Source organism: Methylobacterium sp. J-077 (genome assembly GCF_022829365.1).
Classification (GTDB): Bacteria; Pseudomonadota; Alphaproteobacteria; order Rhizobiales; family Beijerinckiaceae; genus Methylobacterium.
In genome coordinates this window covers 1-87,251 of record NZ_JAKSYJ010000168.1, presented here as the reverse complement: position 1 = coordinate 87,251, position 87,251 = coordinate 1, and the positions used below count along the sequence as shown (strand labels likewise).

The 87,251-nt window shown below is 65.9% G+C and carries 98 protein-coding genes, 2 tRNA genes and 1 pseudogene; 67 read left to right on the top strand and 34 right to left on the bottom strand.

Annotated elements, in window-relative coordinates:
- From MKL11_RS21840 to upp, 3 genes are all read right to left on the bottom strand, one after another.
- Window positions 1–628: alcohol dehydrogenase catalytic domain-containing protein (locus MKL11_RS21840; RefSeq protein WP_243947261.1), on the bottom strand; the 628-nt coding region annotated here is incomplete at its 3' end.
- Window positions 629–735: 107 nt separating this feature from the next.
- Entirely contained in the window at window positions 736–1,974 is a 1,239-nt protein-coding gene (locus tag MKL11_RS21835) for an ABC transporter substrate-binding protein (protein WP_243947260.1), read from the bottom strand.
- Between the two features lie 159 nt (window positions 1,975–2,133).
- Window positions 2,134–2,769, bottom strand: a complete 636-nt coding sequence (gene upp / locus MKL11_RS21830) for a uracil phosphoribosyltransferase (RefSeq protein ID WP_243947258.1) — start codon at window positions 2,767–2,769, stop codon at window positions 2,134–2,136.
- A 672-nt stretch (window positions 2,770–3,441) separates the two neighbouring features.
- Here upp and MKL11_RS21825 point away from each other — a divergent pair.
- Entirely contained in the window at window positions 3,442–5,127 is a 1,686-nt protein-coding gene (locus MKL11_RS21825; RefSeq protein WP_243947256.1) for a methyl-accepting chemotaxis protein, read from the top strand.
- 55 nt (window positions 5,128–5,182) lie between these two features.
- On the opposite strand, the gene MKL11_RS21820 is transcribed toward MKL11_RS21825, so the two are convergent.
- Together MKL11_RS21820 and MKL11_RS21815 are read right to left on the bottom strand one after the other, a co-directional pair.
- Window positions 5,183–5,644, bottom strand: coding sequence for a DUF2852 domain-containing protein (locus MKL11_RS21820; protein WP_243947254.1), 462 nt, complete (start codon window positions 5,642–5,644; stop codon window positions 5,183–5,185).
- 57 nt (window positions 5,645–5,701) lie between these two features.
- Window positions 5,702–6,349, bottom strand: a complete 648-nt coding sequence (locus MKL11_RS21815; protein WP_092039439.1) for a TetR/AcrR family transcriptional regulator — start codon at window positions 6,347–6,349, stop codon at window positions 5,702–5,704.
- A 191-nt stretch (window positions 6,350–6,540) separates the two neighbouring features.
- Between MKL11_RS21815 and MKL11_RS21810 the strand changes: the two genes are divergently transcribed.
- On the top strand, window positions 6,541–6,837 hold the full coding sequence (locus MKL11_RS21810) for a hypothetical protein (protein ID WP_243947252.1): 297 nt from the start codon (window positions 6,541–6,543) through the stop codon (window positions 6,835–6,837).
- Window positions 6,838–6,957: 120 nt separating this feature from the next.
- Window positions 6,958–7,350: a thioredoxin family protein gene (locus tag MKL11_RS21805; protein ID WP_243947250.1), complete on the top strand. Its 393-nt coding sequence runs from the start codon at window positions 6,958–6,960 to the stop codon at window positions 7,348–7,350.
- A 159-nt stretch (window positions 7,351–7,509) separates the two neighbouring features.
- Here MKL11_RS21805 and MKL11_RS21800 read toward each other — a convergent pair whose 3' ends face one another.
- Window positions 7,510–7,995 (bottom strand): winged helix-turn-helix transcriptional regulator, encoded by a 486-nt coding sequence (locus MKL11_RS21800; RefSeq protein ID WP_243947248.1) that lies wholly within the window; start codon window positions 7,993–7,995, stop codon window positions 7,510–7,512.
- A gap of 95 nt (window positions 7,996–8,090) precedes the next feature.
- Here MKL11_RS21800 and MKL11_RS21795 point away from each other — a divergent pair, with 95 nt between their 5' ends.
- Both MKL11_RS21795 and MKL11_RS21790 read left to right on the top strand, forming a co-directional pair.
- Window positions 8,091–9,512 (top strand): MATE family efflux transporter, encoded by a 1,422-nt coding sequence (locus MKL11_RS21795; protein ID WP_243947246.1) that lies wholly within the window; start codon window positions 8,091–8,093, stop codon window positions 9,510–9,512.
- A gap of 123 nt (window positions 9,513–9,635) precedes the next feature.
- Window positions 9,636–10,811, top strand: coding sequence for a glycosyltransferase (locus tag MKL11_RS21790; protein ID WP_243947244.1), 1,176 nt, complete (start codon window positions 9,636–9,638; stop codon window positions 10,809–10,811).
- 83 nt (window positions 10,812–10,894) lie between these two features.
- Here MKL11_RS21790 and MKL11_RS21785 read toward each other — a convergent pair whose 3' ends face one another.
- The 5 genes and pseudogenes from MKL11_RS21785 to MKL11_RS21765 form a co-directional block, all read right to left on the bottom strand.
- Window positions 10,895–11,794, bottom strand: coding sequence for a helix-turn-helix domain-containing protein (locus tag MKL11_RS21785; RefSeq protein WP_243947242.1), 900 nt, complete (start codon window positions 11,792–11,794; stop codon window positions 10,895–10,897).
- A 316-nt stretch (window positions 11,795–12,110) separates the two neighbouring features.
- A complete protein-coding gene (locus tag MKL11_RS21780; RefSeq protein WP_243947266.1) occupies window positions 12,111–12,620 on the bottom strand; it encodes a helix-turn-helix domain-containing protein in 510 nt (169 codons plus the stop codon).
- A pseudogene (locus MKL11_RS21775) lies at window positions 12,535–12,915 on the bottom strand (AraC family transcriptional regulator); the annotation flags it as partial. The pseudogene MKL11_RS21775 and the gene MKL11_RS21780, both read right to left, overlap by 86 nt.
- A gap of 410 nt (window positions 12,916–13,325) precedes the next feature.
- Window positions 13,326–14,282 carry a helix-turn-helix domain-containing protein gene (locus MKL11_RS21770; protein ID WP_243947240.1) on the bottom strand — a complete coding sequence of 319 codons (957 nt, stop codon included), beginning with the start codon at window positions 14,280–14,282 and terminating at the stop codon, window positions 13,326–13,328.
- Between the two features lie 445 nt (window positions 14,283–14,727).
- Window positions 14,728–15,501, bottom strand: coding sequence for a zinc-ribbon domain-containing protein (locus MKL11_RS21765; RefSeq protein WP_243947238.1), 774 nt, complete (start codon window positions 15,499–15,501; stop codon window positions 14,728–14,730).
- Window positions 15,502–15,699: 198 nt separating this feature from the next.
- On the opposite strand from MKL11_RS21765, the gene ftsE reads away from it, so the two are divergent.
- The 3 genes from ftsE to MKL11_RS21750 all read left to right on the top strand — a co-directional run bounded on the left by ftsE (window position 15,700) and on the right by MKL11_RS21750 (window position 18,292).
- Window positions 15,700–16,392, top strand: a complete 693-nt coding sequence (ftsE, locus tag MKL11_RS21760; protein WP_243947237.1) for a cell division ATP-binding protein FtsE — start codon at window positions 15,700–15,702, stop codon at window positions 16,390–16,392.
- Window positions 16,389–17,357 (top strand): cell division protein FtsX, encoded by a 969-nt coding sequence (locus MKL11_RS21755; RefSeq protein ID WP_243947236.1) that lies wholly within the window; start codon window positions 16,389–16,391, stop codon window positions 17,355–17,357. Before ftsE ends, MKL11_RS21755 begins: the two co-directional genes overlap by 4 nt.
- 152 nt (window positions 17,358–17,509) lie before the next feature.
- The gene (locus MKL11_RS21750) at window positions 17,510–18,292 is read left to right on the top strand and encodes a YdcF family protein (protein WP_243947235.1); all 783 of its coding nucleotides are present in this window, start codon (window positions 17,510–17,512) and stop codon (window positions 18,290–18,292) included.
- 43 nt (window positions 18,293–18,335) lie between these two features.
- Here MKL11_RS21750 and MKL11_RS21745 read toward each other — a convergent pair whose 3' ends face one another.
- The 3 genes from MKL11_RS21745 to MKL11_RS21735 form a co-directional block, all read right to left on the bottom strand.
- Window positions 18,336–18,662, bottom strand: coding sequence for a hypothetical protein (locus MKL11_RS21745; protein ID WP_243947234.1), 327 nt, complete (start codon window positions 18,660–18,662; stop codon window positions 18,336–18,338).
- Window positions 18,662–19,129: a PTS IIA-like nitrogen regulatory protein PtsN gene (gene ptsN / locus MKL11_RS21740; RefSeq protein ID WP_243947233.1), complete on the bottom strand. Its 468-nt coding sequence runs from the start codon at window positions 19,127–19,129 to the stop codon at window positions 18,662–18,664. The genes MKL11_RS21745 and ptsN overlap by 1 nt, the downstream gene beginning before the upstream one ends.
- A 134-nt stretch (window positions 19,130–19,263) precedes the next feature.
- On the bottom strand, window positions 19,264–19,860 hold the full coding sequence (locus MKL11_RS21735; RefSeq protein ID WP_243947232.1) for an HPF/RaiA family ribosome-associated protein: 597 nt from the start codon (window positions 19,858–19,860) through the stop codon (window positions 19,264–19,266).
- 158 nt (window positions 19,861–20,018) lie between these two features.
- On the opposite strand from MKL11_RS21735, the gene MKL11_RS21730 reads away from it, so the two are divergent.
- The 5 genes from MKL11_RS21730 (at window position 20,019) to MKL11_RS21710 (ending at window position 25,791) form a co-directional block, all read left to right on the top strand.
- Window positions 20,019–21,599, top strand: a complete 1,581-nt coding sequence (locus tag MKL11_RS21730; protein WP_243947231.1) for a glucan biosynthesis protein D — start codon at window positions 20,019–20,021, stop codon at window positions 21,597–21,599.
- Window positions 21,600–21,637: 38 nt separating this feature from the next.
- Complete coding sequence (gene mdoH / locus MKL11_RS21725; protein ID WP_409565892.1) at window positions 21,638–23,803, top strand: glucans biosynthesis glucosyltransferase MdoH; 2,166 nt, start codon at window positions 21,638–21,640, stop codon at window positions 23,801–23,803.
- A gap of 163 nt (window positions 23,804–23,966) precedes the next feature.
- Complete coding sequence (locus MKL11_RS21720) at window positions 23,967–24,365, top strand: cupin domain-containing protein (RefSeq protein WP_243947230.1); 399 nt, start codon at window positions 23,967–23,969, stop codon at window positions 24,363–24,365.
- Between the two features lie 276 nt (window positions 24,366–24,641).
- Complete coding sequence (locus tag MKL11_RS21715) at window positions 24,642–25,517, top strand: DUF3108 domain-containing protein (protein WP_243947229.1); 876 nt, start codon at window positions 24,642–24,644, stop codon at window positions 25,515–25,517.
- Between the two features lie 115 nt (window positions 25,518–25,632).
- Window positions 25,633–25,791 (top strand): hypothetical protein, encoded by a 159-nt coding sequence (locus MKL11_RS21710; RefSeq protein ID WP_167369087.1) that lies wholly within the window; start codon window positions 25,633–25,635, stop codon window positions 25,789–25,791.
- Between the two features lie 11 nt (window positions 25,792–25,802).
- Here the strand turns inward: MKL11_RS21710 and MKL11_RS21705 are convergent, their stop codons facing one another.
- A complete protein-coding gene (locus MKL11_RS21705; protein WP_091864264.1) occupies window positions 25,803–26,003 on the bottom strand; it encodes a hypothetical protein in 201 nt (66 codons plus the stop codon).
- A 399-nt stretch (window positions 26,004–26,402) separates the two neighbouring features.
- Between MKL11_RS21705 and MKL11_RS21700 the strand changes: the two genes are divergently transcribed.
- Both MKL11_RS21700 and MKL11_RS21695 read left to right on the top strand, forming a co-directional pair.
- Complete coding sequence (locus MKL11_RS21700) at window positions 26,403–26,642, top strand: hypothetical protein (protein ID WP_243947227.1); 240 nt, start codon at window positions 26,403–26,405, stop codon at window positions 26,640–26,642.
- Window positions 26,643–26,720: 78 nt separating this feature from the next.
- Complete coding sequence (locus MKL11_RS21695; RefSeq protein WP_243947225.1) at window positions 26,721–29,039, top strand: Tex family protein; 2,319 nt, start codon at window positions 26,721–26,723, stop codon at window positions 29,037–29,039.
- Between the two features lie 67 nt (window positions 29,040–29,106).
- Here the strand turns inward: MKL11_RS21695 and MKL11_RS21690 are convergent, their stop codons facing one another.
- Window positions 29,107–30,300 (bottom strand): flagellin, encoded by a 1,194-nt coding sequence (locus tag MKL11_RS21690; protein ID WP_243947223.1) that lies wholly within the window; start codon window positions 30,298–30,300, stop codon window positions 29,107–29,109.
- A 626-nt stretch (window positions 30,301–30,926) separates the two neighbouring features.
- A complete protein-coding gene (locus tag MKL11_RS21685; RefSeq protein ID WP_313900768.1) occupies window positions 30,927–33,014 on the bottom strand; it encodes a tetratricopeptide repeat protein in 2,088 nt (695 codons plus the stop codon).
- 737 nt (window positions 33,015–33,751) lie between these two features.
- Between MKL11_RS21685 and MKL11_RS21680 the strand changes: the two genes are divergently transcribed.
- The 14 genes from MKL11_RS21680 to MKL11_RS21615 all read left to right on the top strand — a co-directional run bounded on the left by MKL11_RS21680 (window position 33,752) and on the right by MKL11_RS21615 (window position 44,217).
- Window positions 33,752–34,924 carry a tyrosine-type recombinase/integrase gene (locus MKL11_RS21680; protein ID WP_243947219.1) on the top strand — a complete coding sequence of 391 codons (1,173 nt, stop codon included), beginning with the start codon at window positions 33,752–33,754 and terminating at the stop codon, window positions 34,922–34,924.
- The gene (locus MKL11_RS21675) at window positions 34,921–35,487 is read left to right on the top strand and encodes a hypothetical protein (RefSeq protein ID WP_243947217.1); all 567 of its coding nucleotides are present in this window, start codon (window positions 34,921–34,923) and stop codon (window positions 35,485–35,487) included. Before MKL11_RS21680 ends, MKL11_RS21675 begins: the two co-directional genes overlap by 4 nt.
- 117 nt (window positions 35,488–35,604) lie before the next feature.
- Window positions 35,605–35,841: an excisionase family DNA-binding protein gene (locus tag MKL11_RS21670; RefSeq protein ID WP_243947215.1), complete on the top strand. Its 237-nt coding sequence runs from the start codon at window positions 35,605–35,607 to the stop codon at window positions 35,839–35,841.
- Between the two features lie 210 nt (window positions 35,842–36,051).
- A complete protein-coding gene (locus tag MKL11_RS21665; RefSeq protein WP_243947213.1) occupies window positions 36,052–36,432 on the top strand; it encodes a hypothetical protein in 381 nt (126 codons plus the stop codon).
- A 3-nt stretch (window positions 36,433–36,435) separates the two neighbouring features.
- Window positions 36,436–37,239 carry a helix-turn-helix domain-containing protein gene (locus MKL11_RS21660; RefSeq protein ID WP_243947211.1) on the top strand — a complete coding sequence of 268 codons (804 nt, stop codon included), beginning with the start codon at window positions 36,436–36,438 and terminating at the stop codon, window positions 37,237–37,239.
- Complete coding sequence (locus MKL11_RS21655; protein ID WP_243947209.1) at window positions 37,232–37,921, top strand: hypothetical protein; 690 nt, start codon at window positions 37,232–37,234, stop codon at window positions 37,919–37,921. The genes MKL11_RS21660 and MKL11_RS21655 overlap by 8 nt, the downstream gene beginning before the upstream one ends.
- Entirely contained in the window at window positions 37,912–38,139 is a 228-nt protein-coding gene (locus MKL11_RS21650) for a hypothetical protein (RefSeq protein ID WP_243947207.1), read from the top strand. Before MKL11_RS21655 ends, MKL11_RS21650 begins: the two co-directional genes overlap by 10 nt.
- A gap of 859 nt (window positions 38,140–38,998) precedes the next feature.
- Window positions 38,999–39,508, top strand: coding sequence for a DUF1441 family protein (locus MKL11_RS21645; RefSeq protein ID WP_243947205.1), 510 nt, complete (start codon window positions 38,999–39,001; stop codon window positions 39,506–39,508).
- Window positions 39,509–39,692: 184 nt separating this feature from the next.
- Entirely contained in the window at window positions 39,693–40,721 is a 1,029-nt protein-coding gene (locus MKL11_RS21640; protein ID WP_243947202.1) for a hypothetical protein, read from the top strand.
- Window positions 40,718–41,272, top strand: a complete 555-nt coding sequence (locus tag MKL11_RS21635; RefSeq protein WP_243947200.1) for a Clp protease ClpP — start codon at window positions 40,718–40,720, stop codon at window positions 41,270–41,272. Before MKL11_RS21640 ends, MKL11_RS21635 begins: the two co-directional genes overlap by 4 nt.
- Before the next feature lies 1 nt (window position 41,273).
- Window positions 41,274–41,591 (top strand): hypothetical protein, encoded by a 318-nt coding sequence (locus MKL11_RS21630; RefSeq protein WP_243947199.1) that lies wholly within the window; start codon window positions 41,274–41,276, stop codon window positions 41,589–41,591.
- Between the two features lie 2 nt (window positions 41,592–41,593).
- Window positions 41,594–41,830 (top strand): hypothetical protein, encoded by a 237-nt coding sequence (locus tag MKL11_RS21625; RefSeq protein WP_243947197.1) that lies wholly within the window; start codon window positions 41,594–41,596, stop codon window positions 41,828–41,830.
- The gene (locus MKL11_RS21620; RefSeq protein WP_243947196.1) at window positions 41,820–42,608 is read left to right on the top strand and encodes a hypothetical protein; all 789 of its coding nucleotides are present in this window, start codon (window positions 41,820–41,822) and stop codon (window positions 42,606–42,608) included. The genes MKL11_RS21625 and MKL11_RS21620 overlap by 11 nt, the downstream gene beginning before the upstream one ends.
- Window positions 42,577–44,217 (top strand): hypothetical protein, encoded by a 1,641-nt coding sequence (locus MKL11_RS21615; RefSeq protein WP_243947194.1) that lies wholly within the window; start codon window positions 42,577–42,579, stop codon window positions 44,215–44,217. Before MKL11_RS21620 ends, MKL11_RS21615 begins: the two co-directional genes overlap by 32 nt.
- A gap of 172 nt (window positions 44,218–44,389) precedes the next feature.
- On the opposite strand, the gene MKL11_RS21610 is transcribed toward MKL11_RS21615, so the two are convergent.
- Both MKL11_RS21610 and MKL11_RS21605 read right to left on the bottom strand, forming a co-directional pair.
- Window positions 44,390–44,590 carry a hypothetical protein gene (locus tag MKL11_RS21610; protein WP_243947192.1) on the bottom strand — a complete coding sequence of 67 codons (201 nt, stop codon included), beginning with the start codon at window positions 44,588–44,590 and terminating at the stop codon, window positions 44,390–44,392.
- A gap of 86 nt (window positions 44,591–44,676) precedes the next feature.
- Entirely contained in the window at window positions 44,677–45,210 is a 534-nt protein-coding gene (locus tag MKL11_RS21605; protein ID WP_243947190.1) for a hypothetical protein, read from the bottom strand.
- Between the two features lie 242 nt (window positions 45,211–45,452).
- On the opposite strand from MKL11_RS21605, the gene MKL11_RS21600 reads away from it, so the two are divergent.
- Window positions 45,453–45,932: a hypothetical protein gene (locus MKL11_RS21600; RefSeq protein WP_243947188.1), complete on the top strand. Its 480-nt coding sequence runs from the start codon at window positions 45,453–45,455 to the stop codon at window positions 45,930–45,932.
- 113 nt (window positions 45,933–46,045) lie between these two features.
- Here the strand turns inward: MKL11_RS21600 and MKL11_RS21595 are convergent, their stop codons facing one another.
- The 4 genes from MKL11_RS21595 to MKL11_RS21580 all read right to left on the bottom strand — a co-directional run bounded on the left by MKL11_RS21595 (window position 46,046) and on the right by MKL11_RS21580 (window position 48,652).
- Window positions 46,046–46,702: a hypothetical protein gene (locus tag MKL11_RS21595; RefSeq protein ID WP_243947186.1), complete on the bottom strand. Its 657-nt coding sequence runs from the start codon at window positions 46,700–46,702 to the stop codon at window positions 46,046–46,048.
- 5 nt (window positions 46,703–46,707) lie between these two features.
- Entirely contained in the window at window positions 46,708–47,490 is a 783-nt protein-coding gene (locus MKL11_RS21590; RefSeq protein WP_243947184.1) for a DUF4145 domain-containing protein, read from the bottom strand.
- 128 nt (window positions 47,491–47,618) lie between these two features.
- Window positions 47,619–48,413 (bottom strand): SPOR domain-containing protein, encoded by a 795-nt coding sequence (locus MKL11_RS21585; protein WP_243947182.1) that lies wholly within the window; start codon window positions 48,411–48,413, stop codon window positions 47,619–47,621.
- A 98-nt stretch (window positions 48,414–48,511) separates the two neighbouring features.
- Window positions 48,512–48,652 (bottom strand): hypothetical protein, encoded by a 141-nt coding sequence (locus MKL11_RS21580; RefSeq protein WP_243947180.1) that lies wholly within the window; start codon window positions 48,650–48,652, stop codon window positions 48,512–48,514.
- A gap of 149 nt (window positions 48,653–48,801) precedes the next feature.
- Between MKL11_RS21580 and MKL11_RS21575 the strand changes: the two genes are divergently transcribed.
- The 3 genes from MKL11_RS21575 to MKL11_RS21565 are packed head-to-tail and all read left to right on the top strand — an operon-like array spanning window position 48,802 to window position 50,857.
- Window positions 48,802–49,068, top strand: a complete 267-nt coding sequence (locus MKL11_RS21575) for a hypothetical protein (RefSeq protein WP_243947179.1) — start codon at window positions 48,802–48,804, stop codon at window positions 49,066–49,068.
- A gap of 11 nt (window positions 49,069–49,079) precedes the next feature.
- A complete protein-coding gene (locus MKL11_RS21570) occupies window positions 49,080–50,606 on the top strand; it encodes a hypothetical protein (protein ID WP_243947177.1) in 1,527 nt (508 codons plus the stop codon).
- A gap of 2 nt (window positions 50,607–50,608) precedes the next feature.
- On the top strand, window positions 50,609–50,857 hold the full coding sequence (locus MKL11_RS21565) for a hypothetical protein (RefSeq protein ID WP_243947175.1): 249 nt from the start codon (window positions 50,609–50,611) through the stop codon (window positions 50,855–50,857).
- A 121-nt stretch (window positions 50,858–50,978) separates the two neighbouring features.
- Here MKL11_RS21565 and MKL11_RS21560 read toward each other — a convergent pair.
- The 3 genes from MKL11_RS21560 to MKL11_RS21550 all read right to left on the bottom strand — a co-directional run bounded on the left by MKL11_RS21560 (window position 50,979) and on the right by MKL11_RS21550 (window position 52,819).
- A tRNA-Ser gene (locus MKL11_RS21560) sits at window positions 50,979–51,065 on the bottom strand.
- A gap of 78 nt (window positions 51,066–51,143) precedes the next feature.
- On the bottom strand, window positions 51,144–52,301 hold the full coding sequence (locus tag MKL11_RS21555; protein ID WP_243947173.1) for a tyrosine-type recombinase/integrase: 1,158 nt from the start codon (window positions 52,299–52,301) through the stop codon (window positions 51,144–51,146).
- 2 nt (window positions 52,302–52,303) lie between these two features.
- Entirely contained in the window at window positions 52,304–52,819 is a 516-nt protein-coding gene (locus tag MKL11_RS21550) for a hypothetical protein (protein ID WP_243947171.1), read from the bottom strand.
- Window positions 52,820–52,938: 119 nt separating this feature from the next.
- Here MKL11_RS21550 and MKL11_RS21545 point away from each other — a divergent pair, with 119 nt between their 5' ends.
- The 5 genes from MKL11_RS21545 to MKL11_RS21525 all read left to right on the top strand — a co-directional run bounded on the left by MKL11_RS21545 (window position 52,939) and on the right by MKL11_RS21525 (window position 55,751).
- A complete protein-coding gene (locus MKL11_RS21545) occupies window positions 52,939–53,142 on the top strand; it encodes a helix-turn-helix domain-containing protein (protein WP_243947170.1) in 204 nt (67 codons plus the stop codon).
- A gap of 3 nt (window positions 53,143–53,145) precedes the next feature.
- Window positions 53,146–53,346, top strand: coding sequence for a hypothetical protein (locus MKL11_RS21540; RefSeq protein ID WP_152997657.1), 201 nt, complete (start codon window positions 53,146–53,148; stop codon window positions 53,344–53,346).
- Window positions 53,343–53,636 (top strand): hypothetical protein, encoded by a 294-nt coding sequence (locus MKL11_RS21535; RefSeq protein ID WP_243947169.1) that lies wholly within the window; start codon window positions 53,343–53,345, stop codon window positions 53,634–53,636. The genes MKL11_RS21540 and MKL11_RS21535 overlap by 4 nt, the downstream gene beginning before the upstream one ends.
- Complete coding sequence (locus tag MKL11_RS21530) at window positions 53,633–55,297, top strand: DUF3987 domain-containing protein (protein ID WP_243947168.1); 1,665 nt, start codon at window positions 53,633–53,635, stop codon at window positions 55,295–55,297. Before MKL11_RS21535 ends, MKL11_RS21530 begins: the two co-directional genes overlap by 4 nt.
- 70 nt (window positions 55,298–55,367) lie before the next feature.
- Window positions 55,368–55,751 carry a hypothetical protein gene (locus tag MKL11_RS21525; protein WP_243947167.1) on the top strand — a complete coding sequence of 128 codons (384 nt, stop codon included), beginning with the start codon at window positions 55,368–55,370 and terminating at the stop codon, window positions 55,749–55,751.
- Window positions 55,752–56,458: 707 nt separating this feature from the next.
- On the opposite strand, the gene MKL11_RS21520 is transcribed toward MKL11_RS21525, so the two are convergent.
- On the bottom strand, window positions 56,459–56,863 hold the full coding sequence (locus MKL11_RS21520) for a hypothetical protein (RefSeq protein WP_243947166.1): 405 nt from the start codon (window positions 56,861–56,863) through the stop codon (window positions 56,459–56,461).
- A 150-nt stretch (window positions 56,864–57,013) separates the two neighbouring features.
- On the opposite strand from MKL11_RS21520, the gene MKL11_RS21515 reads away from it, so the two are divergent.
- Entirely contained in the window at window positions 57,014–57,202 is a 189-nt protein-coding gene (locus tag MKL11_RS21515; protein ID WP_058194970.1) for a hypothetical protein, read from the top strand.
- A gap of 25 nt (window positions 57,203–57,227) precedes the next feature.
- Here the strand turns inward: MKL11_RS21515 and MKL11_RS21510 are convergent, their stop codons facing one another.
- Together MKL11_RS21510 and MKL11_RS21505 are read right to left on the bottom strand one after the other, a co-directional pair.
- Complete coding sequence (locus MKL11_RS21510; RefSeq protein ID WP_243947165.1) at window positions 57,228–57,479, bottom strand: PilZ domain-containing protein; 252 nt, start codon at window positions 57,477–57,479, stop codon at window positions 57,228–57,230.
- Window positions 57,480–57,572: 93 nt separating this feature from the next.
- A complete protein-coding gene (locus MKL11_RS21505) occupies window positions 57,573–57,878 on the bottom strand; it encodes a hypothetical protein (protein ID WP_243947164.1) in 306 nt (101 codons plus the stop codon).
- A 203-nt stretch (window positions 57,879–58,081) separates the two neighbouring features.
- Here MKL11_RS21505 and MKL11_RS33605 point away from each other — a divergent pair, with 203 nt between their 5' ends.
- The 8 genes from MKL11_RS33605 to MKL11_RS21470 all read left to right on the top strand — a co-directional run bounded on the left by MKL11_RS33605 (window position 58,082) and on the right by MKL11_RS21470 (window position 63,506).
- The gene (locus tag MKL11_RS33605) at window positions 58,082–58,300 is read left to right on the top strand and encodes a ribbon-helix-helix protein, CopG family (protein WP_409565891.1); all 219 of its coding nucleotides are present in this window, start codon (window positions 58,082–58,084) and stop codon (window positions 58,298–58,300) included.
- A gap of 11 nt (window positions 58,301–58,311) precedes the next feature.
- Complete coding sequence (locus tag MKL11_RS21495) at window positions 58,312–58,989, top strand: hypothetical protein (protein WP_243947160.1); 678 nt, start codon at window positions 58,312–58,314, stop codon at window positions 58,987–58,989.
- Entirely contained in the window at window positions 58,976–59,242 is a 267-nt protein-coding gene (locus MKL11_RS21490) for a hypothetical protein (protein WP_243947158.1), read from the top strand. The genes MKL11_RS21495 and MKL11_RS21490 overlap by 14 nt, the downstream gene beginning before the upstream one ends.
- A 233-nt stretch (window positions 59,243–59,475) precedes the next feature.
- On the top strand, window positions 59,476–59,664 hold the full coding sequence (locus MKL11_RS21485; protein ID WP_243947156.1) for a hypothetical protein: 189 nt from the start codon (window positions 59,476–59,478) through the stop codon (window positions 59,662–59,664).
- Between the two features lie 229 nt (window positions 59,665–59,893).
- On the top strand, window positions 59,894–60,436 hold the full coding sequence (locus MKL11_RS21480) for a hypothetical protein (protein ID WP_243947154.1): 543 nt from the start codon (window positions 59,894–59,896) through the stop codon (window positions 60,434–60,436).
- The gene (locus MKL11_RS33180) at window positions 60,433–60,561 is read left to right on the top strand and encodes a hypothetical protein (protein ID WP_279600637.1); all 129 of its coding nucleotides are present in this window, start codon (window positions 60,433–60,435) and stop codon (window positions 60,559–60,561) included. The genes MKL11_RS21480 and MKL11_RS33180 overlap by 4 nt, the downstream gene beginning before the upstream one ends.
- The gene (locus tag MKL11_RS21475) at window positions 60,558–60,809 is read left to right on the top strand and encodes a hypothetical protein (protein WP_243947152.1); all 252 of its coding nucleotides are present in this window, start codon (window positions 60,558–60,560) and stop codon (window positions 60,807–60,809) included. Before MKL11_RS33180 ends, MKL11_RS21475 begins: the two co-directional genes overlap by 4 nt.
- Before the next feature lie 9 nt (window positions 60,810–60,818).
- Window positions 60,819–63,506, top strand: a complete 2,688-nt coding sequence (locus MKL11_RS21470) for a hypothetical protein (RefSeq protein ID WP_243947150.1) — start codon at window positions 60,819–60,821, stop codon at window positions 63,504–63,506.
- Between the two features lie 89 nt (window positions 63,507–63,595).
- Here MKL11_RS21470 and MKL11_RS21465 read toward each other — a convergent pair whose 3' ends face one another.
- Together MKL11_RS21465 and MKL11_RS21460 are read right to left on the bottom strand one after the other, a co-directional pair.
- Window positions 63,596–63,838: a DUF6894 family protein gene (locus MKL11_RS21465; RefSeq protein ID WP_243947149.1), complete on the bottom strand. Its 243-nt coding sequence runs from the start codon at window positions 63,836–63,838 to the stop codon at window positions 63,596–63,598.
- 279 nt (window positions 63,839–64,117) lie between these two features.
- Window positions 64,118–66,115, bottom strand: a complete 1,998-nt coding sequence (locus MKL11_RS21460) for a hypothetical protein (RefSeq protein ID WP_243947147.1) — start codon at window positions 66,113–66,115, stop codon at window positions 64,118–64,120.
- Between the two features lie 351 nt (window positions 66,116–66,466).
- On the opposite strand from MKL11_RS21460, the gene MKL11_RS21455 reads away from it, so the two are divergent.
- The 20 genes from MKL11_RS21455 to MKL11_RS33600 all read left to right on the top strand — a co-directional run bounded on the left by MKL11_RS21455 (window position 66,467) and on the right by MKL11_RS33600 (window position 82,744).
- On the top strand, window positions 66,467–66,838 hold the full coding sequence (locus MKL11_RS21455; protein WP_243947145.1) for a hypothetical protein: 372 nt from the start codon (window positions 66,467–66,469) through the stop codon (window positions 66,836–66,838).
- On the top strand, window positions 66,835–67,050 hold the full coding sequence (locus MKL11_RS21450; protein WP_243947143.1) for a hypothetical protein: 216 nt from the start codon (window positions 66,835–66,837) through the stop codon (window positions 67,048–67,050). The genes MKL11_RS21455 and MKL11_RS21450 overlap by 4 nt, the downstream gene beginning before the upstream one ends.
- Window positions 67,047–67,805 (top strand): hypothetical protein, encoded by a 759-nt coding sequence (locus MKL11_RS21445; RefSeq protein ID WP_243947141.1) that lies wholly within the window; start codon window positions 67,047–67,049, stop codon window positions 67,803–67,805. The genes MKL11_RS21450 and MKL11_RS21445 overlap by 4 nt, the downstream gene beginning before the upstream one ends.
- A complete protein-coding gene (locus MKL11_RS21440) occupies window positions 67,802–68,146 on the top strand; it encodes a hypothetical protein (RefSeq protein ID WP_243947139.1) in 345 nt (114 codons plus the stop codon). Before MKL11_RS21445 ends, MKL11_RS21440 begins: the two co-directional genes overlap by 4 nt.
- A complete protein-coding gene (locus MKL11_RS21435) occupies window positions 68,137–68,358 on the top strand; it encodes a hypothetical protein (protein ID WP_243947137.1) in 222 nt (73 codons plus the stop codon). Before MKL11_RS21440 ends, MKL11_RS21435 begins: the two co-directional genes overlap by 10 nt.
- Before the next feature lie 1,435 nt (window positions 68,359–69,793).
- Window positions 69,794–69,867: transfer RNA gene (locus MKL11_RS21430), tRNA-Gln, on the top strand.
- A 403-nt stretch (window positions 69,868–70,270) separates the two neighbouring features.
- Complete coding sequence (locus MKL11_RS21425) at window positions 70,271–70,459, top strand: hypothetical protein (RefSeq protein WP_243947136.1); 189 nt, start codon at window positions 70,271–70,273, stop codon at window positions 70,457–70,459.
- Window positions 70,460–70,686: 227 nt separating this feature from the next.
- Entirely contained in the window at window positions 70,687–71,109 is a 423-nt protein-coding gene (locus tag MKL11_RS21420; RefSeq protein ID WP_243947134.1) for a hypothetical protein, read from the top strand.
- Window positions 71,106–71,867 carry a S1C family serine protease gene (locus MKL11_RS21415; protein ID WP_243947132.1) on the top strand — a complete coding sequence of 254 codons (762 nt, stop codon included), beginning with the start codon at window positions 71,106–71,108 and terminating at the stop codon, window positions 71,865–71,867. The genes MKL11_RS21420 and MKL11_RS21415 overlap by 4 nt, the downstream gene beginning before the upstream one ends.
- A 128-nt stretch (window positions 71,868–71,995) precedes the next feature.
- A complete protein-coding gene (locus MKL11_RS21410; RefSeq protein ID WP_243947130.1) occupies window positions 71,996–72,379 on the top strand; it encodes a hypothetical protein in 384 nt (127 codons plus the stop codon).
- Window positions 72,380–72,418: 39 nt separating this feature from the next.
- Window positions 72,419–73,801 carry a PepSY-associated TM helix domain-containing protein gene (locus tag MKL11_RS21405; RefSeq protein WP_243947129.1) on the top strand — a complete coding sequence of 461 codons (1,383 nt, stop codon included), beginning with the start codon at window positions 72,419–72,421 and terminating at the stop codon, window positions 73,799–73,801.
- Window positions 73,802–73,821: 20 nt separating this feature from the next.
- Window positions 73,822–74,217, top strand: coding sequence for a DUF2946 family protein (locus MKL11_RS21400; RefSeq protein WP_243947127.1), 396 nt, complete (start codon window positions 73,822–73,824; stop codon window positions 74,215–74,217).
- Window positions 74,218–74,284: 67 nt separating this feature from the next.
- Entirely contained in the window at window positions 74,285–76,597 is a 2,313-nt protein-coding gene (locus MKL11_RS21395; protein WP_243947125.1) for a TonB-dependent receptor family protein, read from the top strand.
- Window positions 76,598–76,736: 139 nt separating this feature from the next.
- Window positions 76,737–77,714, top strand: coding sequence for an ABC transporter substrate-binding protein (locus tag MKL11_RS21390; protein ID WP_243947123.1), 978 nt, complete (start codon window positions 76,737–76,739; stop codon window positions 77,712–77,714).
- Window positions 77,711–79,750: an ATP-binding protein gene (locus MKL11_RS21385; RefSeq protein WP_243947122.1), complete on the top strand. Its 2,040-nt coding sequence runs from the start codon at window positions 77,711–77,713 to the stop codon at window positions 79,748–79,750. The genes MKL11_RS21390 and MKL11_RS21385 overlap by 4 nt, the downstream gene beginning before the upstream one ends.
- Window positions 79,747–80,145 carry a response regulator gene (locus tag MKL11_RS21380; RefSeq protein ID WP_243947121.1) on the top strand — a complete coding sequence of 133 codons (399 nt, stop codon included), beginning with the start codon at window positions 79,747–79,749 and terminating at the stop codon, window positions 80,143–80,145. Before MKL11_RS21385 ends, MKL11_RS21380 begins: the two co-directional genes overlap by 4 nt.
- Window positions 80,142–81,407 carry an adenylate/guanylate cyclase domain-containing protein gene (locus MKL11_RS21375; RefSeq protein ID WP_243947120.1) on the top strand — a complete coding sequence of 422 codons (1,266 nt, stop codon included), beginning with the start codon at window positions 80,142–80,144 and terminating at the stop codon, window positions 81,405–81,407. Before MKL11_RS21380 ends, MKL11_RS21375 begins: the two co-directional genes overlap by 4 nt.
- A 144-nt stretch (window positions 81,408–81,551) precedes the next feature.
- Window positions 81,552–81,728, top strand: a complete 177-nt coding sequence (locus MKL11_RS21370; protein WP_243947119.1) for a hypothetical protein — start codon at window positions 81,552–81,554, stop codon at window positions 81,726–81,728.
- A gap of 273 nt (window positions 81,729–82,001) precedes the next feature.
- A complete protein-coding gene (locus MKL11_RS21365) occupies window positions 82,002–82,601 on the top strand; it encodes an ABC transporter substrate binding protein (protein WP_313900769.1) in 600 nt (199 codons plus the stop codon).
- Window positions 82,496–82,744 carry a helix-turn-helix domain-containing protein gene (locus MKL11_RS33600; RefSeq protein WP_409565893.1) on the top strand — a complete coding sequence of 83 codons (249 nt, stop codon included), beginning with the start codon at window positions 82,496–82,498 and terminating at the stop codon, window positions 82,742–82,744. The genes MKL11_RS21365 and MKL11_RS33600 overlap by 106 nt, the downstream gene beginning before the upstream one ends.
- Window positions 82,745–82,882: 138 nt before the next feature.
- On the opposite strand, the gene MKL11_RS21355 is transcribed toward MKL11_RS33600, so the two are convergent.
- The 3 genes from MKL11_RS21355 to MKL11_RS21345 form a co-directional block, all read right to left on the bottom strand.
- Complete coding sequence (locus MKL11_RS21355; RefSeq protein WP_243947117.1) at window positions 82,883–85,615, bottom strand: molybdopterin-dependent oxidoreductase; 2,733 nt, start codon at window positions 85,613–85,615, stop codon at window positions 82,883–82,885.
- A complete protein-coding gene (locus MKL11_RS21350; RefSeq protein WP_243947115.1) occupies window positions 85,612–86,439 on the bottom strand; it encodes an FAD binding domain-containing protein in 828 nt (275 codons plus the stop codon). The genes MKL11_RS21355 and MKL11_RS21350 overlap by 4 nt, the downstream gene beginning before the upstream one ends.
- Window positions 86,440–87,111: 672 nt before the next feature.
- Window positions 87,112–87,251, bottom strand: a 140-nt coding sequence (locus tag MKL11_RS21345; RefSeq protein ID WP_243947262.1) for a transposase, incomplete at its 5' end; no start/stop codon positions are given.

Sequence of the window (87,251 nt, the reverse complement as noted above, 5' to 3'; positions counted from 1 at the left end):
TGATCTCCTCGGCGAAGTCGGCCTGCTTGTAGTCGATCGCCGCATCGGCCCCGAGCTCCTCGCAGAACTTGCACTTCTCGGCCGAGCCCGCAGTGGCGAAGACCTTGGCGCCGACATGCTTGGCGATCTGGATCGCGGTGGCGCCGATGCCGCTCGACCCGCCATGCACCAGGAAGCTTTCGCCCTCGGCGAGACGGCCGCGCTGCACGACGTTGGAATAGACCGTGAAGAACGTCTCCGGCAGCCCGGCCGCATCGACCAGCGACAGCGCCTTTGGGCGCGGCAGGCAATGCGACGCCTCGGCGACCGCGAATTCGGCGTAGCCGCCGCTGATCACCAGCGCGCAGACTTCGTCGCCGACCGCGAGACCCTCGACCCCCTCCCCCAGCGCCGCGATACGGCCCGCAACTTCGAGGCCCGGGATCTCGGTAGCCCCGGGCGGCGGCGGGTACAGGCCGGCGCGTTGCATCACGTCAGGCCGGTTCACGCCCGCTGCGACCACCTCGATCAGCACCTGTCCCGGTCCTGGGATGGGCAGCGGCGCAGTCTCGATGGCGATCACCTCCGGTCCGCCCGGTCCAGTGAAATGGATCCGGCGCATGGTCTCGGGCAGGGTGGGGCTGGCCATCGAAGGATCCTCAACGCGTGCGTGGTCCGGGCCGCACCCTGAGGCGCGACCCGGCTCTACTTGCGGCAACGGAAGCGCTTGGCAAGCGCGGCCCGGGCGAGGATGGCCTATCGCGCCGCGGCCTTCACAGCTGGGGGCAGCACGATCTTGCCCTGGGCGAGGCTGGTCGGCCAGATCGCCACCTGCTTGCCGTCCTGCCACTGCGCCATCAGCCCGGTGACGAAGCCCGGCCCATACTTGATCGAGTGCGTGAAGTCGTCGTCCCGGCCGTAGAACTGGGTACGGCCGACCGTGCCGACCCAGTCGGTCTTCTCCAGGGCGTCCACCAGCTTATCGGCCTCGGTGGAACCGGCGCGCTTCACCGCGTCGGCGGTGTAGTAGACCTGATCGTAGGCCATGTAGCCGGCATAGGACGGATCGCTGCCGAAGCGTTTCTTGAAGGCCTCGCTGAAGGCCAGTGACTTGTCGGTGATTGCGGCCCCCGGCACCGCGATGCTCTGGAAGATCACGCCCTGGGTCGCGCCGTTGGTGTTGGCCCAGAAGGTCGAGGAGGTCGCCTGTGAGTTCATTCCGGTCATGGCGAGCGGCACCTGCTGGTTTTGCCACTGCACGGTGGGCTGCACGCCGACATGCGAGATGCCGGTTACGATCAGGTCGGGCTTCCCCGCCTCGATCTTGTTGTAGATCGGGGTGAAATCGCCCGTATCCGGCGAGAACCGGATGTGGTCGACGACCTTGACGCCGATCTCGGGCAGGCATTTTTCATAAGACGCATCGAGCGGGCGAGTCCAAGCGGCGTCCTCGCTCATGATCGCCGCCGTCTTCACCTTCATCAGGTCGAGCAGCAGGTCCTTGGTCGAATCGCAGATCGACTGGGCAAGCGCCGCGGAGGTGAGATAGCCGTGGAACGTGTACTTGTTGCGGGCGTACTCCTTATGAACAGCCAAGCTGATCTCGTTGGAGGCGGCGCCCGGCGTGATCATCGGGGTCTTGAGCCTGGCCGACCAGGGCATCAGCGCCAGCACCACCTCGGAGATGTAGCTGGCGATGACGAGGTTGACCTTGTCCTCGCTGACTGCCCGCTGGAACGCCCGAACGGAGTCGGAGGCCGAGCTCTTGTCGTCGTAGGCCACGACCTGGATCTGGCGCCCGTCGACGCCGCCCTTGGCGTTGATCTCGTCGGCGGCGAGCTGGACCGCCTGCGGGATCGAGGCACCCACCACCGATTGAGCTTCGGCGATCACCCCGATCTTGATCGGATCGGCGGCCCGCGCCTCGCCCGCGGCCAATACGCCGGCCGCCAGCAAGGCGAGAGCCCGGCTCGTCACGCTGCGATCCATCGCCATGGTGCTTCCTCCTCCGGGCCGTGCAGCTTTTGGCGCCACATCGAAGCCGGACGATTTTTGTAGCATTCGGCCTGATGAATACAATGTGCATCCGGACGGAACGTGAAACAACGGCCGGATAATCGACAGGACCTGCGCCTTCTCGCGCCGGCTGCCCGATCACCTCGTGCCGTACATCCGATCCCCGGCATCGCCGAGACCCGGGACGATGTAGCCGTGGTCATTCAGGTGGCTGTCGATGGCCGCCGTCCAGATCGGCACGTCCGGATGCGCGGCCTGGAACTTGGCGAGGCCCTCCGGGGCGGCCAGCAGGCAGACGAAGCGCAGGTCCGACGCACCCCGGGCCTTCAGCCGGTCCAGGGCCGCGATGGCGGAATTTGCGGTGGCGAGCATCGGGTCGAGCACCAATACGGTCCGGTCGGCGAGATCCGAGGGGGCCTTGAAATAGTATTCGACTGCTTCGAGCGTCTCAGGGTCGCGATAGAGTCCGACATGGGCGACCCGCGCCGACGGGACCAGCGACAGCATGCCATCGAGGAAGCCGACTCCGGCGCGCAGGATCGGGGCGAAGACCAGTTTCTTGCCCTGGATCTGCCGCCCCTCCATCGGCTGGATCGGCGTCTCGATGGTCACCGGCTCCAGCGGCAGGTCGCGCGTCACCTCGTAGGCGAGCAGCATGCCGATCTCGTTCAGGAGCTGGCGAAAACCCTTGGTCGACCGGTTCTTGTCCCGCAGATAGGTGAGCTTGTGCTGCACCAGGGGGTGATCGACCACCGTGACCCGACCCGTCGGCATCGCACGTCCCTCCATCCTGAGGGGCAGGAATGCCGGAGCGGGGGCCGGGGCGCAACGTGACTCCGCGTAAACCGGCGTGTTCGGAACCGTCTAACCCCCCGGCGCAGGGCTGACGCCGCCGACGGTTGCGAGCAGTCATGGAAACGCTGTCAGCGCAAGGCTCGGACGGCACGGCGGCATGCCCTGGCGGCAGAATCCCGTCGTCATCCTGGACCAGGCAATCCTCGATGGCGCCGACCGTCGAAAAACGGCGAAGACGCCTCCTGACGCATCGTTCCGAACGGTGGCCGCCGGCTTTCGGAACGATGCGAATCACAAAGCTAACGTATCGCGTTGGGTTCGATATCTCGAACGATGCGCTAAGTCTCGGGTCGGCCGATACAGCAGCGAAATCAGAAAACGTAAAAAAACCGTCTGGTCGATCGACAAACGCTCCATGTATTTTGAACGATCGGGAACTTAGAAATTTTCTGAACTGGCGGTCAGGTCAATATAAATATAGATCGATTTTTATACTTACTCGATATAGAAACTAATATGCGTGATCGTTCATTTCCACGCAACTTTTTTGATGAACCGCCACAAAAATCTTACGGACTCAATGTTTAAGCTCTTTCCAGATCGACCTTCAGGCTGTTAGTGAGCGCATCTACCGCGAACCCGGGCCAAGCCATGCGCCTCACTGTTTCTCTCAAGACGACGCTCGCGGTGATCTTCGGATTGTTCGCTCTGCTCGCAGCAGGCCAGGGAGGCTTGTCAATCATCGAATTGGCCGACATCCGGCATTCGATGACTGAGGTCGCAAACAACTGGCTGCCCTCAATGACTCGGATCAACGAAGTCGAGATCGCGGCCTCGGAAGTGCGCATCAAGCAATTCCGTTTGATGACGCTCGACGGCGACCATCGCACGGCGGGCGAGACTCAGCTCGCTGCGACGCTGGCACAGTTCGCCGAGCGGCGCCGGGCCTACGAGGGTCTGATTTCCGGCCCCGAAGAACAGGCCCTGTACGACGCCTTCGCGGCCCAATGGACCCGTTACGGGCGGGTGGACGACGCGATGCGCCAACTGATCAGTTCCGGCCGGCAGGCGGACGCGTTCGCGATGCTGACCGGCGCCGATACGGTCAAGATCTACGACGACGCGCGTGCCGCACTCTCCCGCCTAGTCGTCTTCAACGAGCAGAAAGCGAAGCATGAAGTCGCCGTGGCGGTGGACCGGGCCAACACCGCGTCCGCGGCCGCCTGGGGCAACGGCATCCTCTCTATGCTCGCAGCGCTGGCGGCGGCGGCCTTCTCTCTGTACCGCATCTCGCGTCCGATCCAGCGGATGACGCAGGTCATGTCGCGGCTCGCCGGAGGCGACACCGGCGTGACGGTGCCGGCGCGGGATCGGCGCGACGAGATCGGCGCTATGGCGGCTGCCGTCGAGGTGTTCAAGGACAACATGATCCGCACTCGTGCACTGGAGGCCGAGACCGCGCAGGCGCGGGCAGCCAGCGAGGAGCAGCGCAAGGCCGGCATGCGCCAGATGGCCGACAGCTTCGAGCAGGCGGTCGGCAGCATCATCGGCATGGTGTCGTCCTCGGCCACCGAACTGCAGGCCACGGCGGGCGCGATGTCGGCCATGGCCGGAGAGACGTCCACCCAGTCCGGTGCGGTGGCCGCCGCCGCGGAAGAGGCCGCCAGCAACGTCAACACGGTCGCCGCCGCCGCCGAGGAATTGGGATCTTCGGTCCAGGAGATCGGCCGGCAGATGGACAGCTCGGCCAAGCTCGCGCAGGGCGCGGTCGATGAGGCCGGCCAGACCGGCGCACTTGTGCATGAGTTGAGCAGCGCCGTCGCCCGGATCGGCGACGTGGTCGGATTGATCTCTTCGATCGCCGGCCAGACCAATTTGTTGGCCTTGAACGCGACCATCGAAGCCGCGCGGGCCGGCGACGCTGGGCGAGGTTTTGCCGTGGTGGCTTCCGAAGTGAAGGCTCTGGCGGAACAGACCGCCAAGGCGACCGAAGAAATCGCCGGCCAGATCGCCCGGGTCCAGGCGTCGACTGGGCAGGCGGTGACCGCAATCGGCTCGATCACCGCGCGGATCCAGGAGATCAGCACCGTCGCGACCTCGATCGCCGCGGCGGTGGAAGAGCAGGGTGCGGCGACGCAGGAGATTGTCCGGAACGTCGGTCAAGCGGCCCGGGGCACCGGCGAGGTCACCAGCAACATCTCGGGCGTCGCCGATGCCGCCGAGGAAACCGGGAAATCGGCGGTTCAGGTGCTGAACGCCGCTTCGGAACTGTCGCGCCAGTCCGAGCACCTCACCGCGGAAGTGTCCCACTTCCTCGACACGGTGCGGGCTGCATGATGCATCTCGCGAATGGGGCTCGGCTTGCCGGCCGGGCCCCGTCTGCGGTTCGAACTCAGGCGGTGTAGGATCCGCCCTCGCCGCGGCGCTTGGCCATGAAGGCGTCGAACTGCTCGCGGTCCTTGGCCCGCTTCAGCTCCTCGACGAAATCCGTGAAGGCGCGGCTTTCATCTTCGAGGGCCTTGCGCTGTGCCTCGAGCCGGTCCAGTTCGGCGCGGCGATAGGCGTCGAACGCGGCGTTGCCGGTGCCGCCGCTATGGGCTGCCTCGAAGGCACGGGCGAAGCGCGAGGCCGGGCGCCCGCTGGCCTCGAAGCCGGCGACGCCGCGACGCGCCGCATTGCGCAGCTCAGAGAAAGCCGGATAGCCGGCGATCTTCCAGGCGACCAGCGCCAGGCCGACCGGCCACCAGTAAATGAAGCCGACGACGATCGCGCCGATTTCCAGGGAGCGACGGGGAAACGGGCCGGAACGGCAGAGCCTGCCGGTCGCCCAGGGAGAGGAGGTTTGCGTGGTCACGGCTTGGCTCCGCTGTTCATGTGAACGGGGTTAACATGCGGGTGGCCTGGCAGCCTTTCAAGACCGGGGGCGCTCGCCCGGCTGCGCGACGCCGTGAACCAGGGCGAGGACGCCGGCGCGCAGCAACTCGTACTTGTCCGGGAAGCCGGGTCCCCGCGGCAGGTGCCCGGCGGCCGAGAGGGTCGCGATGCCGTGGGCCAGCGCCCAGACTTCGAGGGCGATGAACCGGGGTGCGACGCCGCCGAACCCGTCCGCGAAGGTCGCCTGCAGCGCCTCGACCAGAAGGTCGAACGGCGACGGCCGGCCGGGCGGTGCCTCGGCGCCGGTGGGCTCGGCGGGAAGGCCACGGGTCTCGAAGATCGCCGCGTAATAGGCCGGCTCCTCCTCGGCAAAGGCTAGGTAGGCTTCGCCCATGCGGGTAAAGCGTTCGAGCGGCGTGCCCCGGGAGGTCAACGCCCGGGCGAGCCGGGCCGCGAGCTCCGCGAAGCCGCGCCCGGCCAGTTCTTCCAGCAGGGCCTCGCGGCCACGGAAGTGCCGATAAAGGGCCGCCGGCGTCACCCCGACCAGACGGGCGGCATCGACCAAGGCGAAGCCGCCGATGCCACGCTCGGCGATGAACCGGCGGGCGGCCTCGATGAGGGCCTCCTTGAGGTTCCCGTGGTGATAGCTCCGCCGGTCGCCCGGTCCGTCTCGCCAGGGTCGCAAGTTTTCAGGTCCTCTCCGTGTTCGGGCATTACGATCGAAGCACGGCGTTTGTTGCGGTCGCGAACGGAGGCCGACTGCTTGACCCGTCGTAAAAGCCGCAACACGATCGGATCGAGACCGGTCGAATCGCGTCGCACTCCCTATAGACGGGCATATCACCGCGGCCTTCGCCAGAGGGACAACCATTCGGCATGGCTTTCGTGAGTCTGAAAGCGTGGCGCGCCCGCTCGGCCGAGCGCGCCGAAATCGCGTCGCGGTTGAAACACCAGCTGATCGCCGCCCTCGGCCTGACCGAGGCCGACGCGCTGGCGGTGAACGAGATCGCCTGCGCCGATCCCGGCTGCCCGGACATGGAGACCATCGTGCTGGTGATGCGCGCCGGCACCCCGACCCGGGCGCTGCGGATCCGGCGTCCGATGGATGCGGTGGATGCGCAGGACATCGCGGATCTTGTCGAGCAGGATCGATCGGGGGATGCCTCTCGATGATGTGACGGGCCGGACCGGTATCAACCGGCCTTCGATGGGGCGTTTCCAGTCCACTCGTGTAACCACTGCGGCGAGGACGCCGAAACACCGTCAAGAATCGGGCGCCGGAGGAACTGCATCATGAAGAGCCGTCGCACCGCGCTTTCGCTGGCCTGCCTTGCCCTAGCCGCCTGCCTGTCGCCGGCCCTGGCCGGCGAAGCGATGCCGTTCTCGGCGACCGCCTTCGAGGCGGCGCAGAAGAGCGGCAAGCCGATCCTGGTAGAGGTCAGCGCCCCCTGGTGCCCGATCTGCAAGACCCAGACGCCGATCCTGGCCAAGCTCGCGGCCGAGCCGCGGTTCAAGGACCTACAGATCTTCGACATCGATTTCGACAGCCAGAAAGAACTGCTGCGGCAGCTCAACGTGCGGATGCAAAGTACGCTGATCGCCTACAAAGGCGCGACCGAGACCGGCCGCTCGGTCGGCGAGACCCAGCCGGAATGGATCGAGGGCCTGCTGGAGAAGACCCTCTGAGGGCCATTCAGCGCCTGTTTGACCGGTCTTTCCCCGTCTCGACCTCAATCTCGTAAGTCGGTTGGGGACCGATCTGGAAAGGTCGGATCTGCGGCGACTGTCAGGACCCCGGCTCGTCCGTGAGTGAGCCGGCTCAAGCCCGTGCGTCGACGTGCTCGCTTACGCCGAGCCGGGCCCCGCTTCGGCGGCTCGGGCTCTGGACCGCTTGTGACCGGGCTCGATGTTCACATCCTCGGGTCGCAGCGGGCGGCCATCGGTCGCCTGCACGATGAGCCGTCGGATCGGGCCACCGGCCCGGTCCACTTGGACCGACATCTCCTCGCCCTCGCCGAAGAGATTGTCTTCGCCCCATTGCCGCAGCGCCATGATGACGACTTGCAGCCCCCGCCCCTTCTCGGTCAGCTGATAGCGGAGACCATCCGAACCGTCTTCCGCCGGCCGCTGCTCGAAGATGCCCGCTTCGACCAGCCTGCGCAGGCGGGCGCTCAGCACGTTCCGAGCGAGACCGAGGCTCTCCACAAAATCGCTGAACCGTCGCGGACCGCGGAGAGCGTCCCGGATCAGCAGCAGCGTCCACCAGTCGCCGATGCTGTCGAGGGAGCGCGCCACCGGGCAGCGGGCCTGCGCGAAGCTCTTGCGTTTCACCGTCCGCGTCCGTGCTCGATCAGGCAACGGTTGCGTCATTAAACCAACCGGTGATACGTGCAACCGAGTTGCGATATTAAACCGGGTTCAGCTCGATGGTCGATCGCTTTGGAAGTACGCTCCTCGGCCGGGAGCAGAGCGTGGCGCCGGCGACGCGCATCGCCCCGGTTTCACGGCGCGCGCTGTTCCTCGACGGGCCGATCGGCGTGACGCTGCTCCGCCTATCCTGGCCCAACGTCCTCATCATGGTGGCTCAGGCCGCCACCGGACTGGTCGAGACCTGGTATCTCGCGCACCTCGGCACCGACGTGCTGGCCGGCATGGCGCTGGTCTTCCCGGTCGTGATGCTGATGCAGATGATGTCTGGGGGCGCGCTCGGCGGCGGCATTGCTTCCGCGATAGCCCGGGCGATCGGCGCCGGGCGGGACGACGACGCGGACGCGGTGGTGCTGCATGCCCTCGTGATCGACTTGGCTCTCGGCGCGAGCCTGTCGGCGGCCGTGCTCGCCTTCGGTCCATCCCTGTATCGCGCGCTCGGCGGCGAGGGAGCCTCGCTCGACGCCGCGCTGACGTACTCGAACGTCGTGTTTCTGGGCATCATCCTGCTGTGGGTCATGAACGGCCTGTCGGCCGTCATTCGCGGAACCGGCAACATGCTGGTGCCGGCACTGGGCATCTGCGGAGGCGTGGCGATCCTCGTCCCCCTGTCGCCGCTGTTGATCTTCGGCATCGGCCCTTTCCCCCGCATCGGTGTCGCGGGCGGCGGCGTCGCCCTCCTTCTCTACTACCTCGGCGGCACGCTGTTCTTCGGCTGGTACATCCTGAGCGGACGGTGCGAGGTGCGCTTCCGGTGGGGGCGGCTGCGCCTCGCAATGTTCCGCGAGATCTTGCGCGTCGGAGGTCTGGCCGCGCTGACCTCGCTGCAGACGAATCTGACGATCGCGGCCGCCACCTCGCTCATCGGTCACTGGTTCGGTCCGAGCGAGGTGGCCGGGTTCGGCACCGCGGCACGCCTCGAATATCTGCTGATCCCGCTCATTTTCGGTGTCGGCGGTACGGTCGTGTCCATGGTGGGCATGAATGTCGGGGCTGGGCGCGGCCGGCGGGCGCTCCGCATCGCGTTGACCGGCGGCCTCGCCGGCTTCGTAATGACGGAGACGATCGGCCTGTCTGCGGCGTTCTGGCCCGAGGCCTGGCTTCGCTTGTTCGGCAGCGATCCCGCGATGTTGGCCTCGGGATCGAGCTATCTCAGGATCGTCGGCCCCTTCTACGGCTTCTACGGTCTCGGCTTCGCCTTGTATTTCGCCGGGCAAGGCGCGGGTACGCTTCTCTGGCCGCTTCTCGCCGGCTTGACGCGGCTGATCCTGGTCGCTGTCGGAGGGTGGCTGGCCCTGTCCCTCACCGGCGCGTCGTTCGGCCTCTACGCTATGATCGCGCTCGGGCTTTTCGTCTACGGCACCGTGATCCTGTTCGCGACGCTGCGGGCCGGCTGGGCCCATGACGCGACTGGCTTGTGATGAGCCGGCCCAATCCGGTCATGCGCGCTGGGCGTCTTCCGGTTTCGTTCAGGCCCAGTCCCGCATAGCCGGCTCGCCCCCGTTCCGATCCGTCCACGGGGGTCGAGACGGAGACCATATCCGGTGACGCGCACCACCCAGCCAGATGCCCCCTCGCCCAGCGCGATCGTCGCTATCCCGGTGCGCAACGAGGTCGAGCGGATCGAGGCCTGCCTCCGGGCCATCGACGCGCAGGTCGGGCTGGCGCCGGACAGCCTCGGGCTGGTGTTGTTCCTGAACAATTGCACCGACGGCACCGAGATCCTGGTGGCTCAACTGGTGCCGACGCTGTCGATCCCGGTGCGGGTCGAGATCGAGGATTTCTCCGGCGCGCATGCCGGCTGGGCCAGGCGCCGGGCCATGGATCTCGCCGCCGCGTGGCTGGGGGATGCGGGGAATGCGGGGATGATCCTGTCGACGGATGCAGATAGCCGCGTGCCGCCGAACTGGGTCGCCCGCAACCGCGCTGCCATCGAAGCCGGTGCCGACGCGGTCGCAGGCCGGGTCGAGCTCGACGCCGCGGAAGCCGCGTTGCTGCCGCCGTCCCTGCCCGCGCGCGGGCGCCTCGAGGATATCTACGATGCCCTGATCACCGAGGCCGAGGCCCGGATCGATCCGGATCCGCACGATCCCTGGCCCTGCCACCGGACCGCGATCGGCGCGACCCTGGCGGTGACCCGAAGGACTTATCTGGCTGTCGGCGGCATGCCGGAGATCCCGCTCGGCGAGGACGGCGCCTTCATCGCTCGGCTGATCGAGCACGGCTTGCGGGTCCGGCACGCCACCGATGTCTGCGTGACCATCTCGGCTCGGCTCACCGGCCGCGCCCCGGGCGGCGTCGCCGACACGATCCGATCCCGCTGCGAGGAGCCGGACGCACTCTGCGATGCCCGGATGGAGACGTTTCCGCGGGTCCTGCGCCGCTACCTGTGGCGGCGGCGGTTCCGGCGCCTTCACGGCAAGGGCAGCTTGCGGGCGAACCAAGCCTGGGCGCGCGCCATCGAGATCGCCCCCGCCGAGGCCGACAGGATCGCAGCCCTTCCGCTCGGCCAGGCCATCGCGGAGGCCGAGCGTGCGAGCCCCCGTCTGGTGTACCGCCCGATCGGTCCACGCCAGCTTCCCGGCCAGATCCGGCTGGCGCGGGTCGGCGTCGCGGCGATCCGGCTCGTTCAGCGTCTCGCCGGCTCGGCCCGGAACGCAGCGGGTGCCGCGACGACATCTAGGCAGCCGGTCGCCGATCCCCGCAGCGGGCGAATCTGATCGGATATCCGGACGCACCGGCCGTCCCATGCCGTCGTCTCGATCGAGGGCGCCTCGGCCTTCGAGGATCGCTCGCTGCGCCGCTACGCGCGCAAAGGCAGCGGCAGACGCCGTGAATCTTCCGGCCGGTAGACGCCATTCGAGCCGGCGCTCCAGCCGGCCCCGTGGACTGCGAGGTCTCGCGGCGAGAAGCCGAAGCGCTGGCGGAACGCGCGGCTGAAGGCGGCAGGATCGGTGAAGCCGCAGCTCGCCATGATCGTCCCGATCCGGACGCCGATACTCCGCATCATCACGATCCGGTCGTGGGCCCGGTCGAGGCGGGCGTCGCGGATCGTGGCCGCGATCCCCGGCCCGCTGGCGAAGGCCGCGTAGAGGCGGCTGCGCGAGATTTGCAGCGCCGCGGCCAGGGCATTCGCACCAAATTCGGGCTCGTGCAGGCGCCGCTGGATATGGGCGAGCGCCAGCGAGCGCAAAGCCTCCATCGAGAGCTCACCGTCGTCGAACCCGCTCTGTCCATAAATGACGCCGCGGAGCAGATGCAGCACGCTTTCGACGGCAATACCGGTCTCCGCCTCCGACATGTTGGAAACCGATGTCGCCAGCGAGCCGAGATAGGCCTTCAGCAGCCCTTTCAGCGGCGTGTCGCCGAGCTTGCGCCCGGCGACATCCTGCGGGTTGCCGACCTGCTCGAAAAAGGCGGTACGCGGCACCATCAGGCGGATCTCCTCGTAGCCGTCCCGGCTTCCGGCGGCACCCGGCTGGCCCATCGCGCGGAACGCCAAGTCGCCGGTCCGCAGGAGCGCGCCGTTGTTGCCCTGCTCGACATAGCCCTGCCCCGCGGCGATCAGCATGATCGAGATCTCGTCGGCCCCGTCGCTGCGGATGTGGCGCGCGGCGCGCTCGACATCGATCGGGCCGCTGACCGTGCGCATGATCGTCCCGTGTGCGGAGGCCGCGATCATGCGGCTGGCCGAGAAGGGCACGGCGGAATCAAACGATGCTATATTCCCAGCCGGCAATACAGTATCGCATCAGTATTCGAACGCATTTCTCTGATCGACTGCATCTGTTGTCTGGATCAAAATCGGGATCTTGTCTTTGACGCGCACCGTTCCCTCGTTCCACAACGCTCCGGCCGGCGAAAATTATTGCCGTATTACGCTTCAGCCCCGACGGCGTTCCAGATTTGAACCTTTCACGCAAGCGGCCAAAAGGCCAAGCCGCTGCGCCTGCCGCTTCGGCGCCGGCCTCTGCGCCTTTATTGGGCAGCCCTTCGCTTCGACTCGGCATCGATCCGGTTCACCCACCCTGGGCGAGGAGGTCCCGGGGCGAGAAACCGAAGCGCTGGCGGAACGCGTGGCTGAAGGCGGCCGCGTCGGTGAAGCCGCAATTCGCCCTGATCGAGGCGATCCGGGCGCCCGTCTGGCGCATCATCAAGATCCGGTCGTGGGCACGGTCGAGCCGCGCGTCGCGGATCGTTGCCGCGATGCCCTGCCCCCCGGCAAAGGCCGCGTAGAGGCGGCTGCGGGAGATCCGCAGGGCTTTGGCTAAGGATGCCGGGCCGAATTCGGGTTCGTGCAGCCGACGCTGGATATGGGCTAGGGCCAGCGCGCACCGCCTCTCCGTAGAGCTTGCCGTCGGCTGGCTCGGTCTGCCCGCGAATGATGCCGCGGAGCAGATGCAGCACGCCTTCGACGGCAATGCCAGCCTCCACCTCAGACATGCTGGAGACCGATGTCGCGAACGCGGTGAGAAAAGCGGCCAGCAGCCCGCGCGACGGGGTGGCGCCGAGCATGCGGCCGACCACATCCTGCGTGTTGCCGACCCGGGCCGGGAAGGCGGCGCGCGGCACCGCGAGGCGGATCTCCTCGTAGCCGTCGCGGCTGCCGGCGGTACCGGGCTGCCCCATGGCGTGGAACGCCACGTCGCCGGCCTGGACGAGCGTGCCGGTGTCGCCCTGCTCGATATAGCCCTGCCCCGCCACGATCAGCATGATCGACAGATCGTCGCGCCCGTCATGGCGGATGTGGCGCGCGTTGCGATTGACGCCGATCGGGCTGCTGACGGTGCGCAGGAGAGTCCCGTGCGCGGAGGCCGCAACCATGCGGCTGGCCGCGAAAGGCGCAGCCGAGTCGAACGGCGTGACGTCCGCAGCGGTCATCACCGTATCGCGCCAGTATTCGAACGCCTTCGTCTGCTCGACGGACTCCGTCGCGGCGGTGAAGACTGGAACGTTGTCTTTGACACGCACGGTGCCCTCACATCGCAACGCTCAACCTGTCCTGAACGTCTTGCCAGTTTCGGATTAAGCGATCACGGCGTCTCAAATGCGACCGTTCCCGCAATCGACCAAAAAGGCCGCATCATTAGGCTTTTTGTCCTTGATCCGCCTCCGCGATCTTTCTATGACGGATCTTCGGACGGCACGGTGCGCAGTCGCATGCGGGGCGGCAAGGCCATATGGGTCGGACGTCCCGGAGCAACTCGGGTCTGCGGGCGTCGCACCCGATCCGGTTAGCCGGCCCCCTGGGCGAGAAGGTCCCGCGGCGAGAGGCCGAAGCGCTGGCGGAACGCCCGGCTGAAAGCGGCGGGGTCAGTGAAGCCGCAGCTCACCATGATCGAGGCAATCCGTGCGCCGGCCTTCCGCATCATCATGATCCGATCATGGGCCCGGTCGAGCCGCGCGTCGCGAATCGTGGCCGCGACCCCTTCTCCCCCGGCGAAGGCCGCGTAGAGGCGGCTGCGGGAAACCCGCAGGGAGGCGGCAAGGGAATTCGGACCGAATTCAGGATCATGCAGGCGGCGCTGGATATGGGCCAGGGCCAGGGAGCGTACCGCCTCCGCGGAGAGTTCGCCATCGGTAGGCGCCTCCTGCCCGTGGACGGCGCCACGCAGCAGGTACAAGGCGCCCTCGACGGCGATACCGGTCTCCGCTGCAGACATGTCCGAGATCGAACTCGCGAAGGTCTGAAGATAGGCGGCGAACATCCCGCTCAACGGCGTCGCGGCGATCTTGCGGCCGCCGAAATCGTACATGTTGCCGACATGTGCGAGGAAGGTGTTGCGCGGCACGGTCAGGCGCAACTCCTCAAAATTGTCGAGACCGGCTCCGGCGCCAGGCCGGCCCCACGCGTGGAAAGTGATGTCACCGGGGTGCAGCAGCGCACCGTTGTTGCCTTGCTCGATATAGCCGCTTCCGCGCACGATCAGCATGATGCCGACCTCTTCGCGCCCGTCGCCGCGCACGTGCTGCGCCGTCCGCTCCAGACTGTAGGGGTCGCTGATCGTGCGGGTGATTGCGCCGTGCGTGGAGACGGCGACCTTGCGGGCCGCCGAGAACGGCAAGGCCGGATCGATCGGCACCACCTCCGTGCCAACCATGACCGTATTCCGCCAATAGTCGAAAGCTTGTTTCCGCTCGACAGTATCAGTCGTTTGGACAAAAAATGGAATTTTATCCTTGACTTTCACGAAAAAACTGATCCCGCAACCCTAAATTCGAGCACGGGCGATCATTCGCCAGGGCAACAGCAGACCTAGAGTTTCAGATTCGATCTCGGGAGGCAATAGGGGGGCTTATAACCAGGACAATGCGTCCACTTTTATGAATGGCGCTAATCAGTTCGGCTTTGGGAGCCATGCAAGAGTTTCAATGAGTCAGAAAAGATCGATTTGCATCAGAATGATGAAAATTTATGGATGCCTGACCAGCGCCCGATTTTGTGATGGATTTACTTCACGATTGCGTGCGTTGGACTGAATGTGTCTTTAGACCTGTTTGATAAGCTCCCGCCGAGGATTTGATCCGATCAGCCGTCACTCTGGGCGATCTTCTACTTTGGGTTCGTACACTGAGTGCTCGAAGCGTCGGATCTCGCTTGGCTCATACGCAGCGTGATAAGCGGCGCGCGCCCGTTCAGTGGCCGGCCGCCGCACGGGCATCGTCACGCGACGGTTCGGCGTCGGCGAAGCGCAGCACCACGGCGCGGCCGGCGGCCGGTGGGCTCGTCAGGCTCCCCCGGAATCGGGCCGTCTCGGCGGTGCCGAGCATCGCCCGCGGCGCGGAGACCGGGAAGGTCCGGATCGCGCGGCCGCCGGCATCGCGGATCTCGACGCTGAGCGCCGAGACCGGCACGTCGGTCCGGGCTGTTCCGACGAGGTCGCCCTCGATCACGAGTTCCGCCGGCCGGCCCTCCTCTGCGGGGTTGTTGAACGCAACCACGTCGCGGATCTCGATGCCGCGGACGTTCACCGGCAGTCCGACCCGGGCGAACAGGGCGGCGCTTTGCGGGACCATACGGACCACGCTGGTTCTGGCAAGGCAAACCAGGGGCAATGCTGCCAACACCGTCAGCCCCACGGCCAGGGACGGCGACAGGCCGGGTATGCCGCGCCAGCCCTTGCCGCGGGCGGAACTCAACGGAGCCCGGCGCCGCTTGGGTGGCGGCTCGGATGTGTCGGAGGCGGCCCGGACCGTGGCCGAGGCTTCCTGCCAGGCGGCGTCGGCCAAAGGATCCGGCTCCGCCTCTCCCTTGTCGGCCAGTTCCGCCTCGTGGCCGGCCAGCACGTCGGCCGGGGTAAGGAACCAAGTCTCCCTGCAGGCGGCACAGCGGACCGAGCGTCCGTCCATGCCGACCTTGCCGGCCTCGATCCGGTACTCGCTCGCGCAGCTCGGGCAGACGATCAGCATACGCGCGCCATGCGTTCCATCAGGGACCGTTTCCGATGATCTCGGCCGGAGGCGGTCGGCAAAATCAGTTGCGGAACCGTGCACCAACAGGGTTAAGCGTCCGTGAAATCAGGCCGGCCTTGAAAACGCCCGCCCATCCGGCGATTTCCGGACGATGGATCGGCGAAACCCGGCACGGCTTTGAACGTACAGGCGAGCATGAAGAGCCTGCTGCCCGGCGCGGAACGACCGGTGGTGCAGTTCGAGAATGTCGGCATGCGCTACGGCCTCGGGCCGGAGGTGCTGTCGGACGTGAGCTTCCGGATCGCGCCGCGCTCGTTTCAGTTCCTCACCGGCCCCTCCGGCGCCGGCAAGACGACGCTGCTGCGCCTGATTCTACTGTCGGTGCGCCCGACCCGCGGCCTGGTCTCGATCTTCGGCGAGGAGGTCAGCGGCATCTCGGCCAAGGCGCTCACCAGCCTGCGGCGGCGCATGGGCGTGGTGTTCCAGGATTTCCGCCTGCTCGACCACCTCACCACCTACGAGAACGTGGCCCTGCCCCTGCGAGTCCAGGGGCGGTCCGAGGCGAGCTACCGGGCCGAGGTAGTCGAGCTGCTGCGCTGGGTGGGCCTCGGCGAGCGCATGCACGCCCTGCCGCCGCTCCTGTCGGGCGGGGAGAAGCAGCGCGCCGCCATCGCCCGGGCGCTGATCGCCCGGCCGGATCTGCTCCTCGCCGACGAGCCCACCGGCAACGTCGATCCCGGCCTTGGCCGCCGGCTGCTGCGGCTGTTCCTCGAACTCAACAAGCTCGGGACCTCGGTGATCATCGCGACCCACGACTTCGGCATCATGGACGCCGTCGACGCCCGCCGGATGGTGCTGGGCGAAGGCCGGCTGCGGATCGAGGAATGAGCGCACCGGCTACCGCCCGGACCCAGGCCGTGCCCCCGACCGGCCCCGCCGATCCGACCCTGCCGACGAATTTGCGCCGCAACGCCGCCCTGGTCCCCACCGACACCGCGGCCGGGCGGTCGTTGGCCGCGGTCATCGCGATCCTGACCTTCCTGGCGGGCCTCTGCGCGGGCGCCGCCGAAATCGTCGCCACCAATGCCGGGCAATGGCAGGGGGACGTCGCCCAGGAGGTGACGATCCAGGTGCGGCCCGGCCCCGGCCGGGACGTCGATGCCGACGTGGCCCGGGCCGACACGATTGCCAAATCCGAGCCCGGGATCGCCGAGGCGCGGGTGTTCTCCAAGGCTGAGGCTGAGCGGCTGCTGGAGCCCTGGCTCGGCAGCGGCCTCGACCTGTCGGACCTGCCGGTACCGCGCCTGATCGCCCTCAAGCTCGCCGACAGCCGGAGCGCGGACCTGAAGCGCCTGCGCACACGCCTCACCGAGGCCCTACCCGGGGTGGCGAGCCTCGACGACCACGCGCTCTGGCTCCAGCGGCTCTCCACGGCGGCCAACGCCTTCGTGGGCATCGGCATCGGCATGGTGGTGCTGGTGCTGGTTGCAACCGGGCTGGCCGTGACCTTCGCCACCCGGGGCGCCATGGCGGGCAACCGCGAGGTGGTGGAGGTGCTCCACTTCGTCGGTGCCGATGACGACTACATCGCCCGTGCGTTCCAGCGCCGGTTCTTCGGGCTGGGTCTGCGCGGCGGCGCGATCGGGGCCGGGCTGGCGATCCTCGCCTTCGCGATCGCAGGGCTGCTCGCGCGCGCGTCCCGCTCGGGACCGGCGGGCCAGGAGGTCGAGGCTCTGTTCGGCGCCGTTCAGGTCGGGCTGCGCGGCTACGCCAGCGTGATCCTGATCGGCGTGATCGCGTCCCTCGTCACGGGAATCGTCTCGCGGATCACGGTGCGACGCTTCCTGTCCTGAGCGCGCCGAACCCTGAGCGCGCAGGGGAAACAGGGGGTCCCGGCAAACCGTTAACGCTTGGGAAAGGTTATCGCGTCGCTGTGGATGGGGCCGAACGTGCTGCCTCCGGGTCGCCGCATTCGGCGCCGATCCTCCGGAGGATGACCACGCGGATGCAACGCGCACCGGCCCCCTATCCGACCGACGCCCTCGGCTGGGCCTGGAACGAGTGGGTTCTCCCGCGCCGCGTCTCTGCGCCGGCACGGCCGCATCCCCGCCGCCAGCTCGCCCTTTGGACCTGCGGTCTCGGCGCCGGTCTTGGAATGCTCGTGCTGTTCGCCGGCTTCCTGGTCTTTGTCGGCGCGCTCGCCCGGCACGAGCGGAGTCCGGCCGACCGGGCCGACGGGATCGTGGCGCTCACCGGCGGGGCTCAGAGAATCGGCGATGCGATCGATCTGCTGGCCGGCGGCTACGGCCGGCGCCTGCTCATCACCGGCGTCAACGAGCGCACCAGCCGCGACGAGATCGCCCGGCTGAACCCGACCCAGCGTTCCCTAATCGCCTGCTGCGTCGATCTCGATTACCGGGCACGCAACACCATCGGCAACGCCATCGAGACCCGGCGCTGGATGCGGGCGCACCGTTTCAACACGGTCGCGGTTGTGACCTCGAACTACCACATGCCGCGCACGCTGATTGAGCTGGACCACGCCCTCCAGGACAGCGATCGGGTCCTACCGCATCCGGTCGTCACGGAGGGGCTCGATGCCGATCGTTGGTGGCAGAGCCCGCCCACGGCCAAGCTTCTGGCTTCGGAATACATAAAGTTCCTGGCGAGCTGGGTCCGCACCCGCTTCGAGGACGATCCCGAGCGCTCCCGGGCGGCGATCCTGATCGGCCGCGGCAAGCCGGTGAAGATGGTCGCCGAGCCGCTGATGATGCGCAGGATCGATTGAATTTCTAACGACGGGATCGGTCGGCCCGGGGTCGAACCCGCCTTCAATGCCCGCCGCAGCGCGCCTTGATAGCCGCAGAAAATTCCCGGTCCGAGCCTTGTACCTGGGCGAGCCGCTGGACGCGCTCCGAACCCGAGAGGCAGCGGCCGTAGACGCTCGCGACCCGGCGCATCGTGTCGACGTGGCGGCGCCACACGCGGCAGTTCTTGGCGTCGTCGCCGTCCGCCTGCTCCAGCTGTTCCAGAGCCTGACGCTGCATCGATTGGGCCACCAGGACATCGCGGGCGCAGGTGGCCTCACCCTGGGCCTGCGCGAGCCCGGGTAGGCCCGCGAGGATCACGAGGGTTGCGGCAAGACGAGGCAGCGGCATCAGGCGGCCTGCGGCGCCGTCGAGCGAGTCAGGAGCGCGTAGAGCGCACTGGAATCGCGGGCGGCACGGATGTGGTTGAGCATGCCGGGCTCGCGCAGGACCCGGGCAACCTGGGCGAGCGCCTTCAGGTGATCGGCGCCAGCGCCCTCGGGGGCAAGCAACAGGAATGCGACATCCACCGGCTGCCCATCCAGAGCCTCGAAATCCACCGGCCGGTCGAACCGCGCGAACAAGCCGAACAGCCGGTCGAGCCCGGGCAGCTTGCCGTGCGGGATCGCCACGCCGTCGCCGATTCCGGTCGAGCCGAGGCGCTCGCGCTGGAGCAGCGTGTCGAAGACCGGCCGCTCGTCGAGCGCCGGCAGCCGGCGCACAGCCTGTGCCGCCAGTTCTTGAAGAACTTGCTTCTTGGCGCGCGCGCGCAGGGACTGCACGACCGATTCAGGGTCGAGGAATTCCAGAATTGGCATCGATCGACCGTTGCCCCGTCACCCGTCCACGTCGGAACGGGCCTCGTCGCGGGGGCGCCTCGCATGACGCCCCCGACTATAAATGGGCCGGAGAACGAGCCGGTTCCGGCTCTGTTCCTCCCGGTCCACACGCGTCAGTCGATGGCGCCCGGCGGGTCCACCCAGCCGATCGCTCCATCGCTGCGCCGGTATACGACGTTGACGCGCCCGGTGCCAGCGTGGACGAACACAACCACCGGGGATCCCGTCATGTCGAGGGCGGTCACCGCCTCGCCGATGGTCCGGCGCTGCAGCGTCTTCGTGCTCTCGGCGACGATCGGTGGGTGGGAATCCCCGTCCTCCGGCTCGTCCTCGTCAACCTCCTCCGGCGGGGCGAACACCGCGTAGGCGGCCTCGATCGCCGAGGATTCGCTTGGACCACTGGCATGCTGCTTCAACCGATGCTTGTAGCGACGCAGACGCGTCTCAAGCTTGTCGGCAGTCTGCTCGAAGCTCGACCGCGCGTCGTGCGACACGCCTACCGCCTCAATGGTCAGGCCCGACGCGAGGTGAAGCACGCAACCCGTGCGGTAGGCGGCTCCATCGCGCCGGAGCGTGACGTGGCCGGTGCAGGAATCGTTCATGTGCGAGTCGAGGTATTTGTCGAGCGTCGCGGCGATCCGCACGTCGATCCGGCCGCGCAGACTCTCTCCGAGATCCACGCCGTGGCCCGTGACCCGCAACGATCCCATGCTGCCTCCCCCGTGCGATTCAGTCTCCGGAATTAGAGAGCCGGCTTGCCCTAAGTCAACGGAGGCGCGCCCGTTCCATCCGAGGCGCGGCTTAACCCTGGGTTCAGCCGGCCTCCCGGTATACAGGCACCGTTCCGCCACTTGAGATGCAGGCCTGCATGACCACCGCCGACGGATTCGCCGCCGCTCCCACCCGCCGCGCCGTATTGGCCGGGGCTATGGGCACCGCCGCGAGTTTTCTGCCGGCGATTCCATCAGCGACCGCGGCGGATCAGGGCGCCAACCCTGCCACGATCCTCCCCGGCACTGGCGCGCCGTTCGAGGCCGACACCCTGATCGACATCGCCCGCGCCCGGGCCGCGGCCTCCTACGTCGCGCCGAAGACCGACGACGTGCCGGCGGTGCTGAAAGGCCTGTCTCGGGACGCCTACGAGGCGATTCACCCGGTGCCCGGCCGCGCCATCTGGGCCGACCGCGATTTCGGCTACGCGATCGAGCCGCTGCTGCGCGGGTCGATCTTCGACACGCCGGTCTCGCTCTTCGTCGTAGAGAACGGGCTCGTCCAGCCGATCGCCTACGACAAGGACAGCCTGATTGCCGCCAACGTCGCCCTACCCGATTTGACCGCCGACGCCGCGTTCTCGGGTTTTCGCCTGCGCGCGCGCTTCGGCGATAGGACCGACCTGTCGGACTTCGCGCTGTTCCAGGGCGCCTCATTCTTCCGCTTGGTGGCCGAGGGCCAAGATTTCGGCATCAACGCCCGGGCGCTGGCCCTGCGTCCCGCCGATTCCCGCGGCGAGGAATTCCCGCTGTTCCGCGCCCTGTTCATCGAGGCGCCCGCGCCGGGCCAGCCGATCGTCATCCACGCGCTGGTCGAGTCGGAATCGGCCGCCGCCGCGTTCCGGTTGACGCTCACGCCGGGCCGGGAGGCCTCCACGGCCGGGATCGACGGCACCGTGTTCGCGCGCAACGAACTCGACCATATCGGGCTCGGCGGCATGCAGGGCAGCTACCTGTTCGGTCCCCTCGACCGCCAGAAGGTCGATGATCTGCGCGCCGCCGCCTTCTCTGTGGAGGGGCTGGCGATCCGCAACGGCTACGGCGAGCCGATCTGGCGCCCGGTGCACAACCCGGAAGCGCTGCAGGTCTCGGCCTTCCTAGATCGGGGGCCGAAGGGCTTCGGCCTGATGCAGCGCGCCCGCGCCTACGATGATTTCGAGGACGACCGACGGCATTGGGAGCAGCGCCCGTCCCTGTGGATCGAGCCGCAGGACGATTGGAGCGAGGGCGCGGTGACGCTTCTCGAGATCCCGAGCGATTCCGAGCTGAACGAGAACGTCTTCGCTTATTGGCGCCCGAAGGCCAAACTCGCCAAGGGCGGCGAGATGCGCTTCCTCTGCCGCCAGCACTGGTCCAAGGGCTGGCCTGACCCGCTTCCCCAGGAGCTTGCCCGGGTGAAAGACAGCCGCAGCGGCCACGGCAGCACCGGCAACCGCCGGCTGTTCGCGGTCGATTTCGCGGTCGACGGGTTGGCCCGGCCGGACGAGATCGAGATTGCGCTCAGCGCCTCGACCGGGACGATCACCCGGCAGGACCGCTTCCACTACCCGGAGCGCCGCACCCTGCGGGTTCTGTTCGAGCTCGACCCCGGCAGCGAGCGGGCGAGCGAATTGCGTCTGGGGCTGCGGCGCGGCCAGGACCGCGCCAGCGAGACCTGGCTGTTCCGCTGGACGCCGTAAGTTTCTTTCGCCGATCACCCCGAGGATCACACCCCGCCGTGCGCCTGGACGAGACCACGACGTTGCCGCCGCCCGCATCCCACCCGGTTGCCGGCCCCGCGCGTTCCGACAACACCGCTGCGATGCCGCCCGAGGCGCCCCTGGCGATGCCGGTGCAGGATCTCGCGCGCTGGGATCGCGCCGCCGCCCATCGGCCGACGCGCAGGCGCAGGTCGCCCTGGGCAGCGCGGCTGTTCGTGTTCGGTGGCGCGCTGGCGCTCACCGGCTACGGCGGCTGGCAGATGGTCGAGACCGTGTCGGTCTCCGGCAGCCCGACCGCCCTCCAGCTGGTCCTGGTGGTGCTGTTCTGCCTGACCTTCTCGTGGATCGCACTCGCCTTCACCAGCGGCCTGCTCGGCTTCGCGCTACTGCTGCGCCGGTCGCGCCCGGACCCGGTGCCTGCCGCGCTCCACACCCGCACCGCCGTGCTGATGCCGGTCTACAACGAGGCCACCGCCCGGACCTTCGCGGGCGTGGAGGCCATGCGCGAGGCCGTGGAGGCCACCGGGCTCGGCGACCATTTCGACTGGTTCGTGCTCTCGGATTCGACCCAGGCCGATGCCTGGATCGCCGAGGAGCGCGCCTTCCTCGACCTGCGCCGCCGCCTCGGCCCCGGCGCCCGGCTGTATTACCGCCACCGGCCCAAGAACCATCACCGCAAGGCCGGCAATATCGGCGACTTCGTCACCCGCTGGGGCGGCCATTACGACCACATGCTGGTGCTCGATGCCGACAGCCTGATGAGCGGCCCGGCGATCGTGGCGCTCGCCGCCGCCATGGAGGCCGACCCGGATTCAGGGATCATCCAGACCCTGCCGCTCATCATCAACCGCAACACCCTATTCGCCCGGCTCCAGCAATTCGCCGCGCGGATCTACGGGCCGGTGATCGCCGCCGGGCTGTCAGCCTGGTCGGGGCGCGACGGCAATTACTGGGGCCACAACGCCATCATCCGCACCCGCGCCTTCGCGCAAGCCTGCGGCCTGCCGGACCTGCCCGGGAAGCCGCCGTTCGGCGGCCACATCCTGTCCCACGACTTCGTCGAGGCGGCGCTGATCCGCCGGGCCGGCTGGGCGGTCTACATGCTGCACCGTCTGCCGGGTTCCTACGAGGAGAGCCCGCCCTCCCTGATCGACGTGGCGGTGCGTGACCGCCGCTGGGCACAGGGCAACCTCCAGCACGCCCGGGTGATCGGCGCCGCCGGCTTGCACGCGGCGACCCGGCAGCACTTCGCCACCGGCATCGCCGGCTACCTCGCCTCCCCGTTCTGGCTGTGCCAGCTCGTCGTCGGTATCCTGCTCGTGCTGCAGACCGCCACCGAGCGGCCGGACTATTTCGGCGGCGCCGGGTTCTCGCCGGTCTTCCCGCGGTTCGACCCGGTCCGCGCGCTGCAATTGTTCGGCCTGACCATGGCGGTGCTGCTGGCCCCCAAGATCCTCGGCCTGATCCTGGCCCTCCTCGACCGCCCGGTGCGCCGGGCCTGTGGCGGTGCCGGGCGGCTGATCCTGTCCAGCCTGGTCGAGATCCTGCTCTCGGCGCTCGTCGCCCCGGTGGCGATGGTGATCCAGTCCGGTTCGGTGATGGGCATCCTGCTCGGGCGCGACACCGGCTGGAACCCACAGCGCCGGGACGACGGCTCGATCCCGATGCGCGACATCGTCGCCCGCCATCGCTGGCACACGGTGCTCGGTTTGGTCGCCGGGATCGCAGCCTTCGCCCTCGCGACCTCCCTGTTCCTCTGGATGAGCCCGACGATCCTGGGTCTCGTGCTGGCGATCCCGATCTCCTGGGCGAGCGGCCAGCTCGGCCTTGGCCTCGCCCTCAAGCGTCGCCTTTTGCTCGCCACCCCGGAAGAGGCGACCCCGCCCGAGATCGCAATCCGGGCCGGCGCCCTGGCGGCCCGCAACGCCGCCCAGGGGCTCGACGATGCCGACGCGCTGTCCGCCCTTCACGCCGACCCGGTGCTGGCCGAGGCCCATGCCCGCATGCTCCCCGCCGGCCTGTCCCGCCCCCGCGGCGCCATCGACCCGGACCAGACGCTGGCCACCGCCAAGATTTGCGAGGCCAAGACCGTGCCGGAAGCGCGGGCTTGGCTCTCTCCGAAGGAGCGCATGGCGCTGTTGCACGACCGGGCGCTTCTCGACCGGCTGGCGCGGCTGGATTAGGGCGGCATCGCCGCTTGGAGAAGCGACGCCACGACCTGCCTCGCGGCGTGCGGCCTATCCTCCGGTCATCCCGCAATGACGGATGACCAGGAATCGTTGGACGCGCGTTGAGCGTGCTGATCCTCCGAGGATCGTCGCGCACGAAACCGATGGAGACGTTGCTATGGAGATCAAGCGCAGCGGGTCGCGGCCCTCGGGTCCCGGCCCGGCTGATTGGTTCAGCGGCACCGTCCGGATCGACCCGCTCTTCTCCGCGCCGGATCCTGCCCGGGTGGCGGGGGCGCATGTGACCTTCGAGCCGGGGGCGCGCACCAACTGGCATACGCATCCGCTCGGCCAGACGCTGATCGTCACCTTCGGCCGCGGCTGGGTGCAGCGGGAGGGCGGCCCGATTCAGGAAATCGCGGCCGGCGACGTGGTCTGGTTCGAGCCCGGCGAGAAGCACTGGCACGGCGCCACCGCAACGACGGCGATGAGCCACATCGCGATCCAAGAGCGCCTGGACGGCACGGCGGTGACGTGGCTGGAGGCGGTGAGCGACGATCAGTATCGCGGCGGGTGAGCCGACCGCTGTTCGCCTCGGGTCGTCCGGCACTTTCCCCGACGTTGCAGGCGCGGCGAAGCAGCGGAGCGCCGCGCGTGATAGCCGCGTGCGCGTCTCACCGGGGAGCACTGAAGCCCACACGATCGGCCCAAAGGCCATCTCGGTCGCGAGCCGAGCGTTCCGGACCCTTGCGGGCGGGACCGGAGCGGCAGAGTGTGGTCGCCCGGGGCCGGACCCGACGGCGCTCGGGTCCCGTCGGATCCCTGGCTCGCGTCCAGCGGGAGGACGGTTGGGGTGTGCGCCAAAGCCTTGCCGGATCGCGTCGATCTCGAACGCGGACCGATCCGGGGCAGACGGAGGCTGTCCCGCACCGCCGCGGCGATCGTGCTTCCGGTGCTCACGGCCGGCGCCGGCGCGGCGGAGTCCGGGCAGCCTTTCGTCGTGCAGTACAGCCTGAGCTTCCTGAACGTTCCGGTCGGCCAGGCCCAGCTCACCGCGGATCTCTCGGCCGACCGGTATACCATGCGTCTCGACGGCGAACTGACCGGCTTGGCGGGCTGGTTCTTCCAGGGCGCCGGGCGTGCCCGCTCGCGAGGACGCCTGTCCGCAAGCGGCGCGGTCCCGGCCGACTTTTCGATCGACAGCCGCTACGGCACGATGCCGATCCTGGTGCATGTCGCCTTCGACGCCGGGACCGTCCGCAAGGCCGAGCTCGAGCCTGCGCCGGTCCCGAAGCCCGACCGAGTACCGGTGACCGCGGCCGACACGGCCGGTGTCACCGACCCGATCGGCATGCTCGCCGTGCCGGTCGGGTCCGGTCCGCTGATGCCGTCCCTGTGCGACCGCCGCATCCCGGTCTTCGACGGCGCGGTGCGGGCCGATCTCGTGCTGTCGCGCGGCGCGGTGGTCACGGTGACGACCGGTCCGTATCGCGGCCCGGCGCTGGATTGCCGGATCCGCTGGGTACCGGTCGCAGGCCACCGCGCCAAAGGATCGTCTGTGCGGCGGATGGCCGAGAACGACGACCTGCACGTGCGCCTCGCCCCCGTCTCGGGCGGCCGGCTGCTGCTGCCGCTGACGATCGCGGTCGGGACCGGCTGGGGCACGGCGCGAATCGACGCGACCGGCTGGGGCATCCCGCAGGCCGCTGCTTCCGTCAGCAGTGATTAACCATCGGCTCCTAGGGTCGGCAGAACCCGGTCCAAGGCGCGTTGCGATCGGGACCGGGTCTCAACCCTCGCTTTGACGCCCTCGCTTGCGCCGAGCGCTTTGAACGGAGCCCTTCATGACCCTGTTGCTCGCGTTCCTGCTGCTGCCCCTCGCCCTCGCCATCGTGCTGGCCCGCGGCGAGCCGGTGCGCACCATCAGCTGCCTCGGCGCCATGGGGGTCGGCTGCTTCATCGCCTGCTGGAGCGTGATGGGCCTGCTGCGTCACCGGGCCTGAGCCGGGCCGCCCTACAGAAACCCGCCGGCGCGCGGAACACCCGCGAGATTGCGCCCGGCCCGGGCGACGAGCTGGGCGAAGGCCATCGCGGCCGCCGTCGCCTGCGCCTGGGAGGGGAAGCCGCGCCGGGACTCGACCACCGTCTCCTCGGTCTCGTTCACGAGAACCCAGGACCAGTGCGACCGGTTGCTGGCGCGAATCTCGAAGCGCACGGGCTGCTCGCCGATCCGGAACGTGCGGTATGAAACTCAGCACCGCCCGGTGACAGGGCGATGACGGCGGCCTTTCCTGAAGCCGCGTCCGGGCGGGCTCGACCTTGGAAAGGGCGCATGGCGGCCTGGCCGGTCGACGGTCTGATTTCGTACTGACGAGCCGCCGGCGCGCCTCGTCCCTTGACCGGCGTCACCCGAATGGGTTCGATCCAGACGCGATGGACCGTAAGTTCATCGCAACGCTCTGCAGTCTCCGCGCGTCACCGTTCGGTCGTCGCTCCGGTTGCCGCATCCTGCAGGCGCCCGATCCGGCCGTATCCCACTCCCCTCACCTGTTGCCTCAACTCGGCGAACGCGCGTGCGACATCGCTTGCTGAGGCGACGAAGCGGACCGAATCGATGACGGACGGCAGCGGATCCTCGGTCGAACGGTCGCGGCGAACACTCCAGAACCTCGCCAAGACATTAGGATGCTCGACCGAGGTCTTTTTCGGTGAAACGGCCGCCGACCACGTCGCGGACGCCGAAGAATTGCTCGGTCTGTGGCTTTCGATCGGGGATTCTTCGGAGCGACATCGCGTTCTGGACTTCGCCCGCGCCATCAAGGCCGCCGCCGATTCGAAACGCGGTGACGACTGACCGGCTTTTGCCGGGCGCCTTGCATCCGACTGCGCGCCGGGTATGGCAATGCCTTGCCCTTCGCCTGCCGGAGCCTGCATGACATCCATGAACGCGCTGATCGCCGAGGAACTCGGGGTCGCGGAGGCGCAGGTCGCCGCCACCGTGGCGCTCCTCGACGGCGGCGCCACCGTCCCGTTCATCGCCCGCTACCGCAAGGAGAATACCGGCGGTCTCGACGACGCGCAGCTGCGCAAGCTCGACGAGCGGCTCGGCTACCTGCGCGACCTCAACGACCGGCGCAACAGCATCGTCGGGAGCATCCAGGCCCAGGGGAAGCTGACACCGGCGCTCGCCGCCGCCCTCGCCGCCGCCGACACCAAGGCGCGTCTGGAGGATCTCTACCTGCCCTACCGGCCCAAGCGCCGCTCGAAGGCGCAGACCGCTCGGGAGGCCGGCCTCGAGCCCCTGGCTCGGGCGCTGCTGGCGAAGCCCGAAATTCCGCCCGAGCGTGCCGCGACGGCGTTCGTATCCGCGCAAAAGGGCATCGCCGACACCGACGCCGCCCAGGAGGGCGCGAAGGCGATCCTGATCGAGCATTTCGCCGAGGATGCCGATCTGGTCGGTCGTCTACGCGCGGATTTCTGGCGAAGCGGCCAGCTCGCTTCGAAGCTACGCAAAGGCAAGGCCACCGAGGGTGCGAAATTTTCCGATTACTTCGCGTGGAGCGAGCGGCTGGAGCGTATGCCCTCGCATCGAATCCTTGCGATCTTTCGCGGCGAACGCGAAGGCATCCTCGATGTCGACCTCTACGCCGAGGGCGAAGATTCGGAAGCGGGCCGCCCCGGACCGTTCGAGACTGCGATCTGCAGCCGGCATCACATTGCCGCCCGGGGACGGCCGGGCGATGCCTGGCTCCTGGAGGTCGTACGCACCGCCTGGCGGACCAAGATCCGGAACGGGATCAAGCAGGACTTGCGCACCCGGCTGTTCGAGCGGGCCGAGGATGAGGCCGTGAAGGTCTTTGCCGGCAATCTGAAAGATCTGCTGCTCGCCGCACCCGCGGGCGGCCGGGCGACGCTGGGGCTCGATCCCGGCTACCGCAACGGCGTGAAGGTCGCGGTCGCGGACCCCACCGGCCGGATCGTGGCGGTCGAGACCACCTATCCGCACGAGCCGCAGCGGCGCTGGAAGGAGGCGGTGGCGAGCCTCGGGCGACTGTGCCGTCAGCATCGAGTCGAGCTGATCGCCATCGGCAACGGCACCGCCTCCCGGGAGACCGAGCGGCTAGCCGCGGAAATCGTGGCGGACAATGCCGACTTGGCGCTCGCGAAAGTCACGGTCTCGGAGGCCGGCGCTTCGGTCTACTCCGCCTCGGAGATCGCATCGCGCGAACTGCCCGATCTCGACGTGTCCCATCGCGGCGCCGCCTCGATCGCCCGCCGGCTCCAGGATCCGCTCGCCGAACTGGTGAAGATCGATCCGAAATCGATCGGCGTCGGGCAGTACCAACACGATGTCAGCGAGACGAAGCTGTCGCGCCAGCTCTCTGCGGTGGTCGAGGATGCGGTCAACGCGGTCGGCGTCGACGTAAACACCGCCTCCCCGGCTCTGCTGGCGCAGGTCTCGGGCCTCGGCACCTCGATGGCCGACCGGATCGTGGCGCACCGGGACGCGAACGGTCCGTTCCGGACGCGGACGGCACTGAAGAAAGTACAGGGCCTTGGTCCGAAGACGTTCGAGCTGGCCGCCGGCTTCCTGCGCATTCGGGACGGCGACGATCCTCTCGACGCCTCGGGCGTCCATCCGGAATCCTATCCCGTGGTGCGCCGGATCCTGCAGGCGACCAAGAGCGACATCCGCGTGCTGCTGGGCAACGCCGCGACTCTGAGCCGGCTCGCCCCCGAGACCTTCGCCGATTCGCGCTTCGGGACGCCGACCGTGCGCGACATCATCGCGGAATTGGAGAAACCCGGCCGCGATCCGCGCCCGGCCTTCAAGACGGCAAGTTTTCAGGAGGGTGTGGAGACCATCGACGATCTGCGTCCCGGCATGCAGCTCGAAGGCGTAGTCACCAACGTCGCCGCCTTCGGTGCCTTCGTGGATATCGGCGTCCACCAGGACGGCTTGGTCCATATCTCGGCGATGGCACGCCGGCGCATCGCTTCGCCGGCTGAGGTGGTCCGGACCGGCGAGGTCATCCGGGTCCTGGTGCTCAGCGTCGATGTCGCGCGCAAGCGCATTGCCCTGTCGATGCGACTCGACGACCCGATCGAGCCGGGGTCACAAGCCCGGCGCTCCAGCGATCCGTCTCCCGACCCGCGGCGGATGCAAACCAAACCGACGCCGGCAACCGGCAGCGGGGCCCTTGCCGAGGCGCTCCGGCGAGCGGGCGGCGCCCCGTCCAAAGGAAAATGAACCGGACGTACAAACGAAAACGGCCGGGGCGATGCCCCGGCCGTCTCTATGTCGCTGCGGCTGACGCTTAGCGCAGCAGCTGCAGGATGCCCTGCTGGGCGGTGTTGGCCAGCGACAGGGCCGAGATGCCCAGCGACTGGCGGGTCGACAGGGCCTGCGAGTTGGCAGCCTCCTGGTTCAGATCCGCCGCCGTCAGGTTCGACGAGCCGGTGTCGAGGACGTTGATCAGGTTCTTGCTGAAGTCCTGACGGTTCTGCACCACCGACAGGTTCGAACCGAAGGTCGAAGCATCGGTGCGCAGCTGGCTGGAGGCGGTCGTCAGCGTGCTGAGCGTCGTGTTGATGTCGGCGTTGAGCAGGAAGTTGCCCTGGCCGACAGTCGAGGTCTTCGTCGAGGTGCTGGTGATCGAGGTCAGCCCCAGGCCGCTCGAGGTCTCGTCGGTGGCGGTGACCGTGAGGTTCGAGTTGCCCTTCGGGTTGAAGTTGATCGTCAGGTTGTTGTTGGCACCCTTGCCGTTGATGAGGTTCGTGCCGTTGTAGCTCGAATCACCCGCCAGCTGATCGATCTGGGTCAGCAGGCTGTTGTACTGCGAGGCCAGCGTCGACCGGGCCGAGACGCCGGACACGCTCAGGTCCGAGCTCTGGCCGACCGCGGTGGTCGTGCCGTAGGTCGGGCCGGACGAGGCCGTGCCGCCGGCGAAGCCGAGGGCCGTCTGATCGGCCGCGGTCTTGAATTCCACGTCCGAGGACGCGTTCAACACGATCTTGGTGCCGTCGGTGCTCTTCGAGAAGCTGCCGGCGCCCACCGCGGTATTGAGCTTGGTCAAGGCCTGGTCGAGCGTGTCGGTCGAGGCCAGCGCCACCGTGGTCGCCGAGCCGTTGATGTACAGGTTGAGCGTGGTGTTGGCGGCCGGCGCCGCGTAGGCCGTCGAAGCGGTGCCGGTGGTGGTGATCTGGGTGGACAGCGCCTGGTTGGCGACCGACTTGGCCTGATCGACCAGCTTCTGGATCGAGGTGATGCCCTGGTTGGCGGCCTGGATCGACTGGATGCCGTTCGAGATGCCGTCGAGCAGGTTGCCGAGATCGCCCGAGCGCTGGCTGAGCGACTGGGAGGTGAAGAAGCTCACCGGGTTGTCGAGGGCCGAGGAGACCTTCAGGCCGGTGGACAGCCGGTTCTGGGTGGTCGCGGTCAGCGAAGCCGTATCCTGCAGCGAGAGCAGGTTCTGGCGGGTGGCGGCGGTGAGGGTGACGCTGGAGGACATGAGGACGATCCTTTTGATCGAAAAGCCGTCTTATTGGCGGCCCATGCGATGTATCTCCCCACCGCTTGCCGAGATCTTAATTCGATATATCAAAAAATGTATCCGTCCAGACATCGTTAACAATCGTTTTTCGGGATCAAACAGCAATTGAAAATCTAGTCCTCTCGAAGCGGCATTACGATTACGGCAGCGTAATCTCCCTTATTCTGAGGCGATAGGCCATATCTTGGAACCAAGTATAAGAAACACTATTTGTAATCGCAAATCGAACGCGCTGCAGACCAATCGAACTGTGAGGTCTTTATCGTTTCAGGATCAACAAAGTCCGGCGACAGTCTTTGATGGCCGATGTCCCGTCCCGGAGCGCGGTCGCGGACGAGCACTGGTCAGCCAAGCCGGAGGACCGCTGTGGAGCCTATCCTTCGAAGGTTTGATCTCAGCTGCGCCTGGAGCCCGAGCCCCCACACAGAGGTTCGTGACGATGGGCCGGCATCGACCATCGCAACGCTGTCGAAAAGCCGAGCGGCCCGTCGTGATATCGCGACCCAACTGCAATCAGGGGTGGACGCTTCCCCGATTTCCGGCCGACAATCCGTACGGGAGGCCGCTCGCGGCCGCGTCGCGCCTCAGGCCTGGCCTTCGGACGACCAGTGCCGCCACATGCCCCGAAACGCCGCGGCGACATCGGCGGCCAAGCCGGCATGATCCATGAGCGGACTGGCATGCAGGCGCTCGCGAAGACCCTCGCGGATCACGCGAAGGCGATCACGGTCGCAGGCCAGGTCCCGGGCGATCGCCACGTAGGATTCCTCGCTGTCGGCGATCAATTCGGGAAGATCCATCGCCGTGAGCACCGAAACGCCGGTGCGCGCCGCCGCGTGGCCCCCGCGAAGTGTCACGAAGGGCACGCCCATCGACAGGGTGTCGTAGCTCGTCGTGCCGCCGTTATACGGGTACGGGTCGAGGGCGATATCCACCCGCTGGTAGAGTTCGTGATAGCCGCTGTTGACGCGCGGCTGGAAGATCACCCGGTCGATGGGCATTCCGGCCGCTGCGAGGCGCGTCTCGACTGCCACGCGGACCTCGGGGTTTCCGATGTCGCCGATCACCATGAACAGACGCGCATCCGGCACGGCCACCAGGATGTCGGCCCAGGTCTTCAGCGCGGAGTCGCAGACCTTCGTCAGGCGGTTGAAGCACCCGAAGGTGACGTAGCCCGCATCCTCGAACGGCGACCGTTCCCGCACCGGTGGCAGGTTGTCGACACCGGCATAGGTCGCCGTGACCCGCGGGAGGCGCCAGAGCCGCTCCGCGTGCAGGGGCTTGGCGAGGCCGGGCGGGTCCGTGATCGGGTCGGTGAGGCGATAGTCGATGGCGGTCAGGCCGGTGGTTCCCGGATGCCCGATCCAGGTAACCTGGACGGGGGCGGGCTTGCGGGCGAACATCAGCAGGCGGTTGCCGGCGCTGTGGCCGGACAGGTCGACCAGGATGTCGATGGCGTCGGCCTCGATCCGGTTCGCCGCTTCGTCGTCGTCCAGGGAGGCGAGATTGTACCAGCCATCGAACAGCGGCTTGAGCTGCTCCGAGATCGCGTCCTCGCTGGCGTGGGTCATGTAGGCCAGCACCGAGAAGGCATCCCGGTCGACGGCACGCAGGTACGGCTCGAAGAAGCGGACGAGGGCGTGGTTGCAGAGATCGCCCGAGACGAATCCGACGCGCAGGCGGCGGTTCGGGTCGCGATCGTTGGCGAAGGGGCGGCGGCGCAGCAGCCGGTCCGCATAGCGGCGGCCGTAGGCCAGCGCATCGGCGGCGTATTCCGTGTGCGGAATGTCGGCGGCGTAGAGCTTGGCGAACAGGCGGTTGGAGGCGACGAACAGCTTGGACGGGTCCAGGCTGAGGGCACGGTCGAACGCCTCCACGGCTTCGCCCAGGCGGCCGAGGGCCAGCAGGGCGCTGCCGCGGTTGCTGTGCGCGCCGGCATTGCCGGGCTCGAGCACAAGCGCCCGCTCGGCGTGCCGCAGGGCGTCGCCGTACCGAAAGCGGCGCTGGTAGACCCCGGCGATATTGGCATGCGCGATGGCGAGGTCGGGATCGAGTTCGAGGGCCTTCTCGAGCGCGGAGATGGCCCCGTCATGATCACCGCGGTTGGTGAGGACCGAGCTGAGGCCGCTGTAGAACAGCGGGTTCTCGGGCTCGCGGTAGAGCGCGATGCTGATCAGGTCGAAGGCCAGTTCGGGCCGGTTGGTCCGGGCCGCGACGGCACCGGCGAGGTAGGTCGCGTGGGCGTGGGTCTCATTGAGGAGCAGCACGAGGTCGAGCAGCGCTTCCGCCGGGAGGAACTCGCCCCGGTCGTAGCGGATCTGCGCAGCGCCGAAGGTGCTCTCCATGAAGGCCGCATTGAGCGTCTGCGCCTCAGGCCCGAAGCTCTGCGCCTTGTAGCGCTCCAAGATCGCGCGCGCGTCGGGCTGCCGGTCGACCGCGAGCAGGGCGGTGGCTAGCGCCAGCCAATAGCCCGGGCGCTCGGGTGCGCCCCGCAATGCCGTGACGAAATGGGTGACGGCCTTCTCCGGGGCACTTCGCGCCGCGATCTGGCCGAGTTCGTAATGCGCCTCGGGATGGTCGGGCTCGGCACCGAGCACCCGGCGCAGGCTCGATTCGGCTCGATCGAATCGCCCTGAGGCGCGATAGTCCCGGGCCTTCGCGAGGCTGCGCACCGACGCAGAACCCTGCGCAGTACCGCGTGCCCGCCCGCCATATTGATCGAGCATTCCACGCCCTCCCGTCGCGCCGAGATTGCGAAAGCAGGGTTAAGGGCGCGTAAATCCACCCGGAATTCGCGTTATCGAACGTAGAGAAGGTTCGTCCCAGCGCGGGCACGGGGCAACCGGCGCAGGCGCGTCCCGGGTGAGATCGCCGCACCGAGCCCACAAGGTCTCCGCATAGACAGCCCACGGCTCCGTCCCGCCCATCCTGTCGGCCAGGATCGTGGTTCGCAGATTAGAGGCCCACGCATCCAACGGACACGGCAGCCGAGGACGCGGAGATGGTTCGAGCACGACAGCCTCGCGGGTTCGGTCGCGACCCTCGCTGCTCAATGTTGCTGGATCACGGCTGCCGGCCCGAACACGCGAACGTGAGCCGGATACCGCGCCGGAGAAGGTGGTTCGGTACCGATGGCACGGCCAGCCCCCCGATCACTTCGCATCCGCCGGTCGGCGCAACGGCCATGCATCGACGATGGCGCTTCGCATTCAACGCAGGCGGCGGAAGGGGTGTCCCCACAAGGGGTGTCCACGACTGTCCGCCCATGTCTGTAAGCTGTTGTTTTTCTTGGGCCACCACCCCCTACGCCGTCTTTCCGTACACACACGGACACGCTACAATCCGGCTTACGTTTGTAGGTAAGGCTGTAGGTTGTCAGTTGAGGCGCGGGCCGGGACAGCTGTCTGCATTGGTCGTCTCGCGCACGCGGGAGCCGGGCCTCTACGCCGACGGCGGTGGCCTCTACCTGCAGGTGACACATGCCGACGCTCGGTCATGGATCTTCCGGTTCATGCTCAACGGGCGCGCCAGGTCGATGGGTCTCGGCTCGCTCCACACGCTGACGCTGGCCGAGGCGCGCAACAAGGCCACGGAGTGCCGAAAGCTCTGCCTCGACGGTATCGACCCGATAGAGGCCCGTCAGCGGGTTCGATCGGCCGCTCAGCTCGACGCGGCGAAGGCCATGACGTTCGACGCCTGCGCCGAGGCCTACATTGAGGCTCACAAGAAGGGGTGGCGCAACGCGAAGCACGGGGACCAGTGGCGCAACACCCTGGCGACCTACGCTTCGCCCGTATTCGGCCCCCTCCCCGTCCAGTCGGTCGACACCGGGCTCGTGATGCGGGTGATCGAGCCGATCTGGGGCGACAAGACTGAGACCGCGACCCGGGTTCGGGGGCGCATCGAATCCGTGCTCGATTGGGCTGCGACCCGCGGCTACCGCCAAGGCGAGAACCCTGCGCGATGGCGCGGGCACCTGCAGAACCTCTTGCCGAAGCGGTCCAAGGTGCAGCGCGTCGAGCACCACGCCGCCCTCCCCTTCGTTAAGATCGGCGAGTTCGTCGCCAGCCTTCGCCAGCAAAACGGGACCTCGCCCCTGGCGTTGGAATTCACGATCCTGACGGCCGCTCGCACCGGCGAGGTGATCGGGGCGACCTGGGACGAGATGGACTTGGCCGAGCGGGCCTGGACCGTGCCGGCCGAGCGGATGAAGGGCTGTCGCGAGCACCGGGTGCCGCTCTGTGACCGTTCCGTCGAGATCCTCGAACACCTCAGGGCGCATGGCGACCGATACGTCTTCCCTGGCGGCAAGCGCGGCAAGGCACTCAGCAATATGGCGATGCTTGAGCTGCTGAAGCGCATGGGCCGGCCCGACCTGACTACGCACGGATTCCGGTCGACCTTCCGCGACTGGGCGGCCGAGACCACGCGCTTCCCATCCGAGGTGGTCGAGATGGCGCTCGCCCACATCATCGAGAACAAGGTCGAGGCGGCCTACCGGCGGGGTGATCTTTTCCAGAAGCGACGCGAGCTGATGGATGCCTGGGCCGCCTTTGTCTCAAGGGCTGGACCTGCTCCGTGACACCAGATCCCGAGTCTGCCTACCGGAAAGCTGTCGAGGCTATTGAGGAGCGCATCGAGGCCATCAGGCTGGACCTTGATTCCCTGAGGCGATCGTCAGAGGCGGTGAATGCCGATGCCGAAATCTCATTCTCGCTCGAAGACATTGAGGCGGGATGGGATGAAGCAAAACGATTCGGCGATCTCATTGCCAAGACTAGCCCCCATTTAGCTGAGGGTGTTCTGAGGGCTCACCTTCGATCACTCGACGGCTGGTACGGTGCCGGGCGTCTACTCAGCCGTAGCGAAGTGGTGTCGCGTAGATTTGGGCCGAAGGCGCACGCCGCCGCGCGTGCAGCAAAAGCGCGGAGGAATAGTCCTGTCCATCAGGCTGAGGCCGATGTCATCTCGAAAGAACTTGCGAAGGTCCGATCTACATCTCCAGACATCAATCCATATGCTGCCGCGCCTCTAATTTTGAACGGTGTGAACGAACGTCTGAAAAGCATCGTGATTGATGGGCGCCGCCTCAAGGTGCTCTCGGAAACTACGATCGCTCGCCGGATCCTTCGCTTCAGTCTTTAAGAGTGAAGTGGCGCTACTTCAGTTTTAAAGAGTGAAGTAGATAACGACTAGACGAACACGGTAGGCGCAGCCAAGTATTGCGCATCCGCACACTGGCGGACACGGAAGGAATATCAAATGGCTCTGCAGCAGATGCAGGCGCCGCAGGGAGACCTGCGCGCGTCGACGGAGAAGCTGTGCTTCACGCTGATGGAAGCTTGCTTCAGCACCGGCCTCGGTCGCTCGACCATCTACCAGCTGGTGAAGGACAAGAAGCTCCGCGCCATCAAGGCTGGCAACCGCACCCTGATCCCGGCGGACAGCCTGCGTAGCTACCTCGCCTCGCTCCCGTCGCTCGAGACGGAGGCCGCGTAGCACAATGACCTGTAAAACAGATGAGGGACGCGGCGCGGCCAGGCGCTCACGTCCCTCGGATAGTGCCTCTCGCCAGAGTGACCTATCCGAAATAGCACCCGCCCCCTTCACGGTCCAGAGGCTCGCGCGGCGCTTCGGCCTGCCGCCCGCCACTGCAGCAGCGCTCGCTGAGCTCGCCTTCCCGACCATAGACACGTGGAGGGCGCGCGTATGAGCGGCCGCGACCTCGGCTTCTGTGCCGCAACTTTCCACGGCGATCAGCACCCGGTTCATGTCGGCTTCGTGTGTGGCCGTCGTCTCCGGTTCTATGCAGCCCCGACCTCCGATCGCAGGCCGTGGCTCAGCAGCGAAGACCTCTTCGACATGCTCGGCACACCGGTCCCATCGCGGCCGCGGCTGGTTCGCGTCTTCCAGGAAGTCATGCCCGAGGGAATCGCGACGATCTGGGCTGACGGAAGCCCGGTCCAGATCGTCGAAACGGGCTTGGCGCGCGGCTTGGTGGGCTTCTGTGACGAAGCCGCAGGCCTGGAAGAGCTCGCCGATGGATACACCGCTGTATGCGGCCAGGCCTTCGCTGTGATGTGGAACTGACCCATGGCCGGCGACCTCGTGGATCGGTTCCGGCTGCTGGTGGCGGCCTGCTGCGATCAGAACCTGTCGCCGGCGGCCCGGGCTGTGCTGGCCAAGATCCTCGACCACTACAACACCCGCACCGGGCAGTGCACGCCGTCGCTGGATCGCTTGGCCCGCACCTCTGGCCTCGCACGGCGGTCGGTGGTGCGGGCTGTCAAGGAACTACGCGAGAAGGGCTGGATCGACCGCGATCACTCGACCCGGGAGGATACTCGTGCGTTCGGCTCGAACCATTTCCGGCCGGCGTTCGAACGCGGCGACCTAGGGACAGAACGGTCCCTACCTAGGGACGAGGTTGTCCCTACCCCTGGGGACGAAACGGTCCCTAGGGTAGGGACCAAACGCTGCGCCGAGGTAGGGACCAAACGGTCCCCCGAACCTAGTAAGAAGAACCAAGGAAAAGGAACCAAGTCTGAATCGATCGATGATGCTGCCTTCGATCGATTCTGGCAGGCCTATCCAAGGCGGGTCGCGAAGGCTGCGGCTCGACAGGTCTTCGACCGGATTCTGACCAAGGCGCAGGCTACCGCCGACCAGCTGGTTGAGGGGGCCGAGCGCTACGCGGCCGCCACTGCGGGCAAGGATCCCGAACACATCGCCCACGCGAAGACGTGGCTGAACGGCGAGCGTTGGACCGACGAGCCAGTCCGACATCGGGATTCCGATATCGGCAGCACCGCCCAGCCGCATCACCCTAACAGCAAACCCAACAGCGCCACGGCCTACCTGATGGAGCGCCGGGCCAGGAGGATGAGCCATGGCTGATCGTGAGCAGACAACTACGAGCGTCGTAGCCTTCGAACGCCGCTCGGTTGCGCCAGCTGACCCGAAAAACCTGCTGCAGGTCGAGCGGATGCTGCGCGAGCACAGGGAGGCGGTGGGAAGGACCTACCTGCCGACTCTTCCGGCGATCAGGTCGATGGTGACGCCGGAGGCCAGGGCAGCCCAGACCGAACACCACCGGCAGACCATTCAGGGGATGCTCGTCCGAGCGGCGAACGTGCCGACCCTCGAGGCGATCAGCGATGCGCTCGACGTCGCCCTGGATGCTGAGCCTGACGAGGGCGCAGTCGAGGTTAGCCTCGCCGCGTTGATCGATTCCCGGATGAAGCTGCCTCATAACCTGCCGGTCTTCGTCGAGGCGGCGATCTTCGATCTCGTCGATCTGAACTTCCCGCCCAGCGTAGTCGCCGCAGCGTGTCAGAAGCTCCGTCGAGATAGCCGGTTCTTCCCGGAGATCAGCGAGATCGTCGCCGCATGCCGCGAGACGCTTGCCCGCTACCAGGAGCAGCGCCGACAGGTCGCTAAGGCTCTGAGCGATCGACGGCAGGCAGAGAGATGGCTGGCCCAGCTTAGCGCTCCAGCCGCTGAGGATCATGCCGACAAGCCTCCGCCGTCAAAGCCGTTCGATCCGAGCTCCAATTCGGGAGCATCAGGATGGGATTGAACGCCGAGCCCGTCTGGTTGCCGATGGAGATCGCGCCCCGGGATCGACGCATCGACATCAGGGCGGAGCGTTGGGTGGCCGATCACGACCGCATGCGGGTCGAGGTGTTCGCCGGATGCCGCTGGTGCAAGGGCGGCACAGTCCGGCACCCGGCACCGTACTGGCGGCGGCTGCCGACGGGGTGGACCGCTACCGGCTGGCGCGAGGTGGCGCTGTGAACCCGGGCGAGTGGGCCGCTCAACTCGACGACCTCGCCCGGCTGGAGGCGTTGGAGGCGCATCACCGGGAAGGCCTTAGGCTGGCTCAGGGGGCCATTGCAGCCAAGCGGGCAGTCATCGCAGCCGCGGCGGCCTCGACGCCTGTCCTGCGCGAGCCTGAACGTCCCGAGTGGCTACCGGTGAAGCTGGCCGCCCATCAGCTGGGGATTGAGCCAAAAGCGGCTCGGCGCCGAGCGCAGCGTGGCCTTTGGTCGGGCCGGGCGCGGAAGGTCGGCGGTCGCCTACAGCTCCACATGCCGAGCCAGCCAGAGTGCGGCGATGCCTGAGAGCTCGACTTTCCGTTCAGACCATCACGTTTACGACGCGACCCGTGGCAGCGGTTTCCGTGGCTGGAGGTGCCGGCGGTGGTTCCTTCTTGTCCACCGTGACAGCGACGGACTGCTTCCCGTCCATCGGCAAGCCCGATCGAATCGCTTCGGTCTGCGCAGCTCGCAAGACAGCAAAATAGTCATTGGAAGAGACGCTGATCATAGCGGGCGACTCCGGTCTAAGCCAAAGTCGTGGATACCAATTAAAGAGGACTTAAAGCGACGCTTAGATAGACGACTTCGTTCGCGTAGACAGTTAATCTCGTGCTGGGACCAAGGCGCGATATGCGGGTGGTTGCTCCTGACATTGGGGAGCACCCAGGCTCTCCCTCCGACGCCGCCACGGGCCTCGGGATGGTGACCATGGACCCTCCTGAAACCCCGGGTCCTTCCGGAGGGGTACCACCCCAGAGGTAACGCGCGAGGCTGAGGCCTTTTCCAGCGATGAAACACCGTAGTGTTCCACCACAATCGAGAGCGGAGAGTTGAACATGGCAAAGAAACTCTGGTCGGTGAACGCGATCTCGGCCGAACTCGATTATGACCGTCGCACCGTGACCAAGCGGCTTGCTACAGTTGCACCTGACGGCAGCGTTGGCGGACATCCCGCATGGCACCTCGACACGGTGCTGAGTGTGCTGAACCCGCGCAAGGAGGCGCCCGACGTGGCCCTCGATGGGCTGATCGAGATGGTGACCAGCCGCGTCCGGGATTGGCGCGAGATCTACGTCGACAGCAGGAACACCGGCGAGCCGGCCGGCGCCGTCAGCGTCGAAGCCATGGCGAAGTCAGCAGGGGTCGAGCCGGAGGACGTGCTGACGTGGTTGCGGGCCGGCTGCCCATACCTGACCGAGGGCGACTGGCGGACCGGCGCGGGCTTCGTCCTGCGCTTCTCCTGGGCCGCCGAATGGGCGAGCCTGATGCTGACCCGCGTCACCAACGCGAACGACTGGCAGGCTCAGAAAGCGCTCGGGCTGGGCAAGGGGGCCTTCGCCGCCTGACCTGTCGCGTTTTGTGAGCCCCACGACGGCCCGGTGTCGCGTTTTGTTACCTTTGCAGGCCCGTAGCCCGCGCCGACACTCCTGCCTGTCGCAGCACCCCAGGCCATGGCGGTGAAGCGGCAGGAGCGGCGTCGAGGTCTTGGCGGACTGCGCGGCGTCGCTCCTTCGATTTTGAGGAGCGGACATGCTGGGTCGACGGGACGTCCTGAAGCGCATCGAGGCCGAGGTGCAGGACCTCGAAACCCGGCATGCGGGCGTGCTGCGCCGGCTGGAGACCGCGGTAGACGAGGCCGAGCAGGCGATCGCCGCACAGCGCCACCTCCTGACCGCCGAGCGCGTCGACGCCGCAGCAGCTCGGAAGGCCGCTGACGCCTGCCGGCTCGCAACCGATCGCCGGGCCGCGCTGGAAGATGCCGGCCGCAGCCTGCACGCCGAGCTCGATCACGCCCGGGCGCGCCTCGCCGCCGAGCGGGACCGCCGCTTCCGCGAGAGCGCCGCCAGCGAGGTCGAAGCCCGGGCGCAGCGGATCGAGGCCGCCGCCGCCCGCCTGGACGATGCCGCCGAGGCCTTCGACGAGGCCCGCGAGGCCCTGGTGACGGTCTGCAGCCAGGATGCCGAGCGCAACCTCCTCGGCCACGGCCCTGAATACGCCTTGGTGGCCGCGGCGGCGCGCCGTGCCGGTGTCCTGCCGCGCGACCCGCTGAACGGCAAGTCGGTGGCCGGCGAGATTGGGATGGACGCCCGCACCGTGGCAGGCCGCATCGCCGGCGAGATGCGGACCAGGGCCCGAGCGATCCGCGAGGGCGCGGCGGCGGTCGTCACGACCCAGGCCGTAGATCCGGTCCCATCGCTCGGTGTGGCCTGGAAGACGGTTCGCATCGTCCTGGCGAGGGCGGCCTACTACCGGCCGACCAATGGCCGCGCGATCAAGGTCTCGGCCGGCGGCTGCGACTTGCCCGAACCGATCGCCGCGCGAGCCCTTAAGCTCGGCGTCGGCTTCGAGCCCACGTCGGCGCAGGCGCAGCAGATCGTTGGCATCCTGGCCGCGCACCCTTCGGCCCGGATCCAGACCGATGGCGTGGGCGGCTTCCGCGGCGACTTCAGCGCCGGGTCACGCCACCCGAAGGAGGTTCAGCCGGCCCTGCTACCCGCGGACCTCGGCGATCTCCCTGACGTGGATGCCGACGGCGTGTTCGCGAGGGCCGCCGAGTGATCGGCCCGCGCCGCTTCAGCCTGGAGCGCAACGACGGCCGGATCTGGATCGCCGGTCCGATCAATCCGGACGGCGTCTCCGTGGCCGCCCTGCGCAGGTCCTTCGCCGAGATTGATCCGGATGGCCCGGTCCGCGTGATGTTGGCGACCCCCGGCGGCTCCTACGTCGAGGGCCTGGCCATGTACCTGGCACTCCGCGAGTGCGGCCGCCCTGTCGAGATCACCGTGCGCCGGGCTGCCTCCGTCGGTTCCCTGGTGGCGATGGCGGGCACTCGCATAGAGATCGAGCCGACCGGCTGCTTCTTCCTTCACGGCGCCGGCTACGTGCGCGACGCGCTCTCTGGCCTCGTGCCACACATGACCGCCGAGACGTTCCGGCACGCCGCCCGCAGCCTCGATCGCGCCGATGCGGTGGTGCTCGACGTCCTAACCCGACGCACTGGCTTGCCGCGGCATGAGCTGGCCGCCCTGCACGCGTCGGACACGACCCTCAACGCCGAGCGCGCCGTCGCCCTCGGCTTCGCCGATTCCATCGCTAGCCCGGAGATCTGACATGGCGACCTATGCCGACCTCGATGCCCTGGCCGCCAACGACCCGACCGGCCATGGCCGCCTCTGGCTTCACGGCCAGGCGCGTGTCTGGTCCTACGCCGGCTGCCCGCTGGCGCCGGCCGACAACCTGCGGATCCCGTCGCAGTCTGTGCCCGACGCCCGCGTGCAAGCCGCGCTGGCCGACGGTAGCTGGGTGACGGCGGTGTTGGATACTTTCGCCCGGCCAATCACGGTGCTGGCCGTGATGAAGGCCCCCGCGCCCGGGGTCGTCTACCAGCCGATCACCCGGGCCGACCTCGGCACCTCGGCCGCGGCCTGACCGTGACCCGCGTCGCCGAGATCGCCGACTACCTGCTCAGCACCTGCATCGGCGACACCGAGGCGGCTTGGAAGGCCGAGGTGCTGGAGACGATCGCCGCGCGGTGGCCGGATGTGGGCGAGGTCGAGCTGACCGCGGCCTTCGAGATCATGATGATCGAGACCGGCACGCAATTGATCGAGGCGCTGGATCGCAATCTGCGACGCGCCGCAGGCATAGGAGCGCCCGATGGCCGATGAACCGCTCTCGCTTGTTGCCGAAGTTCGAGACCGGTTTACCGGTCCGCTGAAGGCGCTCCGCGCTCAGCTCCTCGATGCCGGCCGCGAGGGCGCGGCACACGGCGAGATCCTAGCGAAGGGCGTCGGCAAGGCGGAAGCGGCTCTTCAGACCACGGCCAAGACCGCGCAGACGGTGCTCAACCCGGCGCTGGCCGCGCTCGGCGTCACTGGTCTCGGCGCGGGCGTGGCGGTGGCGGGTATCGCCAGCGCTCTCAACAGCCTGACCGGCAACCTGTCGAGCCTGGGGCAGCTGTCCCGCGAGACCGGGATGGCCGCCGATCAGCTGCGGATTTTCCAGTCCGTGGCCGGCAAGTTCGGCATCTCCAGCGACGCGTCGGCAGCCGCGGCCAAGACCTTTTCGGAGAACATGCGCGATATCCGCCGCGGCGTAGGCGACGTGTCGGGCTTCCTGCAATCGCAGAACCCGATCATCGCGCAATACTATCAGCGGCTGCGCGGCACGAAGGACAACGACCAGGCCAACAAGATCGCGGAGGAGATGCTGGAGCATGTTCCGAACGCGATCGACCGCGGCCGGCTCGCGGCGCGGATCTACGGCAACCAGGATCTCGGGCGGCTGGGCGATCAGCACCTCAGCTCAATCGCGGGGCTGAACAAGAAGGCCGAAGAGAAACTGGGGCCGCTGCCGGAAGGTGCGGTCGAGAGCGCCGAGCGGTACGAGCGCGATCGGCAATCTGCGCTCCTCAATGCAGAAGGTCGGCACGACGATCGCTCTTGAGCTGATCGGGCCGGCCGAGCGGTTCACTTCCTGGATCGAAGACATCGTGTCGGACAAGCGCAAGGAGGGCATCGACGCCTTGCGCAACGGCATGCGGGAGATCGGTACCGAGCTCGGCAAGATCCCGTGGAAGGAAGCTGGTGAGTCCGCGAAGGAGATGCTGCTCTCGACCACGGCCTTGGTGAAGCCGATGGCTGAAGGTGTGCGCGAGGTCGCCGCGGCGATCCGATCCTTCAACGAGGGGAAGTACCTAGAGACCTTCCGGCATTTGGATGGTGGCTCCGGCCCGCTAGCCCGTAAGTTGGCGCCGCTGCCTGGCGATGAGGTGCTGAACAAGCAAGATCGCCTAGACCAGATCAAAGGCCAACTTCAGAACTTCGAGGCCTCGGAGAAGAGCGGGACGGCTAATGAGCGCTCCCGTGAACAGGCGGACAAGCTTCGGCGCGAGATGGAGAAGCTGACGGAGGAAATCCGGGCGCTTCGGCAGAAGGACAACAGCGGCGCCACGACGCAGAAGTCCAGCGCCGAGGGCGAGGGACCGTTCGCCGGTGCCACGATCCAGTCCGCGGCCTTCATGGGCGGTGGCGGCTTCCGCAGGATGCCGAGCATCGGCGGTAACGCGAACCTGCCCGGCGGAGGTTCGGGGCCGGGCTACTCAGGTGAGCAGAGCGAGCGCAACGCGATGCGCGAGCAGTTCCGTGAGCACCTGAAGCGGACCGTGCCTGGCTACGATGGTGGCGCTACCGTGCCGATTGCACCGGGCACTAAGTTCCCAGAGATGGGTGGCGCCGGGCGCCTGCGTGGGATCGGCGGCGGGCGCGGATCAATGCCGGGCATCCCCGATAACGTGCCGATGACGGCGGAGGAGCGGAACACGCTTGGGCTCATCATGAAATATGAGAGCCACGGCCAGAACACCATGAACTACGAGGGTAAGCGCCAGGGTCTCGATCCCCTGACGGCCAAGGGCTACACCGCCCAGGGCTATTACCAGATGCTCAACTCGAACTGGCGGCGGATCGCGCCGGGGCTTGGGATCAAAGCGCCCAACGCGATGTCCGGCAGCTTGGAAGAGCAGACGCGCGTGGCGCTGCACCTTCTGCGGAACGGGGGCATCCGCAACTGGTCGAACTATAACCCGGCGCTTCGAGGCGCGCTTGCCCGCCGTGAGCAGGCGCCGGTCGCAAGCATCCAGAATATTCCGCAGATCGGGGAGCGTCCTCGCATCTCATCCAACGATCCTGATTTCCTGCCGAGCGGCGCGCCAACGGTGCTCAAGCCCAACAGCATGAAGGATGCACCCGGTCTGACGATGGACGAGGCCAACCGGCTCCGTGGCGGTCAAGCGGACGGTGATGGCTGGGCAGCGCGCGAGAAGGCGCGCAAGGAGTTCGAGGCCAAGATCCAGCAGGGTGAAGGGCGGCTCGACCGATCGGCTGGGCGGGCCGGCGTCATGGGTGGCGCGAAGGTCGACGCGAGCGGCAGCGTGGTCGTCAACGTCGCCAAGCCCGGGCCGGACACTCAGGTGCGCACCTCAACAGCAGGCAACCTGTTCAAGGACGTGGTGCTGCGCCGCGGTCGGCCGATGGCGTCAGGCGACAGCACGTAGCGTCGTGCAGCGCAGCGGTGTGCAGATGCGCAGGGCGGATTGAGCCTCATGGTTCGGCCTTCGTCCGCCATCGGACTGATCAGGAACCGCGGGGCCGCCCATCGGTCTACCGCTCGTTCCTCCCGGAACCACCTCAGCCCCGCCGGCAGCCGCCGCGCGGGGCTTTTTTGTTTCAACGCTGACGATTCAGCTCGGCCAGCATCTCTTTGCCCGTCGCCAGGAAATATGCCCTGATGGCCGGATCGACGATGGGTCTGTCGCAATGGGTTTCGACGACGTGCATCGATCGATTCCCCGGCGTAGCCAGGACGTCGGCTAGATAGGCTTTCACCTCAGCCTCGCTGTTGATCGTGTAGGGTTGAATGAGATCCATGATCCCTCCGCTTTAGCCCGCCCGGTTCGCCGGTGCGGGCTTTTCTGTGCGCTTTCTTCGCCGTGCTTCTACCCAAAATAATAGAGTTAGCCCTTTGCCCAGATAATGCCTTCTCGTGCAATGCATCCCTCGGGACATTTTGCATTGCCCGCATTAATATATCCGAGCTTTCGCATGATCTCTGCCGCTAGACTACCGGCCGACATAATCGTACCGGGAGTTTTGGTGTCGCTATAGTCCTCTCCGAGAAGAGACTGAAAGAGCTTGTCTAAGCTGCAGATCGCAGGCTTTCCCTCACTTGCAGCAGCTTCCATTGCAGCTTTGCCCTCGGCGGACTTCGAAATTATGACCATTTTTTTATAGATTGGGTCCGTAAACGACATAAGCTTTGGTTTAGGCTTTAAGCCATTCTCGTTCATTATATCTACGATGTATGACCCGGCGGGATCGATCAGAGCCCTCTCGTAAAGTGTGCGCTGTTCTGACTCTTTGAGATCGCGGATTCTCTCGATAGTCCATTTCTTCAGCGCCACAGCGTCCAGTCCCATCGCTCTTGTGCACGGCCATGCGTTTGTCGGCATGGTCGCAGCAGGATTCACCAAGCCAGCGATCTCGTCCACACTCTGCCGCGGGCAGATGATCTTCGCTGCCCTACCGGTGAGATCGGACGCTCCCCCGCCCCGTGAGCAGATCGGGGCGGGGCCGAGCGGCCAAGGGGCGCTCGAAGCGACTGTCAGCGCTGGCTTTCCCCAAAGCGATCCACAGTCCTCCACCGGCATCGCGCGAGCCAGAGCTGAGCCCTGCTGAACCGCGCGACCGGATCTGGCATGTTCCGCCTTCGTTCCAGAATGGAGTCGATGCGGTGGGGGCTCTGCGGGATGTTCTGCCGGGGCGGGTTTACGTGGACTGCTCGTCCTGCAAGCGGTCCGGCCGGTACACCGTCGCCAGCCTGCGAGAACGGTTCGGCCAGGACGTGTCGACGCTCGATGTGCTGCGCCACCTCACGGCGTCGTGTCGCTACCAGCGCGCGCCCGGGTCACCGCCGGCCCGAAAGTATGAGCACCTGTGCCTGGCCGCGATCACGCTGCCGCCGCCGATGCGGCCGGACATCCCGGTTCCGCCGGGCGTCCCCTACACGGTTGAGGTCTGGACGGAGACGGGCAGCATCGAGGTCCGGCTCGCGGTGATCTACCCGATCGACATGGCGCGGGCGGCGTTCGAAGTGGCCTGCCGGCTCTGGCCGAAGCACGAGGTCACGCTTCGGGATCGGTGCCGGATCGTGGAGCGGCGGGAGCGGCCAGAAGCGCCCGCCAGAGCGGCACCCGCCGATCCGTCGCCCTGATCGCCAAGCCATCAACGACGATGGCGAGGGCGGCGAGGGCTGTGCGCATGGTGGCAGGATAGCCGCCGGGATGGCGGTGTCGAGGCTTGGCAACCGATGAAGTCTGAGGTTCTCTATTCCCCACGATTGAATATACCCTTGAAATCATATCCGAACTGGATTGGTCCCTGATCGGGCATGCCGCTGTAAAAAGCTCTTAGCCTGACCGCTAGATCTCTACTCTCAGTTGTCAGCTCCGCGTGGAAGATAGCTATGCCGTCAAGCAATTCGCTGAGTAAATCTCGGCTGTTGATTTCATTGTATTCGAGCTCATGGCTGCATTTTGCGTAAAAAGATGAAACGTCGCGGGCGATGCTCGGACCAAGCAGCCCTAAATCTGAGATATATGCATCAAATATCGGATAATATTTATGAGAAACCTTCACCGATTGCTTTATGAATGGCAATCCACCGGCCTTCTGAGCCTCGTTTTTCTCACGCATGGAAGCAAAGCTATTGGCGATGCCGTCAAATTGTTGCGTTAGGCCATCGATCTCACCGTGCAGAGCTGCGGCTACTTGGCGTCCGCGTTGCTCTTCGTCTGCCTTCTTGGCCGCTCTCGCCAGTCCGTCGGCGTGCTGTCGCGCCTCCGCCTCGATCTTTGCACGGTGATCCTGCGCGGCGATGAGGTTCGCGAAGCCTCGGCTTGTCTGGTAAGCGATAGCTCCGAGGCCAACGATGGTTCCAACCAGCGTAGCAATCGGCTGAGTGAGGATAGAGGGCTCAGGCATCGAGGTTATGGCGTCTCAGGCTTGGGAAGCGCGGCCAGTTTGGCCGCTTCTAGCTGCGCTGTCTTCGCGGCAGACAACGCGGTCACTTTGGCGAGACGCTGCTGACGAGCATTTCGAGCAACGTACCAATCTTCGAACAAGAGCTCGATCAGCTCGATCAATATCTGAGCTTCGTCTGGGTCGACGTCGACGATCACATTGATGTCTTTTTCCATGTGTGCGCCGATGTTGCCGACTTCACGGACACTGTCGATGGCGTCAACGGTTTCGGAGGTGACCCCTGCCGGCGCTGCGCCTTCATCGATCGCCTTTCTCAGTGCCTTTATCTCATCGATCAACCGCCCTCGCGATATATTACAGAAGTCGCGGATCATACCCTGTAGGCAGCGGCGTGAAAGCGTAGCGCTGGCTTTGGGGCTAAGATTTTTAATGCGGCAAGCTTCAAGATAATCATCACGCAAAGGCTTCGGGATGTAATCGGGCTGAAATTTCGCCGATGACTCGGGAAGAAGCTGCCAGAACGCTAATTCAGAGCCTAATCTGAAATTTCCATTATGATCAATGTTTGCCTGAAAAATAGAAGTTCCATAAGTTACTTGATTACACTCGCTTCCAAGACACCGGATAAGATATGAGCCAACGTACAGCTTTCCGTATAAACTCTTTCCGACATCTAACAACCTGTGCGTAAGTTTGGCATTTTCAGTGGTTGCAACTTGCGATCTATTGCAGAATTCACACGTCCATTGAAATGGTTTTTCTTGTCCGATCAAGGCAAAATAGTTCATAGATTAATCTCGCGGTTTATAGATCTCACTTCGCTCAATTCGAGTTTCATGGTGTTATCTACGCAGCTACACCCAGGCTCTTCGCCGTTCTCGTCGATGAAGATGACGTCTGAACCTCTCATACAGCATTAAGGCCTTGAAGGCGGTAGCGGGACAAAGACAGAGTCATAATTTGGCGATGAAGTAAGTATCTCATTTGAAGGTCCGCCCCCCTTTGCGACAAAACATTGCCCACCTGCGGCCTGCAAAGCTTGACAAACCGACGATGCGTCTGCCTTGGAGTAAGGTCCTAGCCTAGCTCGATATAGTCGTTTGCCATTAACTTCTGCAGAAATGATCACGATAGGCTCGTTTGAAATGGCAGGATAGCGAGCTTTGATATCGTTTATTGCTTGAACTGCTTCTTGCTCTGTCGATCTTACGGCCAGTTGCACTGAAAAACCCGAGTTGCTTACCGTTGATTCCACAGATATATTTGGACCTTCGCCAGGTTTGCGAGCCCGCAGATACGTATTAATTTTTTCAATCCTACCGGGCTCAGTAAGGAGGCCTGATTTTATCAAGAAATCTAGATTGTCAGCTGCTTTGTCAGGCGAATTTGCCTTGAGCGACTCAAGTATGCGCGCAGCTTTAGCTTTACTGGCCTCAATCTCACGCTGAACGTTGGCGTTCCAAATGAGGCTTACAGTACTGACAGCTACGGTCAGAACACCGGTCACAACCGCAACGAACAATGGATTTGTAAATCGACTGCGATTGTGCTCCTTGATTCGAATGTCTAATTCATCTCGCTGCAAATTAAGCTTTGCTTCATTGGTAAAAGCCTCTTTCTGCTTCGTAGCCAATTCTCGCTCACGAATGCTGTTGTCAGCCTCCCATTTCTCGCGCTCACTTGGTGCGCTCGTTGCTGATTGTTCTGACAAGATTTCGATCCAATGTAGTTAGATACATACAATTCAATAAAATCATAGATATTTAAGCAATGGGCCGAGGGGCGTTCTGCGCCCGCATTTGAGCATGCTCACTTCAGATAGCCCTTCGCCTTCAGGTGCTCGGCAAGCGCCTCGCGGATGGCCTCCGGGCGGGACGGCTTCGGATCCGGCAGGTCGGCGATCCAAGCATCCAATGGCGCGGCGTGCTCAGGCTGAAGGCGTACCGTCACCGGCTCGCCCTTACCGGTCGCCGGGCGACCTCGCCTTTTTATGCCATCACTAATTGACATCGTATTTTTATGATGGCACAAATCGCAGGCCGGGACAAGGTTGCAGCCTCGTTCCCGGCCCTGACCACGCCCGTCCTTCGGAGACGATCATGGCTACCCATCATTCTACAGCACCGGCGCGCGCCGGTGAACGCTCTCGCTCGCCATCAGCCCACTACAATCGCGCCAAGCCACCCCTGGAGGCCGATGAGGCTGCGCCCGGCACCATTGAGGCCTGGGAGGCCGTCGCGCCGATCCGGCCTGACACGGCGCACGTCCGGGCCCCGCGCTTCCTCGACCTCGCCGGCGAGCTGCTGACCGCCACCCTCATCATCGCCGGGGGCGTGTTCGCCTACGGCTACCTCCCTCTCGCGTGAGGGAGAGGGCCATGACGAAGCAGAACACCGCGAAGGCGGCTCAGCCCGCCACTGACCTCCGCCAGCGTGCAGCCCGCGCCCGGGACGCCGCCGGCCGGTTCATCAAACGCACGGAACGACCGGACCCGACCTCGCCCGCAATAGCAGACCAGACCGATGCCGATCTCCTACAGCTCGGCGATCAGCTCGATGACGCGATGGCCCGCGTTGAGGTGCTCAGCCGGGAATGGATGCGTGTGGTTGATGTTGCGGCGGCCGCCATACCGCAGCGCCCCGCCTGCCTCTACTTCCGCGCCTCAGACCACGCGCTCTACCTTCGCATGCACCTCGCCCGGCCGAGCGAACTCGCCGGGATGGAGGTGACGGCTGAGGATGTCGCGTGGATGCGGCGCAAGCCCTACGCCCGCGAGGTGCGGCGTCCCGTTCGACCGGAAGATGGGCTGCCGGCGGACGCGCACACGGTCGTCGAAAGTCACCCGTGGCCGGAAGCGCAGGCCCGAGCCGATGAGATCATCACGGCCTGGGATGCCTGGAAGGCGGAATGCGCTCGGGTTCGCGCCTCGATAGAAGGCGAGGAGACCGAGGCGGAGGAGCGCGCGGAGGCTGTCGAAGTCGAGATCCTGGCGCTCGCCGACCGCGTCGCCGAAATGCCGGCGACCACGGCCGAGGGCCTGAGGATCAAGCTGCGCGTCTCGGCTCACTACGTCGAGGAGCACGATGGCGACTATCCCGCCGGCCGGTTCCTGAACTCGCTTATTCGCGACGCACAGATCGACGTTTCTACCAATCCTGGAAAAAACCCCGTCAGCGCCCCGCACCCCGACGCCGCCTTGTTCGCCCTCGGCGCCCAGTTCATGGCCGCCTGGGTGGCCGAGGAGGCGGACGGCGACGAGCCGGAGTACCGTATCTGCACCGGCATCGCCCAGCAGATCATCCGGACGCCGGCCGTGACGGTGGCGGGGTACGGCATCAAGGCCCTCCTCCTCGCCCGCCTCGACAGCGATAGCTCCGGGCCACACAAGCCGATCGAGGTTCACGGCCCACCTGACAGTTGGTGGAACGCGCTCCGCCAGGTGCAGCAAGGGGCCGCCCTCCTAGCCGCCGCACCCGATATGGGAATCCCCATGTCGGCGTCAGCGGAGGCCGTTACGGGAATTCCCGTTTCGGGCAGCTTGATCGAGGATCGCCTCCCGGCTCCGGGGTACGACCTGTCTCAACTGTCGATCGTCGAGCTCGCCCGCCTCTATCCTGTGGTGGTGCGCGTCGAGGAGGTTATGGGCAGCGCCGAGAACGCACCGTGCTTCTGGGAAGCCCCGAGCACCTACCGGACTTCCGCGGGCAAAATCATCAACCGGGAAGCCGATCGCCTGTCGCAGCTTCTCTCTGCCATCGCGCAGGAGATGAGGCGCCGCCAGCCCGCCGATGAAAGCGAGGCCGAGGAGCGGGCCAACACGCTGCTCTGGCACACGGTGGTGACCGGCGGCGTCGCCGAGCACCCAGAACTCATCGCGGAGATCAACGCCACGTGGGGAGCCTGACCGTGGGCAACATCATCACGTTCCGGCGCCGCCAGCCGCCGGCTCTACCCGACACCCGCACCCGCATCGAGGGCGCACTTGCCCTGGCTCTCGATGCCGTCGACCACCTGGTGGCCGCCCTCGACGAAATGGACGGAGATCCGGACCTCGAGGACGGCGGCGATTCGGAACCGAGCCTGGGCGCACCGGATGGTCAAATGACGCAGATCATCTGGCTGCGTGGCGGCGATCGCGACTTCGAGGAGAGCTAGCCGTCCACATTCGGGCGTCACTCGGAGCCCCACGCCGTCATATTGTAGGTAACGTTGTATGCTGGAGGTCAGGCAATATGCCTAAGTCGTTGCAATATATGCGTTATTTGCCGCCAAGCGGCGGAAGGGGTGGGATTCGAACCCACGGTGGAGTTGCCCCCACGGCGGTTTTCAAGACCGCTGCCTTAAACCACTCGGCCACCCTTCCAAGCTATTGCGCCGCTTAGACAATCTGCCTCGATGGGTGGGCCTGAAAAGCGGCGTTTGCTACCGCTTTGCTACCCAATCATCCGGCAACCCTGTCTATGGCCGCGCGGAGGGCAGCGTCAACCTTCGCGGCTGCGTCCTCCTGCATTCCCGGCAGGACGTGCGAATACAGGTCCAGCGTGATCGCGATGCTGGAGTGGCCGAGGCGCTCTTGGGCGATCTTCGGATGCACGCCGCTTGCAAGCATCTGCGTCGCGTGGCTGTGCCGGAGGTCGTGGAAGCGAACCCGGGGCAGCATCTTGGACAACGCCAGGATGCGCGTGAACTCGTGCGTCAGGCTGTTTGGCTGAACCGGGCGCCCGTCGGCCTGGGCGAACACGTGGTCGTCGTCGGTCAGGCGCATACCGAGTTTCAGCAGTTCCTCGGCCTGTCGCAGCCGATGCCGGCGCAGTTCTTCAATAGCCAGGGATGGAAGCGCCACGCGTCGAGACCGGCCGCTCTTGGTATCCTTCGTCCGGATACCTGCTTTGGTCTGCTCGGTGCTCTCGACGATCGCAAGGTGGCCAGTGGCGAAGTCAACGGCCCGCCAGCGCAACGCCGTAACTTCGCCCCGACGCAGGCCGCACAACACGCCGAGCAGGATCGGCACGAACATGCGGGTTGGCCGAAAATGCGCCAGCAACGTCGCGGTCTCGTTCGCATCCAGCGCCCGCATCTTGGTCCGCTCGACCTTCGGCGGGTCGACGGCGTCTGCGGGGTTCCGGTGCAGGATCTGCCATTTCACGGCTTGGCCGAGCGCTTGCCGGAGGATTCGGTGCATGTGGTGGACGGAGCGCGGCGCCAGACCGCCGGTGCCGTCACGGCGACCACTGACGAGCGCCTTGGCGTAGGCCGCCGAGATCTGCTCTGGTCGGAGGCTCGTCAGCACCGCGTTGCCCAGCAAGGGAACGATGTTTTTCCGGGCCAGCTCGGTATAGCGCTCGTGACTCCGCGGCGAGACCAGTGTTCGGACGTGTTCAAGCCAGCGATCAAGGAAAGCTGCTACCGTCTCCTTACCAGGCTCGACGTAGTCCCCTCCCCCAATCGCGGTGATCAGCCGGGCGCACTCCTTTTGCGCCCCGCGCTTAGTGCCGGCGAAGCTATGCCACTTCCGCTTGCGCTTGCCGGTCTCTGGATCACGCAGATCAAGAATGATCGCCCATTTGCCGGGCGAGCGCTCGCGGAGGTGGCCCTTCATGTTTATTCGCCTTCCATAAAATCACGTTTAGGCTTCACGCGAGGTATGACGCGGACGTCACGTGCGGCAAATATCTTTGCAGCTTCCTCAGGTGACATACCCTTGAGGTCGAAAGAAGCTCTTTTGGCGATTGCGGCCCATTCGTCGAGATCGTTCCTGATATAAGTCTTAAAGTTTTCTACAGTTTGAGCCGCTGTCAACTTCATAACTTCGACAGCATCGTCATTTTCGTACCAGCAACTTCCATACGCTTGTTCAATTTGAGCAACGCTTGCGGCAAGTGAGCGCGCGATCGTGAAGATATCGCTCCCCAACTCTTGCTTGAGGTGATTTTGAACTGCGAGCGACGACTCTAGGCGAGCTTCAATTTCCTCTGAAACTGACCGACCGTGCCTCGCAGAAGAGATTTCTAGCTCAGCTCTCAATTCGTCGCGGAGCCGGACGGCTACCGGGCGTCGCAGCCTCACCGCGTCAGGCTTGGGTGGGCGTCCACGACGTGTGGTCTCGGCCTTGTTCATCACCGCCATACTCCTTGCCTCCATTTTCGTATCGTAGATCGTCGTTACGGTAATTGACAAGCCCACTCGTGTCGTCCATTTTCATAACGGTAATAGGCGTTTCAAAAATGGAGTTGGACATGAGACCGGTAGGTTCGGAGCGAAAGACGATCAGTGTTGAGGAAGCTGCGCGTTGGCTCGGCGTCAGCCGCAACGGCGCCTACGAGGCGGCGAAGCGCGGCGAAATCCCGACCATCAATATCGGCCGCCTGAAGCGTGTGCCGATCGCGCCGTTCGAGCGTCTGCTCGGGCTATCCGTGTCCACCGGGAAGGAGGACGCCTAAGCCATGAAGCAGAAAACCCGCGCACAGCGCGGGCTGCGGCGGGTCTCTAAAGGTGTCTTCTGCCAGGTCGACACTCAGAGAGATACGACAGCCCAAGCGCTCCGACAAGACTATCTGGCCACCCGCTTCGGTTTAACGCCGTCCGTGGCCAATCTCCTCGCCGAACTGGCGTTCACAACCACCGATCGTTGGGGGCGCGCATGAGCGCCCCCACCCTGAACCCCAACGATTACGCCTACGGCGACCCGGATAAGCTCCGGGCGCACATCGCCGAGTTGATGGCCGGCGTCAGCATGCGGGCCAGCATGGTCGGCGACTATGCGTTCCTGCGCGACGATCCGGGGATGCGGTACGCGATGAAGTGCGCGGCGGCTGAGTTCCGTGCCGCCTTGAACCTGCTCGGCGATCTGACCGAGCAGTTGGAACGCGAGCGCCAGCGACGGCAGCCCACGCATGCCTCCAGACCCCATTCGAATCAGGAGGCGCGCGTATGAAGGCGCAGCACTTCGCTGCCGAGGTGTCTCGCCTCGGCTCGGCCGCCGATGACCACCGTCACGGTGATCGTACCAAACCTAACGGCGCCAACGGCACTATCGGCACAGGGGGGTCTGGTTCCTGGCCGGAGCCCGACCTGAGCTTGCTCGGCACCGGTCGGCGCTCGCCGCCGGCCTTCCCACTCCACCTGTTCGGCCCTTGGGCCGGGTGGTGCGAGCGCAAAGCCAAGGGGGCGTCCGCGCCGGTGGACTATGTGGCGGTGGCCCTGCTCGCCAGCGTCGGTGCCACCATCGCCAACGTGCGCTGGCCCCAGGCCGGTACCGCGTGGTCGGAGCCGCCGGTCCTGTGGTGTGCCGAGGTCGGGCCCCCGTCCTCATCCAAGTCGCCGAGCATGGATGCGGCCTTCAACCTCGTGCGCTTCGCCGAGGATCGGATGGCCGACGGCTTCGAGGCGGTTCAGCAGGAGCATGCTACCGCTAAGCAGGCCTGCGAGGCCCGGGTCGAGGCGTGGAAGATCGAGGTCCGCACCGCCGTGAAGAACGGCAACCCGCCGCCCGCGATGCCGGCCGACGCGCAGGAGCCGCCCGCGCCGGTTCGGCCGCGGATTCGGGTGGCGGATGCCACGGTCGAGGCGCTGGGCGCCCTGGCGGCTGGCCTGCCGCGCGGCCTGCTGCTCGTGCGGGACGAACTGGCCGGTTGGCTCGGCGCCTTCGATAAGTACGGCGGTGGCGGATCCGACCGGGCGTTCGCGATCGAGATGTATGGCGGGCGCGCCTACGTCGTCGACCGGATGAAGAACCCGGAGCCGCTGCGGATCCGGCATCTCAGCATCGGCGTGCTCGGCGGGGTTCAGCCGGATAAGCTGGAGATGATCCTGAACGGTCCCGACGACGGGTTGGCTTCCCGGCTGCTCTGGGCATGGCCGGAGACGAAGCCGGACTTCAACCTCGCCCGGGGCGCGCAGGACGATGGGCCGATGCAGCGTGCGTTCGCCCGGCTCACCGATCTGCTGCAGCTGCATGACGAGTTCGGGCACCCGGAGCCGGTGTTGGTGCCGCTCGCCCGCGATGCGGAGGATAGGCTGGAGGCGTTCGCCCGGGACATCGTCGAGCGCTGCCACGTTGCCAGCGGCCTGCTCGCCGGCACTCTCGGCAAGGCTCGCGGGCACGCCCTGCGCCTGTCCGCCGTGTTGGAGTTCCTGTGGTGGTGTGGCGGATCCGATCAGGCTGAGCCTCAGGTCATCTCGCCGGACGCGGTCACTGCGGCGGCCGACCTGTTGAACGCCTACTTCCTGCCGATGGCCGAACGGGTTTTCGGCGACGCCACGATTCCGATGGTGGAACGGCGCGGGATGCTATTGGCACAGCATCTCCGGCAGAACCGGTTGCCCGAGTTCAATGCCCGCGAGGTCCGGCGCCAGGTCGGCGGCATGCTGCGGGACGCGGCCGACATGGAGGCCGCTTGCAAGCAGCTTGTAGAGGCGGGGCTGATCCGGCCGCGCTTTACCCGGGCCGGCGAGGTGAAGGGCCGAAAGTCTCAGAGCTACGAGGTTCACCCGGAGGTCGCCGTCACCCGCCCTTTTGCCGATAGCCCTGTTCCTGAGCGATCTTACCCCCCCTGTGCCAATAGTGCCATTAGCGCCAATAGCTCCAAAAACTGACCTAACGGCACAAACGGCACAAACGGCACAGGGGGGTAAGATAAATTCGGACGCGCGTGAGATCGGGCGCGTGTTTGAGGACATGATCACCGACATCGGACTGGATGAGATGCTCCGGCTCGGCGAGATCGCCGGCCTCAAGATCCAGCAGCGGTACGTCGAGATGGGCCCGGCGGAGCGCGCCTTGTTCCATAAGCGGCACGGCGTCGGGGTGTTGGTCGGCGCTCGCCCGGAGCCGAAGCTGAGGGGCAAGCCCACGGAACCGGTACCCTTCACCGAGGAAACCCGGCGAAGGCTCACAGATCACTACCGGGACCTACGACACTCCAACGGCACGATGGAGGAGACGGCGCTGCTGAAGCACAACGTGCTGGCAATCTGGGCGCAGTCTGGAATCCCGGATGGCTTCCTCGACGAGCTGCGGGCCATGCCAGATGCGGAGGCGAGCATATGACGCCCACCGAGCGCGATCGCTTCGAGAAGTGCCTCGCCCTGGCCAAGCGCGGCGCTACAGCCGGCGAGCGCGCCGCCGGCCTTGCAGCCGCTGAACGTGTTGCTTCCTCGGCCGGTATGACGCTGGCGAAAGCCAAGGCCGCCGTCGGCGACTCTCGGCCAGCCCCGCCAAAAATGGATTGGCCGTACCCACGGCCCCGCGCGTCACGTCGGGCCCCGCCCAGGGCGAAACCGAAGCGGCCCGTGAAGCCACCGACCTTGGAGGAGGTGCTTCGCCAGAGGGCTGCCGCTGATGCGGAACGGCGTCGGGCAGCCGCTGCGGCGGATCGCAGGCTGCTGAAGGAACTAGCCGAGCAGGCAGCCTACGAGGCGCAGCAGCGGGAGTTGCAGGCCGAGCGTGATCGGGAGTGGGCGGCGGCCCGGATGGAGCGACGTGCTTGATTCCGAGTATCGATCGCTGCACTCAATTTACCAACCGATTGGCATCATCACGAAATACAACGCCACCATCGCAGCCCCCAATCCTAGGACTGCTGATACCCCAAGCGGGTTGATCATGATCAGCTGCCGAGCGCGATCAAGCATTGGTGTTTTCCATTGTGTGATGAGAGGGGGAAACCGGCGGCAGACGCCATAGGTCCACGCTGTTTCGGCCTGCGTCCTTACGCCTTTACTCAGGTTGGAATGCTGGACTGCTCGGCCATCCGCTCAGATGCCGACACTGGTGGCACCCGCATCGGCGGCCTGCTTGGCCGTCGCTCCGTCCCGCAGCGCCGCAGCTATCGCGGCCGACGAGGTATCGATCGCGCCGGCACGCTCGTCGCCGAAATCTCGCGTAGTGTTCGCGTTGGCTCCAACCCGAGCGTAGAAATTATCCGGGAAGCGCCTGTTGATCCGCTCCCTCAGCATGTCAGTGGCCATGCGGTAGTCGCCGGTGAAGTCCTTCGGAGTTTTGCTCGCCTTCGCGCCGGGACCTCGGCCATTCCCCGAAGTAAGCAATTGATGGTTTTCCGCCTGGCTTGGTCGAGCCGACATGAAGCTGGCGAACTGCGAAAACAATCTTTTGATGCTATTCATCGGATATACCAGGGAAAGCAGCGGATATCGCCGCATCAGAACTTACGTAGCACGCTCTGGCACGTGCAAAGTTCCGGGGCCTCGCTCCGACGCTCGCCGAATGCGATCGAGCGCAGCGCGGTGACAGGCCGACCGTTCGAGCCTACCCTCAGGCCAAATTCATGGCCCGCGCCTCATAGGGTGTTGATGTTCGTCCCACCCGATCAGCGATCCGTCCCGCCACCGTGGGAGCCACCGCGGAAACCATCCCGGGATGCCAAGCGGGCTGAGAACGCAGCCGTCACGCTCATCATCCTGATCTCGATCCTCGGGCTGTTCGCGCCGATCGCCGGCGGCACGCTGATCGCGGTGATCGCCGCCCTGTTCGGGCACTGAGGATCCGAGCTGCAGGGGTCGTGCCTTACTCCATCAGGTCGGTGAGTGCCCCGATCTCATTCGAGCTTTTCCAGACCGTCTCGCAGCCGATCACCTTCTCGGTGGCATCGAACGTCAGTGTGAACTTGTCCGGCACGCGCTCGACGCCGTCCAATCTGACACGCACACCCCACTTCGAGATGTCGTGGATCACGCAAGGGATCGCCACGTCACCAGGCACAGCGATGTGCCCGATCATGTTGATGGAAACGCGGCGGGCGGTTCGCTGATTGTCCATGGGGCACTCGCGTAAAGCGGAGTATCCTGCCGAACGAATACGCTACAAACCGTTCGTGAATTGCATCGAATTGAGCATGCGCCCGGCGCCTTGTCAGTTTTGCCGGCTCGGCATCCATCGGGACAGGAAGCGGGGTGACCGGACGACGTTGGTCTCGTCGCGGTCCGACGGCTCCTCATCTGGCAGCAGTGACGCGATCAGCTGCAGAAGGTTGTCCCGCTCTTGGCCTTGGAACAGGACCAGGAAGGAACCGAGGTCCAGCTCAACTTCCGGCTCATCGTCCGAGGGACGGTGGACCACATAGGGCTGCCCCGTATTCAGATCTCGCATCAGTGACCAACGGTCTCCGGCGGATCCGACGTGAAACTCTCTAGCCACCCGCGGCGCTTGCTCAATCATGGCTCCTCGACGCAAAACTGTAATTCAGCGGTGCGGCATATTGGCATGAAAATTTGGGCGGAAATATAACATAACGCAACAGTGGATAACTAAGGACGACAGGACGGCAGCACAGCAAAACCAAGCGTCGACTCTGCTGGCTTGCCGCAGCGCAATAGACGACCCATCGTCTGGCTACGCAGTGACTGAGGCGTAGCCACATCATGACGAATCCTCTCCGACGAGACGCATTGCTTCGGTTCAAGGTCGAGACTGACCTCGCCCGCGCCGTCGAAACCACCGCCCGGCATCGCGGCCAGACCATGTCGGAGTTCGTGCGCCAGAGCGTCCGCGCGCACCTCGCCCGTCATGGTGTTCGTCTCAGTCCCGACGACGGTCCCCGCACGCCGCCGGCTGCCCCTGCTCTCCGTCAGGCAGCGTGAGGATGGCCGGCATGAACGCGATCCCCACCGTCTCCGTCCGCCACAACCGCCACGACGGCAACGTCGCCCCGTATGTCAGCCTCGGCCGCAGCCGGCCCGACCTGCAGCCTGTGCTGCCGTCCGAGCCCCGGACCTCAACGCAGATTTCCGCTGAGCGCGATGCCGCCCAGGCCGAGCGCGAAGCTTGGGAAGCCGCCCGCCCCGACGTGCTGTTGAACGGCAGCGCCGACGACGTGGCCGCCCTCGATCACCGCATCGCCCTCACCAAGATCCGGCTCGACCAGCTTGAGGTCCAGCACGCCGCCTCAGTGATCGCCGAGGCTCAGGCTCAAGCCGCGCACGAGGCCGAGCAGAAGCGTCGCAAGGATCTCCACCGCAAGGCCATGAAGGCCAGCGCTGAGGTCGAGAAGCTGGCTGCCGAGTACGTCACCGAGGCGCAGCGCCTGGTGCCGTTGCTGGCGAAGATCCGCGAGCGGGCCGCGCTGATCGAGGCCGCTAACTACGCCTTGCCCGACGGGACCGATCCGGTGCCGCCTGGCGAGCCCCGCTGCAGCTGGAACGGCAGATCCGACCAGCCGCACAGCTCGATAGCCAGCCGCGTGAAGCTGCCCGCCCTCGGCACCGACGCCGGCTACATCTGGGGCGAGGTCGCCCCGATCTACGGGAGGATCGTCCATGAACCGCACTGAGATCGAGGAAGGCGCTGCCTGGGCGCGTCGTCTCTTCCGCAAGCCCGAACGGGCTGCCGCCGAGCGCAGGCTGGGTTCGGCAGAACGCGTCGCCGCGTATCTGGCTCAGAGCCGCGAAGTCGAAGCCAAAGGCACCCAGACCCGCTCGGCCGTGGAGCAGACCCGGCGCGATTTGAACACGCCTGGCGCCGCCTTCACGGTCGGGGCCGAGCGCTATGCCGCCGACGGCTCCCGCTGGCAGCGCGTCGCCTAATCCGGATTGCGCGGGTCCAAGCCCTCACGGGCCTCCTGCTCGCGCCATTGAGGAGGACGCAGTCCCTCCAACAACGGCAGCCGACCTGTCCCTTGCCTGATCCATGGCCATGGAGCCGAGGGATGCCAAGGCCGGCACGACTGCACCCCTGACCAAGCAGGGACGATCCGGGATCGCGGTGGGAGGGGTCACCCCCGCCGCGGTCCCGACACCAGACAGTCCGGAGAGCCATCATGGCCACCAAGCCCGACACTACCGCTCAGCCCGCCATGCCGGTCATCGAGACCACGCCCGTCGATCATGGTGATGCTCATGGCGTCGGCGCTACCGAGCGGGCACCGATCAGGGCCGACCTGCTGCACGAGACCGCTGCTGAGGCTGAGGCCCGCTGGCTGGCATGGCGATCGGCAGGGATGCGGTGAGCGACCGTCCCTCACTGCCTGAGGGTGGGACCCGCGATGGATCTCCCTGCGGAGGGTGCCCGGTCATTAATAGAACCAGGGTCCTTTTTACCCCTCCCCTAGGACACGGGTCCGCGCGAGCGAAGATGCTGTCCAGGTCTGATGGTCTGAAACCCGGCAACAGTGGCAACAGGCAACGGCAACAGTGGCAACAACAGAAACCAAATCTGCATTCGCCCGGCGCCACAACGTGAACCGCTCGACGGTGAACAAGTGGGAGGCCAGAGGCAGCATCGTGCTGACGGTCGACGGCCTGGTGAACGTCGAGGCGTCGGAGCGATTGCTCGGCGGCCGGGCGGAAACCTACCGCGGCGGTAAGGCCAAGGGACCAAGCGCTCGCCAGGTTCGGCAAGAGGCCGCTCCAGATTTGGATGCGCCCGCCACCGATCCGCTGGCGCTGGCCCACGCCGGCCTCGCCGAGGTGATCCGGGCGATCGGCCCCTACGCCGCCCGGATGGCGGTGGAGTTCGGCGCGCCGCTGCAGGTCGCCTATGGGCTCGACCAGGCCGTTGCCGTCGAGGCGGATGGCATCGCGGCCCGGTTCCTCGCCCGGCACGGTCATCCCGACACGGCCAATGGCTACGGCACGCTGGAGAGCCAGGGCCTCGACTTCGCGGATCCGGACTGGGCGGCATTGGCAAAAGCCGCTGGCGAGCCGCTGGACCTGAAAGCGCTCGATGCCTGGTTCACGGCCACCCACTACTGGCGGGCTCCGCCGGAGGTGTCGGCATGACCGACCAATCGAATCCCCAGTCCACCGCCTCGAACGACCCGCCCCGCATCGGTGAGATCCGGGAGCTGTTCGGCGTGCGGCTGCAGTGGAATGGCTCCCGGTGGGTGAAGGTGGCCTGCCCATGACCCGCGTCGCCGAGATCGCCGACTACCTGCTCGGCACTGGCATCGGCGACACCGAGGCGGCTTGGAAGGCCGAGGTTGTCGAGACGATCATGGCCCGCTGGCCGGATGTGACCCGCGAGGATCTGACGGCAGCCTTCGAAGTCGCGTCGCTTGAGACGGCGGCCGAGATGGCCGTGACCGTGGCGGACAATCTCGATTGCCTCGCGGCGGCGGTGACGCCCAACCCCATCACTCATCCGCAGAAGTAGGAGTGCGCCTTGAGCCAAGAAGAAGCTCTGCGGATGACTGCCGAGGTCATCGACAAATCGACTGGCCCTCTCAAGAGCATACAAAATGCACTTCGCGGCTTTGCGCAAGAGGGCGCAGGGCATGTTGATGTCCTGAATAAGGGGTTCGGCCGCGTCGAACAGTCGATGCAGTCGGTCGGTCGTACCGCTACGAGCGTCGTCAATCCCGCGCTCGGCTCAGTCGGTATCACTGCGCTCACGGTAACTGCGGCACTCGCCGGCATTGGCGCGGCGATGCGCAATTTCGGCTCCAGCGCTAAGGAGTTGGGACAGCTCTCTCGCGATACCGGCGTCGCTGCTCAGACCCTGCGCGAGATGCAGGGCATTCTGGGCAAGGTCGGCGTGGATGCCGGGCAGTCTGCCGCTGCGTTCCAACAGTTCGCGGAAAACGCGCGCTTGGCGCGGCGCGGCATCGGCCCGTTGATGGAATTCCTGCGCACTCAGGGGACGAGCGCCGAAGGTCGAAAGTACTTCAACGACCTCGCTGACGCGATCATGCACTCAAAGGACAACTCCGAGGCGCTGACCAAAGCGCTGGAGGGACTTGAGGGCGTGTCTGACCCCGTTGCGCGTCGGAAATACGCTCAGGAAGTGCTTGGCATCGCGGAAGCCGCACGGCTTGCAGATGGGCACCTTGGAACGCTCCGTCAGCAGATCAACAAGTTTCGCAGCGACAACGGCGTTCTGTCTCCGCAGGACATTAAAAACGCGGAGGATTACGCCCGAGCGATGGACGGGCTGAAGGGCACGTTCAGCAAACTCGGCGACGCCATTGCGCGCGAGGCGACACCGCATCTGACGGAGGCGGCTAAGGCAGTCAAAGCATTCCTTGACGATGAGCGGAAGGGCGTCACGCCAGCCGTCGTCGAGGCGATCCGCGATATCGCAACCTGGCTGAAATCAATCGACTGGACGAGGGCGTTCACTGAGGCCGGAGACGGCTTCAAGACTCTCAAGGGTGATGTAACCGAGGCAGTCACTGAGATCCGCACGCTGTTGAGGGATCTCGGCAATAAGGACGTGTCTGACCCTATCGTCGGCATGTTCAAAGAGGTCGGGCAAGCCGCTCGGGATACGGGCACGGCAATCCGCGCCGCCGCTCTCGCCTTAGGCGCTTTGAACGACCTTAAGAATTTTGATTTCTCAGAAGCCGGGAAGAAGCTCGACAAGATTGACCGCATGACCGATGCGGGCATCGGCAGGCGAACTAATGCCCCTGCGAGCAAGGCGCCGACCGCCTTGGATGAGGCGTTGGACGCGCAGATGCGCGGGCAGTCAGCGAGCCCAGATGTTCTTCGGCAGAACGAAAACCTGCGACGGAACGCCGGTCGTGCGCGCGAAATAGAGGACCGCACGTCTGCCATCCAGCAGCAGCTCGGCCAGTTCGATCTGCTGCGCAAGGGTGGCACGGACAACGACCGTGCCCGTGATCAGGCTGATCGTCTTCGTCGCGAGATGGAGAGGCTAACGGATGAACTGAAGCGCATCCGTGAGGGGGGCGCAACTGTCCAGCAGCAAAGCTTTGATGCGTCGGCGGCCGGTCCATTCGGCGGCGCCCGCATTCTCACAGCAAGCCTTGGCGGTGCAGCCGCTGCAGCTCGCGTCGGGCGCATGCTGGGCGGCGGAGGCGGCATCTACGCGCCGGGCGGTGAAGGTGGCTCGTTGCCCCTTGATCCCAACGATCCCGTTGTGCGGCGGCGGTTCGATGCTTTCCGGGCGAACCGTGGCGGCACTGCCGCTGAGCGAGTCGGAGATAAGTTGCGGGGCGAGGGCGCTGGCGGTGCCGGTGACCCCGGCATGCTGGACTTGATCGCCCACGCTGAGGGCACCACTCGCCGCGGCTACGATGACAGCTTTGCCCATCAAGTGTCCGGATCCCTCACGGGCAAGACCCTTGGCGAGATTGAGCAGATCCAGCGTGGCATGCGCGGATCCTCCGCGATCGGCCGGTATCAGTTCATGCGCGGCACTCTGTTCGGCGGACGCCGCGGCGACACCGGCCTCGTTGGCGAGTTGGGGCTGAGCCGGGACGAGAAGTTCACGCCTGAGCTACAGGACCGGCTGGCGAACACCCTGGTGGAACGCCGCTACCGCGAAGCGCAGCGGATGCAGCGTCGTCAGGGTGGGGACTTCATGAGCCACTTCCGAACCGCGCTTGCACGCGAATGGGCGAGCTTCCCCGGCGACTACGGGCAGCAGGGCATCATGGGGGGCATGTACTCCCGCCAGCGCGCCAGCATCTCGCGCGAGAGACTGACGGCGTCAGCTCAGGCATGGCTCGATAGACGAGAGGGGCGCGTAGCTTCAGGCAGAACTCGTCGCGCTGAGGTTCTCGCTGATCTGAACGACGAGCGTCGCAGGCCCGGCAACCTCGATGCCGATGGCGCTGGGTTCGCGGGAGCTTATCGAGCCCGCCAGGCTGAGCAAGACGCCATCCGCTCCGACATGGCGCCGAAGGTAGGTGAGCCATCGCTGCTACAGAAATCCTTGCGCGCGAACGGCGTCGGCGTCACGCCGAACGTCGAGGGCGCGGTCAATATCCGTATCGACAAGCCGGGGCCGGACACGCGGGTGAAAGCCGATGCCAGCGGCAGCTTGTTTCGTACTATCAAGCAGACGCGAGGTCGGCAGATGCAGGCTGCTGGGGAAGATGTCTGACCCGCTCCGGCAACCTGTTCAAGGACGTGGTGCTGCAGCGGGGACGGACGATGGCGTCGGCTGGTGGCACGTGATGGCCAGTAGCGCAGTCAGGCCGCCAGCGCGTGCTGCTCCACATTCTTTCTGATTGGCAGGTACGCGACTGGTGCTCCGGTCTGGTCCCGCACAACCAATGTCCAGAGATCATCTGGCCGGTTAGCGGCGGTCTCTTCAGCCACTTCGAGGATCACGTCCAGGGCATCGGCCAGCGCTTGTTTTAGATTAGCCGCCTCGACGCCATTAGTATCTCGGACAGCTTCTTCGCCATTCTCGAAATCGAAGTAGAAGCGCATGGAAATTGGACCCTCTGCTCGAAGAGGCTGCCTCGCGCCCAACCTCGGCGCCTAATGATATGTTAACAAATTCGGTTAACAGATTGTTAACCCGCCTATCCCGAAGCGCGCTTTTTGTACTTGGACGAGAGCCCACCATGCGAGGCCACGACCTCAGCCACTGGAACCCTCTTCCGCGACATCGTGCAGAACCACGGGCGGCAGATGGCGAAGGCGGAATGAGCCTCAGTGCCCATCACCTCAAACGCCGGTCCCGAGACCGGAGCAGCTCAGACACGCTCAAGCATACCCATCATGATCAGAACCGCCATTTTCAGCCAAAGGACGTCGAGCTACCGCAAACATCCCTTGGCGCTCTAGGAAAGCTAATTCAGTCCAAAAGTCTCTTGATGCATAAGTAACTGGCATCAGCAACCTAGAAGCTTCAGAAACAGACTGCGAAAGACTCAACAGATATATAATCTCACCTAGGTCTAGCCAGTGGACATTGAATAAATATGCCCCAAGATCAATTTTTTCTTCTTCCTTTGGTGCGACTTGCTCCAGCAATATAAATAATTTTCTAAGATTTTGATTAAAAGAATTTATTGCATCATCATCCTCGGGCCGTCCAGTAACTGAATGAAAGACCGCTCTCGTAAGCGATCCCATTATAGCTCTTAATAAAACTTTGTCAGACATTTGTCCGTATGATAGCGGCGAGATCGCTAGCTTAATTAACCTCAAGGAAGCCCAATCCTCGTTGCCAGAAGCAATTTCGGTATGCCCAGCCTTGATATTGATTTCATGCCGAGAAAGTTGCCGAAGCATTGCGAGGTAACTCTGAGAAAAATCCGTCAAGTACTTTATTGGGTTCCCTGACCTTGCCGGAGCAGTTAAGGATTTAGCCTTAGTCTCAAACAAAACTATCCTATCATCGGCACGCGTTGCATAATCAATTTCGAATTTTTGTTTCTTGACTAAGTACTTGTACTGAAAGAACGCTATTGTCGATTTACCCTCGCACGCAATTCGGATTGCCCATTCCATTGAGTCACCAACGATTTTAGATGCTCGCTCTTTCGGCAAAGTTGACCAGACCAATTTGTAAACCAAGAAACAACAGTGAGCGCCTGTCAAAGTCTTTGGCAAGAGAACAAGTTCATTTGAGCTACGCTCATAAAATATATTTCCTTCTTGAATTTCTATACTTCTGTCAACGGGATCAATGACGTCATTGTAGATGGCATGCCCTTTTCCTAGGCCTTGAGCGAGTAAAATAGGAAAGTCTTGCGTCGCACGATCTTTCGGGCAAATTGTTGGCCTGTCCTCTGCGGCCTGATCAAGCAGATCATCAATCTCTTTAAATATTTTTCTCAGATCGAAGCCCATAGCACGTTTATCATCGACTGTAATAAACTTATCGAATGCGCGAGCAAGCGTCTTTGTAACTAGCTGAGGAGTTTGGGGTAATGTAAAAGCCTCTCTCCAAATCAAAGACTCTCGCAATGCACGCGGTATTTCTGTAACATCTACGTTTGAGTGCTCGAATTGCCCGTACCGCTGAGCGTCATATATAGCTAGGTAATCTTCCGATATGGAGAACAAAGTTTCTACCATACGGCTGGGATTGGCTGCCGTTCCCGCCTTCGAAATATTTCGTATGGCTACAGAGCAAAGCCACCCATAAGGGCTGGCAATCCGACCCTCTTGAGTGAAACCAGGTACTGTGTTGCCAAACAACCAAAAGCCGTTGTGAAAAAGATTTCTTTCTCGCATTCGCCCAAAAATAATTTCAAGAATGCGAAGGCCGCCAATAAGGGCGGCAAAATTATCGATTACTGTCAATAGCTCGCACTCTGACGTTGCTGCCATGCGAGGTCCTTGCGCGCCGACTTCAATTTTATAGCCTCGCGTCCTCAATCTTCGGCATGCTTCTCCTACATGCCTCTGTCTCATATATATAGGTTGGCGACCATAAAGTGCTTCTCTAGCCGCCATAGATCTCAGGCCCCAGGCGGTTGCTTCAATCCATTTATCGCGACAATCGAAAGCAACGCAGCTATTGCCTTGCAGTTTCCCTTGCAAAAATAGCAAGACTCTTGCTGCGTCTTCCGGCGCATCACCCAAAAAAAAAGCAATTTCGGCAGATTTTGCTAGTCGCCAAATCTCGCCAGACGACAGCACTGTGTCGCCAATTTGCAGCTGATTTAAAGTATCTTCAGTGAATTCTCTGTCTAAAATCTTTGCGGAGTTAAAAATATCGACAAATGATTTCAGATCTGCATCAGCTAACATTCTATTGCCTTGATGCGTGACCGATCCAGGATGCTAGTTTGCGCCTTCAGGATCCTCGCGGTGCCTCACGTAGCCCTGGCCGGTGAGCCAGTCCGTGAGAGCGAGGCGGATTGCTTCTGGGCGAGATGGCTTCGGATCTGGCTGATCCGCAATCCAAGCTTCTAGAGACGCATCCAGCTCGGGGTACAGCCGCAGGCCGATGGCCTTGCCGATGCCGGTGGGCGGGCGTCCCCGCGGTTTTCTGCTATCGGCTATTGACATCGGGATTGATGATAGCAGATAAGAACGGGCCGACCAAGAGCTTGCACCCTCCTGGAAGGCCCTAACCACACACGTCCTGGAGTGACGCGAATGGCTGTTCACGCCCATAGCACACGCACGCCCTTATTACCCCAGTCCGGCAACCCTCGGCCCTTATTAGGCCAGGGGCTCGGCCGGCAGCTGGGCCCCGTCTCTCTCGCCATCCGAGCCTGCCGAGAGACCGATCCAGCCGACCTCGCCATCGCCGACATCCAGATCGGGCTGGCCAGCTTCTTCGCCGATGCCGACCGCCAGCGCGTCCGCGAGCTGCGCCGCCGGATCACCGACCGGATCGAGGCGGACCTCGCCTTATTAGATGCGCTCGACACGGATCCGGATGCCGAGCCGGAGGAGCCAGAAGCCTCGGCCACCGAATGGACCGGCCGTGGCGCTCACCGCTTCAATGTCTGGAGGGCGGCATGAGCCAGCGTCCCGTTTTTCATCCGCTCGCCGACATGGAGGATGACATCCTCGCTGTCGGCCGCTGGGCAGGCGTCCTCAATCACCTAGGCACTGGTCACAGCATGATCGACCCGGGCGAGCTATGGGTCATCAGTCATGTGCTGTCCGAGTTAGGCAAGCGCCTCAAGGCCGACTGGAACGTAGCTCTAGACGTAGCGAGGGCTCAGCGATGACCGGCCCAGCCAATCGCCGCGGTTTCCTTCGCGGTTTCGCCCTCGCCTCGGCTGCGACTGGATCCGGGATACTCAGCCTCCCTGCGCCGGCAGCTGCAGCAACACCTCATCCCGATGCCGAACTGATAGCCGCCGCGGCAGAGGTCGAGCGGACGGATGCTGCGTTCAAGGCTGCCTGCAGCGCCAGACAGGCTGCCTACCGTGCGGCTCGGGCTGATCACGGCATCGTTCCGATCGCTCTGGTCCTGAACGACGAAGAGAAGCGCCTCTTCCGCCACTGGTACTTCGGCATGCCGGGGGATCCGCCATACCCACGGATGCGTCCGCGAACCGCACCGGATGGATCCTGGCGCAATCCTGATTTGGCATGGAGCGGACGGGGCCTGCGCATTGTCATGGCCCGGGTCGTCGAACGCTTGGGCCGAGCGGGTCGAACACCGCACCTTCTTCGCCGCTGGCGGCAATTGCTGCCGGTCGCGGATGCTCACGACAAGCAGGTCGGTCAGGCTCAGGCGCGGCACCGAGTTGCCGAGCTGAACGCTGCCGAGAAAGAGGCTGAAGCGGCTTGGCGTGCCGCCCGTGAGCGGGTGCGTACCATGACAGCGACGACGCCGGACGGGCTCGCAGTGCACGTCCGCATGTTCGAGGAGATGTACCGGGAGAACATCCCGGAGCACTACCTGCCGCTGTTGCTGAGCGCCGCCAATCTCTCAGGGGTCAAGCTCAACCTGCGTGAAATGGAGGGCTCGGCATGACGGAGTCGGCTCACACCACGCGCCTGCGGCTAGCAACCCAGGACGGTCGCCGCGTGGGCCGGATCAGCAAGGCCAGGCGGCTCAAGGCAGCCCCTGCGGGCGAGGTGGCACGTCTCTACCGTCATCTCGCTCGGGTACGGGCCGAGGCTGAGGCAGCGCTCGCGCACGCCGAACGGGCCGAGGCCTTGCTCAGCAAGGCGTTCAACGTCGCTTGTGGGGAGGATCGGGAGATGACGCTGGCTATGATGCGGCACGTCTGCATCGAGGCCGGTCTCGCCTATCGCTTCCGCGGTCTCATCCGAACTATCGAGATGGCCGAGGAGGGCACGCTATGCGCCTGATCAGCCTTCTCATCGCCGCGATAGCGTGGTGGAAAATGCGGCGGGTTCGCCGTGCCGGTGACGACATGCGCCGGGCCAGGGAAGGCCTCCGCAAAGCGGATTACCTCGCCACCCGCGCTCTGCGGACCCTGATCGCCGTCGGTCAAGGCCCGATCCCGCGCACGCTCAGCGGCGTGCCGGCGATCCCGCCGATGCCGGTGCTGTGCCGGTAGGCGCTTCTTCACTACGAACGTTCGCAGTGACCCACTCGCTCACTGCAAGAAATTACAGTGAAGGCATCCACGCCCGTCCGGCTACCTTGGGGGGAAAACGAAGGGCGGGCGTGGACGGCCGACGAACCGCCCCCTCAAGTCGTGCCGACGTGGTTACCCTACGCCGATGCCTGAAGAACGGAAATGATTTCCGTTTTGCTGAGCGGTCGAGGGCTATATTGAACTTAGGCCGCCAAGCCTCTCAGGATCACGCCGACCGCAACGAACGCCCCAGCAGAGTAGGCGACCGTGAAGGCTAACTCGAACATGATCGGCGGTCGCTTTCTGCGAGGGTGCTGCTGGCCGGTGGTGTTCCGCCGGAGGGGCGGATCCGACCGACAACCCAGGGCTGAACACTTTGTTTCCAGCACGCCCTGGGATTTAGCAGCACCCACGCCCGCCCGGCGATCGACCAAGAACGTAGGCAGGCGTGGAGATCGACCGAGGTCGACTTTTAGACGGTAGGTCTGATCGCTGAGCCGGTCTCCAACATAGGGCAACTCCGCGAACGCCGCTCGCGCATCCCATGCGGGCGACAGTTCTCATCGGAACAATGGCAGGCACACGCCCACGATGCCGAGGCCGAGTACGATCAAGCTGCCGCCTGCCGTCTCCAAGAGCGCCTGCTGAGCGGGTCGGTTCGGGGCGAGGCCCGATATAGCCGTACCCGTAATGAGACAAATCAGGCTCAGAATGACCATTGTGACCATCAAAACAATCTATCGATCACAGCGATGCAAAAATGACGGTCAAATCCGCCTGCGAACACTGACTATGCAAACAGACAAGGCTGAAAAATAACATATGGGTGAGTTTCAGCGGCGGAACGCGAGTGTGACCAATCGGCCACCTCATCGCCACACACACCCATGCAGCAGTCCAGCATCACTGACCTAAACCCTGTCGCCGATCGTTTCGCGGCGTTGGGAACACCCGCGGGGATCGCTGCGGACAAAATTTCGGTGCGCCACGCAAAACGGAAATCGTTTCCGCTTTGGCACAGGTAGCTCAAAACTCGTCCGCGATACGCGTTGGAAGCACGCGTCCGATTGCTACCGCTTTTGCTACCCAACTTGTTGGTATCAGCTGGGACGAAGAACGATGATAGAACGCGCGCAAGCCGATTTTCGATTACCTGTCAGGCCGTTAGGTAACGCGACAGGACACAGCGGGATGGCCGGGAGCGAATTTCAAGACCGCTGCCTTAAACCACTCGGCCACCCTTCCCGGCCGCACCTGCGGCATGCCGGTTATGGACGCCCCGTACGCCGCGTCAACCGCAGAACGACCGGTTGACCTGTCACGGCATTCCGCCTATCTCACCGCCCACGCCCGGAGCCACCAAGACGGCGCGGGTGTTGTACGGTCGTGCGGGCTTTTGGGACGACCGGCGCGGTGGGGGATAGTTTAACGGTAGAACGGTGGACTCTGACTCCTCTAGTCCTGGTTCGAATCCAGGTCCCCCAGCCACCTCGTTCTCGTCACGCTCGACATCCAAACAGCTGATTTCGGAATGAGTGGCGCTCCGCGCGCCGTCGAGGCGTGAGCGTTCCACTCCGGATCATCGATCAGACTTCGCTCCGACCGATCGAGCAGAGGCCTTTCGAACCAAGCCAACATGTCCCATGGCCGCCGCCCGGCCACTCGGGACGGCCGATCGATAAGCTGACAAATCAGTGCGCCATACAGGTGGCGACCGGCTTGAATAGCACTTTCGATCCATCGGTGTTGTCTATGCATTGGCGTGTGGGTCAATTATTCTCACATCAACCTTAGACACGCAGACTCGGCCCGACCCACTCCACAATCCCTCACCTCACGATAAGCTTTCCGTGGATCATGATTCGATTCTGATCTGATGAGGATTAAGCTTATGAAGGGGCATTTGCTGATTGCCGCCTGCGCGGCCGGCTCTGTTGCTGCGATCGGACTGGCGCCGATACCCGCTCAGTCGCAAAGCGCCGGTGCCATTTTCGGCGGATTGGCTGGCGGCGTGCTCGGCGGCGTCATTGCGGGCTCGATCGCCGCCCAGGCGGCGCGGGAGCGTCCGGTGGTCGTCTAGCGCGCGTCCACGCGCACCGTCCGGGTCATCCACGAGGTGCGTCGTGCGCCGCACCGGAAGGTCGCGCGTGCGCGCCAGCGTCCGATGCAGCCGGCCGCCGGGCCGTCCAGGGCTCAGGTGGTGAACGCGTCGGCCGATCCGTTCGCGCCGCCGCAGGGCAGCGCCACCACGGCCGTGAACCAGGCGCGCTGAGCCGTCCCGCCCGCGACGCACGCAGGATCAACCGCATGTCCCGATCGAAGGTTGCCTCGTCCGCCCTGTTGGTCGCCAGCCTTGCGGTGACGTCTGCCGCAGCCTCGCCGGCCCCGCCGAATCTGACGGTCGACAAGACCTTCGGCAAAGTGGCCGGCTGGTCGATCGGCTACAGCGAGAGCCTCGGCGGCTGCCTCGCGGCGGCGAGCTATGGGGACGGCACCACCCTGCTGTTTAGCTTCGGCGGGGCTCGCGAATCGTCCTACCAAGCGCTCACGAATCCCAAATGGCGCTTCCTCAAGGTCGGCGGTCAGTACGAGATCCAAATGCTGGCCGGTGGCGAGAAATGGCGTGGCACCTTCACGGGCTTCGAGCGCGGGGAGGCCAACGGCCTGTTCCAATCGGGTTTGAAGGAACGTTCGTCGCCGACCTGTCCGCCTCCGGCAGCATCAGCGTGATCTTCCAGGGCCGGCAGATCGCAGTCCTGTTCCTGGTGGGCTCCACCGAGGCGTTCGATGCCGTGATGGGCTGCCAGAAGGACGTGATCTCCGCGGCAGCCAAGGAATCGCCGGGCCTTCCCAAGCCGTACAAGCTCGAGGCCGGCATGATCAGCACCGGCACCGGCTTCTACGTGTCGGAGCGCGGGCATCTCCTCACCAACAATCACGTGGTCGAATCCTGCTCGGACTTTTCCGTCCGGCATCCGGGTCGCCCCTCAATCCAAGCCCGGCTCGTGGCGCGGGACGCGACCAACGATCTCGCGGTTTTGGCCACCGATTCCCCGCAGACGGCCGTGCCGCCCCTGTCGGTCCGGGCTCGGCTCGGCGAGAATGTCTATGTCTACGGCTACCCGCAGAGCGATGTCCTGGCCTCCACCGGCAGCTTCACCATCGGCAACTTGACGGCCACCGCCGGATCGGGCGACGACACCCGCAAGATTCAGATCTCGGCGCCGGTCAATCAGGGCAACAGCGGCGGGCCGGCACTCGATCAGTACGGGAACGTGATTGGGGTAGTGCAATCCAAGCAGGTGGCGTTCGCCTCCGGAGACGTTCCGCAGAACGTCAACTTCGCCATCAAATCCACGATTGCCCTGAACTTTCTAGAGGCGAACGGCGTCGAGGCCCCGATCAACGTGCGCGCGACCGACCCGATGGACGGCGCCGGGATCGCCGAGAAGGCCCGGGATTTCACGGTCCAGATCGTCTGCCATTGAGGATCACCGCGGCCGGCGCATGCCGAGCGGGCCCGCAGCCGTCGGTCCTGAAGTCCACCGCCCGGACCCCGCGATGTCGTGGAACGCGCGGCCGGGCGCCGACGCCCCGTTGACGTCCGATGGCGACGGTGCCTAACAATCGCGTCATGCGCCGGTGCCTGCCCCAGATGGTCCAAGGCCGCGCGATCATCGGGATGGTCGCGCTCTACGCGCTGTTGCTGCAGGCCTTTCTGGGCTTTGCCACGCCCGCCCATGCCTTCGGGTCATCCGGCGCCGCGCTGTGCGCCGAGCACGAGTCCGGCACGCCAGACGATGAGGCGGCCCCGCTCCACGCCCATCCCTGCTGCACGCTGGTGCAGTCGGTCGGCGTGGCGCTGCCCCCTTCTGAGCCGGTCGCGGTCGGCTGGCCGTTCGCGCCGGCCCTGCGGCTGGCCTGGCGGCCGGAGGCCGAGCGGCCGAAGACCGGTCCGCCGCCCTCGGCGACCTCCGCCCGAGGTCCGCCCGCGGCCTGACGATCCCGTTTCCCGATCGTTCAGACCCGGACCGTTTCCATGTCGATTCTCCTGCACGGCAGCGCCCCCGCATTCGGGGCCGTCGCCGCTCTGCGGGCTTCCCGCGAGGCCATCTACCGTGCCGTGTGGCGCTGGCACTTCTATGCCGGGCTGCTGTGCCTACCGTTCCTGATCGGCCTATCGGTGACCGGGGCGCTCTACCTGTTCAAGGACGAGATCAACGGCAGCTTGTTCGCCTACCGGACCCGCGTGTCCGTTCAGGCGACCGCACCCCTCGGACCGGACCGGCTGATCTTCAACGCCCTGCAGGTCGAGCCGGCCGGGGTGCCGCTCTCCTACACGGACCCCGCCGCGCCCGATGCCTCGGCCCTGGTCACCCTGTCGAAGGGCGGCCGCAAGCGCCTCGTCTACCTGGATCCATATACCGGCTCCGTGCTCGACCGCGTCGACCGCGACGGCGAGTTCATGATGATCGTGCGCGGGCTGCACAGTCTCAGCTATTTCGGCGCGTTCGCCAACGCGCTGGTCGAGGTCGTGGCGGGCTTCGCCATTATCTTGGTGGTCACGGGCCTGTACCTGTGGTGGCCGCGCGGCCAGACCGGCGGCGTCGTCAGCCTGCGCGGCACGCCGCGCCGCCGGGTCTGGTGGCGGGACCTGCACGCCGTGACCGGGCTCGTCGCCGGGGGCGGCCTGCTGTTCCTGGCAATCACCGGGCTGCCCTGGTCGATCTGGTGGGGGCAGCAGCTGCGGACTTGGTCGAACGCCGCCGGTCTTGGCCAGCCCGTGATCCTGTGGGCCAACCGACCGGTCTCGACGGTGCCGATGCGCGCCCGGCTGCCGGATGCCGGCTGGACGATGCAGGATGCGCCGGTGCCACGCTCGCAGCCGGCCGCCAGAACGGCGGAACCCATCGGGATTGATCAGGCCGCTGCGATCCTTGGGCGGCTCGGGATGCCGCAAGGCTACGAACTCGCGCTGCCGGTTGGCGCGGACGGCGTCTTCGCGGCGGCGGCCTACCCGCACGATGTCGCCCAGCAGCGGATGATCTCGCTCGATCAATATACCGGCGCGCCCCTGGTCGACGTGCACTTCGCCGATCTCGGCCCGATCGGGCGGGCGGTCCAGTACGGGATCGGCATCCACAAGGGCGAGCATTGGGGCCGGGCCAACCAGTTCGCCATGCTGGCCTTCTGCCTCGCCACGATCCTGCTTGCCGTCACCGCCGCCACGATGTGGTGGAAGCGCCGCCCGGCCCGGAGCCTCGGCGTGCCGCCTTGGCCGCGGGACCGGCGCGTGATCGCGACCGTGACCCTAGTGATCGCCGGGCTCGGCGCGCTGTTTCCCCTGACCGGCCTGGCGATCCTGGCAATGATCGGGCTCGATCTGGCCGCGCAGATGGCCCGCGGGCGCCAGGCGAGCTGATCGCAAGACGGGCGGGCTCGATGCCCGTGTCGACCGACCGCATGACCCTTCGCAGGCGTCCCGGCCTCCTCGGCACCGGATTGATCCTGCTCGCCCTTTGGGTTCAGGCCCTCGCGCCGGTGGTCGCCCTTCGTATGGCGCTGGCCGTGCCCGAACTGCAGGGGGCGATCCTGTGCGGACACCCGCCGGGAGGCGATGAAGTCGGCGTCTCGGTGGAGCAGCCGGTTGCACCGCCGACCTGCGATGTGTGCCGGCTGTGCCGCGCCGGGATGATCCCTCCGCCCCTTCTGGAAGCCCCCGTTTTCGCGCGCCTGCTGCGCTGGACCGCGCCGGCCTGGCCGATCCCGCCCCCGTCCCGTCCGAAGCCGATGCCGCGCGTGGCGGGCCAACCGCGCGCACCACCCATCCCCGCCTGATCACGGTGTCAATTCCGGCGGCGACCGCGCCGTCCGGCTCCCAGACCGATCAGACGAGACTTTTAAGATGTCGCCTCACCAAGCCGCATCGCGGTTCGGCACGCTGGCCGTGCTCCTCGCCGGCTCCGTCATACCCGCCTCGGCCCAGCAGGCCGTGACGCTGGACGAACTGTCCGTTGAAGGCGAGGCCAGTCCCGGCGCCAGCCGGACCGCGAGCGCCGTGCCGTTCGGCGTGGCCGCGCCCCAGGGCTCGGCCCCGTCTGTCATCGAGCACCCGGTCGGCCAGGTCGTCACCGGGATCGGGCGCGACGACACCATCGCCGACCGGCCAGCGACCAGCATCGGCTCGGTGCTGGTGAACAGCCCCGGCGTCACCGTCCGCCAGGGCAATGGCGGGCGCGACGTGATCATCTCGATCCGCGGCAACAACGCCCGCTCCACCGGGGTGATCAAGAACACGGTGGTCCTGGAGGACGGCTTCATCCTCACCCAGCCGGACGGCGCGTCCCGTTTCGACCTCACCGACCCGCGGGCCTACAGCCGCATCGACGTCTTCCGCGGCCCGCAATCGCCCCTGTTCGGCAATTACGCCACCGGGGGCGCCATCGCGTTCCGGACCCGCACCGGTCGCGAAATCGACGGCTACGAGATCGGGACCGACGCGGGCAGCTTCGGCTACCTCAGCAACTACTTTACCGTCGGCAAGGCCAGCGGGCCGTTCGAGATCAGCCTGTTCGCCAGCGACGTCCGCGCCAACGGCTTTCAGGATCATGCGAGCTACGACACGCAGACCATCAACCTCCTGGCGAGCTACACGCCGACGCCCGACAACCGGTTCACCCTGAAGGTGATCAACAACACCCTCGACACCAACCTTGCGGCCCGTTCCTCGCTGGCGCAGTACCGGATCAATCCGTACCAGCGGGGTTGCACCGCGACCGCGAGCGCGGCCCCCGGCTGCACGACCTTCAACCTTCTCCGCAATGGTGCCTTCGGGGCGACGGTGCCGGTGACCGCGGACGAGGGCGGGTTCGGGCGCAAGGACCGGCGGACCATCGTGGCGGCGCGCTGGGAGCACGATATCGACGCGTTCACCACGTGGCGGACGCAGCTCGGCTTCGACGAGCGCAACTTCAACCAGCCGTTCTACACCAACGCCTTTCTGGGTTCGTTCCCGGCCTGGAATTTCCTGACCGACGTGACGCGGCGCGGCGACCTGTTCGGCCTGCCGGCTGTGGGCTACGTGGCGCTCGCCTACAACACGATCGACATCCATACGCCCACCTACAACCTGACGCCGTTCGGCGCGTCCCGCCTCGGGGCGCTGATCGGCGTTCAGGATGCGGGACAGTCCAATCTCGGCGGCCGGGCGCGGCTCGAACTCTCCCTTTCCGACCGCTGGACCGGCGTCCTGGGGATCAGCGCCGAGAGCACCGCCATCAGCGGCCGCAACCTCGCCTACAGCTACACCGCGAGCGGCACGACCCGGACGGTGGCGAATGCCGACCGCACCTTCCTCAACGTCGCCCCCGAACTCGCTTTGGTCTACCGGCCGGACGCGGCTTGGGCGTTCCGCGGCCGGGTCGCTACCGGATACACCACGCCGGCGGCGGGCAACCTGTTCGTCACCCCGGCGGGGCTGCCCGGCAACAATACCCAGCTCCAGACCCAGAAGAATCTCGGCTTCGACCTCGGGGCGGATTGGAGCCCGATCGAAACCTTGCGCCTCAGCGTCACCGGCTTCTACGAATTCTTCCGCAACGAGCTGGTCTCGCAATCCCCCGGGGTTGGCTTGCAGAGCTACACGTTCAATGCGCCGGCCTCGGAGCACCGAGGCGTCGAAGTCGGGGCCGACTGGGCCTTCGCGCCGGGCTGGCGTGGGGTCCTGGCCTACACATTCGATGACCAGATCTACACGCGCTACACGGAGCAATTGAGCGCCGGCAGCCTCACCCGCCTATTCGACCGGGCGGGCAACCGGATCCCCGGCGTGCCGGCCCATCAGCTCCTGGCGCGGGTCGGCTACGACGTGCCGGCAGGGCCCCTCGCGGGTCTCGGGGCCTTCGTGGAGACCGTCGTGCAGGGCGATTTCTACATCGACAACGCCAACCTGCTGAAGGCGCCGGGCTACGCGATCGTCAACGCCAACGTCCACTACGCCACGGAGCTGACCGGCGGCTACGCGAAGCGGCTGAACCTCTACCTGGAGGTGCGCAACCTGTTCGACACGACCTACGCCGCCTCGGTCCAGAACCTTGCCAACTCGATCAGCGGCGCGACTGGCCTCCAGAACGGCGCCGGGGTGCTGGCGACGACCACCGGGTCCGTGTTCGCGGGTGCGCCACGCAACATCGTCGGAGGGATGCGCCTGGCATTCTGATAACCGCGTCCCCGGGTCCGCCGTGGTGCCATGGCCGAGCCTGCACTAAGCTCCGGATCCGAACGCCGGATCGGTGCGGGCGCGCGGCCCGGTCCGCGCGGCGAGGCGCGATGACGAAGAAAACCGACGCGGTGATTGGATGAGGCGGCGGACCATCATTGCCGGGTTGTCGTGCGCCGTGGCGGGCTGGCCGCTCGCCGTGCGGGCGCAGGAGCAGGCCCAAGTGGCGGCGCTCTGGCCGTTCGTGGACGGAGGCGCCGAGGGTCAGTCGCTGTCGCTCGCCTTCCGGGCGGCCCTACACGAACTCGGGCGCACGAACCTGCAGATCGATGATCGCTGGGGCGGCGCGGATGTGGAGCGCACCCGCGCGCTGGCGGCCGAGATCGTGCGGGCGAACCCGCGGGTGATCTTCGCCTTCCTCAATGCGCAGCTCTCCGCGGTGTCCGCCCTGACGAAGACGATCCCGATCATCTTCGTCGGCGCCTCCGACCCGGTCGGATCCGGCTACGTCGCGAGCTTGCAGCGGCCCGGCGGCAACATCACCGGCTTCACCCTGTACGAGGCGTCCCTGGCGGGGAAATGGCTGGCGGCGCTCAAGGAGGCGGCGCCGACGCTCCGTCACGTCACGCTGCTGTCGAACCCGAACACGGAAATCCGGCGCGGCACCTTCTACACGGAGGCGCTCGGGACCACGGCGGCCTCCCTCGGCATCGGGACGGAGGTGGTCATGGCCGGCACCGCGGACGCGATCGACCCGGTCATCGCCGATCTCGGCCGGCGGGGGGATGCCGGGCTGATCGTGGCGCCCGGCACCTTCAGCGAAGCCAACGGCGACCGCATCGTCGCCCTGACGGCCCAGCATCGCGTCCCGACGGTCTTCGCGATCCGCCGCTTCGCCCATCGCGGCGGCCTGATGTCGTACGGACCCGACCCCGCCGAGGCGGTCCGTCGCGCCGCCTCCTACGTGGATCGCATCCTCCACGGCGAGAAGCCGGCGGCGCTTCCAGTGCAGGCGCCGACGAAGTTCGACTTCATCGTGAACCTCAAGACGGCGCAGGCCCTGGGATTGACGATCTCGTCGGCACTGCTCGCCCAAGCGGACGAGATCGTCGAATGACGGCGACCGACACCGTCCAGGCTCCGGCCGCCTTGGACATTTCGGCCGAGCGCTTCCGCCTGCCGCTCGCGGGGAAGTTTGCCGTCGCCTTCGTCGGGCTCGTGACCCTGGTCCTGCTCATCAACGGCGCCGTCGACCTGTTCCTGAATTACGGCGACGCCAAGCGGACCGCGATCGAGGTCCAGCGTGAGAAGGCGCACGCGGCCGCGGAGCGGGTCGAATCCTTCATCTCCGAGATCGAGAGCCAGATCGGCTGGACCACCCGGGCCGAGTGGCGCCGCATCTCTCCGGAGCAGCAGCGCTACGACTTCATCCGGCTGCTGCGGCAGGCGCCAGCCATCACGGAGGTCGCCTATCTCGATCCGAACGGCCGAGAACAGCTCCGGGTCTCGCGCCTCGAACCGGATGTCGTCGGCAGCGGCAAGGATTTCTCCACCGCGCCGCGCTTCGCCCGGGCGATCGCCGACAAGGTCTGGTTCGGCCCGGTCTATTTCCGGCGGGGATCGGAGCCGTACATGACCGTGTCGGTGACCCATGCCGGGCGCGACCCGGGCGTGACCGTGGCCGAGGTCAATCTGAAGCTGATCTGGGACGTGGTCAGCGCGATCCACGATGGTTCGGGCGGCTACGCGTTCGTGGTCACGGCCTCCGGTCGGTTGATCGCCCACCCGGATCTCAGCCTCGTCCTGCGGGACACCGACCTGTCGACCCTGCCCGAGGTGGCGGCCGCCCTGTCCGCCCGCCGCTCCGGGGCCAATCCGGACACGACGGATTACGAGATCACCACGGCGCTGGACGGCGGCTCGGTGCTGGCGGCCCATGCCACCATCCCGCGGGTCGACTGGATCGTGTTCGTGCAGCGGCCACTCGGTGAAGCCATGGCGCCACTCTACGCCTCGGTGGTCCAGACCCTGTCGCTGATGGGCCTCGGGGTGATGCTCGCGACCGTCGCCGGGACCTTCCTGGCCCACCGGATGGTGGTGCCGATCCGCCAGCTCGAGGACGGTGCGGAGCGCTTCGGCGCCGGCGACCTCTCGGAGCGTATCGTGATCCGAACCGGCGACGAGATCGAGACGCTCGCGCACCGCTTCAACCTGATGGCGAGCCGCGTGCAGGACTCCTACGAGACCCTGGAGGCCAAGGTCGAGGAACGGACCCGCGACCTCAACACGTCCCTGGACGACCTCCAGAAGGCCCAGAGCCGCCTGGTCCAGTCCGAAAAACTCGCCTCCCTGGGCCAGCTCACCGCGGGGATCGCCCACGAGATCAAGAACCCCCTGAACTTCGTGAACAACTTCGCCGCATTGTCGAGCGAATTGGTCGACGAGTTGCAGGAGGTGCTTGAGCCGGCTGCGCTCGATCCGAAGACCCGCGCCGAGGTCGACGAGATCGCCGATCTGTTGAAGGGCAATCTCGGCAAGGTCGTGCAGCACGGCAAGCGTGCCGATTCGATCATCAAGAACATGCTGCTGCACTCGCGTTCCGGGTCCGGCGAGCACCGTTCCGTCGAAATCAACGCCCTGGTCGAGGAGAGCCTGAACCTCGCCTATCACGGAGCCCGGGCGGCCCAGCCGAGCTTCAACATCACCCTGGTCCGCGAGCTGGATCCGGCGGCGGGCACCGCGGATGTCTACCCGCAGGAATTGACCCGCGTCCTCTTGAACCTGATGTCGAACGGGTTCTACGCCACCGAGAAAAGAAAGACCGAAGGAACCGAGCCGGACTACGCGCCCACCCTTTCGGTGACCACCCGTGATCGTGGCAACAGCATCGAGATCCGCGTGCGGGACAACGGCACAGGCATTCCGGACAGCGTCAAGGCCAAGATGTTCGACCCGTTCTTCACCACCAAGCCGGCCGGAGAGGGGACGGGCCTCGGCCTGTCCCTGAGCCACGATATCCTGGTGAAGCAGCATGGTGGATCGTTCGATGTCGCCACCGAGCCCGGCCGGTTCACCGAATTCACGATCACACTGCCCCGCGACGGCGCGACCCATGCCGAGCCGACCACTGCCCGAGCCCAGAGCGAGCCATGAACGTCCTCATCCTCGTCGTGGACGATGAGCCCGACGTCACCGACCTGTTCCGGCAGCAATTCCGCCGCGAGCTCCGTGCCGGCCGGTTCGCGATGGCGTTCGCGCATTCCGCCCCCGAAGCGCTCGCCTGCGTGAACGCGTCGGACGGGGCGAGCCTGATCCTGATGTTCTCCGACATCAACATGCCGGGCATGACCGGCCTGGAACTCCTGCCGCTCGTGCGCGCCGCACGCCCCGATGTCCCGGTCATCATGATCACGGCCTACGGCGACGCCGAAACCCGCGAGAAGGCTCTGGCCGGCGGCGCCGCGGGCCTGATCACGAAGCCGATCGACTTCGACTTGCTGCGGGCCGAGATCGAAGCCCGCCTGGGCTCCGTCTCGGGGTCGGCATGAGCCCCGGCTTGCCGCCCGCGAAGATCCTGGTCGTCGACGACGAGCCGGATCTCGAGGCGCTGATCACCCAGAAATTCCGCCGCCAGATCCGGGATAGACAGGTGTCCTTCCTGTTCGCCCATGACGGCCACGAGGCCCTGGATCTCCTGGCCGAAAATCGCGACGTCGACATGGTCGTGTCGGACATCAACATGCCCGGCATGGACGGCCTGACGCTGCTCGCGAAGCTCCAGGAATCGGACGACAGGCCCTCGACCATCATCGTCTCGGCCTACGGCGACATGGCCAATATCCGCACCGCCATGAACCGCGGTGCCTTCGACTTCCTCACGAAGCCGATCGATTTCGCCGATCTCGAGACGACGATCGCGCGGACGCTCCGCCATGTCGGGATCCTGCGCGAGGGCCGGCAGCGGCAGGCCCTGGCCGAGCGGGCGCACGCCTCCCTGGCGCGGTACTTCTCGCCCAATCTCGCCGAACGTCTGGCGGGCGACGCGTCGGGACTGGAACTCGGTGGCGCGCGGCGCGAGGTGGCGTCCCTGTTCACCGACATCGCCGGCTTCACCGGCCTGGTGGAGAGCCTGGACCCGATTCAGCTCGCCGAGATCCTGAACGGTTATTTCGCCGACATGACCGATCTCGTCTTCGAGCACGAGGGCACCGTCGCCAAGATCGTCGGCGACGCGATCCATGTCCTGTTCGGAGCTCCGGGCGACCAGGCGGACCATGCAGCTCGGGCCGTCGATTGCGCGCTGGCGCTCGACGCGGCCTCCGAGGCTTTCCGCCTGCGCTGGCGGGACCGGGGGATCGAGATCGGCGCGACGCGGATCGGCGTTCATGCCGGGCCGGCGATTGTCGGGAATTTCGGCGGCGGTCGGTATTTCGACTACACCGCCTATGGCGACACTATCAACACCTCCTCCCGCCTGGAGAACGCCAACAAGGCGTTCGGAACGCGAATCTGCGTGAGCCAGAGCGTGGTGATCCGGGCGGAGCAGTTCCGCGGGCGGCCCGTGGGCGATCTCATCCTGCGCGGGAAGCAGGGGGCTCTGCGCGCCTTCGAGCCGCTGACCGAGGCCGAGTACGATGCGGCGATGCTCGACCGCTACCTGGAGGCGTTCGCCAAGCTGGAGGCCGGTGAAGCCGGCGCCATGCCGGCCTTCGCAGCGCTCGTCGGCTTGCGGCCCGGCGATGCGCTATCGGCGTTCCACCTCAAGCGCTTGCTCAACGGCGCGTCAGGAACACGCATCGAGGTGCGCTGAACACGCCGCACCCTCCACCTGCAGCGCGCAAAGGCGGACACTGGAGAGCCTCCGCCACACCAGTCGAGCGCTCCGCGGGATGTTTCGTCCGTCGAACAGCCGAAACCACGACCGCTCGTTTCGCCGAGCCCCAGGGACCGCCGGATGAGATGGCGCGACGTCCTCGCGAGCCTCGGCGGCGCGGTCGCTTGGCCGGCAACAGCCTGTAGCCAAGCTCCGGGGCGGCGCCGGCTCGGCGTTCTCCTGGTCTACGGCGAGAGCCATCAGGACGTGCCGATCTTTGTCGGAACCCTCAGGAACAGCCTGCAGAAGTCGGGCTGAACCTGTAGGCAGAACCTGACGGTCGACCTGCGGCAGGGCGACGGCGAGAAAATGCGCCGCCAGACCGGCGACCTCCTGGCAGCCGAGCCCGATCTGGACTTCGCTCAGGGCGTGGTCGGCACGACGGCGGTCCATCAGTTGAACGCGCCCACGCCGGTGGTGTTCATCTAAATGCAGGATCCGGGCGGTGGCGGTCTGGTCACCAGCCTGTCGCAGCCCGGCGTCAACCTCGCCGGATTCACGAATTTCGGCTCCACCTTCGTCAGCAAGTAGCTGCAGATCCTGAAGGAACTCAGCCCTACGGTTACCCGGGCCGGGGCCGTCGTCAACGCGGATTACCACACGCGCTTTTCCAGCTACTCTGCCGAACTCACGCTGATCGGCCCGGCTCTGCACATCCGCGTCGAAGCCAGCGGCGTGCACGACGCGGCCGAGATCGAGCAGGTGACGTCCGCGCTCGCCGCTAAGCCGCATGGCGGCCAGATCGTGCTGCCGGATGTGGTGACCGGTGTGTACGTGCTCCAGATTATCGCTCTCGCTGCCCGGCACCGACTACCCGCGGTCTACGCCTACGCAGCCCAGGTCCGCCTCGATGGCTTCGCCGCTTACACGACCAGTGTGGCCCGGAACGTCCAGGAGGCCGCCCGCTATATCGACCGGATCCTGAGGGGGGCGGCGATGGGCGACCTGCCGGTGCAAGCAAGCGAGCGGTTTTTGCCCGTGATCAATCTCAACACCCCCACGGCCCTGGGCCCGACGATCACGCCATCGCGCAGGCGCAGCAGATTTCTAGCCGGCAGGTCCAGGCGAGGTTCAAAGGGAAGAGCGACACCTGCTCCGGCTTCGTCCTCGACCGGGCGATGCAGCGCCTGACGGATACCGACGACGCCCGACCGGTCAGCGCCATCGATGTCGAGTTCGGCGACCTGTCCTACTTCAACCGCACCGTCCGCAAGTACTTCGGCCTCACGCCCTCACAAGTCCGCCGGATGCGCGGAATCATTTACGCGATCTGACCGACACGGAATGATTGTCGTGGAACGCCGTCACAGCCGCACCGAGCGCCCCCACGAGCTGCCCCAGTGCTTGGCGAGCCGGAATCGGCCGGGAGGACAGCCCAGGTGCCGGGATCCCAAACTCGGGCTCGATGTCCGTCACCCCTTCCCGCTCAAGCTAGCCATCACGGCGCCAAAAATCCTGTCGGGTGCGAACGGCGTAGCAGTGAGCCGGGCCCCGGTCGCATCACGGATCGCGTTGCCGAGCGCCGCGGCCACCGGATTATAGGGCGACTCGCTCATCGACTTTGCGCCGAGCGGGCCGACACTGTCATGGGTCTTGGCGAACAGCACCTCGGTCTCCGGCACGTCGGCGCAAGCCGGGATGTGGTAGTCGCGCAGCGCCTGTGCGACGACCCGGCCGGCAGCGTCGATCGAAAGATCTTCGTAGAGGGCGGCTCCGATCGCCTGGGCGACGCCGCCTTCGACTTGGCCACGGCACTGCATCGGGTTGATCACCGTGCCGGCGTCGGCGGCGTGAACGCTGCGGAGGATCCGGATCTCGCCGCTCACCGGATGCACAGCCACCCGGAACGCCTGGACGTTGAACGCCACCGAGCGGGGGCTGCCGTCGGCCCGGCCCCGGGCCGCGAGCGGGCCGAGGCTGCCGAGCGTCAGCGAACCGCTCGGCGTCGCCACCACGCCGTCCGCGAGCCGGCAGGCGGCGGGCGCCGCGCCGGACAACTCGGCGGCGCGCTCGCGGATCAGCGCCGCCAGCGCTTCGGCCGCGCGGAGTACCGCGAGGCCGGCGACCACGGTGCCGGTGCTGCCATAGGCGCCGGTATCGTGGCCGATCGCATCCGTGTCGGGGTCGGCGACGCGGACGCGGTCCGATGCGATGCCCAGCGCCGAGGCGGCGATCTGACGGTGGACCGTGGTGGTACCGTTGCCGAACTCGGCCGTGCCGACCCTCACCGTGACGCCGCCGTCCGGCTCCAGGCTGACCTGCGCATCGGCATGGTGGCCGCGGGGCGGGATCGTGTCGATCATGGCCATCGCCATGCCGGTGCCGGCGCGCCAGCCGGCCTCGGGTTCCGGCCCCGGATCGGCCCGAAGAGCTTGCTCGACGAGGTCCAGGCATTGGTCGAGCCCGTAGCTGCCATAGACCACGTCGTGCGGCTTCAGGCTGTTCGACACCATCGGGTCGCCCGGCCGCACGGCGTTGATCCGGCGCAGATCGAACGGGTCGATTCCGAGGGACCGCGCGACCTCGTCGAGGGCCGATTCCAACGCATAGATCGTCTGGCTCAGCCCATAGCCCCGGAAGGCGCCGGACGGCAGCGTGTTGGTGTAGACCGCGTAGCCGTCGACCCGCTTGTTCGGGCAGGCATAGGCGGCCAGCACCTCGTTGCAGCCGTGGTGGATCACGCCGCCGGCGTGGTTGCCGTAGGCGCCGGTCTCCGAGAAGACATCGAGGCTGATCGCGGTGAGCCGGCCGTCCCGGCGGGCGCCGACCTTCACGGCGACTCGCATCGGGTGCCGGGTGGTGGTGGCGGTGAACTGCTCCTGGCGGGTCAGCTCCCATTGCACGGGTCTGCCGGTGCGCAGGACCGCGAGCGCGACAAGATCTTCGGTGAGCATCTCCTGCTTGCCGCCGAATCCGCCGCCGACCCGGTTACAGACTACCCGCACGGCGTCGCGTTCGAGGCCGAACAGATCGCATAGTGCGTCGCGGGTCAGGAACGGCACTTGGCTGCTGGTTTGGAGCGTTAGGCGCCCGTCCGAGTCGCGCCAGCCGACGCAGCCATGGGTCTCCAGGGCGACGTGCTGCACCCGCTGCGACCGGAAGGTGTTTTCATAGACCAGATCGGCCTCGGCGAAGCCCGCCTCGACCACGCCGATTTCGCCATGGACTTCCGCCGCCAGGTTCGGATGGCGCGTCAGCGGCGGCGCATCTTCGCCCGGCCGGTCAACCGGATCGTGGACCTTCGGGGCGTCGGGGCACAGTGCCAGGTCCGGGTCGAGGAGCGCCGGGAGGGCCTCGTAGGTCACGCGCAGCGCCCGGCAGCCGGCTTCGGCGGCCGCGACGGACTCGGCGACAACCGCTGCGACCCGCTGACCGACGAAGCGTAGGATGGGATCGAGCACCATCGTGTCGGCCGCATCATCGCGCGGATCCTGGTGGCGGCCGGTGGAGAAGCGGCGCTGCGGCGCGTCCGCATGGGTCAGGATTGCGACGACGCCGGGGACGGCCCGCGCGTCCGCCGTGTCAATTGCCACGATGTGGGCATAGGCGTGGGGCGAGCGCAGGACCTTGAGGTGAAGCGCATCGACCGGCGGCGCATCGAGGGTGAACCGGGCGCGCCCGGTCACCACCTGGGGAGCGGCCGGGGCGGACAGGCTGCGGCCGATCGGATCGCCGCCCTCGGCAGTGTCGCGGTGCGTGATCCCCGCGATGGCGTCCCGGATGGCGCGGTAGCCGGTGCAGCGGCAGAGATTGCCCTTCAGAGCGTCGCCGAGATCCTGTTTCTGGCCCTGGTTCAGGGCGGCGGCGGTCATGATCATGCCCGGCGTGCAGAAGCCGCACTGAAAGCCTTGAGCTGCCAGGAAGGCCGCTTGCATCGGGTGCATCGCGTCGGGCGCCGGATCCCCCGGCCGGCAACCGCCACCGAGCCCCTCAATGGTGGTGACGCTGCGCCCCTCGGCCCGGAACGCCGGCAGCAGGCAACTGTGCACGGGTTCGCCGTCGAGATGGACCGTGCAGGCGCCGCAATCGCCGGCGTCGCATCCCTTCTTCACCCCGAACCAGCCGGCCTCGCGCAGATAGGTGCGCAGGCACTGGCCGGGGCGCGGCGTGCCGGCATGCGTGTGGTCGTTGATCGTGAGCCTCATGCCGAAGCCTCATCCGCCAGGGCGTCGCGGATCTCTTGCGCGAGGTGCAGGGTCATGTGCCGGCGCCAGTCCGGCCGGCCGTGCACGTCGTCGTAATAGAGCTCCGCCGGGATCGCATGGTTGAGCTCCCGCGCGAGGGCATCCCGATCCGGCAGAGTTATGAAGGCGAGGCGCACGGGCCGGCGGGTCGCGGCCGTGACGGTGAGTGCGAAGGTGCCGGCAGGATCGAGCGTGCCGATCAGCAGCGCTCCGGAGCGGCCGTTCGGGCTCAGGCTGATGCGCCGGAAAACAGTGCGGCGAGCCAGAGCGGCAGTCGGCATGAACAGGCTGCGCAGGATCTCCGCCGGGCGGAGCGCATTCCGCTGCGGCCCGAGGACGAAGTTCATCACCGGCAGATGGCGCTCGCTCCCGTCCGGCGCCCAAATCGTGCAGGTCGCATCCAGGGCTGCAGCCAGTGCGGTCATCGGGCCGGCCGGCAGGCCCATGCACAGGTTGCCACCGACAGTGGCGACATTCCAGATCTTGAACGATCCGAGCAGAGCCCGACAGCATGGCCCCACCAGCGGGGCGGCGATCCAGTCCGAGGGAAGCTCGAGTCGGTCGAGCTGGGCGATCGTACAGGTCGCCGCCAGCGTCAGGCCTTCGGCCGCAATGGTGTGCGGCGGCCAGCCGAGTGATGTCAGGTCGACGAGCCGACGTGTCCCGGGCTGCGGCTCGGAGAACAGCCAGGTTCCGCCGGCCAGGCAAGCATCGCCAACCCGCCAATCCGGCAGGTCGGCCCGGCCCCGGGGCCGTAGGACGGTCTCGATCGTATTGAGATCCACAGCCCCTCCATAGCCTTGCATCGACAGGATACCGCTCAGCCTAGCAATATGCCTGCCGGTGGTTTGCCGCAGAGAGGAGAAGCGGTGGCTCCGATTCTGAGTTCACGCCTCCTCATGAAGATCATGATGGCTCTGACGGCGTCGCGTTACGGCAAAAACTGGGTCTGGGTGATGCGGCTGACCCGTTCGGGCAATCACCACATCCCGCGGGAACCGACATTCTCTATGCTCTGCGCCGGGTGCCTCGACGCCGCGTGGACCGACGGCGACAACCGGCACGGGCATCGCAGTCGACTGCGTCAAGAACATCGTCAGCGCGACGGTAGCTCAAACCCGTTTCTCGACAGGGCGGCCTTCGTGGAAAGGGGCTGCTCGAGACTTATCCGCAAGCGGAGAATGTGGCGTTCGAGGCTAATGTGGCGATCGAGGCTTTAGAGACGCTCTGGCTTCGCCGCGCCGTCAACGGCGTGCCGCACGGCTATACCTTCGTGCGGGACGGCACCGGGTTCACCTATGCAGGATTGGAGGCTGGCCAGGCCGGATCGGTCCCGAGGCCAAGTTTCTGCAACCAAACCTTCCCGAGACGAGACACATAGAAGCCCGTCCGAGTAACGAGGTTGGAAGCCGGGTAGAGGGGGGCGAGACGCGAGCCGATGGGGCGGATCAGCGGCCTCAGCGGCCTGCCTGTGCCAGCTTCAGCAGGTTGTGGGCCGTGCAGATCATCGCCCACTCGCCTCGGACCTGATCGAGCCCTCTCATCAGGAACTGTCGGAAGCCTCGGGCCTGCTTGATCTGCCCGAACACCGGCTCGA

What these genes read in the sequence shown, in the direction of transcription:
- MKL11_RS21640 (WP_243947202.1), top strand. Translation starts at nt 39,693, where the DNA reads ATGCTGGGTCGACGGGACGTCCTGAAGCGCATCGAGGCCGAGGTGCAG.
- MKL11_RS21650 (WP_243947207.1), top strand. Translation starts at nt 37,912, where the DNA reads ATGGGATTGAACGCCGAGCCCGTCTGGTTGCCGATGGAGATCGCGCCC.
- MKL11_RS21670 (WP_243947215.1), top strand. Translation starts at nt 35,605, where the DNA reads ATGGCTCTGCAGCAGATGCAGGCGCCGCAGGGAGACCTGCGCGCGTCG.
- ptsN (WP_243947233.1), bottom strand. Translation starts at nt 19,129, where the DNA reads ATGCCAATTCTGGAATTCCTCGACCCTGAATCGGTCGTGCAGTCCCTG.
- MKL11_RS21375 (WP_243947120.1), top strand. Translation starts at nt 80,142, where the DNA reads ATGAGCCCCGGCTTGCCGCCCGCGAAGATCCTGGTCGTCGACGACGAG.
- MKL11_RS21720 (WP_243947230.1), top strand. Translation starts at nt 23,967, where the DNA reads ATGGAGATCAAGCGCAGCGGGTCGCGGCCCTCGGGTCCCGGCCCGGCT.
- MKL11_RS21750 (WP_243947235.1), top strand. Translation starts at nt 17,510, where the DNA reads ATGCAACGCGCACCGGCCCCCTATCCGACCGACGCCCTCGGCTGGGCC.
- MKL11_RS21665 (WP_243947213.1), top strand. Translation starts at nt 36,052, where the DNA reads ATGAGCGGCCGCGACCTCGGCTTCTGTGCCGCAACTTTCCACGGCGAT.
- MKL11_RS21615 (WP_243947194.1), top strand. Translation starts at nt 42,577, where the DNA reads ATGCAGAAGGTCGGCACGACGATCGCTCTTGAGCTGATCGGGCCGGCC.
- MKL11_RS21465 (WP_243947149.1), bottom strand. Translation starts at nt 63,838, where the DNA reads ATGCGCTTCTACTTCGATTTCGAGAATGGCGAAGAAGCTGTCCGAGAT.
- MKL11_RS21425 (WP_243947136.1), top strand. Translation starts at nt 70,271, where the DNA reads ATGAAGGGGCATTTGCTGATTGCCGCCTGCGCGGCCGGCTCTGTTGCT.
- MKL11_RS21405 (WP_243947129.1), top strand. Translation starts at nt 72,419, where the DNA reads ATGTCGATTCTCCTGCACGGCAGCGCCCCCGCATTCGGGGCCGTCGCC.
- MKL11_RS21515 (WP_058194970.1), top strand. Translation starts at nt 57,014, where the DNA reads ATGTTCGTCCCACCCGATCAGCGATCCGTCCCGCCACCGTGGGAGCCA.
- MKL11_RS21835 (WP_243947260.1), bottom strand. Translation starts at nt 1,974, where the DNA reads ATGGCGATGGATCGCAGCGTGACGAGCCGGGCTCTCGCCTTGCTGGCG.
- MKL11_RS21810 (WP_243947252.1), top strand. Translation starts at nt 6,541, where the DNA reads ATGGCTTTCGTGAGTCTGAAAGCGTGGCGCGCCCGCTCGGCCGAGCGC.
- MKL11_RS21645 (WP_243947205.1), top strand. Translation starts at nt 38,999, where the DNA reads ATGGCAAAGAAACTCTGGTCGGTGAACGCGATCTCGGCCGAACTCGAT.
- MKL11_RS21540 (WP_152997657.1), top strand. Translation starts at nt 53,146, where the DNA reads ATGAAGCAGAAAACCCGCGCACAGCGCGGGCTGCGGCGGGTCTCTAAA.
- ftsE (WP_243947237.1), top strand. Translation starts at nt 15,700, where the DNA reads ATGAAGAGCCTGCTGCCCGGCGCGGAACGACCGGTGGTGCAGTTCGAG.
- MKL11_RS21450 (WP_243947143.1), top strand. Translation starts at nt 66,835, where the DNA reads ATGAGCCAGCGTCCCGTTTTTCATCCGCTCGCCGACATGGAGGATGAC.
- MKL11_RS21765 (WP_243947238.1), bottom strand. Translation starts at nt 15,501, where the DNA reads ATGCTGATCGTCTGCCCGAGCTGCGCGAGCGAGTACCGGATCGAGGCC.
- MKL11_RS21485 (WP_243947156.1), top strand. Translation starts at nt 59,476, where the DNA reads ATGGCCACCAAGCCCGACACTACCGCTCAGCCCGCCATGCCGGTCATC.
- MKL11_RS21610 (WP_243947192.1), bottom strand. Translation starts at nt 44,590, where the DNA reads ATGGATCTCATTCAACCCTACACGATCAACAGCGAGGCTGAGGTGAAA.
- MKL11_RS33605 (WP_409565891.1), top strand. Translation starts at nt 58,082, where the DNA reads ATGACGAATCCTCTCCGACGAGACGCATTGCTTCGGTTCAAGGTCGAG.
- MKL11_RS21780 (WP_243947266.1), bottom strand. Translation starts at nt 12,620, where the DNA reads ATGTGGTCGGCCGCATGCTCGGCGCCACCCCGTCGCGCGGGCTGCTGG.
- MKL11_RS21385 (WP_243947122.1), top strand. Translation starts at nt 77,711, where the DNA reads ATGACGGCGACCGACACCGTCCAGGCTCCGGCCGCCTTGGACATTTCG.
- MKL11_RS21730 (WP_243947231.1), top strand. Translation starts at nt 20,019, where the DNA reads ATGACCACCGCCGACGGATTCGCCGCCGCTCCCACCCGCCGCGCCGTA.
- MKL11_RS21735 (WP_243947232.1), bottom strand. Translation starts at nt 19,860, where the DNA reads ATGGGATCGTTGCGGGTCACGGGCCACGGCGTGGATCTCGGAGAGAGT.
- MKL11_RS21505 (WP_243947164.1), bottom strand. Translation starts at nt 57,878, where the DNA reads ATGATTGAGCAAGCGCCGCGGGTGGCTAGAGAGTTTCACGTCGGATCC.
- MKL11_RS21355 (WP_243947117.1), bottom strand. Translation starts at nt 85,615, where the DNA reads ATGAGGCTCACGATCAACGACCACACGCATGCCGGCACGCCGCGCCCC.
- upp (WP_243947258.1), bottom strand. Translation starts at nt 2,769, where the DNA reads ATGCCGACGGGTCGGGTCACGGTGGTCGATCACCCCCTGGTGCAGCAC.
- MKL11_RS21520 (WP_243947166.1), bottom strand. Translation starts at nt 56,863, where the DNA reads ATGCGGCGATATCCGCTGCTTTCCCTGGTATATCCGATGAATAGCATC.
- MKL11_RS21530 (WP_243947168.1), top strand. Translation starts at nt 53,633, where the DNA reads ATGAAGGCGCAGCACTTCGCTGCCGAGGTGTCTCGCCTCGGCTCGGCC.
- MKL11_RS21555 (WP_243947173.1), bottom strand. Translation starts at nt 52,301, where the DNA reads ATGAAGGGCCACCTCCGCGAGCGCTCGCCCGGCAAATGGGCGATCATT.
- MKL11_RS21495 (WP_243947160.1), top strand. Translation starts at nt 58,312, where the DNA reads ATGAACGCGATCCCCACCGTCTCCGTCCGCCACAACCGCCACGACGGC.
- MKL11_RS21695 (WP_243947225.1), top strand. Translation starts at nt 26,721, where the DNA reads ATGACATCCATGAACGCGCTGATCGCCGAGGAACTCGGGGTCGCGGAG.
- MKL11_RS21805 (WP_243947250.1), top strand. Translation starts at nt 6,958, where the DNA reads ATGAAGAGCCGTCGCACCGCGCTTTCGCTGGCCTGCCTTGCCCTAGCC.
- MKL11_RS21380 (WP_243947121.1), top strand. Translation starts at nt 79,747, where the DNA reads ATGAACGTCCTCATCCTCGTCGTGGACGATGAGCCCGACGTCACCGAC.
- MKL11_RS21390 (WP_243947123.1), top strand. Translation starts at nt 76,737, where the DNA reads ATGAGGCGGCGGACCATCATTGCCGGGTTGTCGTGCGCCGTGGCGGGC.
- MKL11_RS21420 (WP_243947134.1), top strand. Translation starts at nt 70,687, where the DNA reads ATGTCCCGATCGAAGGTTGCCTCGTCCGCCCTGTTGGTCGCCAGCCTT.
- MKL11_RS21455 (WP_243947145.1), top strand. Translation starts at nt 66,467, where the DNA reads ATGGCTGTTCACGCCCATAGCACACGCACGCCCTTATTACCCCAGTCC.
- MKL11_RS21595 (WP_243947186.1), bottom strand. Translation starts at nt 46,702, where the DNA reads ATGCCTGAGCCCTCTATCCTCACTCAGCCGATTGCTACGCTGGTTGGA.
- MKL11_RS21690 (WP_243947223.1), bottom strand. Translation starts at nt 30,300, where the DNA reads ATGTCCTCCAGCGTCACCCTCACCGCCGCCACCCGCCAGAACCTGCTC.
- MKL11_RS21550 (WP_243947171.1), bottom strand. Translation starts at nt 52,819, where the DNA reads ATGAACAAGGCCGAGACCACACGTCGTGGACGCCCACCCAAGCCTGAC.
- MKL11_RS21745 (WP_243947234.1), bottom strand. Translation starts at nt 18,662, where the DNA reads ATGCCGCTGCCTCGTCTTGCCGCAACCCTCGTGATCCTCGCGGGCCTA.
- MKL11_RS21490 (WP_243947158.1), top strand. Translation starts at nt 58,976, where the DNA reads ATGAACCGCACTGAGATCGAGGAAGGCGCTGCCTGGGCGCGTCGTCTC.
- MKL11_RS21590 (WP_243947184.1), bottom strand. Translation starts at nt 47,490, where the DNA reads ATGAACTATTTTGCCTTGATCGGACAAGAAAAACCATTTCAATGGACG.
- MKL11_RS21660 (WP_243947211.1), top strand. Translation starts at nt 36,436, where the DNA reads ATGGCCGGCGACCTCGTGGATCGGTTCCGGCTGCTGGTGGCGGCCTGC.
- MKL11_RS21655 (WP_243947209.1), top strand. Translation starts at nt 37,232, where the DNA reads ATGGCTGATCGTGAGCAGACAACTACGAGCGTCGTAGCCTTCGAACGC.
- MKL11_RS21620 (WP_243947196.1), top strand. Translation starts at nt 41,820, where the DNA reads ATGGCCGATGAACCGCTCTCGCTTGTTGCCGAAGTTCGAGACCGGTTT.
- MKL11_RS21755 (WP_243947236.1), top strand. Translation starts at nt 16,389, where the DNA reads ATGAGCGCACCGGCTACCGCCCGGACCCAGGCCGTGCCCCCGACCGGC.
- MKL11_RS21460 (WP_243947147.1), bottom strand. Translation starts at nt 66,115, where the DNA reads ATGTTAGCTGATGCAGATCTGAAATCATTTGTCGATATTTTTAACTCC.
- MKL11_RS21395 (WP_243947125.1), top strand. Translation starts at nt 74,285, where the DNA reads ATGTCGCCTCACCAAGCCGCATCGCGGTTCGGCACGCTGGCCGTGCTC.
- MKL11_RS21630 (WP_243947199.1), top strand. Translation starts at nt 41,274, where the DNA reads ATGGCGACCTATGCCGACCTCGATGCCCTGGCCGCCAACGACCCGACC.
- MKL11_RS21445 (WP_243947141.1), top strand. Translation starts at nt 67,047, where the DNA reads ATGACCGGCCCAGCCAATCGCCGCGGTTTCCTTCGCGGTTTCGCCCTC.
- MKL11_RS21795 (WP_243947246.1), top strand. Translation starts at nt 8,091, where the DNA reads ATGGTCGATCGCTTTGGAAGTACGCTCCTCGGCCGGGAGCAGAGCGTG.
- MKL11_RS21475 (WP_243947152.1), top strand. Translation starts at nt 60,558, where the DNA reads ATGACCCGCGTCGCCGAGATCGCCGACTACCTGCTCGGCACTGGCATC.
- MKL11_RS21575 (WP_243947179.1), top strand. Translation starts at nt 48,802, where the DNA reads ATGGCTACCCATCATTCTACAGCACCGGCGCGCGCCGGTGAACGCTCT.
- MKL11_RS21545 (WP_243947170.1), top strand. Translation starts at nt 52,939, where the DNA reads ATGAGACCGGTAGGTTCGGAGCGAAAGACGATCAGTGTTGAGGAAGCT.
- MKL11_RS21570 (WP_243947177.1), top strand. Translation starts at nt 49,080, where the DNA reads ATGACGAAGCAGAACACCGCGAAGGCGGCTCAGCCCGCCACTGACCTC.
- MKL11_RS21825 (WP_243947256.1), top strand. Translation starts at nt 3,442, where the DNA reads ATGCGCCTCACTGTTTCTCTCAAGACGACGCTCGCGGTGATCTTCGGA.
- MKL11_RS21510 (WP_243947165.1), bottom strand. Translation starts at nt 57,479, where the DNA reads ATGGACAATCAGCGAACCGCCCGCCGCGTTTCCATCAACATGATCGGG.
- MKL11_RS21710 (WP_167369087.1), top strand. Translation starts at nt 25,633, where the DNA reads ATGACCCTGTTGCTCGCGTTCCTGCTGCTGCCCCTCGCCCTCGCCATC.
- MKL11_RS21400 (WP_243947127.1), top strand. Translation starts at nt 73,822, where the DNA reads ATGCCCGTGTCGACCGACCGCATGACCCTTCGCAGGCGTCCCGGCCTC.
- MKL11_RS21700 (WP_243947227.1), top strand. Translation starts at nt 26,403, where the DNA reads ATGACGGACGGCAGCGGATCCTCGGTCGAACGGTCGCGGCGAACACTC.
- MKL11_RS21435 (WP_243947137.1), top strand. Translation starts at nt 68,137, where the DNA reads ATGCGCCTGATCAGCCTTCTCATCGCCGCGATAGCGTGGTGGAAAATG.
- MKL11_RS21370 (WP_243947119.1), top strand. Translation starts at nt 81,552, where the DNA reads ATGAGATGGCGCGACGTCCTCGCGAGCCTCGGCGGCGCGGTCGCTTGG.
- MKL11_RS21440 (WP_243947139.1), top strand. Translation starts at nt 67,802, where the DNA reads ATGACGGAGTCGGCTCACACCACGCGCCTGCGGCTAGCAACCCAGGAC.
- MKL11_RS21535 (WP_243947169.1), top strand. Translation starts at nt 53,343, where the DNA reads ATGAGCGCCCCCACCCTGAACCCCAACGATTACGCCTACGGCGACCCG.
- MKL11_RS33180 (WP_279600637.1), top strand. Translation starts at nt 60,433, where the DNA reads ATGACCGACCAATCGAATCCCCAGTCCACCGCCTCGAACGACCCGCCC.